The sequence below is a fragment of the Streptomyces sp. NPDC007164 genome, from assembly GCF_040634135.1.
In the GTDB taxonomy this organism is placed as follows: domain Bacteria; phylum Actinomycetota; class Actinomycetes; order Streptomycetales; family Streptomycetaceae; genus Streptomyces; species Streptomyces sanglieri.
Map to the genome: position 1 here is coordinate 815269 of NZ_JBEYFB010000001.1, position 109684 is coordinate 924952.

General features: G+C 71.1%; 115 protein-coding genes and 1 pseudogene (1 of these 116 cut by a window edge). 54 read left to right on the plus strand and 62 right to left on the minus strand.

Going from position 1 to position 109684, the window contains the following annotated elements; genetic code table 11:
• Positions 1-58: 58 nt before the first annotated feature.
• The 8 genes from ABZ622_RS03730 to ABZ622_RS03765 form a co-directional block, all read right to left on the minus strand.
• Positions 59-463 (minus strand): PPOX class F420-dependent oxidoreductase, encoded by a 405-nt coding sequence (locus ABZ622_RS03730; RefSeq protein ID WP_360539955.1) that lies wholly within the window; start codon positions 461-463, stop codon positions 59-61.
• 55 nt (positions 464-518) lie between these two features.
• The gene (locus ABZ622_RS03735) at positions 519-1751 is read right to left on the minus strand and encodes an MFS transporter (RefSeq protein ID WP_360540275.1); all 1233 of its coding nucleotides are present in this window, start codon (positions 1749-1751) and stop codon (positions 519-521) included.
• A gap of 394 nt (positions 1752-2145) precedes the next feature.
• Entirely contained in the window at positions 2146-3873 is a 1728-nt protein-coding gene (locus ABZ622_RS03740) for an ABC transporter permease subunit (protein WP_360539957.1), read from the minus strand.
• Between the two features lie 4 nt (positions 3874-3877).
• Positions 3878-5395, minus strand: coding sequence for an ABC transporter substrate-binding protein (locus tag ABZ622_RS03745; RefSeq protein WP_360539959.1), 1518 nt, complete (start codon positions 5393-5395; stop codon positions 3878-3880).
• 31 nt (positions 5396-5426) lie between these two features.
• Positions 5427-6041, minus strand: coding sequence for a GNAT family N-acetyltransferase (locus ABZ622_RS03750; RefSeq protein ID WP_360539961.1), 615 nt, complete (start codon positions 6039-6041; stop codon positions 5427-5429).
• Positions 6042-6155: 114 nt separating this feature from the next.
• The gene (ispF, locus tag ABZ622_RS03755) at positions 6156-6659 is read right to left on the minus strand and encodes a 2-C-methyl-D-erythritol 2,4-cyclodiphosphate synthase (protein ID WP_360539963.1); all 504 of its coding nucleotides are present in this window, start codon (positions 6657-6659) and stop codon (positions 6156-6158) included.
• Positions 6649-7395, minus strand: a complete 747-nt coding sequence (gene ispD, locus ABZ622_RS03760; protein WP_360539965.1) for a 2-C-methyl-D-erythritol 4-phosphate cytidylyltransferase — start codon at positions 7393-7395, stop codon at positions 6649-6651. Before ispD ends, ispF begins: the two co-directional genes overlap by 11 nt.
• Before the next feature lie 364 nt (positions 7396-7759).
• Positions 7760-8242, minus strand: a complete 483-nt coding sequence (locus ABZ622_RS03765; RefSeq protein ID WP_006380568.1) for a CarD family transcriptional regulator — start codon at positions 8240-8242, stop codon at positions 7760-7762.
• Positions 8243-8882: 640 nt separating this feature from the next.
• Here ABZ622_RS03765 and ABZ622_RS03770 point away from each other — a divergent pair.
• Positions 8883-9548, plus strand: coding sequence for a DUF461 domain-containing protein (locus ABZ622_RS03770; protein ID WP_360539967.1), 666 nt, complete (start codon positions 8883-8885; stop codon positions 9546-9548).
• Between the two features lie 114 nt (positions 9549-9662).
• Here the strand turns inward: ABZ622_RS03770 and ABZ622_RS03775 are convergent, their stop codons facing one another.
• Positions 9663-10343, minus strand: coding sequence for a response regulator transcription factor (locus ABZ622_RS03775; RefSeq protein WP_072487966.1), 681 nt, complete (start codon positions 10341-10343; stop codon positions 9663-9665).
• Positions 10340-11617 carry an ATP-binding protein gene (locus ABZ622_RS03780; protein ID WP_266913860.1) on the minus strand — a complete coding sequence of 426 codons (1278 nt, stop codon included), beginning with the start codon at positions 11615-11617 and terminating at the stop codon, positions 10340-10342. The genes ABZ622_RS03775 and ABZ622_RS03780 overlap by 4 nt, the downstream gene beginning before the upstream one ends.
• A gap of 198 nt (positions 11618-11815) precedes the next feature.
• On the opposite strand from ABZ622_RS03780, the gene phoU reads away from it, so the two are divergent.
• Both phoU and ABZ622_RS03790 read left to right on the plus strand, forming a co-directional pair.
• On the plus strand, positions 11816-12493 hold the full coding sequence (phoU, locus tag ABZ622_RS03785) for a phosphate signaling complex protein PhoU (protein ID WP_360539970.1): 678 nt from the start codon (positions 11816-11818) through the stop codon (positions 12491-12493).
• Positions 12494-12789: 296 nt separating this feature from the next.
• The gene (locus tag ABZ622_RS03790; RefSeq protein WP_164495177.1) at positions 12790-12939 is read left to right on the plus strand and encodes a hypothetical protein; all 150 of its coding nucleotides are present in this window, start codon (positions 12790-12792) and stop codon (positions 12937-12939) included.
• A gap of 84 nt (positions 12940-13023) precedes the next feature.
• Here ABZ622_RS03790 and ABZ622_RS03795 read toward each other — a convergent pair whose 3' ends face one another.
• Entirely contained in the window at positions 13024-14370 is a 1347-nt protein-coding gene (locus ABZ622_RS03795) for an MFS transporter (RefSeq protein ID WP_360539972.1), read from the minus strand.
• Between the two features lie 205 nt (positions 14371-14575).
• Between ABZ622_RS03795 and ABZ622_RS03800 the strand changes: the two genes are divergently transcribed.
• Positions 14576-15334 (plus strand): phosphoglyceromutase, encoded by a 759-nt coding sequence (locus ABZ622_RS03800; RefSeq protein ID WP_360539974.1) that lies wholly within the window; start codon positions 14576-14578, stop codon positions 15332-15334.
• Positions 15335-15459: 125 nt separating this feature from the next.
• Here ABZ622_RS03800 and ABZ622_RS03805 read toward each other — a convergent pair whose 3' ends face one another.
• Positions 15460-16137 carry a GAP family protein gene (locus tag ABZ622_RS03805; RefSeq protein ID WP_360539976.1) on the minus strand — a complete coding sequence of 226 codons (678 nt, stop codon included), beginning with the start codon at positions 16135-16137 and terminating at the stop codon, positions 15460-15462.
• Between the two features lie 265 nt (positions 16138-16402).
• Here ABZ622_RS03805 and ABZ622_RS03810 point away from each other — a divergent pair, with 265 nt between their 5' ends.
• The 3 genes from ABZ622_RS03810 to ABZ622_RS03820 all read left to right on the plus strand — a co-directional run bounded on the left by ABZ622_RS03810 (position 16403) and on the right by ABZ622_RS03820 (position 19650).
• Entirely contained in the window at positions 16403-16993 is a 591-nt protein-coding gene (locus ABZ622_RS03810) for a hypothetical protein (RefSeq protein WP_360539978.1), read from the plus strand.
• A gap of 118 nt (positions 16994-17111) precedes the next feature.
• On the plus strand, positions 17112-18464 hold the full coding sequence (locus tag ABZ622_RS03815) for a Dyp-type peroxidase (protein ID WP_360539980.1): 1353 nt from the start codon (positions 17112-17114) through the stop codon (positions 18462-18464).
• 55 nt (positions 18465-18519) lie between these two features.
• Positions 18520-19650, plus strand: coding sequence for a catalase family protein (locus tag ABZ622_RS03820; protein WP_360539982.1), 1131 nt, complete (start codon positions 18520-18522; stop codon positions 19648-19650).
• Between the two features lie 94 nt (positions 19651-19744).
• On the opposite strand, the gene ABZ622_RS03825 is transcribed toward ABZ622_RS03820, so the two are convergent.
• Together ABZ622_RS03825 and ABZ622_RS03830 are read right to left on the minus strand one after the other, a co-directional pair.
• Positions 19745-20149 carry a hypothetical protein gene (locus tag ABZ622_RS03825; RefSeq protein WP_360539984.1) on the minus strand — a complete coding sequence of 135 codons (405 nt, stop codon included), beginning with the start codon at positions 20147-20149 and terminating at the stop codon, positions 19745-19747.
• Complete coding sequence (locus ABZ622_RS03830; RefSeq protein ID WP_360539986.1) at positions 20146-20829, minus strand: AAA family ATPase; 684 nt, start codon at positions 20827-20829, stop codon at positions 20146-20148. The genes ABZ622_RS03825 and ABZ622_RS03830 overlap by 4 nt, the downstream gene beginning before the upstream one ends.
• Before the next feature lie 136 nt (positions 20830-20965).
• Here ABZ622_RS03830 and ABZ622_RS03835 point away from each other — a divergent pair, with 136 nt between their 5' ends.
• Positions 20966-21214 carry a hypothetical protein gene (locus ABZ622_RS03835; RefSeq protein ID WP_124717261.1) on the plus strand — a complete coding sequence of 83 codons (249 nt, stop codon included), beginning with the start codon at positions 20966-20968 and terminating at the stop codon, positions 21212-21214.
• On the plus strand, positions 21211-21453 hold the full coding sequence (locus tag ABZ622_RS03840) for a hypothetical protein (RefSeq protein ID WP_124717262.1): 243 nt from the start codon (positions 21211-21213) through the stop codon (positions 21451-21453). Before ABZ622_RS03835 ends, ABZ622_RS03840 begins: the two co-directional genes overlap by 4 nt.
• Before the next feature lie 19 nt (positions 21454-21472).
• Here the strand turns inward: ABZ622_RS03840 and ABZ622_RS03845 are convergent, their stop codons facing one another.
• Positions 21473-21814 (minus strand): hypothetical protein, encoded by a 342-nt coding sequence (locus tag ABZ622_RS03845; protein WP_360539989.1) that lies wholly within the window; start codon positions 21812-21814, stop codon positions 21473-21475.
• A 115-nt stretch (positions 21815-21929) separates the two neighbouring features.
• A complete protein-coding gene (locus ABZ622_RS03850) occupies positions 21930-22727 on the minus strand; it encodes a hypothetical protein (RefSeq protein WP_360539991.1) in 798 nt (265 codons plus the stop codon).
• 186 nt (positions 22728-22913) lie between these two features.
• Here ABZ622_RS03850 and ABZ622_RS03855 point away from each other — a divergent pair, with 186 nt between their 5' ends.
• The gene (locus ABZ622_RS03855; RefSeq protein WP_360539993.1) at positions 22914-23924 is read left to right on the plus strand and encodes an aminoglycoside phosphotransferase family protein; all 1011 of its coding nucleotides are present in this window, start codon (positions 22914-22916) and stop codon (positions 23922-23924) included.
• A 25-nt stretch (positions 23925-23949) separates the two neighbouring features.
• Here ABZ622_RS03855 and ABZ622_RS03860 read toward each other — a convergent pair.
• The 3 genes and pseudogenes from ABZ622_RS03860 to mshA all read right to left on the minus strand — a co-directional run bounded on the left by ABZ622_RS03860 (position 23950) and on the right by mshA (position 27822).
• Positions 23950-25712, minus strand: a pseudogene (locus tag ABZ622_RS03860) (glycosyl hydrolase family 28-related protein).
• A 198-nt stretch (positions 25713-25910) separates the two neighbouring features.
• The gene (locus ABZ622_RS03865) at positions 25911-26477 is read right to left on the minus strand and encodes a YbjN domain-containing protein (protein ID WP_360539995.1); all 567 of its coding nucleotides are present in this window, start codon (positions 26475-26477) and stop codon (positions 25911-25913) included.
• On the minus strand, positions 26470-27822 hold the full coding sequence (mshA, locus tag ABZ622_RS03870) for a D-inositol-3-phosphate glycosyltransferase (RefSeq protein ID WP_360539997.1): 1353 nt from the start codon (positions 27820-27822) through the stop codon (positions 26470-26472). Before mshA ends, ABZ622_RS03865 begins: the two co-directional genes overlap by 8 nt.
• 157 nt (positions 27823-27979) lie before the next feature.
• Between mshA and ABZ622_RS03875 the strand changes: the two genes are divergently transcribed.
• The 3 genes from ABZ622_RS03875 (at position 27980) to ABZ622_RS03885 (ending at position 31894) form a co-directional block, all read left to right on the plus strand.
• On the plus strand, positions 27980-28756 hold the full coding sequence (locus ABZ622_RS03875) for a class I SAM-dependent methyltransferase (RefSeq protein WP_360539999.1): 777 nt from the start codon (positions 27980-27982) through the stop codon (positions 28754-28756).
• Between the two features lie 237 nt (positions 28757-28993).
• A complete protein-coding gene (locus ABZ622_RS03880) occupies positions 28994-30067 on the plus strand; it encodes an NlpC/P60 family protein (protein ID WP_360540001.1) in 1074 nt (357 codons plus the stop codon).
• Between the two features lie 477 nt (positions 30068-30544).
• Entirely contained in the window at positions 30545-31894 is a 1350-nt protein-coding gene (locus tag ABZ622_RS03885; RefSeq protein ID WP_360540003.1) for a fused response regulator/phosphatase, read from the plus strand.
• Here ABZ622_RS03885 and ABZ622_RS03890 read toward each other — a convergent pair.
• From ABZ622_RS03890 to ABZ622_RS03900, 3 genes are all read right to left on the minus strand, one after another.
• A complete protein-coding gene (locus ABZ622_RS03890; protein ID WP_360540005.1) occupies positions 31876-32223 on the minus strand; it encodes a DUF2516 family protein in 348 nt (115 codons plus the stop codon). The two genes, ABZ622_RS03885 and ABZ622_RS03890, sit on opposite strands and share 19 nt — an antisense overlap.
• Before the next feature lie 195 nt (positions 32224-32418).
• Positions 32419-33063, minus strand: a complete 645-nt coding sequence (locus tag ABZ622_RS03895) for a hypothetical protein (protein WP_360540007.1) — start codon at positions 33061-33063, stop codon at positions 32419-32421.
• Positions 33064-33090: 27 nt separating this feature from the next.
• A complete protein-coding gene (locus ABZ622_RS03900; protein WP_360540009.1) occupies positions 33091-33666 on the minus strand; it encodes a helix-turn-helix transcriptional regulator in 576 nt (191 codons plus the stop codon).
• A gap of 351 nt (positions 33667-34017) precedes the next feature.
• Here ABZ622_RS03900 and ABZ622_RS03905 point away from each other — a divergent pair, with 351 nt between their 5' ends.
• Positions 34018-35097, plus strand: coding sequence for a MerR family transcriptional regulator (locus ABZ622_RS03905; protein WP_360540011.1), 1080 nt, complete (start codon positions 34018-34020; stop codon positions 35095-35097).
• A gap of 30 nt (positions 35098-35127) precedes the next feature.
• Here the strand turns inward: ABZ622_RS03905 and ABZ622_RS03910 are convergent, their stop codons facing one another.
• Positions 35128-35751, minus strand: a complete 624-nt coding sequence (locus ABZ622_RS03910; RefSeq protein ID WP_360540277.1) for a TetR/AcrR family transcriptional regulator — start codon at positions 35749-35751, stop codon at positions 35128-35130.
• 69 nt (positions 35752-35820) lie between these two features.
• Between ABZ622_RS03910 and ABZ622_RS03915 the strand changes: the two genes are divergently transcribed.
• The 3 genes from ABZ622_RS03915 (at position 35821) to ABZ622_RS03925 (ending at position 38023) form a co-directional block, all read left to right on the plus strand.
• Positions 35821-36276: a hypothetical protein gene (locus tag ABZ622_RS03915; protein WP_360540013.1), complete on the plus strand. Its 456-nt coding sequence runs from the start codon at positions 35821-35823 to the stop codon at positions 36274-36276.
• A gap of 121 nt (positions 36277-36397) precedes the next feature.
• The gene (locus ABZ622_RS03920) at positions 36398-37021 is read left to right on the plus strand and encodes a histidine phosphatase family protein (RefSeq protein ID WP_360540015.1); all 624 of its coding nucleotides are present in this window, start codon (positions 36398-36400) and stop codon (positions 37019-37021) included.
• A gap of 105 nt (positions 37022-37126) precedes the next feature.
• The gene (locus ABZ622_RS03925; RefSeq protein WP_360540017.1) at positions 37127-38023 is read left to right on the plus strand and encodes a LysR family transcriptional regulator; all 897 of its coding nucleotides are present in this window, start codon (positions 37127-37129) and stop codon (positions 38021-38023) included.
• A 106-nt stretch (positions 38024-38129) separates the two neighbouring features.
• Here ABZ622_RS03925 and ABZ622_RS03930 read toward each other — a convergent pair whose 3' ends face one another.
• Positions 38130-38906, minus strand: coding sequence for an SDR family oxidoreductase (locus tag ABZ622_RS03930; RefSeq protein WP_360540019.1), 777 nt, complete (start codon positions 38904-38906; stop codon positions 38130-38132).
• Positions 38907-39127: 221 nt separating this feature from the next.
• On the opposite strand from ABZ622_RS03930, the gene ABZ622_RS03935 reads away from it, so the two are divergent.
• From ABZ622_RS03935 to ABZ622_RS03955, 5 genes are all read left to right on the plus strand, one after another.
• Positions 39128-39799, plus strand: a complete 672-nt coding sequence (locus tag ABZ622_RS03935) for a HEAT repeat domain-containing protein (RefSeq protein WP_360540021.1) — start codon at positions 39128-39130, stop codon at positions 39797-39799.
• A gap of 3 nt (positions 39800-39802) precedes the next feature.
• Positions 39803-40807, plus strand: coding sequence for a MerR family transcriptional regulator (locus ABZ622_RS03940; protein WP_360540023.1), 1005 nt, complete (start codon positions 39803-39805; stop codon positions 40805-40807).
• Positions 40808-40878: 71 nt separating this feature from the next.
• Positions 40879-41826 (plus strand): oxidoreductase, encoded by a 948-nt coding sequence (locus tag ABZ622_RS03945; protein WP_360540025.1) that lies wholly within the window; start codon positions 40879-40881, stop codon positions 41824-41826.
• Positions 41827-42001: 175 nt separating this feature from the next.
• On the plus strand, positions 42002-43033 hold the full coding sequence (gene galE / locus ABZ622_RS03950; RefSeq protein WP_360540027.1) for a UDP-glucose 4-epimerase GalE: 1032 nt from the start codon (positions 42002-42004) through the stop codon (positions 43031-43033).
• 120 nt (positions 43034-43153) lie between these two features.
• A complete protein-coding gene (locus tag ABZ622_RS03955) occupies positions 43154-43618 on the plus strand; it encodes a DUF2199 domain-containing protein (RefSeq protein ID WP_360540279.1) in 465 nt (154 codons plus the stop codon).
• 1 nt (position 43619) lies between these two features.
• On the opposite strand, the gene ABZ622_RS03960 is transcribed toward ABZ622_RS03955, so the two are convergent.
• The 5 genes from ABZ622_RS03960 to ABZ622_RS03980 form a co-directional block, all read right to left on the minus strand.
• Complete coding sequence (locus ABZ622_RS03960) at positions 43620-44255, minus strand: TetR family transcriptional regulator (RefSeq protein WP_360540029.1); 636 nt, start codon at positions 44253-44255, stop codon at positions 43620-43622.
• A 25-nt stretch (positions 44256-44280) separates the two neighbouring features.
• Positions 44281-45096, minus strand: a complete 816-nt coding sequence (locus ABZ622_RS03965; RefSeq protein WP_360540031.1) for a TetR/AcrR family transcriptional regulator — start codon at positions 45094-45096, stop codon at positions 44281-44283.
• Between the two features lie 121 nt (positions 45097-45217).
• Positions 45218-46483, minus strand: a complete 1266-nt coding sequence (locus tag ABZ622_RS03970; RefSeq protein WP_360540033.1) for a GNAT family N-acetyltransferase — start codon at positions 46481-46483, stop codon at positions 45218-45220.
• Between the two features lie 107 nt (positions 46484-46590).
• Positions 46591-47574, minus strand: coding sequence for an asparaginase (locus ABZ622_RS03975; RefSeq protein ID WP_360540035.1), 984 nt, complete (start codon positions 47572-47574; stop codon positions 46591-46593).
• Between the two features lie 46 nt (positions 47575-47620).
• Positions 47621-48235: an ABC transporter substrate-binding protein gene (locus ABZ622_RS03980; protein WP_360540037.1), complete on the minus strand. Its 615-nt coding sequence runs from the start codon at positions 48233-48235 to the stop codon at positions 47621-47623.
• 116 nt (positions 48236-48351) lie between these two features.
• Here ABZ622_RS03980 and dtd point away from each other — a divergent pair, with 116 nt between their 5' ends.
• Positions 48352-48801, plus strand: a complete 450-nt coding sequence (dtd, locus tag ABZ622_RS03985; RefSeq protein ID WP_360540039.1) for a D-aminoacyl-tRNA deacylase — start codon at positions 48352-48354, stop codon at positions 48799-48801.
• A gap of 87 nt (positions 48802-48888) precedes the next feature.
• Here the strand turns inward: dtd and ABZ622_RS03990 are convergent, their stop codons facing one another.
• From ABZ622_RS03990 to ABZ622_RS04010, 5 genes are all read right to left on the minus strand, one after another.
• Positions 48889-49854, minus strand: coding sequence for a folate-binding protein (locus ABZ622_RS03990; protein ID WP_360540041.1), 966 nt, complete (start codon positions 49852-49854; stop codon positions 48889-48891).
• 50 nt (positions 49855-49904) lie between these two features.
• The gene (locus tag ABZ622_RS03995; protein WP_360540043.1) at positions 49905-50423 is read right to left on the minus strand and encodes a transcriptional repressor; all 519 of its coding nucleotides are present in this window, start codon (positions 50421-50423) and stop codon (positions 49905-49907) included.
• A 96-nt stretch (positions 50424-50519) separates the two neighbouring features.
• Positions 50520-51092: an FABP family protein gene (locus ABZ622_RS04000; protein WP_266913961.1), complete on the minus strand. Its 573-nt coding sequence runs from the start codon at positions 51090-51092 to the stop codon at positions 50520-50522.
• Positions 51093-51345: 253 nt separating this feature from the next.
• Positions 51346-51681 carry a hypothetical protein gene (locus ABZ622_RS04005; protein ID WP_360540046.1) on the minus strand — a complete coding sequence of 112 codons (336 nt, stop codon included), beginning with the start codon at positions 51679-51681 and terminating at the stop codon, positions 51346-51348.
• Between the two features lie 41 nt (positions 51682-51722).
• Entirely contained in the window at positions 51723-52070 is a 348-nt protein-coding gene (locus tag ABZ622_RS04010) for a hypothetical protein (protein ID WP_360540048.1), read from the minus strand.
• 106 nt (positions 52071-52176) lie between these two features.
• Between ABZ622_RS04010 and ABZ622_RS04015 the strand changes: the two genes are divergently transcribed.
• On the plus strand, positions 52177-52539 hold the full coding sequence (locus ABZ622_RS04015; protein ID WP_124717294.1) for a DsrE family protein: 363 nt from the start codon (positions 52177-52179) through the stop codon (positions 52537-52539).
• Between the two features lie 20 nt (positions 52540-52559).
• Here the strand turns inward: ABZ622_RS04015 and ABZ622_RS04020 are convergent, their stop codons facing one another.
• From ABZ622_RS04020 to ABZ622_RS04055, 8 genes are all read right to left on the minus strand, one after another.
• The gene (locus ABZ622_RS04020) at positions 52560-52817 is read right to left on the minus strand and encodes a DUF3099 domain-containing protein (protein ID WP_266913969.1); all 258 of its coding nucleotides are present in this window, start codon (positions 52815-52817) and stop codon (positions 52560-52562) included.
• Positions 52818-52987: 170 nt separating this feature from the next.
• Positions 52988-53275: a DUF1416 domain-containing protein gene (locus tag ABZ622_RS04025; RefSeq protein WP_018490348.1), complete on the minus strand. Its 288-nt coding sequence runs from the start codon at positions 53273-53275 to the stop codon at positions 52988-52990.
• A 50-nt stretch (positions 53276-53325) separates the two neighbouring features.
• Positions 53326-54171: a sulfurtransferase gene (locus ABZ622_RS04030; protein ID WP_124717296.1), complete on the minus strand. Its 846-nt coding sequence runs from the start codon at positions 54169-54171 to the stop codon at positions 53326-53328.
• A 159-nt stretch (positions 54172-54330) separates the two neighbouring features.
• Positions 54331-54438, minus strand: coding sequence for a putative leader peptide (locus tag ABZ622_RS04035; RefSeq protein WP_350983699.1), 108 nt, complete (start codon positions 54436-54438; stop codon positions 54331-54333).
• Between the two features lie 390 nt (positions 54439-54828).
• Complete coding sequence (locus tag ABZ622_RS04040; protein ID WP_360540051.1) at positions 54829-55518, minus strand: DUF2993 domain-containing protein; 690 nt, start codon at positions 55516-55518, stop codon at positions 54829-54831.
• 129 nt (positions 55519-55647) lie between these two features.
• On the minus strand, positions 55648-57081 hold the full coding sequence (locus ABZ622_RS04045; protein WP_360540053.1) for a hypothetical protein: 1434 nt from the start codon (positions 57079-57081) through the stop codon (positions 55648-55650).
• A gap of 10 nt (positions 57082-57091) precedes the next feature.
• Positions 57092-57346 (minus strand): MoaD/ThiS family protein, encoded by a 255-nt coding sequence (locus tag ABZ622_RS04050; RefSeq protein ID WP_072488004.1) that lies wholly within the window; start codon positions 57344-57346, stop codon positions 57092-57094.
• A gap of 41 nt (positions 57347-57387) precedes the next feature.
• Positions 57388-58293: an alpha/beta hydrolase gene (locus ABZ622_RS04055; protein WP_360540055.1), complete on the minus strand. Its 906-nt coding sequence runs from the start codon at positions 58291-58293 to the stop codon at positions 57388-57390.
• A 275-nt stretch (positions 58294-58568) separates the two neighbouring features.
• On the opposite strand from ABZ622_RS04055, the gene ABZ622_RS04060 reads away from it, so the two are divergent.
• The 6 genes from ABZ622_RS04060 (at position 58569) to ABZ622_RS04085 (ending at position 64228) form a co-directional block, all read left to right on the plus strand.
• Positions 58569-59381, plus strand: a complete 813-nt coding sequence (locus tag ABZ622_RS04060) for a response regulator transcription factor (RefSeq protein ID WP_360540057.1) — start codon at positions 58569-58571, stop codon at positions 59379-59381.
• A 24-nt stretch (positions 59382-59405) separates the two neighbouring features.
• Positions 59406-60443: a LacI family DNA-binding transcriptional regulator gene (locus ABZ622_RS04065; protein ID WP_124717301.1), complete on the plus strand. Its 1038-nt coding sequence runs from the start codon at positions 59406-59408 to the stop codon at positions 60441-60443.
• A 228-nt stretch (positions 60444-60671) separates the two neighbouring features.
• Complete coding sequence (locus ABZ622_RS04070) at positions 60672-61802, plus strand: trypsin-like peptidase domain-containing protein (RefSeq protein WP_360540060.1); 1131 nt, start codon at positions 60672-60674, stop codon at positions 61800-61802.
• A 30-nt stretch (positions 61803-61832) separates the two neighbouring features.
• Positions 61833-62018 (plus strand): hypothetical protein, encoded by a 186-nt coding sequence (locus ABZ622_RS04075; protein WP_360540062.1) that lies wholly within the window; start codon positions 61833-61835, stop codon positions 62016-62018.
• A 57-nt stretch (positions 62019-62075) separates the two neighbouring features.
• The gene (locus tag ABZ622_RS04080; RefSeq protein ID WP_360540064.1) at positions 62076-62807 is read left to right on the plus strand and encodes a response regulator transcription factor; all 732 of its coding nucleotides are present in this window, start codon (positions 62076-62078) and stop codon (positions 62805-62807) included.
• Entirely contained in the window at positions 62804-64228 is a 1425-nt protein-coding gene (locus ABZ622_RS04085; RefSeq protein ID WP_360540066.1) for a HAMP domain-containing sensor histidine kinase, read from the plus strand. The genes ABZ622_RS04080 and ABZ622_RS04085 overlap by 4 nt, the downstream gene beginning before the upstream one ends.
• A gap of 30 nt (positions 64229-64258) precedes the next feature.
• On the opposite strand, the gene ABZ622_RS04090 is transcribed toward ABZ622_RS04085, so the two are convergent.
• Positions 64259-64849 (minus strand): TetR/AcrR family transcriptional regulator, encoded by a 591-nt coding sequence (locus ABZ622_RS04090; RefSeq protein ID WP_360540068.1) that lies wholly within the window; start codon positions 64847-64849, stop codon positions 64259-64261.
• 224 nt (positions 64850-65073) lie between these two features.
• Here ABZ622_RS04090 and ABZ622_RS04095 point away from each other — a divergent pair, with 224 nt between their 5' ends.
• Positions 65074-67005, plus strand: a complete 1932-nt coding sequence (locus tag ABZ622_RS04095; protein ID WP_360540070.1) for a protein kinase — start codon at positions 65074-65076, stop codon at positions 67003-67005.
• Positions 67006-67068: 63 nt separating this feature from the next.
• Here ABZ622_RS04095 and ABZ622_RS04100 read toward each other — a convergent pair whose 3' ends face one another.
• Entirely contained in the window at positions 67069-67356 is a 288-nt protein-coding gene (locus ABZ622_RS04100) for a hypothetical protein (RefSeq protein ID WP_360540072.1), read from the minus strand.
• 240 nt (positions 67357-67596) lie between these two features.
• Between ABZ622_RS04100 and ABZ622_RS04105 the strand changes: the two genes are divergently transcribed.
• The gene (locus ABZ622_RS04105; RefSeq protein WP_360540074.1) at positions 67597-69390 is read left to right on the plus strand and encodes an FG-GAP-like repeat-containing protein; all 1794 of its coding nucleotides are present in this window, start codon (positions 67597-67599) and stop codon (positions 69388-69390) included.
• Positions 69391-69490: 100 nt separating this feature from the next.
• On the opposite strand, the gene ABZ622_RS04110 is transcribed toward ABZ622_RS04105, so the two are convergent.
• Both ABZ622_RS04110 and ABZ622_RS04115 read right to left on the minus strand, forming a co-directional pair.
• Entirely contained in the window at positions 69491-70384 is an 894-nt protein-coding gene (locus ABZ622_RS04110) for a phosphatidylinositol-specific phospholipase C (RefSeq protein ID WP_360540076.1), read from the minus strand.
• Positions 70385-70473: 89 nt separating this feature from the next.
• Positions 70474-71439, minus strand: a complete 966-nt coding sequence (locus ABZ622_RS04115) for an ArsR family transcriptional regulator (protein WP_360540078.1) — start codon at positions 71437-71439, stop codon at positions 70474-70476.
• 284 nt (positions 71440-71723) lie between these two features.
• Here ABZ622_RS04115 and ABZ622_RS04120 point away from each other — a divergent pair, with 284 nt between their 5' ends.
• On the plus strand, positions 71724-72182 hold the full coding sequence (locus ABZ622_RS04120; protein ID WP_360540080.1) for a hypothetical protein: 459 nt from the start codon (positions 71724-71726) through the stop codon (positions 72180-72182).
• A gap of 89 nt (positions 72183-72271) precedes the next feature.
• Positions 72272-73273, plus strand: a complete 1002-nt coding sequence (locus tag ABZ622_RS04125; protein ID WP_360540082.1) for a hypothetical protein — start codon at positions 72272-72274, stop codon at positions 73271-73273.
• Positions 73274-73307: 34 nt separating this feature from the next.
• On the opposite strand, the gene ABZ622_RS04130 is transcribed toward ABZ622_RS04125, so the two are convergent.
• The 4 genes from ABZ622_RS04130 to ABZ622_RS04145 form a co-directional block, all read right to left on the minus strand.
• Complete coding sequence (locus tag ABZ622_RS04130; protein ID WP_360540084.1) at positions 73308-73685, minus strand: hypothetical protein; 378 nt, start codon at positions 73683-73685, stop codon at positions 73308-73310.
• A gap of 336 nt (positions 73686-74021) precedes the next feature.
• Positions 74022-74216, minus strand: a complete 195-nt coding sequence (locus ABZ622_RS04135; RefSeq protein ID WP_360540281.1) for a DUF397 domain-containing protein — start codon at positions 74214-74216, stop codon at positions 74022-74024.
• A gap of 250 nt (positions 74217-74466) precedes the next feature.
• The gene (locus ABZ622_RS04140; RefSeq protein WP_360540283.1) at positions 74467-74661 is read right to left on the minus strand and encodes a DUF397 domain-containing protein; all 195 of its coding nucleotides are present in this window, start codon (positions 74659-74661) and stop codon (positions 74467-74469) included.
• Between the two features lie 13 nt (positions 74662-74674).
• Positions 74675-75526 (minus strand): helix-turn-helix transcriptional regulator, encoded by an 852-nt coding sequence (locus ABZ622_RS04145; protein WP_360540086.1) that lies wholly within the window; start codon positions 75524-75526, stop codon positions 74675-74677.
• A 244-nt stretch (positions 75527-75770) separates the two neighbouring features.
• Here ABZ622_RS04145 and ABZ622_RS04150 point away from each other — a divergent pair, with 244 nt between their 5' ends.
• Positions 75771-76232, plus strand: a complete 462-nt coding sequence (locus ABZ622_RS04150; protein WP_360540088.1) for an ATP-binding protein — start codon at positions 75771-75773, stop codon at positions 76230-76232.
• 69 nt (positions 76233-76301) lie between these two features.
• On the opposite strand, the gene ABZ622_RS04155 is transcribed toward ABZ622_RS04150, so the two are convergent.
• From ABZ622_RS04155 to ABZ622_RS04165, 3 genes are all read right to left on the minus strand, one after another.
• Positions 76302-78161 carry a bifunctional metallophosphatase/5'-nucleotidase gene (locus tag ABZ622_RS04155; RefSeq protein WP_360540090.1) on the minus strand — a complete coding sequence of 620 codons (1860 nt, stop codon included), beginning with the start codon at positions 78159-78161 and terminating at the stop codon, positions 76302-76304.
• Between the two features lie 331 nt (positions 78162-78492).
• Entirely contained in the window at positions 78493-78918 is a 426-nt protein-coding gene (locus ABZ622_RS04160) for a DUF4267 domain-containing protein (RefSeq protein ID WP_360540092.1), read from the minus strand.
• A gap of 213 nt (positions 78919-79131) precedes the next feature.
• On the minus strand, positions 79132-79578 hold the full coding sequence (locus ABZ622_RS04165; protein WP_360540094.1) for a DUF1772 domain-containing protein: 447 nt from the start codon (positions 79576-79578) through the stop codon (positions 79132-79134).
• Between the two features lie 90 nt (positions 79579-79668).
• On the opposite strand from ABZ622_RS04165, the gene ABZ622_RS04170 reads away from it, so the two are divergent.
• The 12 genes from ABZ622_RS04170 to pstB all read left to right on the plus strand — a co-directional run bounded on the left by ABZ622_RS04170 (position 79669) and on the right by pstB (position 92287).
• Entirely contained in the window at positions 79669-80247 is a 579-nt protein-coding gene (locus ABZ622_RS04170) for a TetR/AcrR family transcriptional regulator (protein ID WP_360540096.1), read from the plus strand.
• Positions 80248-80447: 200 nt separating this feature from the next.
• Positions 80448-81371, plus strand: coding sequence for a mycothiol synthase (gene mshD / locus ABZ622_RS04175; RefSeq protein WP_360540098.1), 924 nt, complete (start codon positions 80448-80450; stop codon positions 81369-81371).
• A 127-nt stretch (positions 81372-81498) separates the two neighbouring features.
• Positions 81499-81909 carry a GntR family transcriptional regulator gene (locus ABZ622_RS04180; protein ID WP_360540100.1) on the plus strand — a complete coding sequence of 137 codons (411 nt, stop codon included), beginning with the start codon at positions 81499-81501 and terminating at the stop codon, positions 81907-81909.
• Complete coding sequence (locus ABZ622_RS04185; RefSeq protein ID WP_360540102.1) at positions 81906-82820, plus strand: ABC transporter ATP-binding protein; 915 nt, start codon at positions 81906-81908, stop codon at positions 82818-82820. The genes ABZ622_RS04180 and ABZ622_RS04185 overlap by 4 nt, the downstream gene beginning before the upstream one ends.
• On the plus strand, positions 82817-83791 hold the full coding sequence (locus tag ABZ622_RS04190) for an ABC transporter permease subunit (protein ID WP_360540104.1): 975 nt from the start codon (positions 82817-82819) through the stop codon (positions 83789-83791). Before ABZ622_RS04185 ends, ABZ622_RS04190 begins: the two co-directional genes overlap by 4 nt.
• A gap of 249 nt (positions 83792-84040) precedes the next feature.
• Entirely contained in the window at positions 84041-86296 is a 2256-nt protein-coding gene (locus ABZ622_RS04195) for an RNA degradosome polyphosphate kinase (RefSeq protein ID WP_360540106.1), read from the plus strand.
• Positions 86283-87278, plus strand: a complete 996-nt coding sequence (locus ABZ622_RS04200) for a CHAD domain-containing protein (RefSeq protein WP_360540108.1) — start codon at positions 86283-86285, stop codon at positions 87276-87278. Before ABZ622_RS04195 ends, ABZ622_RS04200 begins: the two co-directional genes overlap by 14 nt.
• Entirely contained in the window at positions 87275-87724 is a 450-nt protein-coding gene (locus tag ABZ622_RS04205) for an NUDIX hydrolase (protein WP_360540110.1), read from the plus strand. Before ABZ622_RS04200 ends, ABZ622_RS04205 begins: the two co-directional genes overlap by 4 nt.
• Before the next feature lie 341 nt (positions 87725-88065).
• Complete coding sequence (gene pstS / locus ABZ622_RS04210) at positions 88066-89202, plus strand: phosphate ABC transporter substrate-binding protein PstS (protein WP_360540112.1); 1137 nt, start codon at positions 88066-88068, stop codon at positions 89200-89202.
• A 174-nt stretch (positions 89203-89376) separates the two neighbouring features.
• Positions 89377-90372, plus strand: a complete 996-nt coding sequence (pstC, locus tag ABZ622_RS04215; RefSeq protein WP_360540114.1) for a phosphate ABC transporter permease subunit PstC — start codon at positions 89377-89379, stop codon at positions 90370-90372.
• On the plus strand, positions 90369-91448 hold the full coding sequence (pstA, locus tag ABZ622_RS04220) for a phosphate ABC transporter permease PstA (RefSeq protein WP_360540116.1): 1080 nt from the start codon (positions 90369-90371) through the stop codon (positions 91446-91448). The genes pstC and pstA overlap by 4 nt, the downstream gene beginning before the upstream one ends.
• Before the next feature lie 62 nt (positions 91449-91510).
• A complete protein-coding gene (pstB, locus tag ABZ622_RS04225; RefSeq protein WP_360540118.1) occupies positions 91511-92287 on the plus strand; it encodes a phosphate ABC transporter ATP-binding protein PstB in 777 nt (258 codons plus the stop codon).
• Positions 92288-92464: 177 nt separating this feature from the next.
• On the opposite strand, the gene ABZ622_RS04230 is transcribed toward pstB, so the two are convergent.
• Both ABZ622_RS04230 and ABZ622_RS04235 read right to left on the minus strand, forming a co-directional pair.
• Entirely contained in the window at positions 92465-93463 is a 999-nt protein-coding gene (locus ABZ622_RS04230) for an inorganic phosphate transporter (protein WP_093540205.1), read from the minus strand.
• Between the two features lie 5 nt (positions 93464-93468).
• Positions 93469-94089: a DUF47 family protein gene (locus ABZ622_RS04235; protein ID WP_266914048.1), complete on the minus strand. Its 621-nt coding sequence runs from the start codon at positions 94087-94089 to the stop codon at positions 93469-93471.
• A gap of 200 nt (positions 94090-94289) precedes the next feature.
• Between ABZ622_RS04235 and ABZ622_RS04240 the strand changes: the two genes are divergently transcribed.
• Positions 94290-94640 carry a metal-sensitive transcriptional regulator gene (locus ABZ622_RS04240; protein ID WP_360540120.1) on the plus strand — a complete coding sequence of 117 codons (351 nt, stop codon included), beginning with the start codon at positions 94290-94292 and terminating at the stop codon, positions 94638-94640.
• Between the two features lie 22 nt (positions 94641-94662).
• Here the strand turns inward: ABZ622_RS04240 and ABZ622_RS04245 are convergent, their stop codons facing one another.
• Together ABZ622_RS04245 and ABZ622_RS04250 are read right to left on the minus strand one after the other, a co-directional pair.
• A complete protein-coding gene (locus ABZ622_RS04245) occupies positions 94663-94857 on the minus strand; it encodes a hypothetical protein (protein WP_360540122.1) in 195 nt (64 codons plus the stop codon).
• A 204-nt stretch (positions 94858-95061) separates the two neighbouring features.
• A complete protein-coding gene (locus tag ABZ622_RS04250) occupies positions 95062-95976 on the minus strand; it encodes a hypothetical protein (protein WP_360540124.1) in 915 nt (304 codons plus the stop codon).
• Between the two features lie 132 nt (positions 95977-96108).
• Between ABZ622_RS04250 and ABZ622_RS04255 the strand changes: the two genes are divergently transcribed.
• Both ABZ622_RS04255 and ABZ622_RS04260 read left to right on the plus strand, forming a co-directional pair.
• Positions 96109-96297 carry a hypothetical protein gene (locus ABZ622_RS04255; protein ID WP_360540126.1) on the plus strand — a complete coding sequence of 63 codons (189 nt, stop codon included), beginning with the start codon at positions 96109-96111 and terminating at the stop codon, positions 96295-96297.
• A gap of 150 nt (positions 96298-96447) precedes the next feature.
• Positions 96448-98082 (plus strand): FAD-binding oxidoreductase, encoded by a 1635-nt coding sequence (locus ABZ622_RS04260; RefSeq protein WP_360540128.1) that lies wholly within the window; start codon positions 96448-96450, stop codon positions 98080-98082.
• Positions 98083-98150: 68 nt separating this feature from the next.
• Here ABZ622_RS04260 and ABZ622_RS04265 read toward each other — a convergent pair whose 3' ends face one another.
• The 5 genes from ABZ622_RS04265 to ABZ622_RS04285 all read right to left on the minus strand — a co-directional run bounded on the left by ABZ622_RS04265 (position 98151) and on the right by ABZ622_RS04285 (position 105496).
• Positions 98151-98882 carry a phosphatase PAP2 family protein gene (locus ABZ622_RS04265; protein ID WP_360540130.1) on the minus strand — a complete coding sequence of 244 codons (732 nt, stop codon included), beginning with the start codon at positions 98880-98882 and terminating at the stop codon, positions 98151-98153.
• Positions 98883-99172: 290 nt separating this feature from the next.
• The gene (locus tag ABZ622_RS04270; RefSeq protein WP_360540132.1) at positions 99173-100183 is read right to left on the minus strand and encodes a bifunctional lytic transglycosylase/C40 family peptidase; all 1011 of its coding nucleotides are present in this window, start codon (positions 100181-100183) and stop codon (positions 99173-99175) included.
• Between the two features lie 185 nt (positions 100184-100368).
• Positions 100369-100983: a hypothetical protein gene (locus tag ABZ622_RS04275; protein WP_360540134.1), complete on the minus strand. Its 615-nt coding sequence runs from the start codon at positions 100981-100983 to the stop codon at positions 100369-100371.
• Positions 100980-103310, minus strand: coding sequence for an alpha/beta hydrolase (locus ABZ622_RS04280; RefSeq protein ID WP_360540285.1), 2331 nt, complete (start codon positions 103308-103310; stop codon positions 100980-100982). Before ABZ622_RS04280 ends, ABZ622_RS04275 begins: the two co-directional genes overlap by 4 nt.
• 311 nt (positions 103311-103621) lie before the next feature.
• The gene (locus tag ABZ622_RS04285; protein WP_360540136.1) at positions 103622-105496 is read right to left on the minus strand and encodes a hypothetical protein; all 1875 of its coding nucleotides are present in this window, start codon (positions 105494-105496) and stop codon (positions 103622-103624) included.
• 288 nt (positions 105497-105784) lie between these two features.
• On the opposite strand from ABZ622_RS04285, the gene ABZ622_RS04290 reads away from it, so the two are divergent.
• The 4 genes from ABZ622_RS04290 to ABZ622_RS04305 all read left to right on the plus strand — a co-directional run.
• Positions 105785-106540, plus strand: a complete 756-nt coding sequence (locus ABZ622_RS04290; RefSeq protein WP_360540138.1) for a DUF4232 domain-containing protein — start codon at positions 105785-105787, stop codon at positions 106538-106540.
• 457 nt (positions 106541-106997) lie between these two features.
• Positions 106998-107813 carry a serine/threonine protein kinase gene (locus tag ABZ622_RS04295; protein WP_360540287.1) on the plus strand — a complete coding sequence of 272 codons (816 nt, stop codon included), beginning with the start codon at positions 106998-107000 and terminating at the stop codon, positions 107811-107813.
• Positions 107810-109471, plus strand: coding sequence for a serine/threonine-protein kinase (locus ABZ622_RS04300; RefSeq protein WP_360540140.1), 1662 nt, complete (start codon positions 107810-107812; stop codon positions 109469-109471). The genes ABZ622_RS04295 and ABZ622_RS04300 overlap by 4 nt, the downstream gene beginning before the upstream one ends.
• Positions 109472-109585: 114 nt before the next feature.
• Positions 109586-109684, plus strand: the 5' portion of a protein-coding gene (locus tag ABZ622_RS04305) for an RICIN domain-containing protein (RefSeq protein ID WP_360540142.1). The gene runs 378 nt beyond the window's last position; the window shows 99 of its 477 coding nt (coding positions 1-99); it begins with the start codon at positions 109586-109588; its stop codon lies off the right edge, out of view.

The window sequence follows — 109684 nt, forward strand, 5'->3', positions numbered from 1 at the left end:
CCAGTGCCCCGCGACCCCTTGGGGATCGCGGGGACAAGTTTGTTACGGCGCAGGCGTCTCAGATGCTTCCGACGACCTTGTGCGGGGTGATCCGGACCACCACCCGCTCGGCGTCGTCGGCGGACGCGGGGTTGAACTCCGCGTACTTCTTGCCGGTGTACTTCTCGGCCAGTTCGTCGATGAGCTCCTGGCCGCCCTCGGTGGTCAGCGTGGCGACGCCGCGGATCTCGGCGTAGGTGTACGGGGCGTCGAAGGGCTGGAGGAGGACGGTGACCCGCGGGTCGCGGCGCAGGTTCTGCTCCTTGCGGCGGCCGACCGTCGTCGAGATGAGCACGTCGTCGCCGTCGTGCTTCGCCCAGACCGGGGAGACCTGGGGGCTGCCGTCAGGCTGGACGGTGGCGATGTTGACGAAGACCGGGGTGTCGAGAAGCGCCTTGAGGTCATCGGAGAGTGCGGCGGTCATGGCGTACGTCCTCCAGTGGGATCGGTGGTGCCTCTACCCGTACCCCAACCCCGGCTCAATCCTTCCGCTTCCCGATTCCGCCCACCGGAAGGATCAAGGCCAGTACCGCACCCGCCAGCGGCACGGTGGCGAGCACCGCCCACCGGACCGGTCCGGGCGCCTGGAGCAGTGCCCCGGTGGCGGCGCTGCCGCCGAGCACGGCGAGCCCGGAGACGGAGAAGAGCGCCCCGGTGGCGAGCCCGAGCCGCCGGTCGTCGACGAGATCCGGTACGAGGCCGCGCGCGGCCGGGACCAGCAGCATCTGTCCGAGCGTCAGCAGTACGACGAGGGTCGCGCCGGGCAGCAGCCCGGCGGGGCCGCCGGGGGTGAGCGGCACGGCGGCGAACCCGGCGGCGACGATCCCGAGGCCGGTGACGAGCGCGGTGCGCGGGGCGAGGCGGCGGGCGGCCCAGCGGGTCAGGGGCAGCTGGGCGCAGACCACGAGGAGCGAGGAGAGCGCGAACAGCCAGCCGAGCGCGGCCTGCCCGCCGGTGGTCTCCGCCACCTCGGCCGGCAGCGAGAGGTAGAGCTGGTTGTACGCGATCAGGTAGCTGCTGTACGCGAGGCAGAGCAGGAGGAAGGGCCGGTTGCCGAACACCTCGCGGGCGGAGCTGCGGGACTCGGCCGTCCGGGTGGCCGGAGGCCGGCGCGGCATCAGCCGGGCGTGTCCCGCGAGGACGCCGACGAAGACCAGCGCGCCCGCGAGACAGGCCGCCCGGAATCCGGCGCCGAGCAGCAGGAGCAGCGAGCCGAGGAGCGGCCCGATGAAGGCGCCCGCCTGTCCGGCGGCGGAGAACACGGCCAGCACCTGGGCGCGCGGGGTTCCGGTGTCCTGCTCGTACCGGACGGACTCGCGGGCGGTCTCGGACTCCACGGCGGGCGAGAACAGCGCGGCGGCGAACCCGATGAGGACCACCGCGCCGATGACGCTCGCGGTGGACCCGGCGAAGGCCAGCCACCCGAAGCCGGCGATCCGCAGGGCGCAGCCGGTGAGGACGACGGGCCGGGGCCCGTACCGGTCGGTGAGGGCGCCGCCCACGACGAAGAGCCCCTGCTGGCTGAACGTACGCAGGCCGAGCACGAGCCCGACGAGCCACCCGGCCATGCCGAGGCCGGTGCCGAGATGGGTCGCGAGGTAGGGCAGCACGGCGTAGAAGCCGATGTTGAAGGCGAACTGGGTGGCGGTGAGGAGACGCAGGTAGGGCGTGGTCCTCGTGGCGGCCACGAGGGAGGGTGCGGCGAGGGTCACGGGGGTGGGTGCGGCGGGGGTCACGGGGGTGGGTGCGGCGGGGGTCACGGGGGTGGGTGCGGCGGGGGTCACGGGGTCACCCCGCCGACGGGTTTCGGCGGGGTGGTCCGGGGCCCCTCCGGGGCGTCTCCTCGAACGACGAACGTTCCGCGGGTACGCGGGAGAACCCGGGTATCCGTTCGTCGTCCTGCGGGGACTCCCCTGCACGGCCCCGGACCGGGCCGTCGTGCGTCCTCGGGCGTAGGGGGGGTGGTGGTGGGGCGTGGTCCCGTCCCGGGGCGCGGTCCCGTCCCGGGGCGTGGTCCCGTCCCGGGGCGCGGTCCCGTCCCGGGGCGCGGTCCCGTCTCAGGGCGCGGTCCCGTCTCAGGGCGCGGGCCCGTCCCGGTACGCCCGTTCATGCCGCGCCCGCGCTGGTGCGGGTGCGCCCCCGTACCGCTGCCGCCGTGAGGACGGCCAGGGCGCCCAGGGCGGCGAGCGCGGCGGCGGGGGCCAGTACGGACCAGGGGGCCCGCTCCGCGTACGGCAGGTTCTCCGAGAGCATCCGGCCCCACTCCGGCGCCGGTGCCTGTGTGCCCAGGCCCAGGAAGCCGAGCGAGGCGAGGGCCAGGGCGACGGCCGGGATCCGCAGGACCGCGTGGCGCAGGACCGGGGGCATGACGGCCGGCAGCAGGTGGCGCCGGGCCAGGTGCCACCGCCCGGCGCCCGTCGAACGGGCCGCCGCGATGTGCGGGGCGGCCCGCTCCTGCGCGTACAGGGCCGAGGTGTGCGCGGCGAGCGGCGCCCAGGCGACGGCCGCCACGGCGGCCGCGGCGCCCAGCGGGCCGGGGCCCGCGATGCCCGCGACGACCAGGCCGCAGAGGATCGCCGGCAGCGCGTTGGCGGTCTCGGTGAGCGCCCCGGCCCGTACCGCTCCGAGGGCCAGGCCGAGCAGCAGCGTCACGGCGCCGACGGCGATCGCGGTCAGCACGGTACGGGCCGCTCCGTGGCCGAGGCGGGCCAGCACGTCGCGGCCGAGGGAGTCCGTGCCGAAGGGATGCGCGGCGGACGGACCGGCGAGGCGGGCCGCGGCGTCGACGTGCAACGGGTCGCGCAGCAGCCCGGCGACGGTCACGGCCACGAAGAGCACGGCGAGCGCCACCGCACCGGCGGTGAGCAGCCGGCGGGCGGGCAGGGCCGGGGGTACGAGGGCCGGGAGGGCCCCGTCGGACAGGGCGGGCCCGAGCAGGGCGCGGCCGGCGAGGCGGGCCGCGACGCCCGCGACGACGCCCAGGAGCAGCAGGAACAGCACGCAGGCCTGGAGGACCGGGAGGTCCTGGGCGAGGGCCGCGGCCAGCGCCGTACCGCCGAGACCGGGGATGGCGTACAGCGTCTCGACGGCGACGGCGCCGCCGGTGAGGCCGACGACGACCAGGCCGAGCTGCGGCAGCAGTCCGGGCAGGGTTCGGCGCAGCGCGTGCCGTGCGACGCGCAGGCCGGGCAGTCCGCCCGCTGCGGCGGCCCGCGCCCACGGTTCGGCGAACGCGGCGGGCAGCGCGTCGTCCAGCAGCCGGCCGAGCAGGGCGCCCGCCGGAACTCCCATGGCGAGCGCGGGCAGCACCGTCTGGCCGGGCGCGCCCCAGCCGAGCGCCGGGAGCCAGCCCAGCTGTACGGCGACGACGGCGGCCAGGACCGCGGCGAGCAGGAACTCCGGCAGCGCGGCGAGGACGGCGGCGCTCACCCCGGCCCGCGCGGTGACGATCCGGCGCCGCGCCCCGCGCCGCAGCGTGCCCGCGACGAGCGCGCCGGCCAGCAGCACGGCGACCGCGAGCGAGACGCCCATCAGGGTCAGGGAGACGCCGAGCGCGGCCGTCACGTCGGGGGCGACGGGCTGTCCGGAGACCCAGGAGGTGCCGAGGTCGCCCCGGAACAGCCCGCCCAGCCAGTCGCCCAGGACGTGCGCGGCCCCGCCGTCGAGCCCGGTCTGGGCACGGATCGCGTCGAGGGTCTCGGGGGTGGGCGGCCGGTCGGCGTACCGGGCGTGCAGGATCGTGAGCGCCGGGTCGGTCCGGGTCAGCGTGGGCAGCAGCCCGATGACGGCGAGGACCGCGAGGAGCGCGCCGAGCCGCCCCGCCAGGTGCTTCACCCGGTCACCCGAGACGGGTGTCGGCGGTGATCAGGGTGCGTTCCATCGGGTCGAGCGAGACGCCGTGGACGCGGCTGTCGTCGTAGCCCTGGACGAAGCGTTCGTGGAGCAGCGGTACGAGGGCGTCGGTGCCGAGGATGTCGGCCTCGGCGGCCGTCTCGGCGCGGTGGCGGGCGGTGGTGTCGGCGAGGCCGGCGGCCTTGTCCACGGCGGCGTCGACCCGCTCGTCGCAGAGCTGGGAGATGTTGAAGCTGCCGTCGCAGCTGAAGTCGGACGCGAGGTAGGAGACCGGGTCCGCGGTGTCCAGGAGGGTGTTGCGGGCCTGGATGAACGCGTCGTACTTGCCGGCCAGCGCGTCGGCCTCCAGCTGGGCGTAGTCGCGTACGACCTGCTTGACGGTGAAGCCGCGCGCGGTGAGCTGCTGCTGGACGACGGTGGCGACCTCGGGCAGCTCGGGCCGGTTGGTGTACGTGGCGAGGACGATCTGCTTCGTCTTTGCGACCTGCGCCTTGTCGGCGGCCTTCGCCCGGTTCGTGGGGGCGGTGCGGTCGGCGGCCCAGGGCACGCCGGGGCCGAGGAGGCCCTGCGCGGTGTCGGCGCGGCCCTCGTAGACGCCCTTGACCAGGGCGGCCGAGTCGATGGCCTCGCGGGCGGCGGCGCGCATCGCCGGGTCGGCGAAGACTCCGTGCCGGGTGTTGAGGGAGAGGCCGTTGGTGCGGGCGGAGGGGAATTCGTGGACGAGTCCGTCGCCGAGGAGGGACGCCTGCGAGATGGGTACGTACTCGGCGACGTCGACGGTCTTCGTGCGCAGCGCGTTGGCGCGGGCGGTGCCGTCGGCGACGAACTTCACGTCGACGCCGGGGGCCTTGGCCTTGGCGCCCCAGTAGCTGTCGTTGCGCTGGAGCGTCGCGCTGAGCGCGCCGTTCACCTTCGTCAGTGTGAAGGGTCCGGTGGCGTGCCCGGCGGGGTTCACCCTGCCGCCCTTGTACGCACCCTCGGACAGGATCGTGAACGACGGGTTGGCCAGGCGCTGGGGCAGCAGCGGGTCGGGGGTCCGGGTGGATATCCGTACGGTCTTCCGGTCCGGCGTGGTGACGTTGAGCCGGGTGTCGCTGAGGACCCGGGGCTTGGGAGACGCCTCCTCGGCGGCGCGCAGCGAGTGCGCGACGGCGGGCGACTCCAGCTTCTGGCCGTCCTGGAAGACGGCGTCGCGCAGGGTGAAGCTCCAGGTGCGGTCGTTGTCGCGCTTCCAGGAGGTGGCGAGCGCGGGCTTGGCGTCGCCGTTCTTGTCGAGGGTGGTGAGGCCCTCGATCACGGCGAGGCGGCTGAGGGTGACGGCGTCGTCGCCGTACGGGGACATGGCCTGGGCGGGCGGGAAGGCCATGACGACCCGGAGCCGTTGCCCGTCCGCCGAGGTTCCGGAGCCGTCCGAGGACGAGCAGGCGGTGGCGAGCGGGACGAGGAGGGCGGCCGCGGAGAGCGTCAGCGGCAGCGCGGGGCGACGGCGTCGGGGCGAGGGCATGAAAGTGACCTTATATGAAAATGATTGTCATCTACTGGGCGGGGGTGGTGCTCGTCGCCACCGGAACCGGAACCGGGATCGGCCCCGGCATCGGCAGTTCGAAGTGGACGATGCCCTGTCCGCCGCCCGGCAGCGTGCGCTCGTCGCACACCTCGAACGCCAGCGACCGCCAGAACGGCTCGGCGCCGGGCACGGCCGGGTCGGTGTGCAGGTAGATCGCCTCGTACCCGCCGGCCGCCGCGACGAAGCCGCACAGCTCGCGCACCAGCCGCCGGGCCAGCCCGTGCCTGCGGTGGCCGGGCGCGACGTAGATCCGGCAGAGCTGGGCGGTGGTCCCGGACGGGAAGCGGTCCGCGACCCACTGCGGATTGGGCGGCGCCTGGGGCCCGCGGTCGCGCACCGCGCCGGTGGCGACGATCTCGCCGTCGCGCTCGACGACCAGCAGGGTGCAGCGGTCCGGGCGCAGATAGGCGGTCCCGGGATCGATGATGTCGGCGTGCCAGCGCGGTACGTAACCGGACCCCAGATCGCGGTAGACGGTGTCGAGCATCACGGCCCGCGCCCCGCCGAGATCGGCGGGGGTGGCGGTGCGCAGTACGTATCCGTCGGTTCCGGCCCGTACCGGCGCCACCGTCGTCGTGCTCATCCGCGAGCCCACCGTCCTCGTACGACACATCGCTTGCCGTACCAGCGTACGTGCAAGCGATGTGCAACAAGGCCGTGGCTCCGGAGGTCCCGGCAGGTCAGGGCCGTGCGCGGATCAGCCGGTGCGGTAGACCAGCGCGGTCGCGATCCCGGCGATGCCCTCGCCCCGGCCGGTGAAGCCGAGGCCGTCGGAGGTCGCCGCGGAGAGCGAGACGGGCGCCCCGACGGCGGCCGACAGCACCTTCTGCGCCTCTTCGCGCCGCTTGCCGATCTTCGGCCGTACGCCGACGACCTGGACGGCGACATTGCCGATCTCGAAGCCCCCGGCCCGCACGATCCGGGCCGCCTCGGTCAGCAGGGTCACCCCGGCGGCGCCGGACCACTCGGGCCGCCCGGTGCCGAAGTGCTGCCCGAGGTCGCCGAGCCCGGCGGCCGAGAAGAGCGCGTTGCACGCGGCGTGCGCGACGACATCGGCGTCCGAGTGCCCGGCGAGCCCGGGCCCCTCGCCCTCCCAGAGCAGCCCCGCGCACCACAGCTCACGGCCCTCCTCGAAGGCGTGGATGTCCGTACCGATCCCGACCCGCGGGATCACGGGAGCGTCCCGTTCCTCAGAAGCCATCGTTCGCCCTCCTGCGTGCGAGTACCGCCTCGGCCAGCACCAGATCCAGCGGCCGGGTCACCTTGAACGCCTCTTCGTGCCCGGGCACGACCACCACGGGCGCCCCGAGCTGTTCCACCATGCCCGCGTCGTCCGTGGCACCCTCGCCACTGACGGCGACGGCCCCGTGCGCCCGTACGAGCGTGTCGCGGTCGAAGCCCTGCGGGGTCTGCACGGCGCGCAGCCTGGCCCGTACGGGCGTGCCGAGCACCGGCTCCGGCTCCCCCGGCGCACCGGGCTCGACCTCCTTGACGGTGTCGGCCAGCGGCAGCGCGGGGACGACGGCGGGCGCCCCGTCCCGTACCGCCTCGATCACCGCGTCCACCGTGTCGACGGGCACCAGCGGGCGTGCCGCGTCGTGGACGAGGACGACGGAGACGTCCTCGTCCAGCGCGTCGATGCCGAGCCGCACCGACTCCTGGCGGGTGTCGCCGCCGGGCACGACGAGGTAGTCGGTGCGCTCGGGCAGGGCGTGCTCGTCGAGCAGGTTCTTGACCTCGTGGGCGCCGTCCGGCGGCGCGACGACCACGACCAGGGAGACGGAACGGGACGCCGCCATGGCCCGTACCGCGTGGATGAGCATGGGCGTGCCGCCCAGCGCGCGGAGCGCCTTGGGGGCACCCGGCCCGAGCCGTACGCCGCGGCCGGCCGCGGGAATCACGGCGGCCGTGCGGTACGGACGCGATTGATCAGACATCGATTGCACTCCGGGGCTTCGGCATGTTTGTTTCCACAGCCGACGTGGGTATGGCCACAAGCGAGCCGGGCGCCGTGCCCTGACTCGATGGGGCCCTTTCCGTGACACCCCGTCGAAGTCGGACAAGCCGCACCGGTGCTCGGGATCGGCTGCGCAAGATCGCGAGCAACGTATCGGGGGTATCACCGATGAAGCCAACGCGTCGGTGAGTCTGGATGCAATCCGGACAGACTGCGCATTGATTCCAGCCATGCCGCGACTGAATGTGGCTGAATACAGACATGCCGCGGCGCCCGACGACATACCGTGAATACGGTTGTCAGCGGGCACCGCGGCACATTGATTACGACCGGCGCGAGCCGGTTCAGGACGCGAGAACCTCGTCGAGCAGAGCCTCGGCCTTGTCTTCGTTCGTGTTCTCCGCGAGAGCGAGCTCGCTCACCAGGATCTGGCGAGCCTTGGCGAGCATGCGCTTCTCACCTGCGGAGAGTCCACGCTCGCGCTCACGACGCCACAGGTCGCGAACCACTTCGGCGACCTTGATGACATCGCCGGAGGCGAGCTTCTCGAGATTTGCCTTGTAGCGCCGGGACCAGTTCGTCGGCTCTTCGGCATACGGTGCACGAAGCACCTCGAAGACCCGGTCCAGCCCCTCCTGCCCGACCACGTCGCGCACACCCACGAACTCCGCATTGTCCGCCGGCACACGAACCGTCAAGTCGCCCTGGGCGACCTTGAGCACCAAGTAGGTCTTGTCCACGCCTTTGATCTGGCGAGTTTCGATAGCCTCGATCAGCGCGGCCCCGTGATGGGGATAGACCACGGTGTCGCCAACCTTGAACGTCATGTGACAGGTACCCCTTCCGTGGCTATCAAGAGTAACACGAGAACTGCTTCTCCTGAATGGCGTTTTCGCAGGTCAGGGCATATCTCGGGGCTTGACAACAGCAACACGCACGTGCTGCGGAAGGCTCACGGGGGGCGGAATTCGCAGGTCGGAGCCGTTGTGCGGGCGGGGCGAAACACACACGTCTCACACATCCGGACCCTCCTCCGAAGGGGTCGAACGTCCCGTTTTGCCTGGTTCCGGATGCTGAAGTTTCTGTACTCCGTTCGGAGATCGATCACCCGTACGGAGGTAAGTGCCGTTGATCAATGGAATTGATCAACGGCCCGGCGTGATCGCTTATGCGCACGGAATGCGCCACGCTCCATGAATTGATCACCGGCGATATGTGAACGGCATGTGTCGGGCCGTTTCGGCAGCCGGCCGGGCCGCAAACGATTGTCGGGCGGGAGCCGCCGAAGGGCATGACCGCGGGAAGTTCCGGCAGACGCCGGGAGGACCGACATCACTCTCAGGGGCGGGTCGGGTGCGGGGCCGGGCGGACGGCTCGGTAGCCTGAAGCCGCTGACACACCCTTAGGGCGGCTTTACGTCGCTCCCCACCCGTCCGCAGTCCGAACGTTCAAGGAGTTGCCGCCGCCGTGAGCCGCAGCCTTCGACACGGCGCCCTCGCCGCCACAGCCATCGTGTTCTCGATCGCCTCGCTCGCCGCGTGCGCCGCGGGCAATGACGCCGCGACGCTCAAGGTCAGGCCGGACAATGCTGCCACCTCCGTCGGTGACATCAGAATCCAGAACGCGAACATCGTCACCCAGCCCGAGCGCACCGCCACGGGCCCGGCCGTCGTCGTCGCGACGTTTTTCAACAACGGCACGAAGGCGCAGACCCTGGACGCCATCACGCTGCCGGGTTCGAGCGCCTCGGTGCAGCTGCACGCCGCCAAGGGCGCCGGACCGGTCGTCGTCCCGGCCGGCGGCTCGGTGCTGCTGGGCGGCCCGGGCAACGCCTCCGCCGTGATCGAGAACGGCAGCGAGGCCGCCCAGGCGGGCAATGTGCAGCGGGTCGTCTTCAAGTTCAGCGCGGCCGGAGAGGTCCCGCTCGGCGCGGCCGTCGTGCCGGCGACGAGCTACTTCACGGGCTTCGGCCCCAGCGCGCTGCCCGAGACGCCGGAGAAGTCGCCGGAGACGAAGCCGACCGGTTCCGCCACCGCCACCACCACCGGGGCGGAGGGCGGTACCCCCGAGGAATCGGAGAGCGACACGGTCACCTCGACCGACTCCGCGTCCGCCTCCACGCAGGCCCGCTGACCCCGCGCGCGGACAGCGGCCCGCGGGCGGACAGAGCGCCACGCGGACCCACGCCGAACGGCGGAGGGCGCCCCCCTTTCGGGGGCGCCCTCCGCCGTTCGCTCACCTGACGGTTTACGGCTCGAACTTGTAGCCCAGGCCGCGCACCGTCACCAGGAAACGCGGCGCGCCCGGGTCGGGCTCGATCTTGGCGCGCAGGCGCTTGACGTGGACGTCGAGGGTCTTGGTGTCACCCACGTAGTCCGCGCCCCACACCCGGTCGATCAGCTGCATGCGGGTCAGGACCCGGCCCGCGTTGCGCAGCAGCATCTCCAGCAGGTCGAACTCCTTGAGCGGGAGGTCGACCTTGCCGCCGGCGACGGTGACGACGTGGCGGTCCACGTCCATCCGCACCGGGCCCGCCTCCAGGGCGGCCGGGGTGACCTCCTCCGGCTCGCCGCGGCGGCGCAGCACGGCGCGGATCCGGGCGACCAGTTCCCGCGAGGAGAACGGCTTGGTCACGTAGTCGTCGGCTCCTATTTCCAGGCCGACGACCTTGTCGATCTCGCTGTCCTTCGCCGTGACCATGATCACGGGGACATTGGAACGGCTGCGCAGCTGACGGCAGACCTCCGTGCCGGGCAGGCCCGGCAGCATCAGGTCGAGCAGTACGAGGTCGGCGCCGTTGCGCTCGAACTCGTCAAGCCCGTCCGGGCCCGTGGCCGCGATGGCGACCTCGAAGCCTTCCTTGCGGAGCATGTAGGACAGGGCGTCGCTGAAGGATTCCTCATCCTCGACGACAAGCACTCGGGTCACGGAAGGACCTCCGGGGCAGGGAATGGTTCAAGGGTGTCGGGGTGAGCGGGTCCATGGGGGCCGCCCTCGTCGCCGTTGACGACGGGCGGTCCGTCCGAGCTGCGGTCCCGTTCCCGTACGGAGCCCGCTTCGGGCAGCCGCAGGGTGAAGGTGGAGCCCTGGCCCTCCGAGCTCCAGACCGTGACCTCCCCGCCGTGCGAGGCGGCCACGTGTTTCACGATGGCGAGGCCGAGGCCGGTGCCACCGGTGGCCCGTGAGCGGGCCGGGTCGACGCGGTAGAAGCGTTCGAAGACCCGCTCGCGGTCCTTCTCCGAGATGCCGATGCCCTGGTCGGTCACGGCTATCTCGATCTGGTCCCCGCCCGGCACGGACAGTCGCCTGGCGGCGATGCCCACTCGGGTGCGGGCGGGACTGTAGTTGACGGCGTTCTCGACGAGATTGCCGAGCGCCGCGGCGAGCTGACCGCGGTTGCCCCAGATACGGAGCTCCGCGGTGCCGCCCGCCGCCATGGTGATCTGCTTCGAGCCGGCCTGCTGGCGGCAGCGATCGATGGCCTCGGCCACCAGCTCGTCCACCCGGACCGGCTCGGCGTCCTCCAGCGGGTCGTCGTTCTGCACCCGCGAGAGGTCGATGATCTCCTGTACGAGGTTGGTCAGCCGGGTCGCCTCGATCTGCATCCGGCCCGCGAAGCGTTCCACCGCCTCCGGGTCGTCCGAGGCGTCCATCACTGCCTCGGAGAGCAGCGACAGCGCGCCGACCGGGGTCTTGAGCTCATGGCTGACGTTGGCGACGAAGTCGCGCCGTACCGCTTCTATCCGGCGGGCCTCGGTGAGGTCCTCGACCAGCAGGAGCACCAGCCGGGAGCCGAGCGGGGCGACCCGGGCGGAGACCGCGAGGGCCTCTCCGCGGCCCGTACCGCGCCGCGGAAGGTCCAGTTCCACCTGCCGTATCTCACCGTCGCGGCGGGTGTCCCTGGCCATGTTCAGCATCGCCTCGACGGCGAGTCGGCCACCCCTGACCAGTCCCAGCGCATAGGCGGCGGAGCTGGCCTTGACGACGCTGTCGCTCTCGTCGAGCACCACCGCCGAGGAGCTGAGCACGGACAGGACCGTGTCCACCCCGGGCGGCAGGGGTGCGTTGCTGTCGGGCCGCATGGAGGTTCGCGTCGGCTTCTTCTGGTCGCGCTCGCTCCAGCGGAACGCAAGCATGGCGATGACGCCGGTACACGCACCGCCGATCGCCGCAGCTGCGGCGACTGCCGCGTTCACGTCCATACGTCAAGGTTATGCGGGTACCGGACGACTCTCCCAGCCATCCGGGTGCGTATCCGAACACTCGTCGCCCAGAGTTCACCGAGGAGCAAGGGTTGGTTCACTTGGGCGGCCGGAACCCGACGCGTACGCCACTCAGGGTGGCAGCGTGGGGTTCGAACCTGGCCCCGGCCTTACACAGAGGACTGGAGAGGGACTTCCATGCGTGACGCGTACCACGAGGAACTCGACTCGATCGGAGAAGGGCTGGTCGAGATGGCCCGCCTCGTCGGGTCGGCGATCGGCCGGGCGACGACGTCCATGCTCGATGCCGATCTCAAGCTCGCGGAGAGCGTGATCGCCGCGGACCAGAAGGTCGACGACCTTCAGCACGACCTGGAGGCGCGGGCCATCGCCCTGCTCGCGCGCCAGCAGCCCGTGGCGACGGACCTGCGCATCGTGGTCACCTCCCTGCGGATGAGCGCCGACCTGGAGCGCTCGGGCGACCTCGCCCAGCACGTCGCCAAGCTGACCCGGCTGCGGTTCCCGCAGTCGGCGGTCCCGCACGACCTGCACGCCACCATCCTGGAGATGGGGCAGCTGGCGCAGCGCCTGATGGCCAAGGCCGCCGAGGTGATCATCACCAAGGACGTCGATCTGGCGCTCCAGCTGGAGCAGGACGACGACGAGATGGACCTGCTGCACCGCACGCTGTTCCAGCACCTGATGGACGACCGCTGGAAGCACGGCATCGAGACGGCCGTCGACGTGACGCTGCTCGGCCGCTACTACGAGCGCTTCGCGGACCACGCGGTGTCGGTCGCCAAGCGGGTCGTGTACCTGGTGACGGGCGAGCACGCCGACGAGATCCAGCAGCAGGCGTCGGTGGAGGGCGCGTAGGCGAAGACGCGTGACCAGGGCGTGCGTAAGCGAAGACGCGTGACCAGGGCGCGCGTAAGCAGAGACGCGTGACCAGGGCGCGCGTAAGCAGAGACACGTGACCAGGACGTGCGTAACAGAGGCGCGTGCGGGCGTGGGCGCATCGGGTCGCACAAGTATTTCTGCGCATGTGCGCCGTTGATGCGCCCGCCGGCGTGGGCATGAAATGGGGTGGGGCGGCACGCCTTGTCCGTACGCCCCGGTCGTACGCGCGCTCTCGTGGCGTGCGGCCCTGTCGTACGCCTTGAGGAGGAACCATGGCCGATTCCCCCACGACCGACCCACAGCAGGAAGCACCCGCCGAGGTGGTGCACCTGACCCTGCTCGGCGCCTGCGGCTGCGGCTCGGGCTGCGGCTGCGGCTGCCAGTCCGGGGCCCCGTGCCAGTGCGGTGGCTGCAGCGGCTGACCGGCTGCCACGAACACCGAACGCGCCCCGCGCGGAGCCGGACGGCTCCGCGCGGGGCGCCTCCGTGTGCGGTGGCGTCGGCGCTCAGCCCGCCCGCTCGACGGCGGGCCCGGTGCCGGCGGCGTCGGCGGCGGCATCGGCGTCGGCGCCAGCCTCGGAATCGACCGCGGCACCGCTCTCCGCCACCCGGCTGCCGCCCTCGGGCGCCGCCACGTCCGCCCCTGGCAAGTTCCGCATCAGCAGCCAGTAGCCCAGCGCGGCCCCGGTCCCCAGGACGGCGCACGCGCTCCACAGCCACTGGGCCCCGAACCGGTCGATCACCAGGCCCGACATCAGCGGCGCGATCAGCGCGGCCGCGGACCACGACATCGTGTACATGCCCTGGTAGCGGCCCCGGCCCCGGGCGGGCGACAGCCGGACCACCAGGCTGCTCTGGATCGGCGCGTTGACGATCTCGGCGACCGTCCAGACGCAGATGGTCAGCGCGTAGACGGCGACCGACCCGGCGAACGCGGTCAGCCCGAACCCGTACCCCGCCAGCAGCGACGACACGATGAGCAGCCGGCGCGGATCGCGGTGCTGGATGAAGCGGGTGACGGGGATCTGGAGCACCACGATCAGCACTCCGTTGACGGCCACGGCGGTACCGAAGTCTGAGCTGGAGAACCCGTCCGCCCCCATGGCCACCGGGAGCCCCACGTACCCCTGCTGGAAAATCAGGGCGATGACGAAGGACAGCCCCACGACGCTCATGAACCGGCCGTCGCGCAGCACCGTGGAGAGCCTGACCTCGTCCGTGCCGTCGTCGACCGCGCGTCCGGACACCACCGGCTTGTCGGGCCGCGACTCGGGCACCTTCATGAAGACCACGACGGCGCAGACCAGCGTCATCGCTGCCTCGCCGAGGAACCCGGCGAGATAGCTGTACTCGGCGACGAACCCGGCGCCGGCCGAGGAGACGGCGAAGCCGAGGTTGATGGCCCAGTAGTTGAGCGAGAAGGCCCGCACCCGGTCCTCGGGCCGGACGATGTCGGCCATCATCGCCTGCACGGCGGGCCGCGACGCGTTGCTGGCCATGCCCACGAAGAAGGCGACCGTGGCGATCGCCACCGGCTGGACCATGAACCCGAGCACGGCCACGGACACGGCCGTCGACGTCTGCGCGATGAGCATCGTGGGCCGGCGGCCGAGCCGGTCGGTCATCACCCCCGCCCCGAGCGAGGAGACGACCCCGCCGAGCCCGTGCAGCGCGACGACCAGACCGGCGTACGAGGCCGAGTAGCCCCGGTCCAGGGTCAGGTAGAGCGCCATGAAGGTGGCGACGAACGCTCCGAGGCGGTTGACCAGCGTGCTGGTCCACAGCCACCAGAACTGCCTGGGGAGACCGGACACGGATTCGCGTGCGGCCCGTCTGAGACCGGCGACAGACATACGGAATCCCCCCAGGGAAGTACGAACGGAGGCGGCGGGTAAGAGGCCCGGCCGCTGTCAGAACGTTACGAATCCCGGATTCCGGTCCGCCACTCAATTGACGTCTGCCGTCAATCGTCGCCGCTCCCGGCCACCGGAGGGCCCGCCCTGTCCGCCCTGTGACCGGTCGCGCGGAGCTCGTACGGGTTCGATTACGCTCGGGCCCATGGCCGACGCACCGTACAAGCTGATCCTCCTCCGCCACGGCGAGAGCGAATGGAACGCGAAGAACCTGTTCACCGGCTGGGTGGACGTCAATCTCACGGAGAAGGGCGAGAAGGAGGCAGTCCGCGGCGGTGAGCTGCTCAAGGACGCCGGTCTGCTCCCCGATGTCCTGCACACTTCCCTCCAGAAGCGCGCCATCCGCACCGCGCAGCTCGCGCTGGAGTCCGCGGACCGCCACTGGATCCCGGTCCACCGCTCCTGGCGGCTGAACGAGCGCCACTACGGCGCCCTGCAGGGCAAGGACAAGGCCCAGACGCTCGCCGAGTTCGGCGAGGAGCAGTTCATGCTCTGGCGCCGCTCCTACGACACCCCGCCGCCCGCCCTTGAGGACGGCACCGAGTTCTCGCAGAGCGACGACCCGCGCTACGCGTCGATCCCGCCGGAGCTGCGCCCGCGCACCGAGTGCCTCAAGGACGTCGTCGTCCGCATGCTGCCGTACTGGTACGACAACATCGTGCCGGACCTGCTCGACGGCCGGACCGTCCTGGTCGCCGCCCACGGCAACAGCCTCCGGGCCCTGGTCAAGCACCTGGACGGCATCTCCGACTCCGCCATCTCGGGCCTGAACATCCCGACCGGCATCCCGCTCGTCTACGAGCTGGACGCCGACTTCCGCCCGCTGAAGCCGGGCGGCACATACCTCGACCCGGACGCGGCGAAGGCCGCCATCGAGGCTGTGAAGAACCAGGGCAAGAAGTAGCCCCGCCCGGTCGAGCCCCCTGCCTGCGGATTGCCCGCGAGCAGGGGGCTTGTCGCTGCCCCGGGGCCGTATCGGTGACGCCTCCGTCAGAAGTCTCCGTCAGAAGTCTCTGTCAGGAGCCTCTGTCAGGAGACGAGGATGGAGATGCCGTCTCCGAGCAGTTTCAGGCCGAGAACGAAGAACAGGACGGCCATCACCGCGACATTGTGCTGAGCTGCCCAGTCCTTCCAGTTGCCGAGCGTGGTTCTGGCCCGTTCGCCCCCGAGCAGGAAGACGCCCAGCGGAGCCAGTAGGCCGAGGGTGGCGATCAGGACGAAGATCGCCAGCGAGGCGATCTGCTGCCCGACCGGCAGTCCGGCCGAGCCGATCGCGGCGCCGGCGGCGATGGTCAGTGGGGCGTTCTTGGCGTTGAGCGCGGCCAGGGCCACTCCGAGTCCGAAGACCTTGACCGGCGTGAGGCGGTCGATCGCGCTCATCCATTTCGGCAGCTGGGCCTGCGAGGGGTCCTTGGGGCGCCGGTGCCATTGCCGGGCGCCGAAGAGGACGAGGAACAAACCCAGAGCGAGCTTGAGGGCCCCCACCCAGGTGGCCGGGTGATTGTGGGCGGAGGCACCTGCGGGGGAAGCGATCGCCAGCATCACCGCGCCCAGCGCCGAGAGTCCCAGGATCCAGCCGACGGTGAACAGGACTCCGTTGAGACGTCCCCGGGGCGTGGCGAGGATGAGGATGACGGCGATGATCGGGAGCGGGCTGACCGCGACGGCGGCCGAGAAACCCAGTACGTCACCGAGAACTTCACCCATGGTTGCCTCCGTACGGGAGTCAAGGTGGCGAAAGGGGCTGCTAGGAGTGGTGACGCATACGCACCCGGCCTGTCCCGGTTCCATCTTCCTGCGCCTGGCCCGATCTGTCCTAGGGAGCCGATCGCGTTCCGTGCCGCGTCCGCCCAGGCGTCCCGAAATGCGAGGCGGCGCGTCCCTGGTGAGGATTGATGTGTGAGGGCGATGGCGCCCCATGATCCGGGCGCTTGGTGAGCCTCGCATCGATCCGTGGCAGGAGAATCTCGCAATGACTGCGGCAACAGGTGCGACCCCATCAGCTCACCCCGAGCGGCCGGGCAGGTCGGACGGGGTCTGCAGCGAGTTCACCGTCTTTACCAAGATCAAGCCGGGCGAGGCCGACGCGCTGCGTGAGGATCTCACCTGGCTCGGCGACGCGGCGAATGACGAGAATGTCCATATGGCGCTGCGCCAGATCGGCACGCTGCATGACGCACGGCACGTGATCTTCGACAACGACACCCGGTTCATGTTCGCCAGCGTCTTCGACGGCTCCTGGGACACCTACATCGACGACTTCGCCCAGACGGTGGTCGGGGCCCGCTTCGACAAGGTCTTCTCGCACAGCGAAGGGTTCCCCGGCATCAAAGATCCAGGGGTCAAGGACTGGTTCCTCGCCCACCAGGAACCCGCAGGGGTCTTCGTCAGCGCCTACCCCGATCTGACCGTTCAGCAGATCTACAAGGACCACCGCGTGGACGACGCGTTCCAGGACGTGCTGGACACCGACGAGTTCCGGGCAGCGCTGGACAACCCGGCGAACGCCGAGCTGGTGGCCACCCCGGCCTTCCAGAAGCTGCTGGCGGAAGCCTCGGCCTAGAACCAGCACACAAACCAACTCTCGGAGCCGACCCCACATCCGTGGACCGCGTCGGCGGGCGCGGACCGGTCACTGCCGGGCTTTCCGGGCGGAGACCGATGTGGAGGCACAAGAGATCATGAATGCGACAGGAAGCAGCGGTCCGGCCGGCGTGCGCGTCGAGATCGACGACGTCCAGAGCGGGGCACTGCGTCCACGGCCGGTGCCCTACGAGGGAGAGTTCATCTTCCTGCGGGTCGACGACCGTCACGCCGGGCGCGCCCTGCTGCGGCGGCTGCTCCCGGTGACCTCGGGCGGTCTGCCCGGCGCGGACCGGAGCCAGGACGCGTGGGTGGCCGTGGCATTCACGTACCAGGGGCTGAAAGCCCTGGGGGTGCCCCAGGATTCGCTGGACAGTTTTCCGCAGGCTTTCCGCGAGGGCATGGCCGCCCGGGCGGAGCTGATCGGTGATGTGGGCGAGAGCTCACCGGCCCGCTGGGAGGCGCCGTTCGGAACGGGCGAGGTCCACATCGCGTTGAGCGCCCTCTCCTCGGACACGGCCCAGCTGGCCAGGGAACTGGAGCGGGCCCGGGTCGCCTACGAGGACACGCCCGGCGTCCGGGTGATCTGGCAGCAGAAGGTGCATCAGCTCCCGACCGGGCGCACCACCTTCGGCTTCCGTGACGGCATCAGCCATCCGAACATCGAGGGTGTCGGACTCCCCGGCTCCAACCCGCAGGAAACACCCATCAAGGCCGGCGAGTTCATCCTCGGCTACCCCGACGAGACCGGCAGCCTGCCGCCCATGCCCAGCCCCGACGTGCTGGGGCGCAACGGGACCTACGTGGCCGTTCGCAAGGTCCACACCGATGTGGCGGCCTGGCGCCGGTACCTGCGCGCGAACAGCTCCGGCGCCGAGGAGGAGGCGCTCCTGGCAGCGAAGATGGTCGGGCGCTGGCCCAGCGGGGCGCCGCTGACGCTGGCACCGGAGCACGACGATCCGGAGCTGGCGGCAGATCCGCACCGCGTCAACAACTTCCTGTACCGGGAGCACGACGATCGCGGCTACCGGTGCCCCGCCGGTGCGCACATCCGGCGCACCAACCCCCGCGACTCCACCATCATCGGCGACGCCCGGATGCACCGCCTCATCCGTCGCGGCACCACCTACGGGCCGCCGCTGCCCGAGGGCGTGCTGGAGGACGACGGTGCCGATCGCGGCCTGGTCGGAGCCTTCATCGGGGCCCACCTTGAACGGCAGTTCGAGTTCATCAAAGCCGAGTGGGTCAACGACGGCAACTTCATCGGCTACCCCGGCGAGAAGGACCCGGTGGCCGGCCATCACGGCGGAACCGGCAGCGTCACCATCCCCGAGAAGCCGGTCCGGCGCCGCCTGCGGAACCTGCCCGGCTTCGTGGTCACCCGCGGCGGCGAGTACTGCTTCCTGCCGGGCCTGCGTGCCTTGCGCTGGCTCGCCGAACTGGAGGACTGACGGCGATTCCCACCCCCTGAGATCCGTTCACGCTCTCCGAGGAGAGGTCGAGGTCATGCCAGCACAGTTCGTCCGCTACACGCCCGATGTCGAAGACGACGACCCGCACTTCGACCAGAACCTGCGGACGGTGATCGAGAAGACCGAGAGCTACATCGCCGAGTCGGTCGAGGCCGGTGGCACCGGACGGGCACTGCGCGACGCCCACGCCAAGGGCTACGGGCTGGTCCGGGGGGAAGTGGAGATCCTGGACGGACTGCCGCCCGAGTACGCCCAAGGGATCTACGCGACTCCGGGAACCCACGACGCGCTGATCCGCTTCTCCAACGGCTCGCCGCACGCCGGAGCCGACGCGCGGCTGGGCGCCGCCACCGGACTGGCGCTGAAGATCTTCGGCATCCCCGGCCCGACCCTGCTGGAGGACGAACCGGACACAGGCACCTTCGACTACGCCAACATCAACGGCCCGGTCTTCTTCTGCAACACGGTCGAGCACTACCTGTTCATCCAGGAGTTGTTCCTGAACGCGCCGTCCTACTTCGCCCGGGGCCGGCCCGGCGCACGTCGCTTCTTCACCGATTTCGTGACCGGAAAGGGAACCCTCGACCAGGACGACTGGGCGTGGGACGAGTTCCTGGCCTTCCTGCGTCTGTCGAAGACTCCTCCGGCGAACCTGCTGCTGTCGAGCTACTGGACGATGGGCGCGGTCCGGCACGGGGAGTACATCGCCAAGGTCCGCATCACCCCCGACCCGTCCTCCGCCGCCGCGGTGGTCCGGCGCGACATCGACCCGGCCTCCGCGCAGGAGGTCTTCCGGCCGGCCCTGCAGGCCGAACTGCGGGAGCGGCCCTACACCTTCGACATCCAGGTCCAGCTCTGCGCCGATCCGGAGCGCATGCCGGTGGAGGACACCACCGTGGAGTGGCCCGAGCAGCTCTCACCGTCCACCACCGTGGCGAAACTGCGGCTGCCGCGGCAGGACATCTCCGGCCCGGAGAACCTGGAGAGGATGGACGCGCTGTCCTTCACGCCCTGGCGGGTCACCGCCGAACACGCGCCCCTCGGCAACATCATGCGGGCCCGCAAGGAGGTCTACCGGCGATCCTCCATCGAGCGCCACAGGCTCAACCAGCAGCCGCGGACAGAACCCCGCAGCGCCGACGAAGTACTCGGCCCACCCCGATGAGGCCGGGGCGGCAGCCGCCGGCCCCGGGTGAGAGGGCCGGACGGTAGTCGCCCGGTCCCGGGTGAGGGGCCGGAACGGCAGCCGCCCGGCCCCCTCACCCGCCCTGTTCGCCCGGGGTGTCGCAGAGGCCGCCCGGTTCGGCGGCGAGTGCCTCGTCCCGCATGCCCGGCAGGGCGTAGCCCTCGGTCTCGTCCCACGGGACATCGAGGTCGTCCATGTGGACGTGCCACTGCGCTCCCCCGACGACGCGGCGCAGCTCGGTGACGGAGTCGAGCACATGGGCCGTCACCGGCAGCCACCGACCGGGGTCGCCGCCCGGCAGCTTTGTGGAGCCGGCGATGATCCCGTCGTCGTCACCCGGGCCGTACAGATACAGGCCCTCCTCGTCGTCGTACGGGAACGACTCCGCCCGCGCGGCGACCACGCGCTCGACGGCCGCCGACTCGGCTCCGGTCAGCGGCTGTGCCCGGCGGGCGCTGTAGTAGATGGAAACGCTCATGGTCCGAGCGTATGGCCGGGGTCTGACATCACCGGCCCGTCCAACACCCAGTCCGGCCCGTCCAACAGCCCGTCCTGTCCCAACGCCCGCTCCACGCGCCCCGCGAGGCCGTCCCAGGGGCGGCACTCGACCACCGGCAGGCCGTGCCGGGCCGCCTGGTCGGCGAGCCAGTGCGAGTACGCGGCGCTGACCTCCGCCCGGTGGCGCTGTTCGCCGCTGCCGGGTTCCCGGGCAGCGTAGTTGGCGGTGATCCGGTCCGGGTCGCCCTCGTGCAGGAACACCGCCCGCACCCGGCGACCGGCCGCCCGTCCCGCGCGGATCGCCTCCGCCGCGGCGGCCGGGGTGAGGTAGTCGCCCTCGATCACGGCGGGTACGTCGACGGTCAGGCGGTTGCGGACCACGCCCAGCACCGCGGGTTCGAGGGCCCTGGCGGTGGCGATCTGGAGGTCCAGCACCCGGTCGACGCCGAGCCGCGCCGTGTCGGGGATGTTCTCGAAGTGGTGGAGTGCGGGGTGGTGTTCGGCCGTCGTCATGGCCTCGACGGCGCTGACGACGTCGTCGAACTCGACCACGAACCCCTTCGACTCGCCAGGCTCTCCGGCCAGTTGGGCGGCCGCCCGGCTCTTGCCGACGCCCGAAGCCCCACCGATCAGCAATATGTCCCATGATGTCGCTGTCACCGGGCGAACGTATCGCGTGGGGTTGCGTGTTCGTCGTCGGCACTGGCGCTACGGTGTCCCGAGCACCGGCCCGCGCGACGGCGGAACCGACCGGACGGGCCGTGCGGAGGAAGCAAGGAGAGCGGGGAGAGCAATCATGGGCGAGCCCCTGAAGACCTTCGTCGGCGGCGCCGAGGTCGACGTGCCCAACAGCATTCCGGCCATCCGTGCCGCGTTGCCCGAGGAGAGACGCGAGGAGTTCGACCGCGCCATCAACGACGCGGGTGTGGGCGAGATCCAGGCGGTCATGCGGCACTGGATGCTGGAGGCCGTACCCGATCCGGAGGCCGAGAAGATCCTGGACCGACTGGCGCAGGACGAGGCCGAGAGGCGGAGCGTCGCTTGAGCTTCCGCATCTCCTACGCACCGCCCGCCGACGACTCCCTGGCCAAGATGCGCGACGGCGAGACCTTCCGCACCGAGATGGCCCGCACCCTGGGCCTCGACCCGTACGGACACGGTTCGTCGGCCGTCAAGAGCGAGCGCGACCGCCGCGAGGCGACCGTGGCCGGGGCGATCGTGCTCTATTACGTCTCCGGGTCCGTCCTGATCGTCACCGTGGTGAGGCTCGTCCCACTGCCCTGAACCGCCGGTGGCCCGACTCCTAGGAACCGGCCGGGACTTCGATGATCCGGCCGTCCTCGTCCACGCTGTGGGTCCGCCAGTACACGTCCCACTTGTCGTCCACGTGCTCGGGGACCTTGCCCTTCGGGTACCGGACGTACCCCTTCGGCGGGTCCTCGTCGTCGGGCACGCAGGCCGATCCGGTGGCCCCGATCGTCATGACCGGATACTCGCCGCCGCCGCAGATCGCGTCCTGCATCGAGCAGCCCGTGGCCAGTACCGCCGTGGTCACGGCGGCCAGGGCGAGCCCCGCTGCGGAACGGCTCGCGCGACGCCCGCGCCCCGCGGACGCCGCCCGGCCGATTCGACTGATCCCGTACATGGTCGCTCCTCGCTGCTGACTGGTACTACCAGCCTGCCTGGAGCACGAAACACCGATCATGAGTACGAATACTCACGTGCGGGGCGCCCGGTACTCGCCCGCCCCGCACCCGGCCCTACGCCAGCTTCGCGGCCTGCGCCTCGACCAGCGCGGTCGGCAGCTCGAAGTCCCCGCCGCCACCCATCGCGGCCAGGTTCATCGAGGAGAACGAGGCGAACGAGGAGCCCTGGCGCATGGCCACGAGCTTGAACTCGACCTTCTCCCCGCCCTGCTCCACCTGAACGGTCCAGGCGGCCGCCTCCTCGCCGCCCTTGACCTGCTCCTCGGTGATCTTGGCGACCTTCTGCTTCTCACCGGCCGCGGTGAACTCGAAGCCGCCGGCGCACTCGGTGGCCGCGGTGCGCAGCGAGGCGACCGACTCCTGCGCGCCCTTGCCGTCGTACGAACCGAGGGCCAGCTGCGTCGTCGTGATGTCGAACGCGGCCTTGAACGCCTCCTCGGCGTCCCCGCTGTCCTGCTTCGCCAGGTCGCCCTTCTTCGGCTCGCTGACGACCGTGCGCTTGGTGAACGCGCCCGGCTCGCCGATCTGCGCGCCCATCAGCGCATCCGCGAACGGGGCGCAGACCTTCTTCCCGGTCTTGATGTCGTCGACGGCGATCGTGTCCTTGGCCGCGGCCTTGGAGATCTTGTGGCCCTTGACGTCACCCTGGGCCAGCGCGGCCTTCTCCAGCTCGGCGGCGCTCAGCGCCTCGGCCGCGGGAGCGGCGGCCGCGGACTCCTTGCCCTTGGCGCCCGCCCCCGCGTCCCCCTTGCCGGAGGAACCGGAGTCCGAACCGCCGCATGCGGTGGCGAACAGGGCCAGGGACACCGCGGTGGCGGCAACAGCGGTACGGCGTATGGCGGTGGAACGCATTGGTCCGGTCCGTCTCTATGAGCAGGGTGTTCGGTTTTGCTCACTCTATGAGCAGAAATTGGTTTGATGATCAATCAAGTCGGGCACGGGATGCGATCGTGACGGCGCTGTGATCATCCTGTGAAGGCGCCGTCCGTGACCGCCGGGATCCCCACCGGAACCCGGCGCCGGGACACAATCGCTCCCATGCAGACAGACGGAACGACCTCGGCCGTATTCCGCTCCATCGGCCTGGCGGAGGACCGGATCGCCCGATGCGCGCCGCTCACCGGAGGCACGTTCAACACGGTCTCCCGGGTGACTCTCACCGACGGCGCCGACTGGGTGGTGAAGATACCGCCGCCCACGACCCCCGGAACCCTGATGGGCTACGAACGCGATCTGCTGGTCAACGAGGCCACGTTCTACACCCGCGCGGACGGTTCGGCACCGGTCCCCCGCGTCCTGCACAGCGAACTCGACCCGGCCGCGCCGACCGGCCCGTACGTGATCATGTCTGCCTGTCCGGGGCGGCCGTGGAGCGAGTTCGCCGCCGGCTCGCCGCCGGCCGCGGAAGAGCGCCGGCTCCGCGGCGACCTGGGGCGGATCGTCGCCCGGCTGCACAGCGTCACCAACCCGGGCGGCTTCGGCTATCCGTCCCTGGCGGTGGGGCCGTTGGTGCCGTCCTGGCGGCAGGCGTTCACCGCGATGACCGACGCCGTCCTCGCCGACGCGGACACCTACCGGGCCCGGCTGCCTCGCCCGACGGCCAAAATCCGCGCGCTGCTCGCCGCCGCGTCGCCGGTGCTCGACGACGTCGTACGACCCGCCCTGGTCCACTTCGACCTGTGGCAGGGCAACCTGCTCGTCGACGGCGGGCCCGGTGCGCGGACCGTCGGCGGGATCGTCGACGGCGAGCGGATGTTCTGGGGCGACCCGGTCGCCGACTTCGTATCGCTCGCCCTGTTCGGGAACATGGCGGAGGACGAGGACTTCCTCACCGGGTACGCGGACGGCGGCGGACGGCCGGTGGTGTTCGACGCGTCGGTGCGGCTGCGGCTCGCGCTCTACCGCTGCTACCTCTACCTGATCATGCTGGTGGAGACCGTCCCGCGCCGCGCCTCCCGGGAGGACCTGGAATGGGCGTGGACACAGGTCGCCCCGCAGCTCGAATCGGCCCTGACGGACGTGGAGTCGGCGCTGCGGACCGGGGACTGAGCCGCGGCGCCCGCTCCCGTGGGCCTCAGCCGGCCAGGGCCCGCTGGGCCTCGTACAGATTGGGCGGCCACACCGCCTCCGGGGTGCCGTACGCCTCCAGCCTGGTGTGCAGATCGCCGGTGAAGTCGGGGACGTCGATCTGGTCGAACTCCGTGACCTCGCTGATGCCGGCCGTCGCGCTGTACGGGGCGAGCCCGTCGATCCGCATCAGGCCCGCCCGGCCGTTGGTGACCCGGATGTTCCAGTGCGTGAAGCGGGCGCCGAAGAGCGGCCCCGCGCTCGCGTCACCGCCGTGCCGCCCGTTGTTCTCGACGGTGATGTCGGTGCGGACGTTCGCGAACGGCATGCCCCGGTGCGAGTCGAACGTCCCCATCTCCATCAGCCCGCGCGACCAGACGTTGTGGCTGGACAGGCCCTCGACGTTGATGCCGTGCAGCTGCGCCCCGGCGGGCGCCGGTACGGTGCGCCGCTCGACGGTGAAGTCCTCGATCAGGTTGTCGTGCGAACCCTCGCGGCAGTAGTACGGATGGTGCGAGCCGCGGCCCGCGACCCGGGTGCGGCGCAGGGTGCAGGCCGAGGCGGCGATCAGGCCGAAGCCGTTGTCGATGTGGCGGACGGTGATGTCGTCGGCCCAGCAGTCGTACGCGCACTGGAACGCGACGCCGTTGTACCCCTTGTCGAGCAGATGCGGCGACTGCGGGGTCTCGACCGCTTCGAGCGTGAGGCCCTCGACACCGGAGCCGGTGAGCGGGGTGACGAGCGTGGTCAGCCGCGGATCCCACTCGGGCCGCACGTCGAGCGGGAGCGGGCGTTCCAGCGTGACCCGGTGGCCGTGTACGGAGGTGACACGGACCGGCCACTCGTAGGGGACGTACGAGGTCAGCTTGGACTTGTCGTCCCAGTGGTACGCCTCGGGGCCGGGGCCGCCGCCCGCCATGTGCTCCAGGAGCGTGTGGCCGGCGTCGTCGGCGAGGCGGAGCAGTACGAGTCCGCCGCGCCGCAGCCCCGTCGTGTCGTCGACGGTGATCGAGCGGACGCCCCGGCGGGCGGGGGCGACGGTGGTCAGGGTGCGCCACTCGTCGCGCCGGTTGCCGGTCCAGCCCTCGAAGGGCCAGGACTTCGCCCGGATCGCGTCGGTGAGCGAGGCCCAACGGTCCTGCGGGCAGAGGGGGAGGCTCGGCACTGAGGGCCGCCGGCCCAGGACCAGCTGGACTTGTCGCCGCCGTACCGGCTGCTGTACGCACCGATCAGCTCGGTGAGGTTTCTGGTGGCGTACAGCTTGGTGCGCCCGCTGCCCGCGCCGCGCACCACCACGTCGCTGTGGCCGATCCGGATGATGTCGTCGATCCGGTACGTGCCTTCGGGGACGAGCACCGTGCCGCCGCCGCGCTCTCCGGCTGCGGCGATGGCACGGTTGATCGCGGGGGCGGCGTCGGCGGAGCCGTCGGGCTTCGCGCCGTGGCGCCGGACGTCGACGACGAACCCTCGGCCGGTACGACGGGGCGGGCGGGAGCCGCCACGGTGGCCGGCCCGGCCGATGAACGGGATCTGCGGGTGGGTGAACGGGGCGGCGGCAAACTCCCGCCAGAGCGGGGCGGCCGCCCGTGGGGCACCGGCCGCGGTCCCCCGGGCGGCAGAGGCTGGGCCGCCGGCAGCGGCGGTGGCGAACGCCGGGCCGCTGCCTGCGGCGGTGGCGCCGACCGCCGTCGCGGCGACCGCCACGGCACCGGCCAGCAGCCCGCGCCTGCTGATGTTCCCCTCGTTGTTCTCGATGAATCCGATCGCCATGAATCCGAGCCGCCTTCAGCTATGTGAACGACGTTCATATCTGCGTCGGCGGCGAGCATGCCACGGCTTCCAGGCACGCCGAAAGAGGCGTGCATCGGGGAATCTCCGGGCGGCAATCCTCAGGCGGTGACGGTCAGACGGTGCGACGACAGACGGGCGGCGCGGCGACAGACAGGCCGTGATGGGCAGGCGGGCCGGTCAGTCGGTTCGGTCGGCCGGGCGTTGGGTCAGATGCGTGAACGCGTCCAGGTTTCGCGTGGACTCGCCGCGCGACACCCGCCACTCGTACTCCTTGCGGATCGCGCTCGCGAAGCCCAGCTCCAGCAGGGTGTTGAAGGAACCGTCGGCCGCTTCGAGAACCGTGCCGAGCAGCCGGTCCAGCTCCTGCGGGGTGATCACGGAGAGCGGCAGCTTGCCGACCAGATAGATGTCGCCGAGCGGGTCGATCGCGTAACTCACGCCGAAGAGACGGAGGTTGCGCTCCAGCAGCCAGCGGTGGACCGCGGCGTCGTTCTCGTCCGGATGCCGGACGACGAAGGCGTTGAGGGAGAGCGAGTGCCTGCCGACCCGCAGCGAGCAGGTGGTGGACAGCTTGCGCGTGCCGGGCAGCTTGACGACGTAATCACCCGGCTCGGGGCTCTCCCATTCGAGCCCGGCTTCCTTCAGGGTCGCCTCGATGACCTGCGCGGCCCGCACCGTCGCCGCTTCGGACGGTGCCGCTCCGTCGGGAACGTCAGCGGGTACGTCAGCGGGTACGTCAGCCATGGTGCGAGCGTACGCGACGGCGGTGTTCGTACATCGCGGCCGTGTACACGTCGGCCGTCGCCGACGCCGCCGTGTCCCAGCCGAAGCCCTGGGCGTGCGCGGCGGCCGCCGCACCCATCCGGGCGACCAGCTCCGGCGCGTCGGCGAACCGGGCCAGCGCCTGTGCGTACGCCTGCGGGTCGTGCCCGGGTATCAGGAAGCCGCTGACCCCGTCCCGCACCGCCACCGGCAGTCCGCCCACGGCCGCCGCGACGACGGGGGTGCCCGCCGCCTGCGCCTCTATGGCGACCAGGCCGAAGGACTCGCTGTGCGAGGGCATGACCAGCACCGAAGCGGCCCGGAACCAGTCGGCGAGCTGCTCCTGCCCGACCGGCGGCTGGAACCGTACGACGTCGGCGATGCCCAGCCGCGCCGCCAGCTTCTGCAGCCCCTCCGGCTTGGCGAGCCCGCTGCCGCTGGGGCCGCCGACGACCGGTACGACCATCCGGGAGCGCAGCGTGGGGTCGCGGTCCAGCAGGACGGCGACCGCCCGCAGCAGCACGTCCGGGGCCTTCAGCGGCTGGATGCGGCCCGCGAAGAGCGGGATCAGGGCGTCCTTCGGCAGCCCGAGGCGGGCCCGCGCGGCGGCCCGCCCGTCGGCGGGGCTGAAACGGTCCAGGTTGACCCCGGGGTGGACGACGGCGACGGACCCGGGATCGGCCTCGTAGAAGCGGACCAGCTCGTCCGCCTCCCCGGTGGTGTTGGCGATCAGCCGGTCCGCCGCGCTGACGATCTGGGTCTCGCCGATGACGCGGGCCGCCGGCTCGGGGGTGTCGCCCTCCGCGAGCGCCGCGTTCTTGACCTTCGCCATGGTGTGCATGGCGTGGACGAGCGGGACGCCCCAGCGCTGGGCGGCGAGCCAGCCGACGTGGCCGGAGAGCCAGTAGTGGGAGTGGACGAGGTCGTAGTAGCCGGGGCGCTGGCCGGCCCACGCCTGCATCACACCGTGCGTGAAGGCGCAGAGCTGGGCGGGCAGCTCCTCCTTGGCCAGTCCCTCGTACGGCCCCGCGTCGACGTGCCGGACCAGGACTCCGGGGGCCAGCTCGACCGCCGGTGGCAGCCCGCCGGTGGTGGACCGGGTGAAGATCTCGACCTCGATGTTGATCGCGGCGAGCCGCCTGGCCAGCTCCACGATGTAGACGTTCATCCCGCCCGCGTCGCCGGTGCCCGGCTGGTGCAGCGGTGAGGTGTGCACGGAGAGCATCGCGATGCGTCGGGGCTTGCGGTGACCGCCGGGGAACGCGGCGGGGAACCTGAGGCGCGGTGCGACCCGGCTGCTGCCGAGCCGGGAGACGTACTGACTCACGTCGTCCGGTCCTCCTCACTCAGGGCATGACGGCCGGGGGACCCGAGCCCCTGCGAACGGCTCCAACAGCGGAATCTCTCCTTTCATTCCGCTTTACCAAAACATTGCGGTGCGGGTGCCGCATCTCCGCCCGCCGCGAGATCGTTACGCTCGCTTCATGCGCCCCATCGGCACCGCGACCCGCGGGACCACCAACCCGAACCGGCTCCGCCGCATGGACCGCTGGATCGCCGCCGCCCACGGCCCGGCCCTGCGCCGCGCCGACCGCCCCGTAGCCGTCGACCTCGGGTACGGCGCCGCGCCCTGGACCGCCGTCGAGCTGCTGCACCGGCTGCGTACCGCCGAGCCGCGCACGGCCGTGGTCGGCATCGAGATCGACCCGGAGCGGGTCGCGGCGGCGAAGCCGTACGAGCGCGAGGGCCTGACCTTCCGGCACGGCGGGTTCGAGATCCCGCTCCCCGAGCGCCCCGACCTGATCCGGGCGGCGAATGTGCTGCGCCAGTACGACGAGGGCGAGGTCGCGGCGGTCTGGCGGCGGCTGTGCGCCCGCCTCGCGCCGGGCGGGCTGCTGGTGGAGGGCACCTGCGACGAGATCGGGCGCCGGCACGTCTGGGTGGCGCTCGGGCCGGAGGGTCCGCGCACGGTCACCTTCGCGACCCGGCTCGCCTCCCTGGACCGCCCGTCCGACCTCGCGGAGCGCCTGCCCAAGGCGCTGATCCACCGCAATGTTCCGGGCGAACCGGTCCACGCGTTCCTGCGGGACTTCGACCGGGCGTGGGCCGCGGCGGCCCCGTACGCCTCGCTGGGCGCCCGGCAGCGCTGGATCACCGCGGTGCGGGCGCTGTCGGACGACTGGCCGCTGGCCGACGGGGTACGGCGGTGGCGCCAGGGCGAAGTCACGGTGAAATGGGCGGCCCTCCGGCCCAACCCATGACCCAACTCGCGCTGAACAGACGCGGGAAGACCGGGTACGGGGAGGCGGACGGGAACGCGGACGGGGCATCGTTCGTCCAGAGAGAGGGAAGCCGGGGAGGCGAGGAACGCCGATCCGCGTGTGCGACCGTCAGGACGGCGGCCGTGCGCCCCTGTTGCTTTTCGGTACGGCATGGCACGATCTCGACATCGGCGAAAAGTTACTGACGGTAAATCAGATTCATTCGGGGGGAATCTCGTGAACCGACGTCACTGTGCCTCGGCCGCGATCACTCTGGTCTGCGCGCTGACCGTGCTCATCACGCCGGTCCAGGCCTTCGCCGAGCCGGCGCAGCCATCCCCTTCCGACGCGAGGTCCGCCGCCGCCAAGGCGCCGAAGAAGAGCCTCGAAGAGGTGCGCAAGGAGATCGACGACCTCTACCGCAAGGCAGGGGCGGCCACCGACGCGTACAACCTCGCCGAGGAGAAGGCCGAGAAGCAGTCCGGCGAGATCGTGAAGCTGGCCCGCGCGACAGTCGTGGGCCAGTCGAGGATCGCCGAGCTCAAGAGCCAGGCGGGCGCCCAGGCCCGCGAGCAGTACCGCACGGGCGGGCTGCCGCCCGGTGCCCAGTTGATGCTCAGCGACGACCCGCAGCTGTTCCTGGACGGGGTGAACCGGGTCCGGGAGGGCCAGCATGCCGCGCAGGGCGTGCTCGGCGAGCTGACCAGGACCCAGCAGGACCTGGAGACGTACACCAAGGACGCGAGCACCAACTGGAAGAAGCTCGAAGCCAACCGGATCAAGCAGGCCAAGGCCAAGAAGAAGATCAACGCCCAGATCGCCGCGGCGAAGAAGCTGGAGTCCCGGCTCAAGAAGGAGGAGCGGGCCCGCCTCCTCAAGCTGGAGCAGGAGGCCGCGTACAAGCAGCAGACCGCCTGGCTCAGCTCCGGTGCTCTGAAGGACATCAACCGCGAGGCGAGCGCGCGCGGCAAGGAGGCGGTGGCCTTCGCGACCGCGCAGATTGGCAAGCCGTACGTCTGGGGCGCCGAGGGCCCCAGGTCGTACGACTGCTCGGGCCTCACGTCACAGGCCTGGGCGGCGGCGGGCCGGCCGATCCCCCGCACCTCGCAGGAGCAGTGGCGGCTGCTGCCGCACATCGCGATCAAGGACATGCGCCCCGGCGACCTGATCATCTACCACAGTGACGCCAGTCACGTGGGCATGTACATCGGCGACGGCGCGATCATCCACGCCCCGCGCCCCGGCCGCAACGTCACGCTGGCGGGCGCGGGCTCGATGCAGATACTCGGGGTCGTACGCCCGGACAAGTAGGCGCCGGGGGTGCGGGCGTGGGGTGCAGGGCGGCGCGAGGCGTGCGGTGCGAGGCGTGTGCTGTGAGGTGTGCGCTGTGAGGTGTGCGCTGTGAGGTGTGCGCGACTACCGGCGCGGGCTTCGCGGGGCTTCCGCGCGGATGCCCCGAGCACACCCCTGGGGGTGCCCCTCGCGGAGGCGCTCCGCTCCGCGCCGCCACGCCGAGCAGCTCCGAACACCCCGTACCCGCACGGGCGTGACCCGCGCCACCCGCCGTCCACCACCCGCGTGACCTTTGTCATGTCCGGATAGCCACCCCGGGCCCGGCACATCTCGCCGGATCCGTGACCTCACGCGGCTTATGACTGTGCATATGCCCCAGGCCAATCGCGGAACGCCATTCCGTTCCACCGCCACGGCCCGCTATCGTCCCCGTCTGGCGGATCGTCGATCGTCGGTCCGCCGCGCCCTCGGGGGGAGGGAAGGAAACCCGAACCGATGCCCGTACCCGTACCGCAGCAACGCGCCGAAGCCGCTGCGGAGGCCTCCCACGGCGCCGACCTCACCCTCCTGGTGATCGAGGACGACCCGGCGGGCACCTTCACCGTCCCCGAGCTCCAGGCCGCGGCCGGCACGAGGGTGCGCATACGCACCGCCCGAAACCTCACCGAGGCGGGCCGGCTCCTCACGGACGACGTCGACTGCATACTGCTGGACCTGGCCCTGCCGACCGGCAGCGAGACCCGCGCCTCCGGAGCCGGGGACGCGGCCGGACCCGACGGGCTCGCCACCCTCCAACACGTCCTGCGGATCGCCCCGGGCCACGCCGTCCTCGCCCTCACGGCACAGGACGACACCGCGCTGGCCGCCGAGGCGGTACGGGTCGGAGCCCAGGACTACCTCTTCCGCGACGAGCTCGACGGCCGGCTGCTCAGCCGCGCCATCCGGTACGCCGTCGAGCGCAAGCGCGCCGACGCGGCCCAGCTCCGGCTCACCGAGTCCACCCTGCGCGCCCAGGAGAACGCCCGCCTCGAACGCGGGCTGCTGCCGACGCCGCTGCTCGAAGGCTCCGATCTGCGCTTCGCGGCCCGCTACCGCCCCGGCCGCAGCCGCGCGCTGCTCGGCGGGGACTTCTACGACACGGTCCGTACGCCCGACGGCACCGTCCACGCGATGATCGGCGATGTCTGCGGGCACGGTCCCGACGAGGCGGCGCTCGGCGTGGAACTGCGCATCGCGTGGCGGGCACTGACCCTGGCCGGGCTCTGCGGCGACGAGCTGCTCTCCACCCTCCAGCAGGTCCTGGAGCACGAGCGGGAGAGCGAGGAGATCTTCGCGACGCTCTGCACCGTCGACATCGCCCCCGACGGCCGGCGCGCCGGGCTCTGTCTGGCGGGCCACCCCGCCCCGCTGATCGCCCGGCAGGGACGGGCCGCGCACCTGCTCCCGTACGAGGACGGCGGCCCGGCCCTCGGCCTGCTGCCACGCGCCCGGTGGCCACGCCGGCAGGTGGATCTCGGTGGCACCTGGAGCCTGATGATGTACACGGACGGGCTGATCGAGGGGCGCGTCGGCCCGGTCGGCACCCAGCGGCTGGGCCAGGACGGCATGGTCGCGATGATCAACCGGCAGCTGGCGGAGGGGCTGGCCGGCGAGGATCTCCTGGAGGCCGCGGTCGCCCAGGTGCGGGAGCTGAACGGCGGCGAACTGACCGACGACGTCGCGGTCCTCCTGCTCGACCGCGACCAGAACGCCGTCCGCCGCCGGACCCCGCACGGCGAACGGGACCGGAGCGCCGCCCGGTCCCGCGCCACGAACCCGGCGAAGGCTCAGCGCCCGCCGTTGTAGGGCCCGTACGGCCCGTCGCTGCTGGAGCCGCCGCGCCGGCCGCTGCCGCCGCCCGAGACCGCCCGCAGCGCGGGCCGTACGTCCACCAGGAAGACGATGGACGCGACCACGCCCGCGATCTGCAGGAACAGCACCGACATGTAGAGGCTCAATACGTTCACGCCGACGGCGATGCCGAGAATGAGCAGCCAGAAGGACTTCTTCTGCTTGTCCGCGGCCCGGTAGGCGTCCTCACGGGCCATCGCGGCCATGATCAGCGCGACCACCGCCAGCACCAGCATGGCCACGTAGAGCAGCGTGATGAATGTGCTGAATCCTGTGAGCAACATGGTGTGCACCGCCTAATGAATGGATGAGCGCCTCGCGGCCAAGGTACCGGGACAACGGGCCGGACACCCCGGACGGTGCCCGGCCACGCCCTGCCACACGCCTGTCGGCGCCACAGCGCCGCCGTGGGGGTGCCGTGACGCCGACAGTCTCCTGCTTCTACCGCTACCGCTACTTCTGCCGCTACTTCTCTTCTACTACTTCGCGCTCGGCGGAGTGGTCTTCTTCGCGACGGGCTTGCGCGCGGGCGCCTTCTTGGCGGGCGTGGCCGGGGCCTTGCTCGCCGGCTTGGCGGCCTTGGGCACGGGCTTCGGCGCCGGTGCGGCCTTCGCCGGACCGGGCTTGGCGGCCGGCTCGGTCCTCGTGGCGCCGGTCGGCTTCGACTCCTTGCGCGGCTCCACGACGACGGCGATCTCGACGATCTCCTCGGCCGTCTCGCCCCGCCAGTGCTTCACGGTCTGCTCGCCGCGCTCGGCGACCTTCTCGTACGTCTCCCGGGCCCGCACCGCGTACTCCGCGGCCACGCCCAGGCTCCGCAGCGCCAGGTCCTGAGCGTTCTCGCCCAGCTTCCGCAGATCGCTGTCGAACGACCCGATCACCTCGGTGACCTTGGCCTGCATGGTGGCCTGCGCCTCCTTGGCCTGCGAGGTCACCTTCTCCTGCACGGCCTTGGGGTCGGTGTTGCGCACGGCCTCGATACGCTCCGGCGCCTCGGCACGCAGCTGCTCGATCAGCGCCGGGACCTTGCGCGCCTGCTCGACGGCGAGGTCGGCCGTACCGGCGGCGAAGTAGAGGGGGGTCGGGTCGGTGAGGGTCTTGCGCAGGTCATCGGTGATGGCCATGACTGTGGTCCTCCCGGATCATCAGACTCAGTTTGAGGGTTTCTCAGGCTTTGAAGGCGCGGAGGGTGTTGAGGGCGCGGAGGGTATGGAAGACGTCGAACGCTCCGAAGACGCCGAACGCTCCGAAGACGCCGAACGCTCCGAAAGCGTCGAGTGCTCCGAAGCCGCGCCGGCACCGCCGCCGTCCGCACCGGCGTCGGGCCCTGACTCGTCGCCGGTCTCCGATCCGGCGGCGACGCCGGATTCCGGTCCGGGCTCGAACCCGTTCTCCTTGCGGAAGGAGTCGTAGATCTGCAGCAGCACGCTCTTCTGCCGCTCGTTGATGGACGGATCGGCCAGAATCACCGCCCGCGTCTCCAGCTCCTCCCGCTCCCGCTCGTCCAGAATCCCGGCCCGTACGTAAAGGGTCTCGGCGGAGATCCGCAGCGCCTTGGCGACCTGCTGCAACACCTCGGCGCTCGGCTTGCGCAGCCCGCGCTCGATCTGGCTGAGGTAGGGATTGGACACCCCGGCGGCATCGGCGAGCTGCCGCAGCGACAGCTGCGCGTTGCGCCGCTGCTCGCGCAGGTACTCACCGAGATTGCCGACGTTGAGGGATGCCATACCCCGATGGTGCGCCACCCTTGCTAACTTTTGCAAGCAGGCGCTTGCAAAAGTGCGCCACGCCACTCGCACGGCCCACGCCGACTCGGCGGGCGCTCGTCGGTGAGGGCCGTTGAGCAAGTCGTGGTCGGTGCGATGCGGCGTCGTGGTCGGTGCGATGCGATTCCCTGCGGCCCGAGCGGCGGTTCCCCGCCTTTCGCGGCCAGGGCGATGTCCGTCCGTATCGACCGCTGCACGGAAGAACAGCATGCGGGAGAACAGCGGCCGATCCCCGATCGTTGACCTTCCCCCTGGGGGAAGCCACAGCATCGGTGGGGCCGGGCAATGTGCCCGGCATGAGGAGGAGCGAGCATGGGGTTGCTGACCATCGGGGCGTTCGCGAAGGCGTCCCGGCTGTCACCGAAGGCGCTGCGTCTCTACGACGAACTCGGCCTGTTGGCCCCCGCTCGTATCGACCCCACGACCGGATACCGCTTCTACGCCCCGGAACAGCTGGAGCAGGCCCGGCTCGTCGCCTGGCTTCGCCGCCTGGGGATGCCGCTGGCGCGCATCCAGGGCGTTTGCGGACTGGAAGCCCACGAGGCGGCCCAAGAGGTCCGCGCGTTCTGGGCTCAGGTCGAGGCCGACACCGCCGCACGGCGAGATCTCGCTTCCTTCCTCATCGGCCATCTGTCCTGGAAGGACCCCGCCATGTCTCCGACCGCCAAGCCTCTGGGAATCCGTTACGCCGCTCTGTCCGACAAGGGCCTGGTCCGCGAGAGCAACCAGGACACCGCCTACGCCGGATCCCGCTTGCTCGCCGTCGCCGACGGCTTCGGCCCTCAAGGGGCCCCCGCCGGCGCGGCCGCCGTCGACGCGCTCAAACGCCTCGAAACGGACGGCATCCCGGCAGGCGATCTCCTCAACGTCCTCGAAGACGCCATCGACCAGGCCAAGCAAGCCGTGCATCGCGTCGCCGGGACCGCCCCGTCTTCCGAGGAAGCCGGCACGACTCTCACCGCGATGCTCTGGACCGGATCACAGCTGGCCCTCGTCCACATCGGCGACTCCCGCGTCTATCTCCTGCGCGGCGGAGAGCTGTTCCAGATCACGCAGGACCACACCATGGTGCAATCGATGGTCGACGAAGGACGTCTCAGCCCGGAAGAGGCCGCCTCCCACCCTCAGCGGTCGCTGCTGATACGAGCCCTGGGCCGGGGAGCCGACGGCACCCCCGACGTACGCCTCCACGACGCCCGGCAGGAAGACCGTTACCTGCTCTGCTCCGACGGCCTGTCGGCCGTCGTGCCGACGGAAGAAATCCACCGGGTGCTCACCGACACCGGGGAGCCCGAGCAGGCCGCCCGCGAACTCATCGCCCTCGCCAACGGCTCCGGCGGCCCCGACAACACCAGTTGCGTGGTCGCCGACGTCATGGAGCTCCGGCAGTAGGAAGGAGCGGCATGCACTTCGAGTTGCACCTCACGACGTGTCCGCGTCGTGATCGACGAGGGACATCCCGGATGCCAGGGCGCGGGCAGTGTCGGCGAAGAACTGCTCGTCGGCGCCAGGGGCGAGGCCGAGAGGGATGCCCTGGCCGAGGCCGACGAACAGCGCCCTGAGCGCCGTGGCCAGGCGCTGTGCCTGTTGCGGCGTCACGGTGCCTCCGTTGTGCGACCTTCCGGTGAACACCGCGATCAGATGGGCCTCTTGCGCCCGGATGGACTCGGCGAGCCGGGACCCCAGGTCCGGGTCGTGCAGGGCCATGTCCAGCAGGGTGATCTGGAGGGACAGGCGAGGCAGCGCGTCCGGGGCGTCACACATACGCCGGTACTGCCGGGCGAAGGCGTCCACCGCTTCCAACAGACCGAGTCCAGCGGGAACCGCCCGCTCGATCTCTTCGTAGTGCGGCCGCAGGTAGTCGGCGACCACCGCGACCACCAGGCCGTTCTTGCTCCCGAACAGTGAGTAGATGGCGCCGGTGGTCACATCTGCGCGTTCGGCGATCTCCTCCAGCCTGGCCCGGTACCCGTCCCGGGATACGACCTGGAACGCGGCGTCCAGCAGGGCGCGACGGTTGCGCTCCTTGGCCTCCGCTCTCGTCATTCTCATAGCTTCATTATTACCGTAATCTCATTACGGAACTGGTGGGGACAAGTTTCGAGGAGGACGCACATGGCCCAGGTCGTGGCATCGCGGGTGACCCGTCAGACGGTGGGCGCCGTCGCCGATGGCGCCTTCAAGGTGCTGCTCGGCGCGGTCGGCATCGCCGGTGCTGCCCCGCTCGGCCGGTTACTCGGCACGCCGGTTTGGCTGATGGCCCTCTCGGGCGTGGCCCTGCTGATCGGCGGCGGCATCGAGATCGGATACACGCGCAGTCGGTCGATGCGCACGTACACCCGGCTCATGCTCGCCTACGACAGCGGCTGGGTGCTGGCGGCTCTGGCAGGCTTTCTGATGGCGCGACAGGGCAGCGGCGCCGGGGGTGAAGTCTGGTTGGGGTACCAGACGGCCGCCCCCATTCTGTTCGCCGTACTGCTGATCGCCGCTCCCCCTGTCCGCGTTCCGCCTGCCCGCATTCCGCTCGGACCGAGGCGCCCCGGGTCGGAAACTCACACTGTCTCAACCTGAGCAGGACCGGACAGGGACAGCCGCGACGGAACCATGGCGGAACTACGACGGAACTATGTGCGAAGAGCTCCGCGTCCATCCCTGACATACGAGATCACGAATGGCGACGGAGACACGCGACATGACGGACACAGCCGCTCGGTACCTTTACCTCGCTCGGCACGGGGAAGCGTCGGCGGATGAGACGACCCTGACGGAGAGCGGCCGGCGCCAGGCCGTTCTGCTCGGTGAACGGCTCCGGAGCGCCCCGCTCTCGGTGATCCACCACGGGCCGCTGCCCCGGGCACAGCAGACGGCCCAGCTGATCGGCGCACAGCTCGACGGCGTCCCGCTGCACCGGACGGAGCTGGCCGGCGACTACGTCCCCTACCTGCCGACGAAGGAGGAGCTGCCGGCGGACGCGGCCGACGCCTTGCTCGGCTTCCTGGCCCAGGTCCCGGAGGAGGAGCGCGATCCCGGTCCGGCGCTGGCCCGGAAGGCACTCGCGGAATTCACCGGCACGGTCGACGGGGACCGCCCCCGCCATGAACTGGTCGTCACGCACAACTTCCTCATCGGCTGGCTGGTCCGGGCCGCCCTCGACGCGCCCGAGTGGCGCTGGCTGGGCCTCAACCACAGCAACGCGGCGCTGACGGTCATCCGCTACGCACCCGGCAGGCCGTCCACCGTGCTGTTCCACAACGACATGGGGCACCTGCCCGCGGAACTGCGCTGGACCGGCTTCCCGCCCGAACTCCACGCCTGACCCGGCTGCCGGGCGGCCCAGATCGTCCGGCCGTCGGGAATCTTCGGCGGCGGCACCGGGTTCCTTGCTACTACAGCGATGACGACGACGGGGGGGCGGGAGCCGATGAGCCTTCGTCAGTTCGAGTACGCCCTGGCCGTTGCCGAGGAGGGCTCGGTGACGGCGGCCGCGGAGCTGCTGCACGTCGCTCAGCCATCGGTGTCCCAGCAGATCCGCGGCCTGGAGCGGGAGCTCGGCGTGGAGCTGTTCGCCCGCACGCCGACCGGGCTGGTGCCCACCGTGGTCGGCCGCGCGTTCCTTCGGGAGGCCGAGGCCGCGGTGAGCGCGGCTCGGCGGGCGAGGGCCACGGCGCGGGCCGGCGCCGACGAGCTGGTGGGCGAACTGGTGGTCGCCGTCCAGATGGGCTTCGGTACGCGGCAACTGCCTGGTGCACTCGGCGCGTTGCGTCGCCGCTTCCCACGGCTGGAGGTCACCGTCTTCGAGGAGCCGAGCTCCGCCGAGCTGGAGCGGCTGTGCCGCCGGGGCGTACTGGGTCTCGCCCTGATGGCGGCGTGCGAGCGGAGCCCCGCCGACGCCCACCACCTCGGCGACGAGGAGTTCGTCGTGGTGGTGGGCGCGGGACACCGGCAGCTCGCCGCGGACCGGGTCGAGCTGCGTGAACTGGACGGGGAGCCGTGGGTGCGGTTCGACCGCGACAGCGCGCTCGACGGCGTGCTGCTGAACGTACTGCGGGAGAACGATCTGACCCCGGCCACGGCCGCCCGCGCGTCCCAGACGGCGACGGCCGTGCGCTGGGCCGCCCACGGGCTGGGGGTGACGCTCGTCCCGGCCTCCGCGGTGCCCCACGGTCACGAGCACCTGGCACGCCCGGTGTTCCCGGCCGTGTCCCAGCCCGTCATCGCCGTGGTCCGGCCCGGCGCGGGCCCGGCGGAATCGGCCCTGCTCGAACTTCTGCGCAAGGAGACCTGGTCCGGTTCCGTTTTCTCCTCACCGGCCGCCTGAGGACCGGAAAGGGACGGGCGCCGCCGAATTCCCCCGGGAATTCACGCCACTTCTTCAGAAATTACGTCAGCCCCTCGGAAATTACGCCAGCCTTTCGGGAATTACGTCAGCCCCTCGGGAATTCACCGCCGTCCACGACTAGATTGCTCCCGGTCAGCCAGCCCGCCCGGTCGGACACGAGGAACAGCACCGCGTCCGCGATGTCGTCGGGCCGGCCGTCGCGCCCCAGCGGGACGGTGGCGTCGGCGCCGACCTGGCCCGGCGCCGTGTCCAGGCGCGCCCACTGCTCCCGTGTCTCTTCGCCGCCGGGGGTGGCGACCCTGCCGGGAGTCACGGTGTTGACCCGGACTCCGAACGGGGCCAGTTCCAGGGACAGCCCCCTGCTGTACGTCTCCAGCGCCGCCTTCGCCGCCACGTAGTGCAGGAACGGTCCCACGGGGGTGCGGACCGCGGCCGAGGAGACGTGCACGATCATCCCCGAACGCCGCTCCCGCATCCCCTGGACCAGCAGCGAGTCCAGCCGTACCGACGCCAGGCAGTTCAGGTCCAGCGCGTCCTGCCACTCCTCGTCGGGGATGGCCAGGGCGCCTGCGTGGGGCCGCGCCCCGCCCGCGTTGTGGACCAGGATGTCCACCCCGCCGAGCCCCTCCCGCACGGCCTCGGCGACCGTCTCCGCCCCGGCCCGCGTCCGCACGTCGGCCGCCACGAAGGAGGCCCCTTCGGGCACCGTGCCCGTCGCGGACCTGGCGGTCGTGAGCACCTCGGCGCCCGCGTCCAGCAGTTGGCGCACCACGGCCGCTCCGATACCGCGGGAACCACCTGTGACCAGGGCCCGCTTCCCCTCGAATTCCCGCGTTCCCGATCCATTTCCGATTGTGGGCATGCCACCGGTCCTCTCGATCGCATAGTCGTCCGCCCGGCGGAATGAGGAAAGTGACCGCCTCACCGAGCTGTTTCAAGGTACGTACGGAAAAGAGCGAGAGGCAAAGACGAAATACCAGCGGACGCCATAGGGAATTCCTATGGGCGTCCCGTGCGCAGCGGACGCCGCTTGACCTTGACACTGTGACAGGGCCTTCACTGCTTGCCGAGGAGGTGGTCCTGATGGCGATCACGGAACAGGACACGGATGTGGTGCGGGCGCTCGGGGCGCTGGAGGACGGTGATGCGTCCGTGCGGCTGCGGGCCGCCATGGCGGTCGGTACGGCGCCCGACCCGCGTTTCGTCGACAAGCTCGTCGAGCGCTGCGCGATCGAGCCCGAGTTCTTCGTCCGCGACATGCTGACCTGGGCGCTCACCCGCCACCCGGTGTCCCTGACGCTCCCCCCGCTGGTCCTCGAAGTCCGCTCGGAGCACGCGCAGGCACGGAGTCAGGCGCTGCACACGCTGTCCAAGATCGGGGACCGGCGGGCGTGGCCGGTGATCACGCGGGCACTGCTGACCGACGCCGACGACGAGGTGGCGCGGAGCGCCTGGCGGACCGCGGCCGTACTCGTACCGGAGGGCGAGGAGTCCGCCCTGGCCGCGGTGCTGGCGACACAGCTCGGGCGTGGCCGGCGGGAGACGCAGCTGAGTCTCAGCCGGGCGCTGATCGCGCTCGGCGAAGTGATCGTGCCGGCCCTGCACGCGGCGACGGCATCCCCCGACCCGGGCACGCACGCGCACGCGCTCGCCACCCGGCGGCTGCTGCGCGACCCGGACACCGGGTTCGAGTTCGCCATCGAGGAGGCGAAGCGCGTCGTGGCCCTCGGCGGGTCCGGCCGGGAGGGACGATAGGGCGTGTTGATCGGTGAGGTGGCGCGGCGGTCCGGGGTCAGTGCCCGCATGCTCAGGCATTACGAGTCGCTCGGGCTGGTGCGGCCTTCGGGCCGTACCGGTTCCGGGTACCGGGAGTACTCCGAGGAGGACATCCGGCGGATCTTCCATGTCGAGAGCCTGCGGTCGCTGGGGCTGACGCTCCGTGAGATCGGGCGCGCGCTCGACGATCCCGGTTTCGTACCCTCGGCGCTCGTCGGCGACCTCATCCGTCAGACGCGCGAACGCATCGCGGCCGAGACCGAACTGCTCACGCGGCTCCGCCGGATCGACGCCGCGGACCCGGCCGGCTGGGAGGACGTCCTCCAGGTCGTCGCGCTCCTCCAGGCGCTGGGGTCGAAGAGCCCCGACGCGCGTCAGCGCGCGGCCCTCTCCTCGGTCGACGAGGTCCCGGTGCCGGTGGAGGCCCTGGTCGAGGCGGCGTTGAGCGAGACGGAGCCGAACGTCGCCGGAGCCATCCGGTGGGCGCTGGCCCGATCGGGCGGCGGCCCGGCACTGCTGGCGAAGGGCCTCGGTTCACCGGTGGCCGCGGTGCGGGAGCGTGCCGTACGGTCGCTCGCCGAGATGCCCGGCGACGAGGCGGCCACGCTGCTGCGGGAGGCCCTCACGCACCCCGACGCCGTGGTCCGCGGGTATGCGGCGCTGGCACTCGGGACGCGAGGCGCGGCCGATGTGGTCCCGACCCTCATCGACATGATCTCGGCGGGAAGGAACGACACCGACGCGGCCGATGCGCTGAGCGTGCTGGCGGCGGACGGCACCGCGACGGCGGACCGGATCGCGACCGGGCTCGTCAACCGCCTCGCCCACGACACCGGCGAAGCACCTGCGCGCGGACGGCTGACCCAGGCACTGGCGGGCATCCCGGGACCAACGGCGTCACGCGCCCTCGTGGAGCTGTCGCACGACGAGGACCGCGCCGTCGCGCTGACCGCGACGTACCTGCTTCGGCTGCGCGACGCACGCTGACGGGCCCCTCCCGCCGGCGGAGGAAGAAATGGATGTGGCAATCCGGCCCCACGGGCGCGATGCTGCGCCCCATGACCTCCTCATCTGCCGAACCGACCCCGGACTCCGGTCCCACATCCACCACCAGCACCACCGTCAATGCCACCGCCACCAACAGCGCCTCGGGCCCCGGCGACTTCGAACTGGGCGGCACCGTCACCATCCCGCGGCTCGGCTTCGGGGCGATGCAGCTGCCGGGCCGGTGGAGCGGACCGGCCGGCGACACGGTGAAGGCCGTGGCCGTGACGCGGCGCGCCGTCGAGCTGGGGGCGCGGTACATCGACACCGCCGCCTTCTACTTCTCCCCCACCCATCGGGCCAACGACCTGCTCCGCGAGGCCCTGTACCCGTACGCCTCCGACGTCACCATCGCCACCAAGGTCGGCCCGCTGCGGGACGAGACCGGCGAGATGTACGCCGAGGCCCGCCCCGATCAGCTGCGCGCGGAGGTGGAGCGGAATCTGGAGACCCTGGGGGTCGACACCCTCGACCTGGTGCATCTGCGGGTCGGCCGGCTGCGCGGCGGTGCCGTCGATTCGCTCGGTGAGCGCTTCGCCGTGCTGGCGGCGCTGCGTGAGGAGGGGCTGATCCGGCAGCTGGGCGTCAGCAATGTGACGAGCGGGCAGCTCGCGGAGGCCCGTTCGATCGCACCGGTCGCCGCCGTGCAGAACCGCTTCGGTGTGCTCGACCAGGGCGATGCCCCGCTCGTCGACGAGTGCGCGGACGCCGGTATCGCGTACATGCCGTTCTTCGCGCTCGGCGGCGGTCACACCGACCTCGGTCAGGAGAACCTCCGGAAGGTGGGCGAGCGGCACGGTGCGACGGTGCACCAGGTGGCCATCGCCTGGGGCCTGGCCCGCTCGCCCTCGATCGTGCAGATCCCCGGCACCGCCTCGCTCGCCCACCTGGAGGAGAACATGGCCGCCGGACGCCTGGTCCTGGACGAGGACGACATGGCGCTGCTCGGGCGTCGCGGCTGAGGACCGTACCGCCCCGGCGGCACTTCCGCCGGACCGTGCCGGGCTCATCCGTCCCGGTACGGTCCGGCGGGGGCGCGGCCTCTTCGGCCGCCGCCCGGACGCGGGCGACGCGATTCCCGTCCCTCGCTTCGGCCTACGATCACTTCACGAGCTCAGCGAGAGAGGCGGACACCGCATGAAGGTCCTGATCGCCGGAGGCGCGGGGTACATCGGCAGCACGGTCGCGTCCGCCTGCGCGGACGCCGGAATCACTCCCGTCGTCCTCGACAACCTGGTCACGGGCAGACGGGAGTTCACCGAGGGCCGGTCCTTCCACGAGGGCGACATCGCGGACGGTCCCCTGATCGACCGGGTCTTCGCCGAGCATCCGGACATCGATGCCGTGGTCCACTGCGCGGCGCTGATCGTGGTCCCGGACTCGGTCGCCGACCCGGTCGGCTACTACCGGGCCAACGTGTCCAAGAGCCTGGAGTTCGCGGACCATCTGCTGCGCAACGGCTGCACCCGCATGATCTTCAGCTCCTCCGCCTCCATCTACGCCGCCGGTGCGGATCTGACGGTCGACGAGGACTCCCCGCTCGCCCCGCAGAGCCCGTACGCGCGCACCAAGGCGGTGTGCGAGGCGATGTTCGCCGACATCGCCGCCGGCGGGCCGCTGCGGGTGGTGTCCCTGCGCTACTTCAACCCGGTCGGCGCGGACCCGGAGCTGCGCACCGGACTGCAACTGCGGCACCCGAGCCACGCCCTGGGCAAGATGATCCAGGCCCGGGAGGAGGGCGTCCCGTTCCGGGTCACCGGGACCGACTACCCGACGCGCGACGGCTCCGGCATCCGGGACTACGTCCACGTCTGGGACCTGGCCGCCGCACACGTGGCCGCGCTCCGCGCCTTCGACACCCTCCTGCCCGAGCGGGGCGGGGAGCCGGGGTCCGGTTCCGTGGTCATCAACCTGGGCACCGGCACGGGCACCACCGTGCGCGAACTCCTGGACGCCTTCAACGAGGTGACCGGCACCCCCGTCCCCGCGGTCGACGCGGCGGCGCGGCCGGGCGACGCGGCGGGGGCGTACACCCGGAGCGACCGGGCGCAGCGGCTGCTGGGATGGCGGCCGCGGTACTCACTGACGGAGGGCATCCGCCACTCCCTGGAATGGGCCGCGGTACGCGAGGACGTGCTCAAGGGCACGACCCCCGACAGCGATCGGTGACGGCAGGAAGCAGACGGCAGTCCGACCACGGCCGCAGAGCCTCTCGTTAGGATCCCGCCCATGGCTATCGACCCCGGCTACATCTGCTCCCGCTGCGGCGAACACCACGCGGAACTCCCGATGGGGTACTCGACCATGGCACCCGACGTCTGGGACGCGAGTCTGGAGAGCGACCCCGACAGCATGCTCTCCTGCGACCAGTGCATCGTCAGACACGAGCACTACTTCATCAAGGGCCTGATCGAGATACCCGTGTCCGGCAGCGAGGAGCCCTTCTCCTGGGGCGTCTGGGTCTCGCTCAGCCGGGAGAACTTCGCCCGCGCCCTCGATGTGTGGGAGACCCCCGGCCGCGAGTCCGAGCAGCCGTACTTCGGCTGGCTGAGCACCGAGCTGGGGCTGTACTCGCCCCGCACGACCAACCTGCGGACCAACGCCCACACCCGCCCGATCGGCCGCCGCCCCAGCATCGAGCTGGAGCCCACCGACCACCCCCTCGCCGTGGAACAGCGCACCGGCATCACCCGGGACCGGGTGCGGGAGATCGCCGAAGCGGTGCTGCACGCCGAGGACGACCGGGTCTCCTGAGCTACCACTGCTCCCCGAGCCCCGACCGCAGCTGCACGAAGGCGAGTTCGGCCGCCTCGACCGCGTCCGCGTACACCTGCCGCGCGCTCTCCCCCGCGTCGATCCGCCGCCAGTTCTCCAGGGCGAGGATGCGCAGTACGGCGACGATCTGGCCCGCCGCCAGCCGGTCGGCCACCCGGTCGCCCAGCGCACGGGCGAGCGCCGCCTCCGAGCGGCTCTGGTAGCCGTACAGGCGGGCCACCAGGGACGGCGTCCCGTACAGCAGCCGCTGGAACGCCAGCACCTGCGGCACATCGCAGAGCCCGGTCACCGGGTCGCCCCGCTCCAGCCCGTCCAGGAAGTTGCGGCGCAGCGCGTCCAGCGGGGATTCGGTCTCCGCCCGGGTGGCGACCACCCGGGCCGACTCGTCCTCGTGGTCGGCGAACCGGTGCAGGACCAGGTCCTCCTTGGCCGGGAAGTACCGGAAGAGCGTCGGCTTCGAGATGTCGGCGGCCGCCGCCACCTCGGCCACCGAGACCTTGTCGAAGCCCCGGTCCAGGAACATCGCGATCGCGGCCTCGGAGACCGCCTGGTAGGTCAGCCGCTTCTTCCGCTCCCGCAGGCTCATCCGCTCGTTCCCGGGCTTCTCTCCGTCCATGACCACGAAGCGTACGCTCCCGACCTCAACCGGACTTGACCTCGGGAAGCGGCCGCACCCGCCTTCCGCCCGGCTCGGCCCGCGCCTCCACCAGCGCCTCGATCCCGTCCAGCACCCGCTCCAGCCCGAAGGCGAACTCCTCGTCGGGCCCGCGCGGCGCCCCCAGCACCCCGGCGTCCAGCACCCGGGAGAGCGACGGATGGCGTACGGGGTCGACGAGCCGGTTCAGGGTGCGGGTGTGTCCGTCCGCCACCTCCTGCGCCGGGACGCCGCGCGCCTCGACGGCGGCCGCGAGATCACTCATCAGCAGCGCCTCGTTCCGTACGAACCCGTTGACGAGCAGGATGACGGAGATCTCGTCGCGCGCGTCCAGACCCGCGCCTTCGAGGGCCTTCAGGCCCTGTTCCCACCAGGCGACGGAGTTCGGACTGGCGGGCGGTCCCGAGACCGGGATGCGGAGCATCCACAGATTGCGGTGGAACACCCGGCGCTGCGCCCACGCCCACCGGGAGAGTGCCTCCCGCCAGCCGGCGCCGCCGGCCGGCTCGGGCAGCGGGGGCGGTGGGCCCATCGCCGCCTCCTGCATCAGTACGTACAGCTCCCCCTTGGCGGACACGTACCGGTAGAGCGACATCGTCGAGGCCCCCAGGTCCTTGGCGACCCGTCCCATCGACACCCCGCCGAGCCCCTCCGCCGCGGCCACCGCCACCGCGGCGTCCACGATGCGGGCCAGACTCAGCCCCGGCTTCGGGCCCTTGACCGGCCGCGCCCGCAGCCCCCAGGCGGCCTCGATGCTGGCCGGCAGGCCCGTACCGCCCGACGAGCCGTTCTTCTCAGTCACCTGAACCCCATTTTCCGGGTGGTGCCCATCGCCGCCCGGCCCACGAGCCCCCCGCCCGTGCGACGTCCCGCCCTCGGCTCCCATCCTAGTTTCGTGGATCACTCACGCGGGCGGCTCCGGCTCAGAACACATCCGGGCACCAGGCCCGCCGCCCCGCCCGGAACATCCCCTCCGCCGTCGCGACCGCGCCCGGCGTGAGCTCCTCGATCCGGCCCAGGGCAGCCAGCCGGAACGGTGATTCGTCGCCCAGGTAGAGGGTGCCCAACTCCCTTACGTCCAGGGCCAGATCGGCGCCGGCTGTGGTGGGGGTGCAGCTCGCGCCGACGGGGGTGGCCTCCAGGCGGTAGCGGCCGGCGGTCAGACCCGTGGTGTCGTGGATGTCGAGGGTGAGCGTGCCGGGCACCGCGTAGCTGCGGGCCTCCAGGGCGCGTACGACGTCCAGGATCCGCACCCACAGCCAGTCCGCCTGGGTGACGACGCGGGCCGCGCGCGGGTCCGGGAGGAGCAGCGGCAGCAGGTCGTCGGGGGCGCGGTGGCCGGAGCGGACCGTGGTGATCCAGTCGATCGAGCAGACGAAGTGCCAGAGTGCGCGCTCGGCGGCCGGGGTGACGGCGATCTGGCCGGCCACGGTGGCCCGGTTCAGCGGCTGCTTGGAGTCACCCCAGCTGCCGTCGGCGCGGTAGACGGTCAGGCCGTCCACCTCGCCGGCGGCGTTGCTGTAGACCGCGTAGAAGGGCTCCGCCCAGGCTTCGGAACCCGGCGCTCCGGGGCCCGGCCGGACCTCTCCGGTGTTCACGGCCCACCAGCGCGCGTCGCGGTCGATCACACCGTGCTGCCGGGCGCGCAGCCGGTCGTGGAGGGCCGGGCCCAGCTTGCGTACGTCCGCGCCGCTCACCAGGTCGATCCGGCCGCCGTCCCGCTCGGGCGGGCCCGACCAGTGCGGGTCGAGGCCCGCCCGCGGTACGTCGATCTCCCACTGGGTGGTCCAGGTCGCCGGGCCGAAGCCGTACCGGCCGTAGATCGGGTACTCGGCGGCGATCAGCGTGGCGACCACCTCGCCGCGCTCCTTCGCCGCCGCCAGGTCCGTGGCCATCATCCGGTTGAGCAGACCGCGGCGGCGGTGCGTGGGCGACACCGTGACGTTGGAGATCGCGTCGGCCGGCACCGCGGCGCCCCCGACGACCGTGAGTTCCTGGGCGAAGGAGCGGAACGTGGCCACGCACCGCCCTTCGTCGAACGCGCCCTGCGTACGGGAGAGGTCGGTGTGCGGAAGGCGTCGTTCCGCCTCCTCTTCCGTGCTCGTCTGCGGACGCAGGAAGCCGGTGTGCTTGGCGTGCAGCCAGTCGGGAAACTCGGCGGCGGTGACCGTGCGGATGTCGAGAGCCATACGAGCCACGCTATGTACACGGATCACGGGATGTCGCCCTGTTTTCCGCCGCCTTCCGCGGCCCTCCGCGGCCTCCCGCCGTCCTCCGCCGCCGTGGAACGGTCAGGTCAGAAGGCCGCCCGGATCTCGCCGACCTCGCCGCCGCCGCCCAGCAGTGGCGCGTGCCCGATCCTGGCGACCACCGGGGCGTCGATGCCGAGCAGCCGCAGCGCGCGGGCCAGCACCGGCCCGAGCGCCCGCGTCGCGCCGTCGTCGACCTTGAAGGCCAGCGCCCGGCCGTCCGCCAGCGCCACCGCCTGCACCGCCTCGGCGCCCATCTTGGAGAGCGCGCCCGGCACCTCCCGCATCAGCCAGGTGTCGGGTCGGCGCGTCCCGGCCACGTACTGGGGGTGGGCCCGCATCGCGTCACCGACCCGGCGCTCCGCCGTCCCGGGCTCCGCCAGTACGAACGTCCGGAAGGCCCGCGCCAGGCCCACCAGGCTGATCGCCATCAGCGGCGCCCCGCACCCGTCTGTGCCGACCGCCGTGACCGGCTCGCCGGCCGCCTCCTCGACGACCTGGCGGACCAGCTGCTGGAGCGGGTGCGCCGGGGCGAGGTAGGACGCCCGGTCCCAGCCGTTCACCGCGCAGACCGCGAGCATCGCCGCGTGCTTGCCGGAGCAGTTCATGGTGATCCGGTCCCGGACGTGGCCCGCGGCGAGATACGTCTCCGCCTCGACCGGGTCCAGCGGCAGATCGGGCGGGGTCTGCAGATCGGCGGGCGTCAGTCCGTGCTCGGCGAGCATCGTGCGGACGAGTTCGAGGTGGAAGCCCTCGCCGGAGTGGCTCGCGGCGGCCAGGGCCAGCCGCTCCCCGGACAGATCGAGCCCGGCCCGCAGCACGGCGGCGGCCTGCATCGGCTTGTTGGAGGAGCGCGGGAAGACCGGCGCCGCCGGATCGCCCAGGGACCGTTCCACGCTGCCGTCGGCGGCCAGCACGACCAGCGAGCCCCGGTGGTGGCCCTCCACGAAGCCGGACCGTACGACCTCGGCCAGGACGGGGAGAGCGGGGGGTATGACGGATGGTGCGGCGGGGGCGGCGCTGGAGGTCATGGTGGCCTTCCGGGGACGGGCGGAACCCGCCCCCGGAAGGATCGCTTCAGGCGAGCAGGTCGTCTACTTGTGCTTCACCGTCACGGTACCTGCGGGCGATCTCCGCGCTGCAATCGTCGGTGGTGCGTTGCAGCTGGTGACGGCGGCGGGAGACCTGCTGTTCGTAGCGGACCAGGCGCCCCATCGCGGCGTGCAGCTCTTCGTCCGTACGGGCGTCGAGGTCGGAGAGTTCGACCTCGGCGAGCGTCTCGGCGGCCAGCCGGCGGTACTCGTCGCTACGGGGCGTGGTCAGCGTGACGTGCCGGGCGGAGGAGCGGTGCTGGGACGGGGGGTCGGCGAGGATCTCCGAGAGCCGGTCCACCACCGGTGTCTCCGGGTCCAGCCGCCGGGCCAGCTCGGCCCGCAGGATGTCGATCCGGCCCTGGACGAGCCGCCGCACATAACTGAGGTCGGCCTCGTCGCGCTGCGACTCGCGGCGCAGCGTGCGCAGCTCCGGCAGCCGCAGGGTGCCCAGCTCGGGCTGTGGGCCGGCGGACAGGCTGTCCTCCGGACCGTGACCGGTTCGCTGCACGGGTGGCCGCATGGTGCTGGTGCTGGTACTGGCGCCGGTTCGCGTGACCGGTACGGCGCCGGGGGACTGCCCGGTTCCATAGGTACTCATGCTTGTGTCCATCCCCTCGACCGGTGCGTCGGCACACCGCCTCCCGAGCATGGTGCCACTTGGGTGGGCCTATGTGGATGCTCTGTACCCGTTCAGCCCAAGATAGGTTGGTCTGTATGCGTGCAGTGATACAGCGGGTGGACGGCGCGAGCGTCACGGTGGCCGACGGCGCGGACGGGGCGGGCGGCCCCGAGGTGGTCGGCGAAATCGTCGGCGAAGGACTGTGTGTGCTGGTGGGAGTCACCCACGGGGACACCCCGGAGAAGGCGGCACAGCTCGCCCGCAAGCTCTGGTCGCTCCGCGTCCTGGAGGGCGAGAAGTCCTGCTCCGATGTGAATGCACCACTTCTGGTGATTTCGCAGTTCACTCTCTACGGGGACGCCCGGAAGGGCCGCAGGCCCACCTGGAACGCGGCGGCGCCCGGCGACGTCGCCGAACCGCTGGTCGACGAGGTGGTGGAGCAGCTGCGGGCGCTGGGCGCGCAGGTGGAGACGGGCCGGTTCGGGGCGGACATGCGGGTCTCGCTCACCAATCACGGCCCGTTCACCGTCGTCGTCGAGGTCTGAACCGGGCCCTCTCCGGACCGGCCTGTTCCGGACCGGGCCTTTCGGACCGACCCTTCCGGACCGACCCGTTCCGGACAGCAGGACGTACTACGGCTCGACGACCGTCTCCTGGGCGGCGGCCGTGTCCCCGGCGAGCAGCTCGGCGTCCACCGCGACGTTCCGCTTGACCAGGGCCAGCGCGATCGGCCCCAGCTCGTGGTGGCGGGCGGACGTGGTGATGAAGCCCAGCTGGCGCCCCTCGGCACCGTCCGCGGCGAGCCGCACCGGGGTGCCGTGTCCGGGCAGCAGCACCTCGCTGCCGTCGAGGTGGAGGAAGACCAGCCGACGCGGCGGCTTGCCCAGGTTCTGCACCCGGGCCACGGTCTCCTGGCCCCGGTAGCAGCCCTTCTGGAGGTGGACGGCGGTGCCGATCCAGCCCAGCTCGTGCGGGATGGTGCGGTGGTCGGTCTCGAAGCCGACGCGCGGGCGGTGCGCCTCCACGCGCAGCGCCTCGTACGCCAGGATGCCGGCCACCGGGCCGTTCGCCGCCGCGTACTCCTCCAGGCCGGCGCGGGGCAGGAACAGGTCCCGGCCGTACGCCGTCTCCCGTACCGTCGCGCCGTCCGGGACCTCCGCGATGGAGCCGGCCAGCAGGTACACGACGGCGAAGTCCTCGGTGCGGTCGGCGACTTCGACCCGGTAGAAGAACTTCATGGACTCCAGATAGGCGATCAGGTCGCCCTGGGTGCCGGGTTCGGCGTGCATCCACACGGTCTCGCCGTCGTCGACGAGGTAGAGCGCGTGCTCGATGTGCCCGTTGGCGGTGAGGATCAGGGCTTCGGTGGCCTGGCCCGGGGCGAGTTCGCTGACGTGCTGGGTGATCAGCAGATGCAGCCAGGCCAGCCGGTCGCTACCGGTGACCGTGACGACGGCGCGGTGCGAGAGGTCGACGAGGCCGGAGCCGTCGGCGAGGGCGCGCTGCTCGCGGAACAGGTCGCCGTAGTGCGCGGCGACGCCTTCGTCGCGGCCTTCGGCGGGGACGGCGCCGGGCAGGGACAGCAGGGGGCTCTTCATGCGACCAGCGTACGACGCGGTGTGAACGGTACGACCGGAGAGGCCGGGCGCTACGACCGTCCGGCGCTGTCCGCGCCCTCGGTGCTCTCCGCGCCCCCGGTGCTCTGCGCGCCCGTGGTGTTCTGCGCGCCCGTGGTGTTCTCGGCCGCCGCCTTCGCCGTGCACCCGGCACAGCGGCCGAAGATCGCGAAGTGCTTCATGTCCGTCTCGAACCCGAAGCTGTCCCGGAGCTTCGCGGTGAACTCCGCGACGACGGCGACATCGGCCTCGATGACGTCGGTGCAGTCGCGGCAGACCAGATGGATGTGGTGGTGACGGTCGGCCAGGTGGTAGGTCGGTGCCCCGTGCCCCAGATGGGCGTGGCTGACCAGCCCGAGCTCCTCCAGGAGTTCGAGCGTCCGGTAGACGGTGGAGATGTTCACGCCGGACGCGGTCCTGCGCACCTCGCAGAGGATGTCGTCGGGCGTCGCGTGTTCCAGCGAGTCGACGGCTTCCAGGACGAGCTGGCGCTGCGGCGTCAGCCGATAGCCGCGCTGCCGGAGGTCGGTCTTCCAGTCGGTGCTCACCACACGCCCAGTGTAGGACCGGGTGAGCACCTGCCCGCAGCCGTTGCGCAAGGCAGTCCGCGAGCCGACGGGGCCTGCGGACCGGACGGTGCCTGCGGACTACTTGAAGAAGGCGATGCCGTCGTCCGGGAGGTCACCGAGGCTCTTCGCCATCTCCTCGACCTCTTCCGGGGTGACGACCTTCTTCAGGTGCGCCGACATGTACGGACGCAGCTCCACCTCGGGGGTGGCCTTCTCGCCGACCCACATCAGGTCGCTCTTCACATAGCCGTACAGCCGCTTGCCACCGGTGTACGGGCCGGAGGCCGCGGTCCGCGCCACCGCGTCGGTGACCAGGTCGATCTGCGGCTTCTGGTCGGCCAGCTCGCCGTACCAGATCTCGATGACGCCCTGGTCGCGGGCCATGACGACCTCGACCTTGCGGTCCTTGTCGATGCGCCAGTAGCCGGACTCGGACTCCAGCGGCCGGACCTTCTTGCCCTCGGAGTCGAGCACCCAGGTGTGCGAGACGTACTCCAGGAAGTCACGGCCGTCCTGGCTGAAGGAGACCTCCTGGCCGAAGTTGCACTGCTCGGCGCCGGGGAAGTCGGAGACGCCGGCACCCGCCCAGTTGCCGAGGAGGAAGGCCAGCGGGACGAGGTCCGGGTGGAGGTCGGACGGAATCTCGATCATGAGCGGCTCAGACGATCTGTGAGGTGGGACAGGGGAGGTGTCAGCGCTGACCCTGGTACAGCTTCTTCACGGTCAGCCCGGCGAAGGCGAGAACGCCGACGCAGACCAGGACCAGCAGGGCGGAGAAGAATGCCTCAAGCACGGGAACTCCTTGCAACGAGCGTTATGGCAGCAGTACGGGGCCGGCCCCAGCCTAATGGGTTGGGACCGGCCCCGCCGGTCCGGGGTTTGCCGGGGGCCGCGGGGGGACGGGTCAGCCGAGCAGCTGGTTCTGAAGGATCACCGTCTGGTGGAACGGAACGCTCCGGGTGCCCTCCTTGCCCTTGCGGGGCTGGACGACGAGGGTGAGCGTGTCGCCGGCGACCAGGTAGCCGTGCTGGGCCTCGGCGTAGTCCTTGGCCCCCTGGAAGGCCGTCGAGCCGAACTGCACGAGATACGTCTCAGCGGTGCGGTGCTGCCCGCGCTTCCAGGCGGCGCTCGCGACCCGGCATATGCCGGCCTGCAGGAAGTACTCGTACATGGAGCCCTCCTCCTCGAAGGAGCGGGCGTAGGCGTCCACGTCCAGCCATCCGTCGCCGAAGCTCAGCACCGAGTTGCCGTCGTCACTCCAGCCCGCGGGCCGGTCGACGATCAGCTTGCGCAGGTCGCCGTCCGTCCTGACCCGGTGGTCCTGGGACGTGGGCAGCGGGTCGGGGCCCTCGCCCGGGGCAGCGCCTTCGACGGGTACGCCAGACCGGGCTGGGCCAGGACGGGCAGCGGGGTCGGGGCGCGTCCGGCCTGTACGTCGTAGCCCACGGCGGTGCCGCCCGCGATACCGAGCACCGCGGCAGCGACGAGAAGCAGCGCCGTACGCCCGCGCGGGCGCTTCGCGACCGGCGCGGCAGCTGGCGCGGCGGCTGGCGCGGCAACGGTCACGGGCTCGGCCGGGTGCTCGGCCTCGGGTGCCGGCCCGTCAGAAATAGTGTCTTTCGGTTCCAATTGGGGTCCCCCCACGAGACCAGAAGCGCTGATTCCGTTATCCGCGCACCTACCCGACTGCCACCGAGGAGAGGAGGTTTCCCGCCCGGCGATTACAGTTCGGCATATGCCGAAGAAGCTCGTGATCAAGGTGACCGCAGGTGCCGACTCCGCCGAGCGCTGCTCCCAGGCGTTCACGGTGGCCGCGGTCGCCGTCGCCAGCGGGGTCGAGGTCTCGCTCTGGCTGACCGGGGAGTCCTCGTGGTTCGCGCTGCCGGGGCGCGCCGCCGAATTCGAACTGCCGCACGCCGCGCCGCTGCCGGATCTGATCGAGTCGATCCAGGCAGGTGGCCGGATCACCCTGTGCACGCAGTGCGCGGCCCGTCGTGACATCACCGAGCAGGACGTCCTGGAGGGTGTACGGATCGCCGGTGCCCAGGTCTTCGTCAGCGAGATCATGGCCGACGGCGTCCAGGCCCTCGTCTACTGACGCGAGAGCGTCGAGGAGCCCTACCGCCGCTTCTTGCCGTCGAGTTCGTCCCACCACTCGTCGGACTTCGGGTCGCCGGACGGATCGTCCCACCAGCGGTCGTCCGGCCCCCGCCGGTTGGCGACCATGGCCGCGATGGGCGGGATCACCATCGCGACGAGGCACATCACTATCGCGGCGGGCATCGACCACAGCCTGACAAAGGCCCAGGCCGATACGAAGAGGACGATGCAACCGCCCATCATCAGGAAATAGCCACGCCGGCGTCGGGCGTACATACCTCCAGCGTAGGCCCGCCCCGGCCGATGGCGCAGGCCTCGTTTCCGCCCGTGGCACAGGCCTCGATCACACCCGTATGAACGGCTCGAAGGGCCGCACCCCGTTCAGGAAGCGTCCAACCCCCTGGGGTACGGCCCTTCGGCCGATCTGTGTCGCGGCGCGCGGCGCGTTAGACCGCGATCGCGACCTCGGAGAGGCCGCCGGTCTGCGCGACGACCGTGCGGTCGGCGCTGCCGCCGGGGACGAGGGCGCGCAGCGTCCAGGTGCCCTCGGCCGCGTAGAAGCGGAACTGTCCGGTCGCCGAGGTCGGGACCTCGGCGGTGAACTCGCCGGTCGAGTCCAGCAGGCGGACGTAGCCGGTGACGGGCTCGCCGTCGCGGGTCACGCTGCCCTGGATGGTGGTCTCACCGGGCTTGATGGTCGAAGCGTCGGGGCCGCCGGCCTTTGCTCCACACATGTGTTTCGTCCTTCTGGGTCGGGGGTCGTGCCGGTCCGGGTCGTGCGGGGTTACTTGTTGGCGCCGAGCTCGATCGGCACGCCCACGAGGGAGCCGTACTCGGTCCACGAACCGTCGTAGTTCTTGACGTTCTCCTGGCCGAGCAGCTCGTGCAGCACGAACCAGGTGAGCGCGGAGCGCTCCCCGATACGGCAGTACGCGATGGTGTCCTTCGCCAGGTCGACCTGCTCGGCCTCGTAGAGGGCCTTGAGCTCGTCGTCCGACTTGAAGGTGCCGTCGTCGTTGGCGTTCTTCGACCACGGGATGTTGCGGGCGCTCGGCACGTGGCCGGGGCGCTGGGACTGCTCCTGCGGGAGGTGCGCCGGGGCGAGCAGCTTGCCGCTGAACTCGTCGGGCGACCGCACGTCGACCAGGTTCTGGTTGCCGATCGCCTCCACGACGTCGTCGCGGTAGGCGCGGATCGACTCGTCCTGCGGCTGGGCCTTGTACTCGGTGGCCGGGCGGGACGGGATCTGGTCGCCGTCGACCAGGTCGCGGGAGTCGAGCTCCCACTTCTTGCGGCCGCCGTCGAGCAGGCGGACGTCCTGGTGACCGTAGAGCTTGAAGTACCAGAACGCGTAGGACGCGAACCAGTTGTTGTTGCCGCCGTACAGGACGACCGTGGTGTCGTTGCCGATGCCCTTCTCGGACAGCAGCTTCTCGAACCCGGCCTGGTCGATGAAGTCACGGCGGACCGGGTCCTGGAGGTCCTTGGTCCAGTCGATCCGGATCGCGTTCTTGATGTGGTTCTTCTCGTACGCCGAGGTGTCCTCGTCGACCTCGACGAGAGCGACCTTCGGGTCGTCGATGTGGGCCTCGACCCAGTCGGCGTCTACCAGGACGTCACTGCGGCTCATTCTGTTCTCCTCCGGGGCAGTCTGCGGCGAGATGATGCGAGACGGTGCGTGATGCGGATGTACGTCGGCACGGCGTGCGGCGCACGTACAGCGGCGATCGGGATGGGCCCTGACTTCGGTCGAAGGGCCGGGGGAATGCGGGGTGCCGAAGGCTCCCGCTCAGACAGTGCGACAGAGCATGGCGGCGACGCGGCACAGGTCCACTGCCCGCCGCTTCGTGAGATCCGCCCGTCCCCGCTGTGGGAGACCGCCAATAGAGCACTGCATGGGACCGATCGTAGGGAGGTCCGGGCGGACATGTCACCGCCGTGTCGCATTCTGAGACACGATCGTCCGCCATGCGGGACGGGAGCGGGGGCGAAACGCCCCTCACGTCACTCCCGCAGCGTGGGCGGGCATCGGCCATCTACGGATCGGACACGGCCGTCTCAATATGTGGCGCGATGTTGCGTGGCGCTGCGTGGCGTTGCGTGACACTGCGTACGAGGGCGTGCGGGGGCGTACGAGGGCGCCCGGGCCGAACGCAGGAGGTCAGGGGCCCCGGGCGCGTCATGGGGCCCGGACGCGTCATGGGGCCCGGACGCGTCAGAGGCCCCGGACGCGTCAGGGACCCCGCGCGTCGGGGGGGGCGTCGAGGGGCCGGCCGTGCGGGGTGCCTCAGCCGGCGAGCTGTACGTCCGTGCCGGTGACCGAGATCTCCAGGCCGTCCTTGGTGGGCTGGATCTTCTGGAGCTTGAGACCGCTGGGCAGGCCGCCGACCTCACGGTCGAAGTCGGTCTTCTTGCGCACCAGCCCCTCCAGCCCGGGTATGCCCTTGCCGGGCACCTGGTCCGCGTGCACTCGCAGGGTGTGGCCGTCGACCAGGGTGACGGTGGACAGGACACTGCGCGAGATCGGGTTGCCGAGGACGTCGACCGTGCCGGTCACCTTCACCTTGTTGTTGCCGCCGTACTCGACGGCGACGTCCTCGCTGGCGGCCTCGGTGAGGTCCTTGTACGAGATGACGGCGGTGCCCGTGGCGCGGGCGGCGGTGGCGCTGGAGTAGCCCTCGGACAGCTTCACGTCGTGCAGCGCCGCGTTCATCCTGCTGATCCGGAGCCGGTGGCCGTTGGTGTCGGTCTCGATGCCGGTGATCTCCACGTCGACCTCGTCCAGCTGGCCGGCGGCGACCTGCGTCAGGAACGGGAATCCCTTGATCGAGATGTCCGTCGAGCCGATCGTGGCACCGGTGACCTTGATCCGCCCCGCGGCCTCCGACTCGGCGAAGTACACCGCCGCCCGGTCCACGGCGACGAAGATCCCGCCCAGAACCACCACGATGACCAGCAATATCCGCAGTGCGCGCATGCCCGTTCTTCCCCCACCCTGCAATCCGACCCGACCCCTGGCGCCCCTCACGTCCACCGAATGTGCACGGCGCCCCGAGTGATCGACGAGCGGGCACCCCTCTTCGGTTCCCGGGGGCCCGGGTCGGCACTACGAGATCGCGCGACCGATCAGGTACACGGCGGGTGCCGCGGCGGTGAGCGGCAGCGCCACACCGGCGGTCATGTGGACGAAGCGCGACGGGTAGTCGTAGCTCGCCACCCGCAGCCCGACCAGTGCGCAGCCGCCCGCCGCGAGGCCGAGCAGCGCGCCCTTCGTGCCCAGGTCGGTGAGCGTCCCGGCCACGGCGCCGACGCCCGTCGCGGCGAGCAGCGCCACCACGACCGAGGCCGGTCCGGGCAGCGGCAGCGCGCGGACCAGCACGGCGGCCGCGACGGCCGCCCCGCCCACGGTCACCGCGTCCGGGACCGCCGCGAGGTGTCCGGCGGCCAGGACCGAGAGCGCGGCCGAGGCGACGGTGGCCATCAGCCCCTGCATCCGCTCGTCGGCGCTCGCGTGGCTGCGCAGCTGGAGGACCACGGTGAGCAGCACCCAGACGCCGAGGGTGCCGAGGATGGCGGCCGGGCCGTTCTCCCGGCCCGCGGCGAGCAGCGCGATGTCGGCGACCAGGCCGCCCGCAAACGCGAGCGCGATGCCCTGCCGGGCCGGCCACATGCCGTTGAGCCGGAACCAGCCGGCCGCGGTCACGGCCTGGAGCAGTACCAGCGGCACGGCCAGGGCGTACGACCCGATCGCGGCGCCCAGGGCGAGCAGCAGCCCGAGGCCGGCGGTGATCGCGGCGGGCTGCATGCCCGGCGCGATGATCGGCGAGCGGCCCTCGGCGCGGGCGCGCTGGGCGTCGGTGATGCGGCTGTTGCCCAGGGTGGTGGGGGCGCTGTAGCCGTCCGCGTCCTGCCCGTCGGGGGCGGAGGCGGGAGCGGGAGCGGGTTCGGTCGCCGGTGCCTCGGGCGGGAGCGGGTACCCGCCCGTGGCGCCCCGCGGCGACAGGTAGGTGGCCTCGGCGGCGGCCGGCACGGGCTGCTGCACGGACCGGTCCGACTGCGCGGGCTGGGCGGACTGCGCCGGCTGCGCGGAGTGGATGACCGGCTGGTACTGGGTGTCCCAGGTCTGGCCCTCCCACGTCTGCGCGACGCCGGGGTCCTGCGGACCGTGCGCCACGGGCGCGGCGGGCTCCTGCGGATACCCGGCCGGCCACGCCTGCCCGGGGCCCGCCTGGGGTACCTGGGGCGCCTGGGGTACCTGGTTCGGGTCGTGCCGGCCCTGCGCCTGCTGACCGTACGGCTGCGCGCCGTAGGACTGGTGGTCGCCATAGGACTGCTGGTCGCCGTAGGACTGCTGGTCGCCATAGGACTGCTGGTCGCCATAGGACTGCGCACCGTACGACTGATCGCCGTACGACTGATCGCCGTACGACGGCTGCTGCGGCTGCGGCTGTGGCTGCTGACCGTTCGACGGGTCGTGGCCGGGGACGTACCCGTAGCCCTGGTCCTGTCCGTACGGATGCTGCTGATCGTTGCTGCTCATGTTCTGCGGTTCACCCTCCTGCGAACGGCGGGAGCACCTCGACCGTGCCGCCCTCGGCAAGGCGTACGGTCTCATGGCCGCGGGTGCCCACGGGGTCACCGTCGATGAGGAACGAGCACCTTTGCAGCACTCGGGTGAGCTCTCCGGGGTGCCGCTCGCGCACCGCGTCGAGCGCCTCGGCGAGGGTCGCAGCCGTGTACGGCTCCTCCGCGGTCCCGGCAGCGGCCTTGGCGGCGGCCCAGTAGCGGATGGTTACCGCGGGCATGGCGCCACTCCTCTCGTCTCGCGTCAGCTGTCCATGATGGGTCACGGCGTCACCGCCCAGTCGGCGATGCGGGTGAGCAAGGTCTCGTCCGCGGCGTTCTCCGCGTGCCCCATGCCGCGCTCCAGCCACAGCTCGGCGCCGTCGCCCGCCGCGTCGGCCAGCGAACGCGGGTGGTCCAGCGGGAAGTACGGGTCACGGTCGCCGTGCACGATCAGCAGCGGCGTCGGGCCGAACAGCCCGGCCGCCTCGACCGGCGCGAGCGGCACCGGGTTCCATTCGTCGCGGTCGATCCGGGTGTGGAGGCCGTACCGGCCGACCAGCCGGCCCAGGGGCCGGGTGACCACCCAGTGCAGCCGGCGCATCGGGGCCGTGCCCCGGTAGTACCAGCGGGCGGGGGCGCTCACAGCCACCACCGCATCCGCGTGCGCCTCAACGCGCGCCCCGGTGCGCCCCTCGCGCTCCGTAAGCTCCACAACGTCACCGGCGGCCGTGTCGTCCGCCGGCCGGCCGGCGTAGAGCGCCCCGTGCCGCAGCACCACGGAGCCGCCCATCGAGAACCCGACGGTCACCACCCGGCGGTGTCCGAGCGACCGCGCCCACGCCACCGCCGCAGCCAGATCCAGCACCTCGCGGTCGCCCACCGTCGACCGCCCGCCGGACCCGCCGTGCCCCCGGAACGAGAAGGTGACCACGGCCGCACGCCCGGCGAACACCCCGGCGGCACGCCGCACCGCGGGCCGGTCCACCGAACCGGTGAAACCGTGCGCGAGCACGATCGCAGTACCGTCGAAGGATGATTCCGCAACGGCCCCGGCACCTGCCGTGCACAGCTCGTACACCGCCTCGATACGCACCCCGTCATCGGTACGCAATGTGGTGCGCAGGGGACCGGGCGTGATCAAGGGAACAGCGGAACCCCGAAATCGCCCCTCGGACACAGAACTCATGTGGGCTATTGTGCTGGGAAGAGGATCCGGGCAGAGCAGCCCCCGGGTCCTTTTGTGCTTTCCAGGCGTTGTTACGGCGACGTTTCCACAAGCTCAGCGGTCCCAGGGCGCGGGACCGTGCCGCGGGACCAGCACGAACACGTACGAAGAAGTGCCGCATACTCCCCCGGGCCCGGCCCGGGAGTGCCCCTCTCGCAGGGAACGAGGAGGACCGACGTAATGGGCGAGCGAACCGTGCACGATCATCGACCGACGACCCAGGCAGGTGGGCGGCGATGAGTTCACTGCTGCTCCTGACGAATGCCCTTCAACCGTCGACGGAGGTGCTCCCCGCCCTCGGTCTCCTGCTCCACAGCGTGCGGGTGGCACCCGCCGAAGGCCCCGCTCTCGTCGACACCCCCGGTGCCGACGTCATCCTGATCGACGGCCGCCGCGACCTCCCGCAGGTGCGGTCGCTCTGCCAGCTGCTGCGGTCCACCGGACCGGGCTGTCCGCTGATCCTCGTCGTGACCGAGGGCGGCCTCGCGGCCGTCACCGCCGACTGGGGCATCGACGACGTACTGCTGGACACGGCGGGACCGGCCGAGGTGGAGGCCCGGCTGCGGCTGGCCACCGGACGGCAGCAGATCTCCTCCGACGACTCCCCGATGGAGATCCGCAACGGGGACCTCTCGGTCGACGAGGCCACGTACAGCGCGAAGCTGAAGGGGCGGGTCCTGGACCTGACCTTCAAGGAATTCGAACTGCTCAAGTACCTGGCGCAGCACCCGGGCCGGGTCTTCACCCGCGCCCAACTGCTCCAGGAGGTCTGGGGCTACGACTACTTCGGCGGTACGCGCACGGTCGACGTCCATGTGCGGCGGCTGCGCGCCAAGCTCGGCCCCGAGCACGAGTCGCTGATCGGCACGGTCCGCAACGTCGGCTACCGCTTCGTGACACCCGAGAAGGTGGAGCGCGCGGCCGAGGAGGCCAAGGAGGCCAAGGAGCGGGCCGCGGTGAAGGCGGCTGCCGGACCCGTAACCCGTTCGGAGCAGTCGCGGGCTGCCGGGACGCAGGAAGAAGCCCCGGTCCGGCCTGCCGGAAGGTAGGTATATCCGCGTAGACTGCCGCGCGTGGCCAAGGTGACGCGGGACGATGTGGCGAGACTGGCGGGGACGTCGACCGCGGTCGTCAGCTACGTCATCAACAACGGACCGAGGCCGGTCGCCCCGGCCACGCGCGAGCGGGTGCTCGCCGCGATCAAGGAGCTGGGCTACCGGCCCGACCGGGTTGCCCAGGCGATGGCCTCGCGGCGGACCGATCTCATAGGGATGATCGTGCCGGACGCCCGGCAGCCGTTCTTCGCGGAGATGGCGCACGCGGTCGAACAGGCCGCCGCCGAACGCGGAAAAATGGTGCTCGTCGGCAACTCCGACTACCGCGACGAGCGCGAGGTCCACTATCTGCGGGCCTTCCTCGGCATGCGGGTCTCCGGTCTGATCCTGGTCAGCCAGGGCCCCAGCGAGCGGGCGGCGGCCGAGATAGAGGCATGGGACGCGCGGGTCGTGCTGCTGCACGAGCGGCCGGAGGCGATCGAGGACGTCGCGGTCGTCACCGACGACGTCGGCGGCGCCCAGCTCGCCACCCGGCACCTGCTTGAGCACGGCAACGAGTACGTGGCGTGCTTCGGCGGCGTGGAGTCCACCCCGGCGGTCGGTGACCCGGTCGCCGACCACGTCGAGGGCTGGCGCCGGGCGATGCACGAGTCGGGGCGCTCGACGGAGGGCCGGCTGTTCCAGGCCCCGTACAACCGTTACGACGCCTATCAGGTGGCGCTGAAGCTGCTCGCCGGCCCGGACCGGCCGCCGGCGATCTTCTGCTCGACGGACGACCAGGCCATCGGGGTGCTGCGGGCCGCGCGCGAGCTGCGCATCGATGTGCCCGGGGAGCTCGCGGTGGCGGGCTTCGACGACGTGAAGGAAGCCGGGCTGACCGATCCGCCGCTGACGACGGTCTTCTCGGACCGCCCGGCGATGGCGCGGGCCGCGGTGGACCTGGTGCTCGACGACTCGTTGCGGGTGTCGGGGTCGCGGCGGGAGCGGCTGAAGCAGTTCCCGTCGGCGCTGGTGGTGCGGCGCTCGTGCGGCTGCGGGGAGCCGACGGTCAGGTAGGCCGACTTCCCGCGTCGGCCGTTCCTTGTACTTCCCGGGCCGACGTACTGCGCGCTGGCGTACTTCCCGGGCCGACGTACTGCGCGCTGGCGTGCTTCCCGGGCCAGCCGCTCCTTATCCGGCGTACTTCCCGGGACAGCCGCTCCTTATATCGGGCATACGAGCTTCTGCCGGGCTTCTCAGCGGGTGCTCAGGCTTCTCTCATCTTCGCCGGACACGCTCATATACATGACAGAGAGCCAGCGCCCGAGCGGCGAGTACCCGATGTACCCCTCGTACGGCAACGGCGACGCGGCCTACCCGCCGCCGCCGTCATACCGGCCCGCGGAGCCGATCGCGCCGGGCCCCGGAACCACCGTGTGGCCCGGCGGGAACGGCGGCGGCGACGGCAGCGGCGGCGGCAACGGGGCCGGCGGACCGGACTTCCCGCCGCCCGCGCCCCAGGAACCGGCCGCTCCCCGGCACCGGGCCAGGCGGCCGGTCGCCCTGCTGGCGGCCGTGGCGATCGCGGCGGCGATCGTCGGCGGCGGCACCGCCACCGTCATCGAGCAGCTCACCGGCGGCGGAACGAGCAGCTCGGCCTCCGAAGTCGTCCCCGGCACCACCGTCTCGCAGAGCAGCAAGGGCACCGTCTCCGGTGTCGCCAAGGCGGTCTCGCCGATGATCGTCGAGATCAACGCGACCTCGACCGCGGGCGAGTCCACCGGCTCCGGCGTGGTCATCACCTCCGACGGCGAGATCGTCACCAACAACCACGTCATCTCCGGCGCCTCGTCGGTCAAGGTGACGCTCAGCACCGGCAGGACGTACACCGCCGATGTCGTAGGCACCGACCCCGACAAGGACCTCGCGCTGATCAAGCTCCGGGGCGCGAGCGGGCTGAAGACGGCCACCCTGGGCGACTCCTCGGCCGTCACGGTCGGCGACCAGGTCGTGGCGATCGGCTCGCCCGAGGGCCTCACCGGCACCGTCACCAGCGGCATCGTCTCCGCCCTCGACCGCGACGTCACCGTCGCCAAGGAGGACGGCAGCGGCCAGGGACAGAGCGGTGGCGGGCAGGGCGGCGGCGAGCAGTGGCCGTTCGAGTTCGGCGGCCGGCAGTTCAACGGCGACACCGGCGAGTCCACCACCACGTACAAGGCCATCCAGACCGACGCCTCGCTCAACCCCGGCAACTCCGGTGGTGCGCTCATCAACATGAACGGCGAGATCATCGGCATCAACTCCGCGATGTACTCGGCGAGTTCGTCCAACGGGTCCAGCGGTTCGAGCGCCGGCAGCGTGGGCCTCGGCTTCGCCATCCCGGTCAACACGCTCAAGGCCGACCTCGACACCCTGCGGGCCGGCAACAGCTCCTGAGACTCCTGAAGCATCCGAGGAGACCGACACATGAACCACCCCTCCCATGCCGCCCACCCCGACCACACCCCCACCGGCCCGGCCGACCTGGCCCTGCCCCTCGCGCTCGTGAGCGAACAGGCCACGCACGGTACGGACCGCGCCCCAGAGGTCCGTACCGCCGCCGCCCGCAAGCGCCGGGCCGCACGACTACGCGCCACGGCCGTGCGAGGCTGAGAACACGACGTCCCGGAACGCCCGGGACCGCACGGCACGAGAAGAGGACAACGAGCGATGAGCCCCGCCGAAGACGATCCGCAGCGCATCCTGATCGTCGACGACGAGCCCGCCGTACGCGAGGCCCTGCAGCGCAGTCTCGCGTTCGAGGGCTACGGCACCGAGGTCGCCGTCGACGGCCTCGACGCCCTCGCCAAGGCGGAGTCGTACGCCCCCGACCTCATCGTCCTCGACATCCAGATGCCCCGGATGGACGGCCTGACCGCCGCCCGCCGGCTCCGCTCCACGGGCACCACCACGCCCATCCTGATGCTCACCGCCCGCGACACCGTCGGCGACCGGGTCACCGGTCTGGACGCGGGCGCCGACGACTACCTGGTCAAGCCCTTCGAGCTGGACGAACTCTTCGCCCGCATCCGCGCCCTGCTGCGCCGCAGCTCGTACGCGGCCGCGGCGGGCGGCGCCGTCCCCGACGACAATGTGCTGGCTTTCGCGGACCTGCGGATGAACCTCGCCACCCGCGAGGTCACCCGGGGCAACCGCCGGGTCGAGCTGACCCGCACCGAGTTCACCCTGCTGGAGATGTTCCTGGCCCACCCGCGCCAGGTGCTGACCCGCGAGCAGATCCTCAAGGCCGTGTGGGGCTTCGACTTCGAGCCGAGCTCCAACTCCCTGGACGTGTACGTGATGTACCTGCGCCGCAAGACGGAGGCGGGCGGCGAGCCGCGCCTCGTGCACACGGTGCGGGGTGTCGGCTACGCGCTCCGCACCGGCGGCGGTGACGGATGACCGGCGCCCTGCGCCGGCTCCGCGCCCTGCCGCTGCGGTCCCGGCTCGCGCTGCTGGTGGCGACGGCGGTGGCGATCGCGGTCGCGGCGGTCGCGGCGGGCTGCTGGTTCGCGACGAAGGCGCAGCTGGAGAGCCAGCTGGATTCCTCACTGCGCAATGTCTCGGTCAGCGACGAGTACATGCAGAAGCTGTTCATCGCCTGCACCCACCCCGACCGGGCGACCGCCCCGCCGATCGGGGGGTACACCGTGCAGCTCGTCACCGCGTCCGGGAGCACCTGCACCTCCGCCGGGGCCTCACCGATCGGCGTGACGGCCGCCGACATCGCCGTGGCTGCCGGTGTGCGGGACGACACCCTGCACACGGCCAGCACGAAGAGCGGCAAGAAGATGCGCGTCCACACCTACGCGTACGAGACCCACACCCCGGCGCCCGGCCTGGTCCCGGGGACCTTCGCGGTCTCCGTCGCCCGTCCGATGAGCGAGATCGACGACCCGCTCTCCACCCTCGCCTGGGTGCTCCTGGCCGTCGCCGGCATCGGCGCCGTCGGCGCGGGCGCGGCCGGTCTCTGGGTGGCCCGTACCGGGCTGCGCCCCGTCGACGAGCTCACCGAGGCCGTCGAGCACGTCGCCCGTACCGAGGACCTCACCGTCCGCATCCCGGTCGACGGCGAGGACGAGATCGCCCGGCTGTCCCGCTCCTTCAACTCGATGACCGCCTCCCTGGCCAGCTCCCGCGACCGCCAGGCCCAGCTGATCGCCGACGCCGGCCACGAGCTGCGCACTCCCCTGACGTCCCTGCGCACCAACGTCGAGCTCCTCGCCCGCAGCGACGACACCGGCCGGGCAATCCCGCCCGACGACCGCAAGGCCCTGATGAAGTCGGTCAAGGCCCAGATGACGGAGCTGGCCTCGCTCATCGGCGACCTCCAGGAACTGGCCCGCCCCGACGCTCCCGCCCCCGGCCCGCTCCAGGTCGTCGCGCTGCACGACATCGCGGACACCGCCCTGGAACGCGCCCGGCTGCGCGGCCCCGAGCTGACCATCAGGGCCGACCTGACCCCCTGGTACGTACGGGCCGAGCCCGCCGCGCTGGAACGGGCAGTGGTCAACGTCCTGGACAACGCGGTCAAGTTCAGCCCGGACCGGGGCACGATCGAGGTCGCCCTGCGCGACGGCGAGCTGACCGTACGGGACCAGGGCCCCGGCATCCCCGCCGACGAACTCCCCCACGTCTTCGAACGCTTCTGGCGCTCCCCGTCCGCCCGCCAGCTCCCCGGCTCGGGCCTGGGCCTGTCGATCGTCGCCCGCACGGTCCAGCAGTCGGGCGGCGAGATCACCCTCAGCCCGGCGACGGACGGCCCGGGCACGATCGCCTCGATCCGGCTGCCGGGGGCACCGCAGCCGCCGCCGGGGCTGTGAGCGCGGAGGGTCCGAGGAGGCTAGGGAGGTTCACCGGCCGACCGAGCGCCAGATGTGGTCCGGGACCGTCCGCGCGGCTTCCTCCATGTCGATGTCCCCGATGGAGAGCCAGCGGCGCGCGATGCCCGTCACCGGGCCCAGGATCAGTGATTCCAGTACGGGCAGGGGGAGGTCGACGAGCCGGCCCGACGCCTGATGGGCTTGCAGCCAGGCCGCGATCGGGGCCAGCCGGGCCTCCTGGGCGCCCCTTATCCGGTGGGCGTGTGCCGCGATCTCGCGGTCCGCGGTGACGGAGTGCATGAGCCGTGCCGCGTCCGGGTGGAGCTGGACGAAGCGCAGGTAGGCCCGCACCACGGCGTGGACGCCGGAGCGTGCGTCGTCCGCCTGCTCCAGCGCCTTGCCCAGCTCGTCGAGGAGGCGGTCCAGCCAGGACTGCGCGAGCGCGAGCGCCACTCCCTGGAGGCTGCCGAAGTGGTGGTAGATGCTTCCCGCGCTGACCCCGCTGGCCGAGGTGATCGCGCCAAGCGTGAGGCCGGCTTCGCCCTCCGCCACATAGATGTCGAGTGCACAGTCGAGCACCTGGGCGGCAGTGGCCTCACCACGTTGTTGCTTCGGACTCATCGGATGCCGTCCTCGTTCCCGGAACCGGAGGTTCCTCGTGGAGTGTCTCCGGAAACAGCGTAGTGAAGCTTCTGGAATTCTTTCCGGAAGTAGTTCCAATTGCCGTGTGTCGTACCTCAGACTGAACACCGATTGCACCAAGTCGCAGCAGGGCAAACGGATTTCGGACGACTGAGGCGGTCCCACGGGCTGCGGCGCGGGACACGCGGGGGGGGCGCTCGAAGATGGCCAGCGTGCACAACGACGATCACGACAGCAGCGACGACAACGTCGACGGCGGTATCAAGCCGCTGACCGCGAACGACCCGGCCCGCATCGGGCCCTATCTGCTGCTCGGCAGGCTCGGCGCGGGCGGTATGGGCCGGGTCTATCTCGCCCGTTCCGAGGGCGGCCGCACCGTCGCGGTCAAGGTGGTGCACGCGGAGCATGTCGCGGATCCGCAGTTCAGGGCCCGTTTCCGCCGTGAGGTCGACGCGGCGAGGCGGGTGGGCGAGCGCTACACCGCGCCCGTGCTGGACGCGGCCCCCGACGAGGAGTACCCCTGGGTGGCCACCGGCTACGTACCGGGGCTCTCCCTCGAACAGGTCGTGCGCGGCCACGGCGCGCTCCCCACCGAGTCCGTGCTCGCCCTCGCCGACGGGCTGCTGCGGGCGCTCAAGGACATCCACGCGGCCGGCATCGTCCACCGCGACCTCAAGCCGTCGAACGTGATGCTCACGGTCGAGGGCCCCAAGGTCATCGACTTCGGTATCGCCCGCGCCGTCGAGACCTCGGTCGACTCGCTGCTCACCAGCACGGGGATGGTGATCGGGTCACCGGGCTTCATGGCCCCGGAGCAGATACGCGGCGAGAGCGCGGGCCCGAAGAGCGATGTGTTCACGCTCGGTTGCGTACTGACCTACGCGGCGACCGGCACGCTCCCCTTCGGCCACGGGGTGAGCAACCAGCACGCGGTGATGTACCACATAGTCGAGGCCGCCCCCGAGCTCGGCCGGGTGCGCGACGAGGGTCTGCGCACCCTGATCACCCGCCTCCTGACCAAGTCTCCCGACGAACGCCCGTCCGTGGACGCGCTGTTGGCCGAGCCCGACCGGCAACACCTCGCTCCGGCGGCGGCGTCGTGGCTGCCGGCGGACGTGGTGGGTCATCTCGCACGGCAGTCGGCGCAGCTTCTGGACGCGGAGGCGGCGCCGGTACGGCAGGAGCGGGTGGACCGCAGCACGGTCGGCCTGCGGCCGGCGGGGTCCGTTCCCGGGGCCGCCGACGAGGCCACCCCCGAGGCCGTTCTCATCGCCGGGACGGCCGAACCGAAGCGCAAGCCGGAGAAGCGGCGCCGCAGGCTGATCGTTTCCGTCCCCGTGGTCCTGGTCCTGGCCGGCGGCGGCGGCACGATGGCCGTGCTGCAACCGTTCAGCGGCGACAGCGGAAACCACGCGTCCGCACCGTCCGCAGGTGCGACGAGCCCGACCACACCGGCATCGCCGTCACCGGCATCGCCGGAGGGCACCCCCTCCCAGGGGGAAAAGAGTCCCGGCGCCTCCGGCGGCAAGGACAAGAAAGAGGACGACCGGAAAGGCGACGACGGAAAGGACGGCCGGGACGGAAAGGACGGCCAGAACGCCGAGAACCCGGGCACAGGCTCGGGATCATCCGGCGGGGGCGGTACGTCGTCCGAGGGCGGGTCCTCGTCCAGCAGCACGTCTGGTGGCGGCGGATCGTCGTCGGGGGGCGGGGGTTCGAGCAACACCTCGGGCTCCACGAGCAGTTCGGGCGGCGGGGGTTCGAGCAGCTCCTCGGGCTCCACGAACGGTTCGGGCGGCTCGGGCGGTGGGAGTTCCGTTCCCTCGTCGTTCGTGGGCACCTGGAAGTTCGGCGAGACGTACAACACCGGGCAGCCGGGCACCATCACCATCTCCCGCTCGGGTGTGGTGCGCATGTCCGACTTCCCGTACAACAACTGCCCGTACGAGGCCAAGGTGACCTCCACGGCGAACGGGAAGAGCCGCATCAACGTCAGCACTTCCAAGCTCGTCGGGCCCAACCCCGGCTACTGCTACACGACGGTCGACCCGTCGTTCTACGTCCTCAACGGCAGCGGCATCCGGCACAACGTCGGGCCCGCCAGCGGCGACGGCTACTACTACAAGCGGGGCTGACGCCGGAGGCGGCGTCGGATACCGCGTCGGATACCGCTCGGCACGCGAAGGGAAGAGTTCAGCTCACCGACCCACCTTGTCCCGGCAAGAAAATTCGTCTGCCTGCCGGGGCGTGGGTTTGTACATTCCCGTGTTCTTGATCGAGTCGAAATTCGCCTTGAAATCGTCATCCCAGCCGCCCGAATCCATATACCGGACGAGCCCTTCCTTGTCGGACAGCTCGCGAATGCGTGGAGGGCCTTCCTTGCGTACCAGAATGCCCGAATGGGTCTTGGCGTAGGGCCCCACGAAGTCGATGGCCGCCCGCGCCTGCCACCCGGCACAGGCAGATGCGGCCCCAGCAACGACCACTCGCGATTCGTCAACCCCCCGACCCATGACCCAACCAACGAGCGACCAGTCAGAAAGTCATACTTTCCGCCGGACTGAATCCAGAGCCGGAACCCGGCCCCCTGCGCGCCGGCGTCGATATCGCGCCGCTGATCTTGTTTCCAGAGCGGGCTTTTGGCCACTCCCATGTTGTTCGTGAGGAGAGGGATCAGAAACGGGATTACGGTGAACGTTCCAGCTCTTGGAGAGGGGATCGGCATCGTGGGGGACAGTCGACTGGGGCTCGTGATGGTCCACGGGATCATGTCCGGGCCGAAGGTGTGGGAGCCGCTGCGCGGCCTGATCGCCGCGGACCCGGGGCTCGGGTTCGTCGAGCCGCTGACGTTCGAGTACGCGACCGGGCTGCGGCCGGTCAATCCGCTGCGGGTGTTCCCGTCGATCGACACGGTCGCCGACAGCCTCAAGGAGTACCTGGTCACGGAGGCCGGTGCGTACGACCAGCTGCTCCTGGTCACCCACAGCCAGGGAGGGCTGGTCGCCCAGCGGTATCTGGCCCGCATGCTCCACGACGGCAGAGGCGCCGAACTCGCCCGGATCCAGCGGCTCGTCATGTTCGCCTGCCCGAGCAACGGCTCGGAACTGCTGCTCTCCCTACGACGGCATGCGCTGGGCGGGCGCCATCCGCAGGAGAAGGATCTGCGACCGCTGAACGACCAGGTCAGCGCAACCCTGCGCACGGTCGTCCGGGACGTCGTGCACGCCACGGCGATCACCGACCGGACCTGCCCCATCCCGGTGTCGGTGTACGCGGGCGAGAGCGACGGCGTGGTGTCCCGCGCCTCGGCGCAGTCCGTCTTCCCGGACAGCTCCGCCCTGCCGGGCGACCACTCCAGCATCCTCAAGGCCGACTCGCCCCAGCACCGGACGTTCACCGCTCTCCGCCGCCTCCTCCTCGCGACACGCACCGAGCCGTACGTACCCGGGCCCGAAGCGGCGCCGCGGCCCCCCATGCACACCCCGGCCGCGGAAAAGTCCTCCAGGAAACAGCGCCCGACGATCGCGATCGCCTCGGTCGCCGCCCTGGCGGTCGTCGCCTCGGTCCTCTACTTCGCCCCGATGCCGTGGGAATCGGACGCCGACTCGTCCGGCCCAGACCCCAAATCCCCTATGGTGACCACCAGTTCGAGCACTTCGGCCCCGCCGCGGCAGAATGCCGGCGTCGCCCCACCCGAGGATTTCCCGGCCACGAACAAGTTCTGGTTCTTCGACATCAACAAAGACCGGAAAGCCGATTACGTCACGGTCTACAAGGACCAGAAATTCAGGTTCTGGTGGAACGGCGGCACCAAGGACAACCACTTGCGCATCGGCGAGTATCACAAGAACTCCTACGTCCCCGCGTCCCGCGCGGACGGCGATGCGTTGCGCTTCGGCGACATCGACGGCGACGGCTGGCCCGACTGCATGGTTGTCGACAAGAGCGGCGGGGTGGTCGTCCACACCTGGGTCGAAGGAAACCCGGACGGCGAACGCATGTGTCAGAAGGAGTACGTCGGCGACGCCGGCCTTCCCTTCCGCGATGCCGCCGACAACGTGCCGGACCTCAAGGAGATCCAGTTCGCCGACGTCAACGGAGACGGGCGAATCGACTACCTGCGGATCGAACCGAGCAGCAAGGTGACCGTCTGGTACAACCAGACGGTCAAGGGCAAGGACGGCCCGACGCAGGTGCGCTGGTCCGCTCCCAAGATGCTCGGCACGCACGTCTTCAACCGTGAGATCAGGTATGCCGACCTCGACGGCAACGGGCGTGCCGACCAGATCCTCATCACCCCCAAGGGCGGCGCACGGGCCTGGCTCACGCACGACCCATCGTGCAAAGCCCTCCACGACATCGGCCAGATCGTGCCGGACCCTGAAACCGCCATCCCGCCGGAGGAGATTCAGTTCGCCGACGTCAACGGAGACGGACTCGCCGAATTCCTGCACGTCGGCAAAACGGGTGAGGTCCGCGTCCAGTCCCCCGTCTTGCAAGACCGCTGCCCACCTCGCTGACGAACCGCCCGGTCAGCTCCAGCGCACGGGGCCTTACGGCCGTGGCGCACGTGCACGGTCTCCCGGTGGCCCACGGGATCCGTCAGGCCCGTCAGGCCCGTCACGCCCCCGGATTGTGCCGGATCAGCGACTCCACCAGCCCGGACCGGGTGGCGGGGAAGTCCAGCGGGACGATTCCGAGCCCGGTCCAGCCCGCCGCCTCCGAGCCGTCCAGAAACGACTGCACCTGCGGGTTGAGCCGGTCCGCGTTCCAGCGCGGCGGCATCAGGGCGGCGGTGCTGACGTAGTTCATGAACAGCTTGCCGGGCTGCTGGGCGGCCTTGCGGAACTGGGCCTCGATCTTGGGGTACTTGGCGAACGGCTCCGCCATGTAGTCGTCCTGGATGTCGAAGAGTTCCGAGTCGGCGTACCGGACACCGGGCAGCCCGCCGTTGTCGGCCAGCAGCACGACCTTGCCCCGCGCCTCGCCCAGCGAGGGCAGCGCAGAATCGATACGGAACAGCGGCCGCCAGCCCCGGTTGTCGAGGTAGTCGTCGAAGACCGCGCGGAACGCCGCGTCGCTCTCCTCCGAATACTCCTGCTTGACCCGCATCAGCACGGTCTCGGAGGGGTGCGTCGCCAGGAAGTCCCAGCAGGCGCCCAGCACATCGCCGAACATCAGGTTCTGATACGAGGCGCCGTGATGGATCGCGAAGGAGCCGCCGGTGATCCGGCACCGTACGTCGAGGAAGCGGATGCCGCTGTTCAACTGCTCGGCGACCGTGGTGTTCTGGCACTCGGTCCAGGGCCCGCCGTAGCGGGCGCCGGAGTCGTGCGAGCCGGGGATCGTGAGGCGTTGCAGCGCGGTGGCGGCGGAGACGGCGCCCATCCAGTCCTGGGTGGTGCGGACTTGGCGATCGGCGGCACCTGCGGGCCCCGCGCCGACCAGGACGGTGGCGGTGGCGGCGAGTGCGCCGGCCAGGAAGTTCCGGCGAGTGGCGGTGTACGGGCTCATGCGGGGAGTGCCTCCGTCTGCCGTGGGGGGGTCGACCCACGGATTATGGCGGGTGCACGTCACGACGGGAACAGGACGTACGGCATGCATCACGGAGCCGCGGCGGAGCCGGTCAGCAGGTCCAGCCCCAGCGGGGTGCAGGAATGCCGGACCGCCTTGCCCTCGCGTTCTGTGACGATCAGGCGCGCGTCCCGGAGGGCCTTGGTGTGTTCGGAGGCCGACGATTTGCTGATGTCCAGCTCCCGGGCGATGTCCGTGGTGGTGAGCTGCTGGGTGAGCAGGCCGAGGGCGGCCGCCCGGGTACGGCCCAGCAGGGCGCTCAGCGGATCGCCGTCCTCGCGCGGACCGAGCAGGGGCAGCGGGGTCAGGGCCGGGTAGATGAGGATGCTCGGGGCGCCTTCGTGCACGGCCACCAGGGGCGGACCGTCCCACACGAGGGACGGCAGCAGTACGAGACCGTGCCCGGTCAGAGCGACCTCGCCGTGTTTCGCGCAGTCGAAGACCAGGGTCGTTCCCCGCCAGTGCGTACCGGGGACGAGGCCGGCCAGCGTGGCCCGGATTCCGTGCTCGGCGAGGAACCGGGTGCGCCAGGCGCGTTCGGCGTCGAATCCCGACCGGACCCGGCTCCAGGACGGGGCCACCAAGCTCGCGTGCGCCGAGCGCAGGGCCTGTTCCAGGTCCTGCCACGCCTCCTTGTCCCGGTCCGCCAGCCCACGGATCCACGGGGTGACCGGACGGCTCGTCCGGCAGACCCGGCCCAGTTCCGCCCGGACCGTGTCGGCGGGAGCCGACAGGACCGCGTCGAGGCCGTCCTCCAGCCCATGGCTCAGCGGGTCGAGGAACATCGGGGCCGTCGCCGTCGGCGGCACCAGTTCCAGCAGTCGGCGCGCGGCCTGCGGAAAACCGGCACGTGCCGCGTGCTGCCACCGCCCGAACAGCGGCGAGACGTCCCGCTGAACCATCCCGGCGACCAGCACCAGCTCCATCAGGGGTGCCGGACCGGTCGCGAACGTCACCCCCAGCAGATCCTCGGGCGTGAAACTCACACTCAGCATGCGTCCCCCTCGTGCCGGTCCCGTATTCCCGCGCGCCACTGTTCGGCCAGAACCGAATCCATCGCGGCCCCCCGGCCCCGTCCCGACCATGGACACGCAACGCCTTCGAGGGTGGCCCCGGCCGCCCCCGGGCGAAAGCCACTATCCGGCCCTGTGCGATCCGATCGCCCAGGGCCACACCCGGACCGACGGGGGGATTTCCCGCAGCCGAGGCATGGCTACGGGAGCTGAGTGTCCGGCAGTGCACCCGAACTCACGAATCACACAAGCCACAGGAGTCGCAGATGAACGTGTTACGAGCCATATCCCTGAAGCGGGCGTCCATGGTGGGCATCGCCGTGGCCGCGACCAGTGCCGCCGCCCTCTCATTCGCACCGACGGCCGGTGCGACCTCGACGAACATCGACACCTGGTCGTCGTTCTGGCAGCCCTGCGGCACCTACATGTGCCTCTACTACAGCCCCAATCTCACCAACGCGAGCTGGACACCGGCCGGGACGTCGGACTCGGACCTGTCGGGCAACAAGTTCGCCAACCACGGGACGGGCACGGCGGGCGCCGGGCAGGTGGTGCGCAACAACGCCGCGTCCATGGGCAACAACACCACCAACTGCCACGTCGCCGTCTTCTACTCCCCCGGCTTCAAGGGTGACGCGAACTGGCTCCACGCCGGGCGCGCGGGAAACCTGAACAGCGCCCTGCGCAACAACAACGCCTCGATCCGCGTGGACAGCTGCACCTGAGCCGAACCCGCACGACCGCCCTGCCCGCGCCTCTGGCTCGGGCAGGGCTTCCAGCCTCACCAGGGCCCCGAGAGAGCGGAGAGTCACCCATGGCAGGACCACGCGTGAACACGGAACGGGCCGCGTTCCGGCGTCGTTCGGCCTGGCTCACCGCCCTGTCGGCCGGTGCGCTGACCGCCACGCTCCTCGTCTCCGGGTGCGACGGAGAACCGGTGTGGCCGCCCGCCGCCCCCGGGCCGGTGTCGACGCCGACCCCGACCACCACCGCGAACCTCCGGCTGCCGCTGAACGCCTACCTCCCCACCCCCGAGGAACAGGCCACCGGCGAGTACCTCGTCTACCGCGTGCAACAGCGGTGCATGCGCGGCTTCGGCTTCCAGTACCTGCCCCATCTGTCCAGTGACTACATCAAGACCACGGTCGCGACGTGGCGCGAGTACGAGTCGCGCCGCTACGGGATCAGCGAGCGGGCCATCGCCGCCGAACGCGGGTACCACCTCGACAAGGCCCCCGGCGGGACTCGTGCTCCGCAGATCGCGACCGCCCTGTCCCTGCCGGAGCGCGAGGCGTTGTCCGGCCGTACGGCGGATGGCCGGGCGTCGTCAACGCCCTTACGCGGCAGGCCGGTTCCGCGCGACGGCTGCGCGGGACAGGCCGGACGGACCGTGTACGCCGACGGCTCGGAGTCGGCACAACGCGGCAACGACCTCGTCGCCCGCCTGCGCCACGAGGCGTTCGAGCGCTCGCGCTCGGACCCCCGGGTCGCGGCGGTGAACCGGACATGGTCCTCCTGCATGCGGGACAAGGGATTCACCTACCGCGATCCCGACGCCGCTCTCGAAGACCCCCGCTGGGACCTGCGCACCGCCCGGCCGAGCCGTGCGGAGGTCGCCGTCGCCACGGCCGACATCTCCTGCAAGCTGCGGGTCAACCTGCTGGGTGTGAACTTCGCCGTCGAGGCGGAATACGAGAACGCGGCGATCCGGGACCACACCCATGAACTGGAGAAGGTCCGTACGCACAACGCCTCCGACGCCGCACGGCTCCCCCGCCTGATACAGAGGTACGACCGGACCCCGCGCGCCTCGTGAAACGTCCGGGGCCGACCCGCGTCCGGCCATGGCTTCACCCCGGTGGCCACACGGGCAGATCGGATCGGTCCCTGACGTCTGAGGGAGAGCCGAAAGCCGGGCGCACGGTCCACTCGGTCCAGGCACCCCGGTGACTGAGGGAGAGGCCACAGGGTTCGCCGCGATGGAGCGCGCCGATGGCACCGACACATCCGCCGCCGTCCACCCAGCTCAGCGCCCGGTGGCGTTCGACGGGCGGCAGTCCGGCGGCCAGCGCCCGCACGTCGAGCCGGATGAAGCGGATCGCCTCGGCGGGGTCGAGCGCCATGTGCCGGGACACCTCGGCGATCTCGTCCGCCTCCATCGTGCGGTAGGTGACCCGCTCGCACCAGAACACGCGCGTCGCGGAGGGTACGGGTTGTTGCTCGCGCACGAAGCTCCTCCTGGCGCCGCACCGGGACCGCCCCGCGCCTGCGGCCGGCGTGACGAGCGGCAGGCGCGGGGCGACCCTTCGGAACTCCGTTCAACTGGCGCAGAGTTGACCGGAGTTGGGCACTCCAGGCGCGACTCACCGGAGAGCCGGGCCAGCTGGAGGCACCACCCGAAGCTAGCGTTTTAAGCGAGCCTGTTTCAAGCGTTTGACGTCTAACGAGTGAGGTGCAAGTAGTCGACACGTGCAGCCTGACCAGCTAATCCAAGCCATCCGGACACACCAAGGGCGGCCCCCGCCTGCGCCGATGGGAACCGCCCGAAGCGAAAGCACTAGAAATCAGGCCAGATCGTCAAACTCGCCTTCTTTGGCACCATCGAGGAAGGCGCGGAGCTTGGCACGGGTCGTACGGATGATCACGCCCGGGTTGTCGCTCTCGCGCATCAGGATCTCGCCACCGTGCTCGGCCAGCTCAAGGCAGTTGTCGCCATCGGCATCAGCCGACCTGGATGACTTTCGCCACTGAATTTCCATCATTCTCATGCCCTCACATGCGCTCTGCGACTTCCTTGATGAAGTCTCTCGAAGCTACGCGAATCGAGCGATCGCCCTTCCATTCGGCCGAGCACCGCCCGAAATTCCCCGGAGCCGCGCCGCTGCGTCGACGAACCCGGGACCCAGCAGGACATCCGTCGGCACGGTGTCAAGCTGCGGAACTGGACTGCAATCGCAGTGGGTCGAACTGCGGAGCTCAGGAAGCCGCCCGAGGCGGGAGCGCGACAGCTCAGGCCAGATCGTCGAACTCGCCTTCCTTGGCGCCACCGAGGAAGGCGCGGAGCTTGGCACGGGTCGTACGGATGATCACGCCCGGGTTGTCGCTCTCGCGCATCAGGATCTCACCCCCGTGCTCGGCCAGCTCAAGGCAGTTATTGCCATCGGCATTCGATGATTTCGACGACTTTCGCCACTGGATTTCTATTGTTCTCACGCCTTCATACTTGTAGTGCGATGGTACGAATGAAGTCCCGTGTCTTCTCCGGGTCGAGGGAGCGCTCTTCGGTCCGGTTCAGAGCAACCCGCCAGTTCTCAAGGCTTGTTTCAGCGTCCAGGAACCCCGATCCGGTCGCAGTGTCCGTCTGCGCGGTGTCGAGCTGCGGCACGGGACCGTAGAGGTATTGTGCCGAACTGTTGGCGTGCGGGAAACCGCCCACCGCGAAGGGGATCGCACGGATGACGACGTTCTCCCGCTCCGACTGCTGCAACAGATAGTCGAGTTGGCTGCGCGCAATGGCCGAGCCGCCATAGACCATCCGCAGCGCCGCCTCGTGGACCAGGAACACACAACGGGGCTGATCCACCCGATCGAGCACGTCCCGGCGCTTCAACCGATTTGAAAGCAGGCGCCGTTGATGCGACGGGCTGAGCGGTGGGACCGCCTCCGCGAACACAGCCCTCGCGTAGTCCTCGGTCTGGAGCAGTCCAGGAATGTGCATGATCTCGATCGAGCGCAGGCCGGCGGCGTGGTGCTCCAACTCGGCCAGGTCAAGGGCATCGCTGGTGAGCTCACCCCGATAGTCCTCCCACCATCCGCTTATGCGCTCCCGTGCCATCTCCGCGAGCGCATCGATGTACGCCTCGTCGGAGCACCCGTAGTGCTCCGCCCATGCGCGAACCCGCTCGGCGCTGACGCCGAACCGCCCGGACTCGATGTTGCTCACCGTGGTGCGGTCCGTGCTGAGCATCGCACCCGCTTCCGTGAGCGAAAGCCCCGTGCGCTCCCGCATCTTGCGCATCTCGGCACCCAGTCGACGCTGGCGCACTGTGGGCGCCTTCCTTGATGGCATCACATTCTCCTCTCCCCGGGTCAGTGTGGCCCCGTTACCCATCGAGCCGCACATCGTTCATGACATTACACAAACGCGTCCAACGTGTGAGGCGCGTCGGCTATGGTCGCCACACCGCCGCGCCACACGTCGACAGACCGAAGTGCAGCCGTACACAAGCATGTTGACCCTCGCCTGCGTACGGCCATCGCCACGGACGACGAGCGACGCACCCGTTCGCACCGCACCGCGTTGGGAGAACGACATGACCCACGTCCACGCCACCACTTACTCCACGCCACCGGTCCCACAGGGCGGCGAGGTCTACCGGCTCGCCCTGCCGAACACGTCCAGCGCCGCGAAGCTCTCGCGTGACTTCATCGCGTCGCTGCTGACCGTCAGCAGACACCGCGGGCTGGTCGACGATGCGCGTCTGTGTGTCACGGAAGTCGTCACCAACGCCCACCGGCATACCCGCACGCCCCTGATCCGGGTCCGCGTGATCGTCCAGCGCAAACAGGTCACCGTCTCCGTCGCGGACGACGACCATTGGGCCCTGCCCGAGCCGCCGGCCTTCCGCGACCTGCGCGGCGAACAGGAGGGCGGACGCGGGCTGTTGCTCGTGGAGCAGCTGGCGCTCGCCTGGGGCATGTCCGTGCTGGGCGGCTGCTTCCCGTACCGGAAGGCGGTCTGGTTCACCCTCGCCCGAGCGGGGTCGGCGCCCTGAACAGGCCATGGAAACGCGGAAGGGCGGTGGGCCCGCCGGCCCACCGCCCCGCTCACCCGCGTACGGGAGTTACTGGATGACCGTGATCCGGTCTGCCGCCGGCGGGGCCAGCGGGGCCTCGGCCGTGGAGTGGGCCGCCAGGTAGGCGTTGAACAGGTCCAGGTCGGAGGCGCCGACCAGCTTGTTCGTGCCCTCGCCGAGGGCCGCGAAGCCGTCGCCGCCGCCCGCCAGGAACTCGTTCATCGCGACGCGGTAGGTCTTGGCCGGGTCGATCGCCTCACCGTTGAGCTTGATGGTGTCGGTGACCACGCGGGCCGCGCCCGTCTTCGTCATGTCCAGGGTGTACGTGAGGCCCTTGGAGACCTGGAGGATCTTCGGGCTGGCCTCGTTGGAGCCGCTGACCTGCTGCTGGAGCGCCTGCACCAGCTGGGCGCCGGTCAGGTCGACGACGTTCATCATGTTGGTGAAGGGCTGCACGGTGAAGGACTCCCCGTACGTCACCACCCCGTCGCCCTCGGCGCCGCTCGCCTTGTGCACCAGGTCCGCGCGGATGCCGCCCGGGTTCATGAGGGCGACGACCGCCCCGCCCTTGTCCGCCGGGGCCAGGCCCTCCAGCTGGGCGTCGGCGATCACGTCACCGAGCGGCTTCTCAAGGGCCTTGGAGCCGCGGCCGTCGATGTCGGCGGAGATGTAGCCCTGCGGCTTGTTCGCGATGGGCGCCGCGAGGGCGTTCCAGCGGGCGATGAGGGTCTCCATGTCGCGGGCCCTGTGCTGGTCCCGGCTGACGATGTGGTTCGCCGACTCCGGGTTCGAGGCACCGGCCGACTTCACCGACGTACGGACGATGTCCTTGGTACGGCGGTCGTAGGTGAGGGTCGTGTCCGTGTAGACCTTGCCGAACGACGACGCCGAGGTGACCAGGCGCGGGTTGCCCGCCGGGTCCGGGATCGTGCACACGTACGCCTGGTGGGTGTGGCCCGTGACCAGGGCGTCGACCTTGGGCGTGATGCCCTTGGCGATGTCGGTGATCGGCCCGGAGATGCCGTCACCGGCGCCGGAGCTGTCGCAGTCGTAGTTGTACGAGGCGGAGGCCGGGGCCCCGCCCTCGTGGATCAGCGCGACGATGGACTTGACGCCCTGGCGGTCCAGCTCCTTGGCGTACTTGTTGATCGTCTCGATCTCGTCGTGGAACTTCAGCCCCTTGACGCCATTGGCCGTGACGATGTTCGGCGTGCCCTCCAGGGTCACTCCGATGAAGCCGACCTTGACGCCGTTCTTCTTCCACACCGTGTACGGCTTGAGGATCGGCTTGCCCGACTTCTCGTTCGTCACGTTGGCGGCGAGGTAGGGGAAGTCGGCGCCCTCGAACTTCTTGTCCTTCTCGTAGCACCCCTCGACCGGGTGGCAGCCGCCGTTCTGGAGGCGGGCCAGCTCGGTGGCGCCCTCGTCGAACTCGTGGTTGCCGACGGTCGTCACATCGAGGTCGATCTTGTTGAGCGCCTCGATGGTCGGCTCGTCGTGGAAGAGACCGGACAGCAGCGGGCTCGCGCCCACCATGTCGCCACCGGCCGCGGTGATCGAGTACGGGTGCCCCTTGCGCGCGGTGCGCAGCGAGGAGGCGAGGTACTCGATGCCACCGGCCGGAATCTCCTTGGCCGAGCCGTCGGGCTGCGTCTCAAGGACCTTGCCCGCCGAGCCGGCCGGCGGCTCCAGGTTCCCGTGCAGGTCGTTGAAGGACAGCAGCTGTACGTCGACGGTACGGCTCGGCTTGTGGTGGCCGTGCCCGTGTCCGTGGCCACCGTGCCCGTGGCCGTGGCGGTCCTGGGCGCCGGCCGGCATCGCGGCGACGAGCGCGCCGACGGTGGCGAGCCCGGCCGCGGCGGTGAGCACCCGCCGGGACGCGCGGTTCTTCTGCGGTGTCGCTGACATCGGTCCCCTTGTGAGTTCAGCGGGAGTTCGAAAGTGATGACGAGTCTGGAGACTTCGTGCGCAGCCTAGGGTCAACGCGCGTAGCGCGACAGGTGCCGGTGGTTACGAACTGGTTGCCATGCGGTGGGAATGGCTTCAAACCGGAACAGGTCACGCGCATGGCTCACATATGCGGGCAGAGATGCCCCGGCCCGCATGTGCGTCGCAAGGCCGTACGACATGGGCGACGAAGCGGAATTCAGGGCCGCCGTCCGGCCTTTCCCGGCGGCCGCCGACGGACGAGGGGTGGCCCGGCCATGCGGCCGGGCCACCCCTTCGGGGCATACGGCTGTCAGGTGGGCTGCGCGGCGGGCGCCGGGGCGGGGGCGGGGGCCTTCCTGGTCTCGCGGAGGAACTGCAGGCCGGTGAGCGCGATCAGCGCCGAGGTCAGGCCGTGGATGCCGAACGCGGCCGCGACGGAACCGTGGTGGGCCAAGACGTTGATCATGTCGCCGAACGGGGCGACGGCCTCCATCAGCAGGACCCAGCCCAGTGCGCGGCGGTGGCCCGTCACCAGCAGGATGCCGATGACCAGGCCCATCGCGAATTCACGGATGCCCTTCATGATGAGGAAGCCGTCACCGTCGCCGTCGGGCCAGTTCGGCAGGCCAACGCCTGGAGTGGACGTCTCGGGGGTCAGGATGAAGGACAGCCCGAGGTAGAGGACGAACAGGGCGACGGCGGCGGCCAGGACGGTGTTGACGTTCTTCAGCGACATGGTGCTTCTCCTTTGACGTTCAGCCCGGGGCGGGGCAGGGCCCAGCGGCGGGCGTGGCCGGGGGCCGATGTTGTCGCAGGGGCCCGCGGACACCGGCGGAGTTCGAGGGTGCTGGTGTCCGGGGACGCGCTGCGGACGGAGGTGGCGGTGCCGTACTTCGGGCGCCCGGCCGAGCGGTCTGCGGCTGACGACCGGGGGGGCCGGCCCGTGGGCTCAGGCGAGGGCGGTGACCAGCAGAACGAAGGCGGCGATGATGACGGCGACGCGGACGTAGTGGAAGCGGCCCCAGCGGTTCATCTGCTCCTTCCAGTCCTCGGGCCGGTTCTCGGGGGTCCACGTCTTGTTCCGGTTGTTGATCGGGACGAGCAGCAGAAGCGACATGACCACGCTGAGGATCAGCAGCCCGCCGGCGGTGACGACGAGGCCGGTTCCGTGGTGGTGCCACCCGGCGGCAGCCCAGATGCCGACGAGGACGAGCGAGCCGATGTACCAGAACGGCATCACGGCGCCGAGCATTCGGCCCCCGTGTGCGTGGCCGAGTTGGCCACTGTCCTCCGGGAGGGCATTGAGGATCGGGTTGATGACGAAGGCGACGGAGAACTCCACCCCCACCATCACGCCGACGACCACGGTGGTGACGACCTGGAGCGCATTGAGCATGACGGCCCTTCCGAAATCTAGCGTCGCTAGCTGACAAGGCAACGCTAGTACTACTGCCGCTCTCATGTCTAGCGCTGCTAGGATCGACTCATGTCGGTACAGGAACGCAAGCAGCGCGAACGGGCGGTCCGCGAGCGCCTCATCGTGGCGACGGCCCGCGAACTCGCCGAGCAGCAGGGCTGGGACGCGGTCACCACCCGTCGGCTCGCCGAACGCATCGAATACAGCCAGCCAGTCCTCTACAGCCACTTCCGCGGCAAACGCGAGATCATCGGCGCCGTCGCCCTCCAGGGCGCCACCGAGCTGGCCGTGGCGCTGCGGGCCGCGACCTCCGCCGCCGACGGCCCGCGCGCCCGGGTGTACGCCCTCGCCAGCGCCTACCTCGACTTCGCCGCACGCAACCCGGCGGTCTACGACGCCCTGTTCCAGCTCGACGGCGGTCTGGCGTACGCGCAGGAGGACACCCCGGAACCTCTCAAGGACGCCTTCGCCGCGCTGCTGGAGTGCCTCGCCGAGGTCGCCGGGGACGGTGTCGAACCGGGGCTGTTCACCGAGGTGTTCTGGGCGGCCCTGCACGGGGTGGCGACCCTGACCCGGTCGGGACGGCTGCCGCCGGAGGAAACCGGGCCGAGGGTGGAGCTGCTGGTGGACCGGCTCGCCGTGGTCTGACCCACCGTCCCGGCAGGTACGCGACCGGAGCCGCGAAGGAGATCACCAAGGCCCTGCCCTGCCCGTCCCGGCCTCGCCGAACCGGGCGGCCCGCATTCTCGTCGCCGACGGCGTACCGGACACGCCACAGACCACGTACCGAGTCCCGAAGCGCCCGCGCACCACCCCGGTACCCACCCCGCCCCCGTAGGCTCGTAGACATGACGACTGACGCACCCCTCCCCGCTCCCGGACGTGAGATCCGGACGCTCGACGAGCTCTCCCCCGAGCAGGCGGACGCCGTGTCCGATCTGCTCGCCGAGGCGGCCCGGTCCGACGGCAGGCAGGCCGTCTCCGAGCAGGGGCGGTTGCAGTTGCGGGGCGGGCGGCGGGCAGGGGTCCGGCACCTGCTGCTGACCAGTGGGACGGTCCTGGTCGGGTACGCGCAGCTGGAGGACACCGACCCCGTCGAGGCGCCGGCCGCCGAGCTGGTCGTGCATCCGGCGTACCGGGGGCAGGGCCACGGGCGGGCGCTGGGCGCGGCGCTGCTCGCCGTGACCGGGAAGCGGCTGCGGGTGTGGGCGCACGGCGGGAAGTCCGCGGCGCGGCATCTCGCGCAGGTCCTCGGCCTCTCGCTCTTCCGCGAACTGCGCCAGCTGCGCCGCCCGTTGGCCCCGCTGGACATCGCGGAGCCGGTGCTGCCGCCCGGCGTCACCGTCCGCACCTTCCTGCCCGGCGAGGACGACGCCGCCTGGCTCGCGGTGAACCGCGCCGCCTTCGCCCATCACCCGGAGCAGGGTTCGCTGACCCAGCGCGACCTGGACGACCGCAAGGCGGAGCCGTGGTTCGACCCGAAGGGGTTCTTCCTGGCCGAGCGCGACGGCGAGCTGATCGGCTTCCACTGGACGAAGGTGCACGCCGAGGAGCAGCTCGGCGAGGTGTACGTGGTCGGCATCCGGCCCGACGCGCAGGGCGGCGGGCTCGGCAAGGCGCTCACCGCGATCGGGCTGCGCCACCTGGCCGCCGAGGCGCTGCCGACCGCGATGCTCTACGTGGACGCGGACAACAAGGCTGCCCTGGCCGTCTACGAGCGGATGGGCTTCGCGACGCACGAGGTGGACCTGATGTACCGCACGGAGTCCTGAGGCACGCACCGCACGGAGTCCTGAGGCAAGGGCCCACGGGCCCAACTCACCCGGGGGGGCGGCGTCGCTTGACGCCGCCCCTTCTTTACGCCACCCTTTCACTACTCAATTAGTGAAAGGGGTGAACATGGCAGAGTCCGCAGCGGTCGAGTACCGCATCGACCGGCGCAGCGGCGTCGCCACGTACCTCCAGATCGTCCAGCAGACCAAGCAGGCGCTCCGCCTCGGCCTGCTGGAGCCCGGCGACCGGCTGCCCACCGCGCGCGAGGTCGTCGAGGCCACCGCCATCAACCCGAACACCGTGCTCAAGGCCTACCGGGAGCTGGAACGCGAAGGCCTGGTCGAGGCCCGGCGCGGGCTCGGCACCTTCGTCACCCGGGCCCTCGGCGGCGCGGCGGCCGCCGACGACGCACCGCTGCGCGCCGAGCTCGCCGACTGGACCCGCCGGGCCCGCGCGGCCGGGCTGGAGAAGGACGACGTGAGCGCGCTCTTCACCGCCGTACTGGACAGGACTTTCGAGGGGGATCAGGCCGGATGACAGGCGCTGCGATCGAGGCCACCGGCCTCGGCATGAAGTACCGGGGCAGGGGCAGGGGCTGGGCGCTGCGCGACTGCTCCTTCCGGCTGCCCGCCGGGCGGGTGTGCGCCCTCGTCGGGCCCAACGGCGCGGGCAAGTCCACCCTGCTCGCCCTCGCGGCCGGCTTCCTGCGGCCGTCGGAAGGGACGGTACGGGTGCTGGGCGCGGCACCCGGGGACGCCCGTTCCCGGATGGCCTTCGTGGCCCAGGACAAGCCGCTGTACCCGCAGTTGACGGTGGAGGCGACGCTCTGGGCGGGCGCCGAGCTGAACCCCGCGACCTGGGACCAGGAGACCGCCGAGCGGATCGCCGGGGAGCTCCCGCGCGACGCCCGGGTCCGTGACCTCTCCGGTGGTCAGCGCACCCGGCTCGCCCTGGCCCTCGCGCTGGGCAAGCGGCCCGAACTGCTGCTGCTGGACGAGCCGATGGCCGACCTCGACCCGCTCGCCCGCCACCAGTTGATGGGCGCGCTGATGGCGGAGTCGGCCGAGCACTCCACCACCATCGTGATGTCCTCGCACATCCTCACCGAGCTGGAGGGCTCCTGCGACTACCTCCTGCTCGTCGACGGCGGCCGGGTCCGCCTCGGCGGCGAGACGGAGGACCTGCTCGCCGCGCACACCCTGCTCACCGGTCCGGTGCAGGACACCGCACCGCACACCGTCATCGAGTCCCGCACCGCGGGACGTGTGCAGACCACACTCGTACGGAGGCAAGGCGCCGTGGACACCGCCGTCTGGGAGGCCGCCGAGCCTTCACTTGAGGAACTGCTGCTGGCCCATCTGCGGTCGCCACAGGCGCCGGCGCTGCTGACGCCGAGCGCGGCGGCCGGTCAGGCCGTCGAGGCCGGCCAGGAGGTGGCCGCCGTATGAGCGCGATCGCCCTGCGCGGCCCGGCACGGGTCGTCATACGCCAGCACCGGTGGCCCCTGCGGATCGCCGTCCTGGTGCCCGTACTGGTCTTCGTCGTGCTGGTCGGCACCCGGCTTTGGGCCGACCATGTCACGGATGCCTTTGCCGGGACCGGCTGCTCGGTCGTGCACACGACGCCCGGCTGCACCGACACGGTCAACGCGTATCTCGACCGCCGGCTGTGGACGACGGACGCCCTCAACTGGTCCAGCCTGCTGATGATGGTCCTTCCCGCGTTCGTCGGGATCTTCGTGGCGGGCCCGGTGATCGCCCGTGAGCTGGAGAGCGGCACGTACCGGCTGGCCTGGTCGCAGTCCGTGACGCCCGCCGGCTGGCTCGCCGCCAAGCTCGCGGTGCCCGCCGTCGTTGCGCTGGCCTCCGTCTCCGTGCTGTCGGCCGTCAGTACGTGGGCACAGGCCCGGGACAACGCGGGGCACCAGCTGCCGGTGTGGCAAGAGCGTGAGGTGTACCGCTCGATCGGCACCGTCCCGGTCGGCTACGCGCTGTGCATGCTGGCCCTCGGAGCGCTCGCCGGACTGTTGCTGCGGCGCACCGTCACCGCGATGATCGTGACGGTGGCGGGGTACGGGGCGCTGGTACTCGCCCTGAACAAGGCGCGCATCCATCTGTGGCCGGTCCTGACGGACACGTTCGAGCCCGGAAGCAAGTACCGGTTCCCCAGCGAGGCGTTCGATGCCGGGCGGGGCTGGCTGACCGCCACCGGTGAACGGCTGCCTCCGGACGCCTGCCTGGACTGGAACAGCGACTTCAAGCAGTGCCTGGCCGACAAGGGCATCACGCACCGCTACATCGACTACCACCCCGCCTCGCACTTCTGGCCCCTCCAGCTCGTCGAGACGGGCATCCTGCTCGCCCTCGCCGCGCTCGCCGTCGCCCTCGCCTTCCGGGTGCTGCGCCGCCGGCACGGCTGAGCCCACCGGCCGTGCCCGGGGCCCTTCCGGGCACCCGGGCACGGCCACACCGCTTCCTGCACGTCATGTCGCCGTTACCAGCCATTCAGAAGCGCTTGCCACCCTTTCAGGATGCAGCCAGCCGTGCCGACCCCCCGCAACGGGAGAAATCCCGGCGGAGACCGCACGAACGACGTGAACCGCGCGTTCCCCGCGATCTCCGCACCCTCCGGCGCGCCCCTTGGGCCATCCGCGCGGAAGAATAGGGCCATGAGCCAGCAGCCCAGCTCCGAGGTACCGGTCCAGCCCACCGTGCAGCCGTCGGTCGGCTCACTCGCCGCGCACCGGCCGCATGCCGTCGCCACCGCAGCGTCCAACGGTGCCGCGTTGTCCACCGCCGCCGACCTGGACCCCGACATCGACGCCGATGTCGACGCGTACGAACCCGACGTCGACGGCGACGAGCTGCCACAGGGCCGCTTCCTGGACCGCGAGCGCAGTTGGCTCGCGTTCAACGAACGGGTGCTCGAACTCGCCGAGGACCCCGCGACCCCCCTCCTCGAACGGGCTAATTTCCTCGCCATCTTCGCCTCGAACCTGGACGAGTTCTTCATGGTCCGGGTGGCCGGTCTGAAGCGCCGCATCGCCACCGGCGTCGCCACCCGTTCCGCCTCCGGACTCCAGCCCCGCGAGGTCCTGGACCTGATCTGGACCCGCTCGCGCGAACTCATGGCCCGGCACGCCGCCTGCTTCCAGCAGGACATCGCCCCCGCCCTGTCCGACGAGGGCATCCAGCTGATCCGCTGGCCGGAGCTGACCGAGAAGGAACAGGCCCGCCTGTTCACCTTCTTCCGGCAGCGCGTCTTCCCCGTGCTGACGCCGCTCGCCGTCGACCCGGCGCACCCCTTCCCGTACATCTCGGGACTCTCGCTCAACCTCGCCGTCGTCGTACGCAACCCGGTCAGCGGCCACCGCCACTTCGCCCGGGTCAAGGTGCCGCCACTGCTGACCCGCTTCCTGGAGGCGTCGCCGCAGCGGTACGTGCCCATAGAGGACATCATCGCGGCCCACCTCGAAGAGCTCTTCCCGGGCATGGAGGTCCTCGCCCACCACATGTTCCGGGTCACCAGGAACGAGGACCTGGAGGTCGAGGAGGACGACGCCGAGAACCTCCTCAAGGCCCTGGAGAAGGAGCTCATGCGGCGCCGCTTCGGCCCGCCGGTCCGGCTGGAGGTTGAGGAGTCCATCGACCCGTACGTGCTGGACCTGCTGGTCCGCGAGCTGAAGGTGTCCGACGCCGAGGTCTACCCGCTGCCCGGACCGCTCGATCTCACCGGGCTCTTCGGCATAGCCTCGCTGGACCGGCCCGAGCTGAAGTTCCCCAAGTTCATCGCCGGCACCCACCGCGACCTGGCCGAGGTCGAATCCGCCTCCGCGCCCGACATCTTCGCCGCGCTGCGCGAACGCGACGTGCTCCTGCACCACCCGTACGACTCCTTCTCCACCTCCGTACAGGCGTTCCTGGAGCAGGCCGCGAGCGACCCCGACGTCCTCGCCATCAAGCAGACCCTGTACCGGACCTCGGGCGACTCGCCGATAGTCGACGCGCTCATCGACGCCGCCGAGTCCGGCAAGCAGGTCCTCGTACTCGTCGAGATCAAGGCCCGCTTCGACGAGCAGGCCAACATCAAGTGGGCGCGGAAGCTGGAGGAGTCCGGCTGCCACGTGGTCTACGGACTCGTCGGCCTCAAGACCCACTGCAAGCTCTCGCTCGTCGTCCGGCAGGAGGGCGACACCCTGCGCCGCTACTCCCACGTGGGCACCGGCAACTACCACCCCAAGACCGCCAGGCTCTACGAGGACATCGGCCTGCTGACCGCGGACCCACAGGTCGGCGCGGACCTCTCCGACCTCTTCAACCGGCTCTCCGGCTACTCCCGCCGCGAGACCTACCGCCGCCTCCTGGTCGCCCCGAAATCCCTGCGGGACGGGCTGATCGCCCGGATCAACAAGGAGATCACCCACCAGCGGGCCGGGCGGACCGCCTATGTCCGCATCAAGGTCAACTCGATGGTCGACGAGGCGATCATCGACGCCTGCTACCGGGCCGCGACGGCCGGCGTACCGGTGGACATCTGGGTACGCGGAATCTGCGCGATCCGCCCCGGTGTCACCGGCCTCTCCGAGAACATCCGGGTCCGCTCCATACTGGGCCGCTTCCTCGAACACTCCCGGCTCTTCGCCTTCGGCAACGGCGGCGAACCCGAAGTGTGGTTCGGCAGCGCCGACATGATGCACCGCAATCTCGACCGCCGGATCGAAGCACTGGTCCGGGTCACCGACCCCGCCCACCGCGCCGCGCTCAGCCGTCTCCTGGAGACCGGCATGGCCGACACCACCTCCTCCTGGCACCTCGGTCCCGACGGGAACTGGACCCGGCACGCCATGGACGCGGACGGTCAGCCGCTGCGGCACGTACAGGAAATGCTCATTGACGCCCGGAGGCGCCGGCGTGCGACGCCATGACCACCAGACGACGCAGGCGGACCTTACGGCGGGCGCCGTACTCGCGCCCTACCTTCAGGACCAGGCGGCCGAATTCCTCCGCAGCCTGCGCCTGCACCGCGAGAACAGCGCCCCCACGGACGCCGGAAACCACGGAGCCGAGGAGGCGGCCGGTGCGCTGCGCCGCTCCTCGCGCCGGATCGGCGGCACGCTGCACACCTTCCGGGCGGCGCTGGACGCCACCTGGGCCGAGCAGCTCCGTACCGAACTGGCCTGGCTCTCCGGCACCCTGGCCAGAGAACACGCCTACGCGACCCGGCTGAACCGGCTGCTGGAAGCGCTGCACGCGCTGTCCGGCACCTCGCTGCCCCCCGCCCGCAACGGGACCGGCTCCGACGGCGCCACCGACAAGGAGCGCGCCGCCCTCGGTGTCGGCGCCGCCCGCGCCGGAGCGCTGCTCGAACGGCAGCTGACCCTGGCCCGTACCCGCGCGCACTCCACGGCGCTCCAGGCGCTCGGCTCCTCCCGCTTCCACGCGGTGGCCGACGCCGTCGCGCTGCTCGCCTCCGAGGTCCCGCTCGCCCCGGCGGCCGCGGCCCCGGCCGAGGAGATGCTGCACGGGCCCGCCGACCGGGCCGAGCAGCAGCTGCTCGGTGCGGTGGCGGCGCTCCCGTCCGGCCAGGCGGTCGAGCCGTACAACGAGGCGCAGGACGCGCCCTGGCACCGGACCCGGCTGCTGCTCCGGCTGCACCGGTACGCCCACGAGGTGGTCCGGGGCGCCCCGGACCCGGTCCTGGCCGCGCCGGGTCACGCCCTCGATCTGCACCGGGACGCCTCGGAGGCGGCCGCGGCGGCGGCATCGGCGGCCCGTACGCCCCGCATCGCGCCGGCCACCGCGTACGCCCTGGGGGTGCTCCACGCCGACCAGCGCCACGAGGTGACGGCGGCCCGCGGCGTGTTCCGGACGAGCTGGCCGTACGCCGCGGCCGTGATCGCGCCATGAACGGGGCGGTGGGCGCCCGCGGCACCAGACGCGCCGTGAACGGGCCGGTGCTCGCCGCGGGGTGCGTGCTTTGGCGCCGGTCCGAGCACTCCGGCAAGCTGGAGATCTGCCTGGTCCACCGGCCGCGTTACGACGACTGGTCGCACCCCAAGGGCAAGTTGAAGCGTGGCGAACCGGCGCTGGACGCCGCCCTGCGCGAGGTCCTGGAGGAGACCGGCCACCACTGTGTCCCCGGCGCCCCGCTCCCCACGGTCCGCTACCTCGCGAACGGCCGCCCCAAGGAGGTCGCCTACTGGGCGGCCGAGGCGGCCGGTGGCTCCTTCGTGCCCGGCTCCGAGGTCGACCGGGTGAGCTGGCTCGTCCCCGAGGCGGCCCGTGCCCGCCTCAGCCAGGACCGCGACCGGGAGCTGGTCGACGCGCTGCTCGCGCTGCTGCCGGGCCTCTGACCGCGCCGGGGGCCCCTGACCCGCCGGACTTCCCACCACGCCGGGAGCCCCGGACCCGCCGGACCCCGACCACGCCGGAGCCTCGGCTCCGCCGGCCTCCCACCGCGCCGGGGAAACCCGACATTCCCGGACCGCCGACACCGTAGAAGCTCTGACCAAGGGCGAGAACCGCACCGTCCTGCACGGTTCACCTTCCGTTCACTCTCCCCCGTAGGACGCTTCACCTGTTCTGCCTAACTTCGGCAGTGCACGGTGCGCGGCGAAACGCCGGAGCACCCACGACAACGCACGCCGTCGTAGAACGAAAAGACCTCGGCGGCTCCTGGAAGGAACACCCGAAAGTGAAGCTTCAGCGCAAGAACCGGCTTCGTGCCACCGCGCTCGGTGCCCTCGCCGTCTCCGGCGCCCTGGTCCTCACGGCGTGCGGTTCGGACGACAACAGCGGCGGCACCACCGGCGGCAACGGCGGGAAGACGAGCGCCGCGTCGAACATCAAGTGCGACGACGCCAAGGGCCAGCTGCCCGCCTCCGGCTCCAGCGCGCAGAAGAACGCCATGGACCTCTGGGCCAAGAACTACATGGCCGGCTGCTCCGGCGTCGAGATCAACTACAAGTCCTCCTCCTCCGGTGAGGGCATCGTCGCCTTCAACCAGGGCACCGTCGGCTTCGCAGGTTCCGACTCGGCGCTGAAGCCCGAAGAGGTCGCCGACTCGAAGAAGATCTGCAAGGGCGGCCAGGGCATCAACCTCCCGATGGTCGGCGGCCCGATCGCCATCGGCTTCCACCTGGAGGGTGTCGACAGCCTGACGCTGGACGCCCCCACGCTCGCCAAGATCTTCGACGGCAAGATCAAGAAGTGGAACGACCCGGCGATCGCCAAGCTCAACTCCGGCGCGAAGCTCCCGGACAAGCCGATCCAGGCCTTCCACCGCTCCGAGGACTCCGGCACCACGCAGAACCTCGGCAAGTACCTCGGCGCGACCGCCCCGAGCGACTGGAAGTACGAGGCCGAGAAGAAGTGGCCGGCCCCCGGTGGCCAGGCCGCGTCCGGTTCCTCCGGCGTCGCCGCCCAGGTGAAGCAGGTCGACGGCTCGATCGGCTACTTCGAGCTCAGCTACGCCGCCTCGCAGTCGATCTCCACCGTGGACATCAACACCGGCGGCGCCGCCCCGGTCAAGGCCACCTCGGAGAACGCCTCCAAGGCCATCGCCGCCGCCAAGATCAAGGGCACCGGCAAGGACCTGGCGCTGGACCTCGACTACACCACCAAGGCCGAGGGTGCCTACCCGATCGTCCTGGTGACGTACGAGGTCGTCTGCGACAAGGGCAACAAGGCCGAGACCCTCTCCACGGTCAAGTCCTTCCTGAACTACACCGCCGGTGACGAGGGCCAGAAGCTCCTCACCGAGGCCGGCTACGCGCCGATCCCGGCCGAGATCAACGCCAAGGTCCGCGAGACCATCGCCTCCCTCTCGTAACCGGGACGCGCAAGCCACACCCGCAGCACCTTCAGCAACACCAGTAACGCCAGTAACGCCAGCAACATCCGGCAGACCGGTCCGGTGCACCCCTCCGGACCGGTCCGCCACCTTCCATCCGGTGCACCGCCGCCAGGGGAGCCAGACCGCTCCCCCACACAGACCGGAAAGACCATGGCTTCCACCACACCGATAGATTCGCCGCCGGCGCCGCCGGCGGCGCGCAAGCGCGCCGGGACGAAGACCGGCCGCGCGGGCGACAAGATCTTCCTGGGCCTCTCCAGGGGCTCGGGCATTCTGCTGCTCGTGATCATGGCGTCGATCGCCGTGTTCCTGACCTACCGCGCCTCGCTCGCCATCTCCAAGGACGAGGGCAACTTCTTCACCACCCTCGACTGGAACCCGGCCGGCACCCCGCCGGAGTTCGGCATCGCGGTCCTCCTCTTCGGCACGGTCGTCAGCTCGATCATCGCGATGGCCATCGCCGTCCCGGTCGCTGTCGGCATCGCCCTGTTCATCTCGCACTACGCGCCGCGCAAGCTGGCCGCGCCCCTCGCCTACGTCGTCGACCTGCTCGCCGCAGTGCCGAGCATCGTGTACGGCATCTGGGGCGCCCTCGTCCTGGTCCCGTACCTGGAGGGCCTGAACCTCTGGCTCGACCAGTTCTTCGGCTGGACGTACATCTTCGAGAAGACCGAGGTCGGCGTCGCCCGCTCGCTCTTCACCGTCGGCATCCTGCTCGCGATCATGATCCTGCCGATCGTGACCAGTGTCAGCCGCGAGGTCTTCCTCCAGGTCCCGAAGATGCACGAGGAAGCCGCCCTCGCCCTGGGCGCCACCCGCTGGGAAGTCATCCGCCTCTCGGTGCTCCCCTTCGGCCGCTCCGGCGTGATCTCCGCCTCGATGCTGGGCCTGGGCCGTGCGCTCGGCGAGACGATGGCCGTCGCCACGGTCCTGTCGCCGAGCTTCGTCATCTCCGGGCACCTGCTCAATCCCGGCGGCGGCACCTTCGCCCAGAACATCGCCGCGAAGTTCGACGAGGCCAACGAATTCGGGCGCGACGCCCTGATCGCCTCCGGCCTGGTGCTCTTCGTCCTCACCCTGCTGGTCAACGGCGCGGCCCGGATGATCATCGCCCGCCGCAAGGAATACTCGGGGGCCAACGCATGAGCCAGGCAGCCAACACCGGCATACAGGAGCGGCCCGTCCCGACGGAGACCGTCCGTCCGACCAGCCTGAGCAGCCGGGCACTGCCCCGCTGGGCCCCGTTCGCCTTCGCCGCGCTCGCGCTCGCGCTGGGCGTGGGCACCGGCGCCGCGGCCGGCTGGCAGAGCCACACCCAGTGGGGCCTGTTCTCCGCCCTGCTCTTCGTCGCCATCTCGTACGTCACGACCTCGGTCGTCGAGAACCGGCGCCAGGCCAAGGACCGGCTCGCCACCAGCATCGTCTGGGTGTGCTTCCTGCTGGCCGTCGTGCCGCTCGCCTCGCTGCTGTGGACGACGATCAGCCGGGGCGCGGAGCGCCTGGACGTCTACTTCCTGACCCACTCGATGGCCGGCGTGCTCGGCTCCGAGCCGACCGGCGGTGTCTACCACGCGCTGATCGGGACGCTGGAGCAGGTCGGCATCGCCACCGTGATCTCCGCCCCGATCGGCATGCTGACCGCCGTCTACCTGGTGGAGTACGGCAAGGGCGCCCTGGCCAAGGCCGTGACCTTCTTCGTCGATGTCATGACGGGCATCCCGTCCATCGTCGCCGGTCTCTTCATCCTCTCGATCATGCTGATGACGAAGACCCAGCCGTCCGGCCTGATGGGTGCGCTGGCGCTCACGATCCTGATGATCCCGGTCGTGGTCCGCTCCACCGAGGAGATGCTCAAGCTCGTCCCGAACGAGCTCCGCGAGGCATCGCTCGCCCTCGGCGTCCCGAAGTGGCGCACCATCCTGAAGGTGGTCCTGCCGACCGCGATCGGCGGCATCACCACCGGTGTGATGCTCGCGATCGCCCGCATCGCCGGTGAGACCGCGCCGATCATGCTGCTGGTATTCGGCAGCCAGCTGATCAACCCCAACCCGTTCCAGGGCGCACAGTCCTCGCTCCCCTTCTACATCTGGGAGCAGTACAGGGTCGGCACCGACCAGTCGTACGACCGTGCCTGGGCCGCCGCGCTGGTCCTGATCGCCTTCGTCATGATCCTCAACCTGGTGGCTCGCGGCATCGCCCGCTGGAAGGCCCCACAGCACTGAATATGCGGCTCCGCCGCGTGGCCGGCCGCTGACGCGGCCAACAGAAAGAAGCAGTGATTCAGATGGCCAAGCGCATCGACGTCAGCGGCCTGTCCGCCTACTACGGCTCCCACCTCGCCATCGAGGACATCTCGATGACCGTGGAGCCCCGCTCCGTGACCGCCTTCATCGGCCCGTCCGGCTGCGGAAAGTCCACCTTCCTGCGCACCCTGAACCGCATGCACGAGGTCACCCCCGGTGGCCGCGTCGAGGGCAAGGTGCTGCTGGACGACGAGAACCTGTACGGGGCGAACGTCGACCCGGTCACCGTGCGCCGCACGGTCGGCATGGTCTTCCAGCGCCCGAACCCGTTCCCGACCATGTCGATCTTCGACAACGTCGCGGCCGGCCTCAAGCTGAACGGCTCGTACAAGAAGAACCAGCTGCCCGACATCGTCGAGAAGTCGCTGCGCGGCGCCAACCTCTGGAACGAGGTCAAGGACCGGCTGAACAAGCCCGGCTCCGGTCTCTCCGGCGGTCAGCAGCAGCGTCTGTGCATCGCCCGCGCGATCGCGGTCGAGCCGGACGTGCTGCTGATGGACGAGCCCTGCTCCGCGCTGGACCCGATCTCCACCCTCGCCATCGAGGACCTGATCGGCGAGCTGAAGGAGCGCTTCACGATCGTCATCGTGACGCACAACATGCAGCAGGCGGCCCGTGTCTCGGACCGCACGGCGTTCTTCAACCTCGCGGCGGTCGGCAAGCCCGGCAAGCTCGTGGAGATCGACGACACGGAGCGCATCTTCTCCAACCCGTCCGTCCAGGCCACCGAGGACTACATCTCGGGTCGCTTCGGATAGGTCACCCGGCAACGGGGCCGGCCGCGCCCCCGGCGAACCGGCCCCGTCCCCAGAACTGCCTTGAGGTGCTGCATGGCGGTGCCACCGCAAGGCGAAGGGGCCGCCCCCACTCCCCGCAGAGGGAGTGGGGGCGGCCCCGTTTCCGGTACTGCCGCGGCCCGCCGGCCGCGCGATCCGTCAGCCGAAGAGCAGCACCACGACGCCGTAGCTCGCGGCGGCGACCAGGGCCGCGGCCGGCATCGTGATGAACCAGCCCAGGATGATGTTCTTGGCGACACCCCAGCGGACGGCGTTCACCCGCTTCGTGGCGCCCACACCCATGATCGCGGAGGTGATCACATGCGTCGTGGAGATCGGCGCGTGGAACAGGAACGCCGAGCCGAACATGATCGACGCGCCCGTCGTCTCCGCCGCGAACCCCTGCGGCGGGTCCAGCTCGATGATCTTCCGGCCGAGCGTCCGCATGATGCGCCAGCCACCGGCGTACGTACCCAGCGAGAGCATCAGCGCGCAGACCAGCTTCACCCAGACCGGGATCGGGTCGCTCGGGCTCTCGACATCGGCGATGACCAGCGCCATCACCACGATGCCCATGGTCTTCTGCGCGTCCTGGAGACCGTGGCCGAGCGCCATGCCCGCGGCCGAGACCGTCTGGGCGATCCGGAAACCGCGCTTGGCCTTGTGCGGGTTGGACTTCCGGAACATCCACATGATCGCGACCATCACCAGATAGCCGACGACCAGGCCGATGACCGGGGAGACGAACATCGGGATGACGACCTTGTCGAGCACCCCGTCCCAGTGCACCATCGTCCCGCCGGCCAGCGCGGCGCCGACCATTCCGCCGAACAGAGCGTGCGAGGACGAGGACGGCAGCCCGAAGTACCAGGTGACGAGGTTCCAGATGATCGCGCCGACGAGCGCGGCGAAGAGGATTCCCATCCCCTTGTGGCCCTCGGGCGTCGCGATCAGACCCTCGCTCACGGTCTTGGCGACACCGCTGCCGAGGAACGCACCGGCCAGGTTCATCACCGCGGCCATCGCCAGCGCCGCACGCGGGGTGAGCGCACGGGTGGAGACGGACGTGGCGATGGCGTTCGCCGAGTCGTGGAAGCCGTTCGTATACGTGAAGCCGAGCGCGACACCGATGGTCACGATCAGCGCAAAGGTGTCCACGTGGTTCAGGACTCCTTGACCGCGATGGTCTCCACCGTGTTGGCGACGTGCTCGAACGCGTCGGCCGCCTCTTCCAGCACGTCCACGATCTGCTTGAGCTTCAGCACCTCCATGGCGTCGTACTTGCCATTGAAGAGATGAGCGAGCAGTTTGCGGTGGATCTGGTCGGCCTGGTTCTCCAGACGGTTGACCTCGATCCAGTACTCGGTGAGATTGTCCATCGTCCGCAGCCCCGGCATCGCCTCGGCGGTCAGCTCGGCCGCCCGGGCCAGCACCTCGATCTGCTGGGCAATGCCGCTGGGGAGTTCCTCGACCTGATACAGCACAACCAGGTCGACGGCCTCCTCCATGAAGTCCATGATGTCGTCGAGCGACGACGCGAGGTTGTAAATGTCCTCACGGTCGAACGGCGTAATGAAAGAGGAGTTCAGCTGGTGGAAGATCGCGTGGGTGGCATCGTCCCCCGCGTGCTCCGCTGCCCGCATGCGCTCCGCGATCTCGACTCGGGAGGCAGAGTCCGCCCCGAGCAGTTCCATCAGGAGTTTCGAGCCCGTGACGATGTTGTCCGCGGATGCGGAGAACATGTCGTAGAAGCTCGTCTCCCTGGGGGTCAGACGAAAGCGCACGTGGGGTCCTCGGGGTGCTTTGGATTCGGTCAGGCTGATGCTAGGCGCATCATCCGGCCACGGCTAACCGGCGTTCTTCAGTGTCGCGCATCAGGCACAGTGATCAGCACGGGCCCCCGGTCACGTTTCAGATGAATTCGTTAGGATATACCCACCAGGGGTATATAAACGGCAGGGTAAAGGGAAAACGGGAGGCAGTAATGACCACCACCGAGGCCGCGGGCACCACCGCGGAGACGGAATCCCCCGTCACCGACCACGACCGGGGCATACACGGTTATCACCACCAGAAGGCCGAGCACCTCAAGCGGCTGCGCCGGATCGAGGGCCAGATCCGCGGCCTCCAGCGCATGGTCGACGAGGACGTCTACTGCATCGACATACTGACCCAGGTATCGGCGTCCACGAAGGCGCTCCAGTCGTTCGCCCTCCAGCTGCTGGAGGAGCACCTGCGGCACTGCGTCGCGGACGCGGCGGTCAAGGGCGGCGACGAGATCGACGCCAAGGTCGAGGAAGCCACGAAGGCGGTCGCCCGGCTGCTCCGCACCTGATGGCGGGGGTGCCGGGCCGCGCTCACCCCCGGTGGTCGCCCTGCCGGGGGACGGTGGTCCGCTCGGTGATCACGCGGACGTTGAGCACCTCGTCGATGCGGTCCGCGCTGAGCCGTTCCCCGATCGCGGCCGACGCGGCGATCATCAGCTCGCCGCAGAGCTCGATCTCGGCGAGGGCCACCTGATCGGATACGGTCCGCACGCTGAGCGTCACCACGTCACTCGCCTCTCACTGCCGTCGCCAACTTCCCGGTGCCCCTCCCGGCAAGCTTAGGGAGCGGACCACGCGCCACGCATGGCACGGACGGACCATTTCATCGGCACCGGCATGCCTACGTCACCGTCCGCATCCACACCCTGCATCCCGCATCCGCGCCCCGCATCCCGCATCCGCTCCCGGCCGCACCCCTGCGCCGCGCCCCTACCGCTGCCGGATCTGCCCGGTGTAGATGTCACGGCCGTCCGGCAGCCGTACGGAGACCGGCACCCCGAACCCGTACAGCAGTGTGGTCGACACCACCTCCACCGCCGGCCCCTCGTTGGCGAAGCTGAACCGGTGGCGCACCTTGCGCAGCCGCCCCTGCTCGTCGAGGTACGCGTCGAACGGCACCGTGTCCTTGCTGAACCCTTTCGCTGCCGCGGCCAGCACCTCGCGCGACCCGGGCGCGGCCTCGCGCGCGGCCAGTCCGATGTCCGCCGTCCCCCGGTAGTGCCGCACGGCGACGCCGGCGAGCTCGGTCTTCCCCACGTACGTCACCTGCCGCGCCCCGCGCAGCAGTTCGGCGGCGGCCATCGGATCGGTCACCCCGCCGGTGACGAGGTTGCCGTCCTCCAGAGCCGTCGTGTCCACCCTGACCCATTTGTCGGCGGGTACCCCGGCGCCGCGGTTCTTCATGTAGAGCGCGCCCGGAGCCAGCAGTTCGGTGATGGGGCGGTGCTCGTCCTCACCGGCGGGGTCCTTGGGCAGTACGACGGTGAGCCGGCCGGTCCGGGTGCGCAAGTCGTACGTGCCCCGGCCCCGGATGGTCACCCGCGTCCCGCCGGCCGCGGTCTCCATCGACGTACGCACCTCGGCGGTACCGGTGCCGGTGCGGGTGCCGGAGTCCGGAGCGGTGCCGGCCACCGCCGCCGTCCCGGTCCCGCTCACCGTCCCCGCGAGCACCGCGGCCGCGCGGCGGACCACGTCGAGGGAGTCGGCCCCGCCCCGCTCGTCGGCCACGGCCCGGTCACCGCCACCGCCCGCCGAGCACCCGGCGGTCGCCGCCATCACGCCCGCCACGGCAAGGGCGCAGACAGCGCGCGCCCCGCCTCCGGACCTGTGCTGCTGCACCACCATCGCCTGCCAACCCCCAACGCGTAACGCCTGCCCGAGAGGCCCGTCCGTTCCGGATAACGACCGCCCGTGTCCCCCGTCACGCCGCCCCCACCGGGCACACCGCCGGGTGGCCGCGGCCAGTACCGTGGACGGGTGTATGACCGACGCACCGACGAGGTCCCGCCGACCGCCCCCACCCCCGCGTCCGCCGGGCACCGGCCCACCACCGTGGAACGCGGCTCCTTCTGCACCGCGCGCTGCGCCTGCGGCTGGTCCGGCCCGGCCCGCCGGTCCAGAGACCGGGCACGTATGGACGCCGCGGAACACCTCGCGGCACCCTGACTTCTCCCGCCGCCCCACCGTTCCGCCTCCCCCTGCCTTTCCCTCTCCCCTGCCCTTCCGCTGTCCCCGACCTCTCCAGCCGATCCCCCCACGCCCGGCCTCCCCCACCCACCGCCGGCCGGCCCATGAGCGCCAAGACTCGGAGATCCGATGAACCTGCCGCCCCTGCCCGCCCGGCGCACCCCTCCCGCCCGGCGCACCTTGCTCACCGCAGGCGCCGCCGCGATACTCACCGGCGTCACCGCCACCGCCTGCAGCGGCACTTCCGGCGGCGGCTCCACCGGCCCGTCCGACGCCTCCGGCACCTCGGGCGGCACGGACGCCTCCCCCACTCCATCGACTCCGTCGAAGACCGCCCCCACCGGGCCGGCGGACTTCTCCGCCCTGGCCAAGAGCCTCGACGGCAGCCTCGTACGGCCCCAGGACGCCTCGTATCCGACCGCCCGTCAGCTCTACAACACCCGCTTCGACGACCTGAAGCCCGCGGCCGTCGCCTACGTACGGCACGAGGCGGACATCCGCGAGTGCCTGGCCTTCGCCCGCCGCTCGGGCACCCCCGTCTCCATCCGCAGCGGCGGTCACTCGTACGCGGGCTGGTCCAGCGGGAACGGGCGCCTCGTCCTCGACGTCTCGTCGCTCTCCCGCGTCGGGAGCGGCGGCACGATCGGCGCGGGCGCCAAGCTCATCGACGTCTACCAGGGCCTCGCCCGCAATGGTCTGACGATCCCCGGCGGCTCCTGCCCCACCGTCGGCATCTCCGGCCTCACCCTCGGCGGCGGCCACGGCGTCGCCTCCCGCGCGTACGGCCTGACCTGCGACAGCCTGACCGCGGCGACCCTCGTCACGGCCGACGGCAAGACCCTCACCGTGGACGCCGAGAACCACCCGGACCTCTTCTGGGCGCTGCGCGGCGCGGGCAACGGCAACTTCGGCGTGGTCACCGAGCTGACGTTCCGCACCCGCCCGGTCCCGCAGACCGTCACCGCGTACATGTCCTGGCCGTGGTCACGTGCCCGGTCGGTCGTCTCGGCCTGGCAGGAGTGGGGCCCGGACCAGCCCGACGAGATCTGGTCCTCCGCGCACCTCGCCGCCGGCCCCGGGGGCGGCAACCCGACCGTCTCGGTCGCCGCGTTCAGCCTCGGCACATACGGCGATCTGCAGAACGCCGTCGACCTCCTCGCCGACCGGATCGGCGCCCCGGCCTCCTCCGTATCGCTGCGCCGCCGCAGCTACCAGGAGTCGATGCTCGTGTACGCGGGCTGCTCGGGCATCACCGATGCGCAGTGCCATCTGCCGGGGACGACGCCCGGCCGCACCACCCAGGGCACCCTCCAGCGCGAGACGTACGCCGCCGCGTCCGACTTCTACGACCGCTCGCTGTCCCCGGCGGGGGTGCAGGCCCTGCTCGACCGGACCGAGGCGTTCGCCCGGATCCCGGTGACGGCGGCCGGGGGCGGCGGATCCGTCGCGCTCACCGCGCTCGGCGGGGCGATCAACCGGGTCTCCCCGCAGTCGACGGCCTTCGTCCACCGGGGCTCACGGGTGCTCGCGCAGTACATCGCCTCCTGGACCCCCGGCACGGCGGGCACCGCCCAGCAGGACTGGCTGAAAAACACCCATGCGGCGATGCGCCGGCACGCGTCCGGAGCGGCGTACCAGAACTACACCGACCCGGCGCTGACCGACTGGCGCCGGGCCTACTACGGTTCGGCGGCCGACCGCCTCGCCGATCTGAAGAAGCGGTACGACCCGGAGCGCCTCTTCGCCTTCCCGCAGGCGCTCTAGAGGATTCGCCTTCCGCAGGCGCTCCGGAAGACAGGCGCTCCAGAAGAGCGGAAAGGCGCGGGCGGGTCCTACGCGGCGAGGTCCTTCTCGCCGTCGCCGCCGCACGTGCCCGGTCTCGGCTCGGGGATTCCGAACGCCCCGGCCGGGCCCCCGGCGGCCGCCACCGGCACCGGCCGGCGCGACCGGACGAGCCGGCCGAACCGGTCCGTCCGCGAGACCGCCGCCACCAGCGGGGTCAGCAGCATCATCGCCAGCGGGGCGAGCAGCAGGGCGGCCGCGGTGCCGAGGGCGAATCCGCCGACGACGTCGGTCGGGTAGTGGACGCCCATGTAGATCCGGCAGAAGCCCTCCAGGAGGGCGAGCGCGATCGCGGCGATGCCGAACTTCCGGTTGGCCACGAAGATCCCGACGGCCAGTGCCATCGCCATCGTGGCGTGGTCGCTCACGAAGGAGAAGTCGTTCTTCCCCGCCACCAGGACGTCCAGCCCCTGGTGGTCCTTGAACGGGCGGGGCCGGTGCACGAATCCGCGGATCGGGATGTTGATCAGGAGCGCGATCCCGGCGGCGAGCGGCGCCCAGACGAGGCCGGCGACCGCCGTCACCGAGTCGTCGGCCGTGCCGCGCCGGCGCACACTCCACCAGCACCACAGGACCACGAGGACCATGCCGAGCATGATTCCGTACTCACCGACGAACTCCATGACCCGGTCGAACCAGGTGGGAGCGGACTTCGCGAGTCCGTTGATGTCGTAGAGCAGGCTGACGTCGGGGTTCGACCCATCCAGTGCGAGTCCAGCCATCTGCTGCGGCCCCTTGCCTTGTCTGCTGCTGCGGGCACACCCATGTGCACCGCTTTGACGAACCCCCGTGTCGGTTCGATCACTGCGTCTGATCGGCACTGCGTCCGATCCGTACTGCGTGGACCGGTACTGCGCGAATCGGTCGTCCTGGTCCCCTCAGGGAACGACCTCCCCCGAGCGTGCGTTCCACTCTCCACCGAATGATCACCATGACGTTATCGAAGAGTGACTCATCGTCGCAGCTCAGGGCCCAGGCTTCACAGAGAGTTCCGGCCACCGCCGCCGTTGCGTCATGCCGCCGGCCGGGCCGTCGGAAGGGCCGCGGCCCCGTCCTTGGTCACGCGCGTCGCGCCGAAGTAGTCAGGCGTGTCGATCTTGTCGAAGCGGATCACGGCCCCGGTGTACGGGGCGTTGATCATGTACCCGCCGCCGACGTAGAGCCCGACGTGGTGGATGGCCCGCGAGTTGGTCAGGTCGTCGGAGAAGAACACGAGGTCGCCCGGGAGCAGCTCGTCCCTGGAGGGGTGCGGTCCGGCGTTGTACTGATCGTTCGCCACCCGGGGCAGCTCGATGTCCACGGTCCGGTACGCGGCCTGGGTCAGGCCCGAGCAGTCGAACCGCCCGTTCTGCTCGGGTGTGCCGTTCCCGCCCCAGAGGTACGGCGTACCGAGCTTCTTCTGCGCGAAGTAGATCGCCCCGGCCGCCTGCTGCGAGGGCTGCACGCGCCCGACCGGCCGGGCGAAGCTCTTCTCCAGGGAACGGATGATGGTGACGTAGTTCCGGGTCTCCGAAATGTCCGGAACCCCGCCGGACCGGATCACCCGGTACGCGCCGGCGTTGTACGCGGCCAGCATGTTGTCCGTCTGATCCCCCGGCACCTTCTTCACGTACCCGGCCAGTTCGCAGTCGTACGAGGCGGCGGACGGGATGGCGTCGGCGGGGTCCCAGACGTCCCGGTCGCCGTCCTTGTCCCCGTCGATCCCGTGGCCGGCCCAGGTGCCGGGGATGAACTGGGCGATGCCCTGCGCGGCGGCGGGACTCTCGGCCCGGGGGTTCCACCCGCTCTCCTGGTAGAGCTGGGCGGCCAGCAGGGCGGGGTTGATGGCGGGGCAGAGGTTGCCCCATTTCTGCACCAGCGGCTGGTACTTCGCGGGTACGGCCCCCTTGGCCAGCGCAACGGCTCCGCCGCCACCGGAACCCGCGAGTCCGGCGGCGGCGGAGTACGTACCGACGACGAGCAGCGCCACGAAGCACATGGCCATGCCGACACCGATGCCACCGACCACCCAGAATTTCCGCACCCCTCAACCATCCCCCATCGGGGCCCCGTTCATGGGCGGTTTCGACGGTGTGTGCGAGTATTCCGGGTCACTCGGGGTGCCGGGCCGTCATTTCCGGCGCACGGGACCACCGGTCCGGCGCACCGGGCGCCCGGCCCGGCGCACCGGATGCACCGGGTGCGCGGGGCCGGACGCCCGAGCGACCATCAGGAGGCCGCGGCCGACCAGAAGTCGGAGCGCACATTCGGGCTCGGGAGCGGGTAGACGCCCTTGTAGGCCGGCCCGTTCGGCGCAGCCGTGGATTCGGCGACCTTCGACTCCTTCACACAAGGGGTGTCCGCCTCGAAGAAGGCCTGCCCCTTGGCCCGGATGCTCACGCTGATCCCGAAGCCGTCCTTGGACACCGCGTAGACCGCCGGGAACTGCTCGTCGACGTTCTTCGCCTTGATGCGGTAGTCGCTCGCGCGCCAGAACTGCTCGATCTGGTCGAGGAAGCCCTGTCGCCGTTCCGCGGAGACGATGGTCATCACGGTGCGCCTGCGCGTCACGTCGCAGCTGCCCTTGGTCGTCTGGCCGTGGGCCCACTGCACCTCGGGGTCGATCTTCTTCAGCACGGCGTCGAGCATGCTGTCGGCCCGGTCGGCAGCCTCCTGCATGTCCATGCCGTTCCCCTTGGTGCCCTGGGTGCTCTTGTCGCTCTTGTCGCTCTTGGTGGCCGTGGTGCTCGTGTTCGCACCCGACTGCGCGTTCTCGCTGCCGCAGGCGGACAGTGCGAAGCCGGCGGCCAGAGTCACCGCAACGATCTGGAACCTGCGCCTCATCGCTGTTCCTCCATCTTGAGCCGGTCGGAGTGTCCCGACACGATAAGCGCGATGCTGTCGGCGGACACGGCGTCCCGTGCCGGGTTGAAGTAGTTCGAGTGCGAGTCGAAGCTCATGGGCTTGCCCGGGTCCACCGGGAACCGCGTCGCCCCGAACGCCTTGCTCGCCGGGTCCTTGCCGAACCAGAGGTCGTCGTCGCCCGGGTCGGCCAGGTCGCCGGCGATGTAGGAGCCGGCCGGTCCGCCCAGGATCATCCCGATCCCACCCACGACGACCTGCGTCTTGGACGGAAGCTTGGTCACCGGGTCGTTGGCCGCGGCACCGACGTAGACGTGCCCGGCGCCGACCCCGAGGTCCACGGCCCGGTCCACTCCCACCCCGGGACTGCCGACCAGGATGATGTCGTCCACCCCCGGGATCCCCCCGAGCTTCTGGGTCGCGGCACCGACGGTGCGCGAACCGTAGGAGTGCCCGATGGCCGTGATGTGCGGGTCCTTGTTCTGGTTGGTGGCCGCGATGCCGCCCATGAAGTCGTAGTACGCCGCGCCGCCCTTCTCGGCCCGGCCGGTGCCCGCGACCGCCAGGCTGCTCAGCCCGTCCGGCGTCTGCGGTGCGTCGTAGCCGAGCCAGACGATCGAGGCGCTGGACGGGTCGTAGCCCTGGGCGCCGATCGCGGTGTCACGGGCGCGCTTGAGGTCGTTCTTCGCGAACTCCTCGTCGAGGGAGGTGTTCAGCCCCGGCACGTAGGCCGACACGTTCTTCGAGGTGTCGGGGTTTCCGTAGGAGACGATCGCCCGCCCGTTGCCCTCGTCGCTGATGCCGATGAGGTACATCGGGGGCTGGCTGCCCTCCTTCAGCTGCCGGTCGATCTCCCTCAGCCCGGCCAGCTGCTCCTTCGACGTCTTGTCGGTCTTGCCCTCCAGCTTCGAGATCAGATCCGGCAGGTTGCGGCGGTTGGCCGTGTCACGGTCCGCCACCGGAATTCCGTCGAGGCTGCCGATCTGGTCCGGGGAGAGCTCCAGGTACTCGTCGCGCTGCTGCTGCGTCAGCCCGTTCCACCAGTACTCGCGGCCCTCCGCGCTGCCGCCCTTCGGGATGCGGTCGTTGAGGTACTGCCGTCGCGCGTCACGCACCGCCGAATCGACCCGCGTACCGGACCCGGGCAGCCCGGTGAACACACCGCCGCCGGATCCGTTGGTCATGTCCGCGGCGGCGGCCACGTACTGGCCCTTGTCCCACTTGCCGCCGGCCTTGTGCGCGACCTGCGCGTACTGGTCGACGACGCCCTTGGCGGCGTCGACGGGGTGCGCGATCGTGTCGATGGCCCCGGTGACGTCGCCCAGCAGACCGCCGTCGCCGACGATGCCGTCGAGGAAGCCGCCGTCCGAGCCGCCGGAGCCGCCGGGGACCGGGCCTTGTCTACCCGCGTCGACCTCTGTAGAAGAACCGCTGGTTCCTTCTGAACCACCAGTACCGCCGGTCCCGCCGGAGGCGTCGGACCCACCGGATCCGCTGCCGCCCGAGCCGCCGGAGCCGTTGCCCCCGGCCCCACCGGAACCACTGCCTCCGGACCCGTTGCCTCCGGCTCCGTTACCCCCGGAACCATTGCCTCCGGACCCGTTGCCGCCCGACGCGTCCGAGCCCGCGTTGCCGGCACCGGTTCCACCGGTCACGGTCGCGCCCTCGGACCCACCGCCGCCACCACCGCTGCCGCCGCCGTTCCCCTGGCCGCCGTTACCGGCTTCGACGTTGGAGGGCGCGCAGCCGCCGCCGGTCAGCTGGCAGATGGCGTCCTGGATCCGGCCGGTCAACTGCCCGCCGATCCCCGTGGCCACAAGCCCGCCGATGAGGGCGACGACCACGAGGATCATGCCCAGGTACTCCATCGCGGTCTGACCGGTGTCGGCGCGCCGCTGCTTGACCAGCCGCACGATGCTGAACGGCCGGTGCTCGGCGCGCTGTTCGACGGGAAGCCGGAACCAGGCCCGCGAACGGGACCGGAGCAGCAGGACGATCAGGACTACGGGCAGCACCAGTTGGGCCACGCCCTGGCCGTTCGCGTCGCCCAGTGTGGCCAGCGCTCCGAGCGTGAGCCAGGCGCTCACGGCCAGCAGCCCCCGCCGGATCCAGACGCCACCGGTCCGCACCCGGAACGACAGCACGAACCCGGCGATGCCGGGCAGCGAGGCGTACAGCACCATGCCCAGCAGCCGGCCGTCCACCGCATCGACCGCCGCGGCCGCGAACAGCGCGTCGAGCGCGCCGACGACCGTGACGGCGAAGAGCAGTCGGACGAGAATCAGTACCGCCTGCAAGGGGCGCGACAATGGCTGTCGGCCCGGAGGGACCTCGGTGGTGCTCATGTCAGCACCACCCGGTACCGCTAGTTCTCGTATGCCAGACACGGCGAGTCTCCCCAGCTTTGTGAGTGGGCGCAGCGACAGTTCCCCCCGGTATCCGTATGCGACCACAGCGGCGCTGACCCGGCATGGGCCCCAGGGCCCAATGCCGGGCTCAACGTCGAACACCCGGCCTATCCCGTACTGCCACCGACCGCCCCGTTACGGGTCATTGGGGGCAGTGACGGGGCGCCAGACCGCTCCGGGCCGACCAGGAGGCGCAGTGCGCGCGGCCCGCCCTATCGGCGGCCGTCGCCCCCGCCGTACGTCCTCGGGTCCACCGCGGCGAGCCGGCGGAGCGCGGCGGCGGCCCGGTCCTCGGGGGCGGTTCCGTCCTCCGGGATGTGCCACATGACGTACTGCCAGGGGGCGTCCTCCCCGCTCTGCCCGGCGGCCGGCCTCGCGCGGCACCTGAGGGAGACGGCGGTGCGGTCCCGGTCCCTGAAGACGGTGCCGATCCAGGCCGGTTCGGCGTCCCAGCGGGTCAGCAGGTCCGGCCGGTCGCGCAGGCCCGCCGCGATCAGCCGTGCGGTCCTCCGGGCCGGCCAGGTCCACGAATGGTCGTTCTCGGCACGCGCGATCTCCGCGTCGTACGCGGCGGCCTCGAAGCGGTACTCGGGCAGCTCGCGCGCGGGCAGCAGGGAGGGCGGCGGGGGCGGGCGGCGCCAGTCCGACCAGATGACGTGGTCCCCGTCCCGGCGGATGGTGACGTGGAGCGCGCCGCAGCAGCCCTCGGTGCAGTACGCCTCCGCGAGCTGTACTTCCCGCGGTTCGTCCGTGGCCCGCAGGCGGCCGCTGTCCAGCAGGTACTCGGGGGCGTGCGCGCCGCCCCGGCCGAAGGCGGCCGGCACCAGGGGGCTCCCGTCGATCAGAATGCGGGTCTCGACGATGTCCGGATCCACCGGGTCGAGCACGGTGGCCTCGATCCTGAGCCGGCCCGCCGGACCCGTACACCCGGCATCGCGGCGGAACGGCTGACGGGCCGTGCGCCGGGCCCAGTCCAGCCGCCTCCGTTCGGCGGGGTCGCCGCCCCGCGCAGGCCCGCCGTCCAGGAGTGCCCGCCAGTCAGGCCGGCGCAGCACGGACTCCAGACCGTCCAGCAGCGCCTCGCGCCGGCCCGTCCCCCACTCCAGCAGGCGGCTCGGGCCGCTGTGCAGTTCGAGCGCGACGGACAGCAGGATCGCGTGGTGGTCGAGGGTGGGCGGCAGTTCGGCGGCCCGTACCGCGAACGCTTCGAAGAGGCCGACGGCCACCGGGCAGGCCAGCACCTCGGCCCGGTCGTCGTTCGCGCTCGACATCCGGCGCAGCAACCGTCCCGCCCCGGCCACCAGCCCCGCTTCTCCGGGACGGGCCGCCCGCAGGAGGTCGGCGAGCCGGACGGCCTCGGCGACCCGGCGGGCGGTCTCGGGCTGCACCTCGCTCGCCTTCCGCAGGACCGCCTCCAGCCGCCCGGGTACGGCGGACTCCTCGCCGGCGGCCAGGGCGTCGACCAGGCCGCGCAGCTCCGGGCCCCTGGCGTAATGACCGAGCCACACCAGAGCCGCGGTCGGGCTGTCGAGGGGGTCCAGCGCGCGTACGGCATGGTCGGCGAGGTCCCCGAGCCGGCCGAGGACCCTGAGATACGGGATGTCCTCCGGTTCGCCGAGGCGCGTCAGGAGGGCGAGGCCGACGCAGACCGCCATGGGGCTGGTTCCCGTACGCGTCAGGCACCGGCCGAGCGCACGCGCCCAGCCTTCGTCCGCCGGCGTCAGCCCGGTCACCACGGACTGGACGTGTCCGCCCCGGATGCTCAGTCCGGCGAGGCGCAGATGAATCTCCTCAGCGGCCTGTGCCACGTCGGCCATGTCCGGCACGCCGGGCACGCCGGTGCCGGTGCCGGTGCCGGTGCCGGTGCCGGTGCCGGTACGGGATGTCAGAGGGGCCAGCGCCTCCGTCAACGCCGCGCAGGCCGACTTCCAGGAAGTTCTGGTCCGGGGGCGGCGCTCCGGCGGGTCCGGCAGCGCGTATCCCCCTTCGGGGAGCCTGCCGTCGGGCTCCGCGCGAAGAAGGCGCAGGGCGCAGGCGTACAGCGAGGGCGCGGGAGAGAGCGCGGGGATGCGTACGGGAGGGAGCACGGGAGGGAGCGCGGGGGTGGGCACGGGAGGGAGCGCGGCGCGCTCTTCCGGGGCGCTCAACGGGCGGGGTGGGTCTCGATTCCATGAGTCATGCGCGGAGTCTCGCAGCCGGCCCGATCACGCACCAGCCGATTTCCCCGTAGGCCACTTCGGGGACGTCAGCCGGACGTCAGTGAGGCGTCAGCGGAACGTGAGCGACCCACAGGATGCTTATGTTGTCAAGAGGTCAGAGAGAGCGGTTAGCCGCAGGATCCGGGCCTTGTCTCACGCTCATCCTGGGAGAATTCCATGCGTACGATCCGCAACCGCAAGCACGCCGCCGCTCTCGCCGCCGTCACCGCCGTGCTCGCCCTGTCGCTCACCGCCTGCGGCGGGGACGACACCGGCACGAAGTCCGCCGGCCCGGCGGACAACGCCGCCTCGGCCGGCACCTCGGCCGGCTCCTCCCAGCCGTCCACCGACGCGACGACCACGGACACCAAGAAGACCGGTGGCACCGCGCAGAACACCGGCGCCACGAAGACGGACACCTCGAAGTCCGGGTCGACCGGCGGCAGCAGCGCGACGGGCGGCAACACCAGCGACAGCTACGCCTACAAGCACCCGTGCAAGAGCTCGGACCTGTCGGTGCGCGTCTACCCGCGTGAGGGCTCGTCCACCCAGCAGGTGATCGAGGTCAACAACACCGGTGCCAACTCCTGCGGTCTGAGCTACTTCCCGCAGGTCAGCCTGGGTGCCTCGAAGGCCTCGGACCATAGCAAGGACATCACGCCGGCGGTTCCGGGCGGCCTGGGCGGCGCGCCCGCGTACCCGGTCAAGCCCAAGACGGCGGCCATCGCGGTGATCGACCTCAACCCGAGCGGTGGCAACGGCGTGACCTGGATCAACGAGATGAACGTGCTCGCCGACGGCGACCACATGGCCAACGCCGACACCCAGAACTTCGATCTCGGCCCGGACGTCAAGGTGGGCAGCCCGAAGCTGGGCCTGTACCAGGGCTCGGTCGCCGACGCGGTGAACTCGATGAAGCAGGCGGGCAACTGACCTCCTTAGCGGGGCCGTACGACAAGCCCAGCGGGAGGCGCCCGCGCCTTCCACCACACTCCGACACGTAGGCCCGGATCCGATGCGATCCGGGCCCTACGCGTTGGACGCTCCGTAAACAGCGCGGCAGCCGATGCACCAAATCGAGCCAGTTCGCCAAAGCGGGCAAAGTCTCGCCCCATATCGAACACCTCTTCCCCGGCGCCGGACCGACCGCTTCGCCCGTCCGGCTCGGCCTCTCTTCCCGGCGCGAGAACCCGAAGCTGGACGCCCGGCGCGGGCCGCGACGCCTCTCGTTCCCGAGGCGGCATCGCGCCACGGCCGATGACCGACGGCGGTCGGGCGGCGGTCCGGCGGCAGACAGAAAACGACCAGAATCCGGACGGGAACGGCCCCCCTGGATGGGTAACGTTCGGCCGGTGTGGAAGTTCACCGGCACGGGGGCGAGGTGGGTGCACTGAGCGGGATCGTGGTCTATCTGCCGCGGCGGAGCGACGACATCGGAGGGGCACCGTCCGGTGACCCCGTGACGTTACGGCTCGGCCCGGGACAGACAGCACGCTTCGGACGGGGCTCCGCGACGACCCCGGTCGAACTGCGCCTCGACGACGAGGCCATCTCCCGGCTGGCCGGCGAGATCCGGGTGACGGACGACCACTGGCAGCTCAGCAACCACAGCGCGACCCAGAGCTACCTGGTGGAGAACCCGGAGGGCGCGGGAGAGTACCTGCGGGTTCCGCCCCGGCGGGCCGGCGCGCCCATCCCCTTCGAGTTCTCCCGGGTCGTACTGCCCACCCGCCGCGACACCACGGTCTCCTTCCAGGTGTTCGCACCCGATCACGTCTATCTGGACCCCTGCCCGGACCCCGCCGGTACGGCAGGCCGGTGGGGCAGCCGCACCGTCATGGCGTACTCGCTGGACGAGACGGCCCTCTACTTCCTGATCCTGGTCGCGCTCTGCGAACCCCGGCTGCGCGACGAGTCGCCGGTCGCCGTGCCGACCACGCCGCAGATCGTCGAACGGCTCAAGGGGCACGCCGCGTGCGGCCAGTTGAGGGCGCGGGCGGTCAGCTCGCACATCGACTACCTCGCCGAGGAGAAGATGCGGATCAGCGCCCCGGCCGATCAGGGATCCGGAGGAGCGCGCCGCAACGGGAAGCGGGAGGCCCTGGTCGGGATCGCGCTGCGGTTCGGACTCGTACGGGAGGAACATCTGGCGCTGCTGCCGCCCCGGGCCACCACACGCAACCACGAGCGGGAGACGGGCAGTTGAGCCGGGGTTCCGCCGGGGACGACGGTCCACAGGCAGGCGGCGACCATACGGAACTGCTCCCGCGCGGCTACCGGGTCGGCAGCTGGGAGGTCACCGAGCCGATCGCCTCCGGCGGCTGGGCGACGGTGTACGCGGGCCGCCCGGCCGACAGCCCACCACGGCAACCGGGGGCGGGGGCGGAGGCAGGGGCGGGGACGGGGACAGGGCCGAAGTCGGGCTCGGACCCGAACTCGGACTCCGGCTCGGAACCTGTAGAGGTCGCGCTCAAGTTCCTGCCGACCGCGGGGCTCGCACCGCGCCAGGCCCGCAAGGTCGCTGAGACCGCCCGGCGAGAGGTCGAACTCGGCCGCCGGGCCGGCCATCCGAGGCTGATCCGTCTGCTGGACTCCGTCGTGATCAGCGATCCGGACCAGGCGTTCCTGGACGGTGCGATCGTGCTGGTGATGGAGCGGGCCGAGCGCAGTCTGCGGGATCTGTTCGATGCCGGGGTCGCAGGGGGCGCGAGGGGCGCAAGGGGCGCGGGAGTCCCGGAGGTCCAGGCGGTCCCGGGGGCGGACGTCGCCAGGCTGTTCGCCGAGATCTGCGAAGGGCTGGCCCATCTGCATCGCAGCGGCTGGGTGCACGGCGACCTGAAGCCGGAGAACATCCTGCTGATGCCCGACGGCGCGCTCAAGCTGTCGGACTTCGGGCTCGCCACCGAACTGACCGGCACCCACGGCACCCACGGGTATGCACCGCCGATGGGCACCCTGGACTACCTCCCGCCGGAGCGCTGGCAGGCCCCGCTGGGCGAGCACGGCGTGGAGGTCCGGCCCAGTGCCGACATCTGGGCCCTGGGCATCATGGTCCACGAGGTGTTCGCGTCCGGCGCCTCGCCGTTCCCCGGCGCCACCCCGGTGGCGCGCGGCGCGGCGGTACAGGAGTACGCCGACGGGCGCGCACCGCTGCGGATCGACAGTGCGCTGCCGCCGTTCTGGCGCGCCCTGGCCGCCGACTGCCTGGCCCCGACCCACGCCGAGCGCGCCGCGCACAGCGCCGAGAGCCTGCTCGCGCGCATCGCCGCGCGGTCGACGGCACCCCGTCCGGCACGCCGGCGGTGGAGCTCCCGCGCCGCTCTGGTGACCGTCGCGGTGTGTTCGGTGGCCGCGACGGTCTGGGCGCACACCGTCGGCGACGCCGCATCGGGCGCGAAGGGCGAACCACCGGCCCGGCTGCGGGTGTTCAACGCCGACGACGGGTGCAGGGAGCGTACGGACCGGAACCCGCAGTGCAGTCTCGGCCTGGCGGTCGACCCCCTCAAGCCGTACACCGTCGACAACGTTGTACCGGTACGGGTGTGGCACGGCGACGTCCTCGCCGTCGACTGCCGCCTCCCCCGGGGCATCCCGATCATCGACGAGTCGGACGCCAGCTCCACCGAGTGGTACCGGGTCCGCCTGCCGGCCCGCTCCCCCACCTCGTCCGCCGCATCCGCGCCCTCCTCCGCAGGCTCCGCCGCCTCTGCCGCCTCCGCCTGGCTGCCGGCCGTGCGTACGGCGGATCGTCCCCGGGTTCCCGACTGCTCGCGTCCCACGGGCAAGCCCGTGTCCACGTCCGTGCCCACGCCCGCACCCACCTCCGTACCCACCTCCATACCCGCGTCCGTGCCTGTCCGTTGAGTGTCGGCGTTCGCGTCGCGGGGTGTCACTCCGGATCGTTCCGGATGTCGTACCCGGCTGCCCGACGGCTAGCTTGCGGTCCCGACAGTCACCGGAAGGAAGAGGAAACAGCCCATGCGCGGCACACGTTCGCTCCTGATCGGCGGGGTCCTCGTCCTCGCTTCCCTGTCCGCGCCGACGGGCACGGCCCTGGCCGCCGGGAACGGCTCCGCG

What these genes read in the sequence shown, in the direction of transcription:
- ABZ622_RS03730 (WP_360539955.1), bottom strand. Translation starts at nt 463, where the DNA reads ATGACCGCCGCACTCTCCGATGACCTCAAGGCGCTTCTCGACACCCCG.
- ABZ622_RS03745 (WP_360539959.1), bottom strand. Translation starts at nt 5,395, where the DNA reads ATGCCCTCGCCCCGACGCCGTCGCCCCGCGCTGCCGCTGACGCTCTCC.
- ABZ622_RS03750 (WP_360539961.1), bottom strand. Translation starts at nt 6,041, where the DNA reads ATGAGCACGACGACGGTGGCGCCGGTACGGGCCGGAACCGACGGATAC.
- ispF (WP_360539963.1), bottom strand. Translation starts at nt 6,659, where the DNA reads ATGGCTTCTGAGGAACGGGACGCTCCCGTGATCCCGCGGGTCGGGATC.
- ispD (WP_360539965.1), bottom strand. Translation starts at nt 7,395, where the DNA reads ATGTCTGATCAATCGCGTCCGTACCGCACGGCCGCCGTGATTCCCGCG.
- ABZ622_RS03765 (WP_006380568.1), bottom strand. Translation starts at nt 8,242, where the DNA reads ATGACGTTCAAGGTTGGCGACACCGTGGTCTATCCCCATCACGGGGCC.
- ABZ622_RS03780 (WP_266913860.1), bottom strand. Translation starts at nt 11,617, where the DNA reads ATGGACGTGAACGCGGCAGTCGCCGCAGCTGCGGCGATCGGCGGTGCG.
- phoU (WP_360539970.1), top strand. Translation starts at nt 11,816, where the DNA reads ATGCGTGACGCGTACCACGAGGAACTCGACTCGATCGGAGAAGGGCTG.
- ABZ622_RS03790 (WP_164495177.1), top strand. Translation starts at nt 12,790, where the DNA reads ATGGCCGATTCCCCCACGACCGACCCACAGCAGGAAGCACCCGCCGAG.
- ABZ622_RS03795 (WP_360539972.1), bottom strand. Translation starts at nt 14,370, where the DNA reads ATGTCTGTCGCCGGTCTCAGACGGGCCGCACGCGAATCCGTGTCCGGT.
- ABZ622_RS03800 (WP_360539974.1), top strand. Translation starts at nt 14,576, where the DNA reads ATGGCCGACGCACCGTACAAGCTGATCCTCCTCCGCCACGGCGAGAGC.
- ABZ622_RS03805 (WP_360539976.1), bottom strand. Translation starts at nt 16,137, where the DNA reads ATGGGTGAAGTTCTCGGTGACGTACTGGGTTTCTCGGCCGCCGTCGCG.
- ABZ622_RS03810 (WP_360539978.1), top strand. Translation starts at nt 16,403, where the DNA reads ATGACTGCGGCAACAGGTGCGACCCCATCAGCTCACCCCGAGCGGCCG.
- ABZ622_RS03815 (WP_360539980.1), top strand. Translation starts at nt 17,112, where the DNA reads ATGAATGCGACAGGAAGCAGCGGTCCGGCCGGCGTGCGCGTCGAGATC.
- ABZ622_RS03820 (WP_360539982.1), top strand. Translation starts at nt 18,520, where the DNA reads ATGCCAGCACAGTTCGTCCGCTACACGCCCGATGTCGAAGACGACGAC.
- ABZ622_RS03825 (WP_360539984.1), bottom strand. Translation starts at nt 20,149, where the DNA reads ATGAGCGTTTCCATCTACTACAGCGCCCGCCGGGCACAGCCGCTGACC.
- ABZ622_RS03835 (WP_124717261.1), top strand. Translation starts at nt 20,966, where the DNA reads ATGGGCGAGCCCCTGAAGACCTTCGTCGGCGGCGCCGAGGTCGACGTG.
- ABZ622_RS03845 (WP_360539989.1), bottom strand. Translation starts at nt 21,814, where the DNA reads ATGTACGGGATCAGTCGAATCGGCCGGGCGGCGTCCGCGGGGCGCGGG.
- ABZ622_RS03850 (WP_360539991.1), bottom strand. Translation starts at nt 22,727, where the DNA reads ATGCGTTCCACCGCCATACGCCGTACCGCTGTTGCCGCCACCGCGGTG.
- ABZ622_RS03855 (WP_360539993.1), top strand. Translation starts at nt 22,914, where the DNA reads ATGCAGACAGACGGAACGACCTCGGCCGTATTCCGCTCCATCGGCCTG.
- ABZ622_RS03865 (WP_360539995.1), bottom strand. Translation starts at nt 26,477, where the DNA reads ATGGCTGACGTACCCGCTGACGTACCCGCTGACGTTCCCGACGGAGCG.
- ABZ622_RS03875 (WP_360539999.1), top strand. Translation starts at nt 27,980, where the DNA reads ATGCGCCCCATCGGCACCGCGACCCGCGGGACCACCAACCCGAACCGG.
- ABZ622_RS03885 (WP_360540003.1), top strand. Translation starts at nt 30,545, where the DNA reads ATGCCCGTACCCGTACCGCAGCAACGCGCCGAAGCCGCTGCGGAGGCC.
- ABZ622_RS03890 (WP_360540005.1), bottom strand. Translation starts at nt 32,223, where the DNA reads ATGTTGCTCACAGGATTCAGCACATTCATCACGCTGCTCTACGTGGCC.
- ABZ622_RS03895 (WP_360540007.1), bottom strand. Translation starts at nt 33,063, where the DNA reads ATGGCCATCACCGATGACCTGCGCAAGACCCTCACCGACCCGACCCCC.
- ABZ622_RS03900 (WP_360540009.1), bottom strand. Translation starts at nt 33,666, where the DNA reads ATGGCATCCCTCAACGTCGGCAATCTCGGTGAGTACCTGCGCGAGCAG.
- ABZ622_RS03905 (WP_360540011.1), top strand. Translation starts at nt 34,018, where the DNA reads ATGGGGTTGCTGACCATCGGGGCGTTCGCGAAGGCGTCCCGGCTGTCA.
- ABZ622_RS03910 (WP_360540277.1), bottom strand. Translation starts at nt 35,751, where the DNA reads ATGACGAGAGCGGAGGCCAAGGAGCGCAACCGTCGCGCCCTGCTGGAC.
- ABZ622_RS03915 (WP_360540013.1), top strand. Translation starts at nt 35,821, where the DNA reads ATGGCCCAGGTCGTGGCATCGCGGGTGACCCGTCAGACGGTGGGCGCC.
- ABZ622_RS03920 (WP_360540015.1), top strand. Translation starts at nt 36,398, where the DNA reads ATGACGGACACAGCCGCTCGGTACCTTTACCTCGCTCGGCACGGGGAA.
- ABZ622_RS03925 (WP_360540017.1), top strand. Translation starts at nt 37,127, where the DNA reads ATGAGCCTTCGTCAGTTCGAGTACGCCCTGGCCGTTGCCGAGGAGGGC.
- ABZ622_RS03930 (WP_360540019.1), bottom strand. Translation starts at nt 38,906, where the DNA reads ATGCCCACAATCGGAAATGGATCGGGAACGCGGGAATTCGAGGGGAAG.
- ABZ622_RS03935 (WP_360540021.1), top strand. Translation starts at nt 39,128, where the DNA reads ATGGCGATCACGGAACAGGACACGGATGTGGTGCGGGCGCTCGGGGCG.
- ABZ622_RS03945 (WP_360540025.1), top strand. Translation starts at nt 40,879, where the DNA reads ATGACCTCCTCATCTGCCGAACCGACCCCGGACTCCGGTCCCACATCC.
- galE (WP_360540027.1), top strand. Translation starts at nt 42,002, where the DNA reads ATGAAGGTCCTGATCGCCGGAGGCGCGGGGTACATCGGCAGCACGGTC.
- ABZ622_RS03955 (WP_360540279.1), top strand. Translation starts at nt 43,154, where the DNA reads ATGGGGTACTCGACCATGGCACCCGACGTCTGGGACGCGAGTCTGGAG.
- ABZ622_RS03960 (WP_360540029.1), bottom strand. Translation starts at nt 44,255, where the DNA reads ATGGACGGAGAGAAGCCCGGGAACGAGCGGATGAGCCTGCGGGAGCGG.
- ABZ622_RS03970 (WP_360540033.1), bottom strand. Translation starts at nt 46,483, where the DNA reads ATGGCTCTCGACATCCGCACGGTCACCGCCGCCGAGTTTCCCGACTGG.
- ABZ622_RS03975 (WP_360540035.1), bottom strand. Translation starts at nt 47,574, where the DNA reads ATGACCTCCAGCGCCGCCCCCGCCGCACCATCCGTCATACCCCCCGCT.
- ABZ622_RS03980 (WP_360540037.1), bottom strand. Translation starts at nt 48,235, where the DNA reads ATGAGTACCTATGGAACCGGGCAGTCCCCCGGCGCCGTACCGGTCACG.
- dtd (WP_360540039.1), top strand. Translation starts at nt 48,352, where the DNA reads ATGCGTGCAGTGATACAGCGGGTGGACGGCGCGAGCGTCACGGTGGCC.
- ABZ622_RS03990 (WP_360540041.1), bottom strand. Translation starts at nt 49,854, where the DNA reads ATGAAGAGCCCCCTGCTGTCCCTGCCCGGCGCCGTCCCCGCCGAAGGC.
- ABZ622_RS04000 (WP_266913961.1), bottom strand. Translation starts at nt 51,092, where the DNA reads ATGATCGAGATTCCGTCCGACCTCCACCCGGACCTCGTCCCGCTGGCC.
- ABZ622_RS04015 (WP_124717294.1), top strand. Translation starts at nt 52,177, where the DNA reads ATGCCGAAGAAGCTCGTGATCAAGGTGACCGCAGGTGCCGACTCCGCC.
- ABZ622_RS04020 (WP_266913969.1), bottom strand. Translation starts at nt 52,817, where the DNA reads ATGTACGCCCGACGCCGGCGTGGCTATTTCCTGATGATGGGCGGTTGC.
- ABZ622_RS04025 (WP_018490348.1), bottom strand. Translation starts at nt 53,275, where the DNA reads ATGTGTGGAGCAAAGGCCGGCGGCCCCGACGCTTCGACCATCAAGCCC.
- ABZ622_RS04030 (WP_124717296.1), bottom strand. Translation starts at nt 54,171, where the DNA reads ATGAGCCGCAGTGACGTCCTGGTAGACGCCGACTGGGTCGAGGCCCAC.
- ABZ622_RS04035 (WP_350983699.1), bottom strand. Translation starts at nt 54,438, where the DNA reads ATGCAGTGCTCTATTGGCGGTCTCCCACAGCGGGGACGGGCGGATCTC.
- ABZ622_RS04040 (WP_360540051.1), bottom strand. Translation starts at nt 55,518, where the DNA reads ATGCGCGCACTGCGGATATTGCTGGTCATCGTGGTGGTTCTGGGCGGG.
- ABZ622_RS04045 (WP_360540053.1), bottom strand. Translation starts at nt 57,081, where the DNA reads ATGAGCAGCAACGATCAGCAGCATCCGTACGGACAGGACCAGGGCTAC.
- ABZ622_RS04050 (WP_072488004.1), bottom strand. Translation starts at nt 57,346, where the DNA reads ATGCCCGCGGTAACCATCCGCTACTGGGCCGCCGCCAAGGCCGCTGCC.
- ABZ622_RS04055 (WP_360540055.1), bottom strand. Translation starts at nt 58,293, where the DNA reads ATGAGTTCTGTGTCCGAGGGGCGATTTCGGGGTTCCGCTGTTCCCTTG.
- ABZ622_RS04060 (WP_360540057.1), top strand. Translation starts at nt 58,569, where the DNA reads ATGAGTTCACTGCTGCTCCTGACGAATGCCCTTCAACCGTCGACGGAG.
- ABZ622_RS04070 (WP_360540060.1), top strand. Translation starts at nt 60,672, where the DNA reads ATGACAGAGAGCCAGCGCCCGAGCGGCGAGTACCCGATGTACCCCTCG.
- ABZ622_RS04075 (WP_360540062.1), top strand. Translation starts at nt 61,833, where the DNA reads ATGAACCACCCCTCCCATGCCGCCCACCCCGACCACACCCCCACCGGC.
- ABZ622_RS04080 (WP_360540064.1), top strand. Translation starts at nt 62,076, where the DNA reads ATGAGCCCCGCCGAAGACGATCCGCAGCGCATCCTGATCGTCGACGAC.
- ABZ622_RS04085 (WP_360540066.1), top strand. Translation starts at nt 62,804, where the DNA reads ATGACCGGCGCCCTGCGCCGGCTCCGCGCCCTGCCGCTGCGGTCCCGG.
- ABZ622_RS04090 (WP_360540068.1), bottom strand. Translation starts at nt 64,849, where the DNA reads ATGAGTCCGAAGCAACAACGTGGTGAGGCCACTGCCGCCCAGGTGCTC.
- ABZ622_RS04095 (WP_360540070.1), top strand. Translation starts at nt 65,074, where the DNA reads ATGGCCAGCGTGCACAACGACGATCACGACAGCAGCGACGACAACGTC.
- ABZ622_RS04110 (WP_360540076.1), bottom strand. Translation starts at nt 70,384, where the DNA reads ATGAGCCCGTACACCGCCACTCGCCGGAACTTCCTGGCCGGCGCACTC.
- ABZ622_RS04115 (WP_360540078.1), bottom strand. Translation starts at nt 71,439, where the DNA reads ATGCTGAGTGTGAGTTTCACGCCCGAGGATCTGCTGGGGGTGACGTTC.
- ABZ622_RS04120 (WP_360540080.1), top strand. Translation starts at nt 71,724, where the DNA reads ATGAACGTGTTACGAGCCATATCCCTGAAGCGGGCGTCCATGGTGGGC.
- ABZ622_RS04125 (WP_360540082.1), top strand. Translation starts at nt 72,272, where the DNA reads ATGGCAGGACCACGCGTGAACACGGAACGGGCCGCGTTCCGGCGTCGT.
- ABZ622_RS04135 (WP_360540281.1), bottom strand. Translation starts at nt 74,216, where the DNA reads ATGGAAATTCAGTGGCGAAAGTCATCCAGGTCGGCTGATGCCGATGGC.
- ABZ622_RS04145 (WP_360540086.1), bottom strand. Translation starts at nt 75,526, where the DNA reads ATGCCATCAAGGAAGGCGCCCACAGTGCGCCAGCGTCGACTGGGTGCC.
- ABZ622_RS04150 (WP_360540088.1), top strand. Translation starts at nt 75,771, where the DNA reads ATGACCCACGTCCACGCCACCACTTACTCCACGCCACCGGTCCCACAG.
- ABZ622_RS04155 (WP_360540090.1), bottom strand. Translation starts at nt 78,161, where the DNA reads ATGTCAGCGACACCGCAGAAGAACCGCGCGTCCCGGCGGGTGCTCACC.
- ABZ622_RS04160 (WP_360540092.1), bottom strand. Translation starts at nt 78,918, where the DNA reads ATGTCGCTGAAGAACGTCAACACCGTCCTGGCCGCCGCCGTCGCCCTG.
- ABZ622_RS04165 (WP_360540094.1), bottom strand. Translation starts at nt 79,578, where the DNA reads ATGCTCAATGCGCTCCAGGTCGTCACCACCGTGGTCGTCGGCGTGATG.
- ABZ622_RS04170 (WP_360540096.1), top strand. Translation starts at nt 79,669, where the DNA reads ATGTCGGTACAGGAACGCAAGCAGCGCGAACGGGCGGTCCGCGAGCGC.
- mshD (WP_360540098.1), top strand. Translation starts at nt 80,448, where the DNA reads ATGACGACTGACGCACCCCTCCCCGCTCCCGGACGTGAGATCCGGACG.
- ABZ622_RS04180 (WP_360540100.1), top strand. Translation starts at nt 81,499, where the DNA reads ATGGCAGAGTCCGCAGCGGTCGAGTACCGCATCGACCGGCGCAGCGGC.
- ABZ622_RS04185 (WP_360540102.1), top strand. Translation starts at nt 81,906, where the DNA reads ATGACAGGCGCTGCGATCGAGGCCACCGGCCTCGGCATGAAGTACCGG.
- ABZ622_RS04190 (WP_360540104.1), top strand. Translation starts at nt 82,817, where the DNA reads ATGAGCGCGATCGCCCTGCGCGGCCCGGCACGGGTCGTCATACGCCAG.
- ABZ622_RS04195 (WP_360540106.1), top strand. Translation starts at nt 84,041, where the DNA reads ATGAGCCAGCAGCCCAGCTCCGAGGTACCGGTCCAGCCCACCGTGCAG.
- ABZ622_RS04205 (WP_360540110.1), top strand. Translation starts at nt 87,275, where the DNA reads ATGAACGGGGCGGTGGGCGCCCGCGGCACCAGACGCGCCGTGAACGGG.
- pstC (WP_360540114.1), top strand. Translation starts at nt 89,377, where the DNA reads ATGGCTTCCACCACACCGATAGATTCGCCGCCGGCGCCGCCGGCGGCG.
- pstA (WP_360540116.1), top strand. Translation starts at nt 90,369, where the DNA reads ATGAGCCAGGCAGCCAACACCGGCATACAGGAGCGGCCCGTCCCGACG.
- pstB (WP_360540118.1), top strand. Translation starts at nt 91,511, where the DNA reads ATGGCCAAGCGCATCGACGTCAGCGGCCTGTCCGCCTACTACGGCTCC.
- ABZ622_RS04240 (WP_360540120.1), top strand. Translation starts at nt 94,290, where the DNA reads ATGACCACCACCGAGGCCGCGGGCACCACCGCGGAGACGGAATCCCCC.
- ABZ622_RS04250 (WP_360540124.1), bottom strand. Translation starts at nt 95,976, where the DNA reads ATGGTGGTGCAGCAGCACAGGTCCGGAGGCGGGGCGCGCGCTGTCTGC.
- ABZ622_RS04260 (WP_360540128.1), top strand. Translation starts at nt 96,448, where the DNA reads ATGAACCTGCCGCCCCTGCCCGCCCGGCGCACCCCTCCCGCCCGGCGC.
- ABZ622_RS04265 (WP_360540130.1), bottom strand. Translation starts at nt 98,882, where the DNA reads ATGGCTGGACTCGCACTGGATGGGTCGAACCCCGACGTCAGCCTGCTC.
- ABZ622_RS04275 (WP_360540134.1), bottom strand. Translation starts at nt 100,983, where the DNA reads ATGAGGCGCAGGTTCCAGATCGTTGCGGTGACTCTGGCCGCCGGCTTC.
- ABZ622_RS04290 (WP_360540138.1), top strand. Translation starts at nt 105,785, where the DNA reads ATGCGTACGATCCGCAACCGCAAGCACGCCGCCGCTCTCGCCGCCGTC.